The 114,731-nt window shown below is 62.7% G+C and carries 106 protein-coding genes and 1 pseudogene (1 of these 107 cut by a window edge); 64 read left to right on the top strand and 43 right to left on the bottom strand.

Annotation, left to right across the window (positions count from 1 at the left end; translation table 11 throughout):
- On the bottom strand, window positions 1–717 hold the 5' portion of the coding sequence (locus A6V37_RS27800) for a helix-turn-helix transcriptional regulator (protein WP_064271629.1). It extends 285 nt beyond the left edge of the window; the window shows 717 of its 1,002 coding nt (coding positions 1–717); the start codon lies at window positions 715–717; its stop codon lies off the left edge, out of view.
- A 184-nt stretch (window positions 718–901) separates the two neighbouring features.
- Between A6V37_RS27800 and A6V37_RS27795 the strand changes: the two genes are divergently transcribed.
- The 3 genes from A6V37_RS27795 (at window position 902) to A6V37_RS27785 (ending at window position 6,860) form a co-directional block, all read left to right on the top strand.
- Window positions 902–1,813, top strand: a complete 912-nt coding sequence (locus tag A6V37_RS27795) for a helix-turn-helix domain-containing protein (protein WP_064271756.1) — start codon at window positions 902–904, stop codon at window positions 1,811–1,813.
- A 322-nt stretch (window positions 1,814–2,135) separates the two neighbouring features.
- Complete coding sequence (locus tag A6V37_RS27790; RefSeq protein ID WP_064271628.1) at window positions 2,136–2,561, top strand: DUF3830 family protein; 426 nt, start codon at window positions 2,136–2,138, stop codon at window positions 2,559–2,561.
- 555 nt (window positions 2,562–3,116) lie between these two features.
- On the top strand, window positions 3,117–6,860 hold the full coding sequence (locus A6V37_RS27785; RefSeq protein ID WP_064286518.1) for a YadA-like family protein: 3,744 nt from the start codon (window positions 3,117–3,119) through the stop codon (window positions 6,858–6,860).
- A 104-nt stretch (window positions 6,861–6,964) separates the two neighbouring features.
- Here the strand turns inward: A6V37_RS27785 and A6V37_RS27780 are convergent, their stop codons facing one another.
- The 3 genes from A6V37_RS27780 to shiA all read right to left on the bottom strand — a co-directional run bounded on the left by A6V37_RS27780 (window position 6,965) and on the right by shiA (window position 10,181).
- Complete coding sequence (locus A6V37_RS27780; RefSeq protein ID WP_064271627.1) at window positions 6,965–7,090, bottom strand: MFS transporter small subunit; 126 nt, start codon at window positions 7,088–7,090, stop codon at window positions 6,965–6,967.
- A 10-nt stretch (window positions 7,091–7,100) separates the two neighbouring features.
- The gene (locus A6V37_RS27775; RefSeq protein ID WP_064271626.1) at window positions 7,101–8,504 is read right to left on the bottom strand and encodes an L-lactate MFS transporter; all 1,404 of its coding nucleotides are present in this window, start codon (window positions 8,502–8,504) and stop codon (window positions 7,101–7,103) included.
- A gap of 357 nt (window positions 8,505–8,861) precedes the next feature.
- Window positions 8,862–10,181, bottom strand: coding sequence for a shikimate transporter (gene shiA, locus A6V37_RS27770; protein WP_064271625.1), 1,320 nt, complete (start codon window positions 10,179–10,181; stop codon window positions 8,862–8,864).
- Between the two features lie 368 nt (window positions 10,182–10,549).
- On the opposite strand from shiA, the gene A6V37_RS42590 reads away from it, so the two are divergent.
- From A6V37_RS42590 to A6V37_RS27740, 6 genes are all read left to right on the top strand, one after another.
- A complete protein-coding gene (locus tag A6V37_RS42590; RefSeq protein ID WP_064271624.1) occupies window positions 10,550–10,765 on the top strand; it encodes a hypothetical protein in 216 nt (71 codons plus the stop codon).
- Window positions 10,743–11,462, top strand: a complete 720-nt coding sequence (locus A6V37_RS27760; protein WP_064271623.1) for a GntR family transcriptional regulator — start codon at window positions 10,743–10,745, stop codon at window positions 11,460–11,462. Before A6V37_RS42590 ends, A6V37_RS27760 begins: the two co-directional genes overlap by 23 nt.
- 248 nt (window positions 11,463–11,710) lie before the next feature.
- Complete coding sequence (locus A6V37_RS27755) at window positions 11,711–13,474, top strand: thiamine pyrophosphate-binding protein (protein WP_064286517.1); 1,764 nt, start codon at window positions 11,711–11,713, stop codon at window positions 13,472–13,474.
- Window positions 13,475–13,498: 24 nt separating this feature from the next.
- The gene (gene frc / locus A6V37_RS27750; protein WP_064286500.1) at window positions 13,499–14,746 is read left to right on the top strand and encodes a formyl-CoA transferase; all 1,248 of its coding nucleotides are present in this window, start codon (window positions 13,499–13,501) and stop codon (window positions 14,744–14,746) included.
- 94 nt (window positions 14,747–14,840) lie between these two features.
- Entirely contained in the window at window positions 14,841–15,659 is an 819-nt protein-coding gene (locus tag A6V37_RS27745; RefSeq protein ID WP_064286499.1) for a fumarylacetoacetate hydrolase family protein, read from the top strand.
- Between the two features lie 75 nt (window positions 15,660–15,734).
- Window positions 15,735–16,625, top strand: a complete 891-nt coding sequence (locus A6V37_RS27740; RefSeq protein ID WP_064271620.1) for an NAD(P)(+) transhydrogenase (Re/Si-specific) subunit beta — start codon at window positions 15,735–15,737, stop codon at window positions 16,623–16,625.
- Between the two features lie 5 nt (window positions 16,626–16,630).
- Here the strand turns inward: A6V37_RS27740 and A6V37_RS27735 are convergent, their stop codons facing one another.
- Window positions 16,631–17,578, bottom strand: coding sequence for a LysR family transcriptional regulator (locus tag A6V37_RS27735; protein WP_064271619.1), 948 nt, complete (start codon window positions 17,576–17,578; stop codon window positions 16,631–16,633).
- 418 nt (window positions 17,579–17,996) lie between these two features.
- Between A6V37_RS27735 and oxlT the strand changes: the two genes are divergently transcribed.
- The 3 genes from oxlT to A6V37_RS27720 are packed head-to-tail and all read left to right on the top strand — an operon-like array spanning window position 17,997 to window position 21,857.
- Window positions 17,997–19,340, top strand: a complete 1,344-nt coding sequence (oxlT, locus tag A6V37_RS27730) for an oxalate/formate MFS antiporter (protein WP_064271618.1) — start codon at window positions 17,997–17,999, stop codon at window positions 19,338–19,340.
- A 30-nt stretch (window positions 19,341–19,370) separates the two neighbouring features.
- Window positions 19,371–20,345, top strand: coding sequence for a LysR family transcriptional regulator (locus tag A6V37_RS27725; protein WP_064271617.1), 975 nt, complete (start codon window positions 19,371–19,373; stop codon window positions 20,343–20,345).
- Window positions 20,346–20,405: 60 nt separating this feature from the next.
- Window positions 20,406–21,857: an aldehyde dehydrogenase family protein gene (locus tag A6V37_RS27720; protein ID WP_064271616.1), complete on the top strand. Its 1,452-nt coding sequence runs from the start codon at window positions 20,406–20,408 to the stop codon at window positions 21,855–21,857.
- A 105-nt stretch (window positions 21,858–21,962) separates the two neighbouring features.
- On the opposite strand, the gene A6V37_RS27715 is transcribed toward A6V37_RS27720, so the two are convergent.
- Window positions 21,963–22,940: a 2-dehydropantoate 2-reductase gene (locus A6V37_RS27715; protein ID WP_064271615.1), complete on the bottom strand. Its 978-nt coding sequence runs from the start codon at window positions 22,938–22,940 to the stop codon at window positions 21,963–21,965.
- Window positions 22,941–23,400: 460 nt separating this feature from the next.
- Between A6V37_RS27715 and A6V37_RS27710 the strand changes: the two genes are divergently transcribed.
- The 13 genes from A6V37_RS27710 to A6V37_RS27650 all read left to right on the top strand — a co-directional run bounded on the left by A6V37_RS27710 (window position 23,401) and on the right by A6V37_RS27650 (window position 37,890).
- Window positions 23,401–24,816, top strand: a complete 1,416-nt coding sequence (locus A6V37_RS27710; RefSeq protein ID WP_064271614.1) for an undecaprenyl-phosphate glucose phosphotransferase — start codon at window positions 23,401–23,403, stop codon at window positions 24,814–24,816.
- 134 nt (window positions 24,817–24,950) lie between these two features.
- Window positions 24,951–26,057, top strand: a complete 1,107-nt coding sequence (locus tag A6V37_RS27705; RefSeq protein ID WP_479724543.1) for a polysaccharide biosynthesis/export family protein — start codon at window positions 24,951–24,953, stop codon at window positions 26,055–26,057.
- Window positions 26,054–26,491, top strand: coding sequence for a low molecular weight protein-tyrosine-phosphatase (locus tag A6V37_RS27700; protein ID WP_064271613.1), 438 nt, complete (start codon window positions 26,054–26,056; stop codon window positions 26,489–26,491). Before A6V37_RS27705 ends, A6V37_RS27700 begins: the two co-directional genes overlap by 4 nt.
- Window positions 26,492–26,494: 3 nt before the next feature.
- Window positions 26,495–28,705: a polysaccharide biosynthesis tyrosine autokinase gene (locus A6V37_RS27695; protein ID WP_064271612.1), complete on the top strand. Its 2,211-nt coding sequence runs from the start codon at window positions 26,495–26,497 to the stop codon at window positions 28,703–28,705.
- 94 nt (window positions 28,706–28,799) lie between these two features.
- Window positions 28,800–29,948: a non-hydrolyzing UDP-N-acetylglucosamine 2-epimerase gene (gene wecB, locus A6V37_RS27690; RefSeq protein WP_064271611.1), complete on the top strand. Its 1,149-nt coding sequence runs from the start codon at window positions 28,800–28,802 to the stop codon at window positions 29,946–29,948.
- A 31-nt stretch (window positions 29,949–29,979) separates the two neighbouring features.
- Window positions 29,980–31,224, top strand: coding sequence for a UDP-N-acetyl-D-mannosamine dehydrogenase (gene wecC / locus A6V37_RS27685; RefSeq protein WP_064271610.1), 1,245 nt, complete (start codon window positions 29,980–29,982; stop codon window positions 31,222–31,224).
- 39 nt (window positions 31,225–31,263) lie between these two features.
- Entirely contained in the window at window positions 31,264–32,538 is a 1,275-nt protein-coding gene (locus A6V37_RS27680) for a flippase (protein ID WP_244174056.1), read from the top strand.
- Window positions 32,538–33,362 (top strand): glycosyltransferase family 25 protein, encoded by an 825-nt coding sequence (locus A6V37_RS27675; RefSeq protein ID WP_242665949.1) that lies wholly within the window; start codon window positions 32,538–32,540, stop codon window positions 33,360–33,362. The genes A6V37_RS27680 and A6V37_RS27675 overlap by 1 nt, the downstream gene beginning before the upstream one ends.
- 247 nt (window positions 33,363–33,609) lie before the next feature.
- A complete protein-coding gene (locus A6V37_RS27670) occupies window positions 33,610–34,674 on the top strand; it encodes an O-antigen ligase family protein (RefSeq protein WP_242665948.1) in 1,065 nt (354 codons plus the stop codon).
- Between the two features lie 109 nt (window positions 34,675–34,783).
- A complete protein-coding gene (locus tag A6V37_RS27665; protein WP_341272036.1) occupies window positions 34,784–35,806 on the top strand; it encodes a glycosyltransferase family 4 protein in 1,023 nt (340 codons plus the stop codon).
- 20 nt (window positions 35,807–35,826) lie between these two features.
- The gene (locus A6V37_RS27660; protein ID WP_082902896.1) at window positions 35,827–36,633 is read left to right on the top strand and encodes a heparin lyase I family protein; all 807 of its coding nucleotides are present in this window, start codon (window positions 35,827–35,829) and stop codon (window positions 36,631–36,633) included.
- Between the two features lie 90 nt (window positions 36,634–36,723).
- The gene (locus A6V37_RS27655; RefSeq protein ID WP_341272035.1) at window positions 36,724–37,428 is read left to right on the top strand and encodes a WecB/TagA/CpsF family glycosyltransferase; all 705 of its coding nucleotides are present in this window, start codon (window positions 36,724–36,726) and stop codon (window positions 37,426–37,428) included.
- Window positions 37,429–37,479: 51 nt separating this feature from the next.
- On the top strand, window positions 37,480–37,890 hold the full coding sequence (locus A6V37_RS27650) for a serine O-acetyltransferase (protein WP_064271605.1): 411 nt from the start codon (window positions 37,480–37,482) through the stop codon (window positions 37,888–37,890).
- Here A6V37_RS27650 and A6V37_RS27645 read toward each other — a convergent pair.
- The 3 genes from A6V37_RS27645 to A6V37_RS27635 form a co-directional block, all read right to left on the bottom strand.
- Complete coding sequence (locus A6V37_RS27645; RefSeq protein ID WP_064271604.1) at window positions 37,877–38,497, bottom strand: LysE family translocator; 621 nt, start codon at window positions 38,495–38,497, stop codon at window positions 37,877–37,879. The genes A6V37_RS27650 and A6V37_RS27645 overlap by 14 nt on opposite strands.
- A gap of 124 nt (window positions 38,498–38,621) precedes the next feature.
- Window positions 38,622–39,164: a hypothetical protein gene (locus A6V37_RS27640; protein ID WP_064271603.1), complete on the bottom strand. Its 543-nt coding sequence runs from the start codon at window positions 39,162–39,164 to the stop codon at window positions 38,622–38,624.
- Between the two features lie 210 nt (window positions 39,165–39,374).
- Window positions 39,375–40,019, bottom strand: a complete 645-nt coding sequence (locus A6V37_RS27635) for an IMPACT family protein (protein WP_064271602.1) — start codon at window positions 40,017–40,019, stop codon at window positions 39,375–39,377.
- A gap of 182 nt (window positions 40,020–40,201) precedes the next feature.
- Between A6V37_RS27635 and A6V37_RS27630 the strand changes: the two genes are divergently transcribed.
- Together A6V37_RS27630 and A6V37_RS27625 are read left to right on the top strand one after the other, a co-directional pair.
- Window positions 40,202–40,834 (top strand): LysE family translocator, encoded by a 633-nt coding sequence (locus tag A6V37_RS27630; RefSeq protein ID WP_064271601.1) that lies wholly within the window; start codon window positions 40,202–40,204, stop codon window positions 40,832–40,834.
- Window positions 40,835–41,103: 269 nt separating this feature from the next.
- Window positions 41,104–41,742 carry a 2-hydroxychromene-2-carboxylate isomerase gene (locus A6V37_RS27625; RefSeq protein WP_064286498.1) on the top strand — a complete coding sequence of 213 codons (639 nt, stop codon included), beginning with the start codon at window positions 41,104–41,106 and terminating at the stop codon, window positions 41,740–41,742.
- 52 nt (window positions 41,743–41,794) lie between these two features.
- Here the strand turns inward: A6V37_RS27625 and A6V37_RS27620 are convergent, their stop codons facing one another.
- Entirely contained in the window at window positions 41,795–42,052 is a 258-nt protein-coding gene (locus tag A6V37_RS27620) for a DUF2866 domain-containing protein (RefSeq protein ID WP_064271599.1), read from the bottom strand.
- A gap of 259 nt (window positions 42,053–42,311) precedes the next feature.
- Between A6V37_RS27620 and A6V37_RS27615 the strand changes: the two genes are divergently transcribed.
- A complete protein-coding gene (locus A6V37_RS27615) occupies window positions 42,312–43,427 on the top strand; it encodes a GGDEF domain-containing protein (protein ID WP_064271598.1) in 1,116 nt (371 codons plus the stop codon).
- 140 nt (window positions 43,428–43,567) lie between these two features.
- Here the strand turns inward: A6V37_RS27615 and A6V37_RS27610 are convergent, their stop codons facing one another.
- The 7 genes from A6V37_RS27610 to A6V37_RS27585 all read right to left on the bottom strand — a co-directional run bounded on the left by A6V37_RS27610 (window position 43,568) and on the right by A6V37_RS27585 (window position 50,822).
- On the bottom strand, window positions 43,568–45,310 hold the full coding sequence (locus A6V37_RS27610) for a peptidoglycan D,D-transpeptidase FtsI family protein (RefSeq protein ID WP_064271597.1): 1,743 nt from the start codon (window positions 45,308–45,310) through the stop codon (window positions 43,568–43,570).
- 274 nt (window positions 45,311–45,584) lie between these two features.
- Window positions 45,585–47,126, bottom strand: a complete 1,542-nt coding sequence (locus A6V37_RS27605) for a methyl-accepting chemotaxis protein (protein ID WP_064286497.1) — start codon at window positions 47,124–47,126, stop codon at window positions 45,585–45,587.
- A 202-nt stretch (window positions 47,127–47,328) separates the two neighbouring features.
- Complete coding sequence (locus tag A6V37_RS41535; RefSeq protein WP_165614492.1) at window positions 47,329–47,532, bottom strand: hypothetical protein; 204 nt, start codon at window positions 47,530–47,532, stop codon at window positions 47,329–47,331.
- On the bottom strand, window positions 47,529–47,681 hold the full coding sequence (locus tag A6V37_RS41530) for a hypothetical protein (RefSeq protein WP_165614491.1): 153 nt from the start codon (window positions 47,679–47,681) through the stop codon (window positions 47,529–47,531). The genes A6V37_RS41535 and A6V37_RS41530 overlap by 4 nt, the downstream gene beginning before the upstream one ends.
- Window positions 47,682–47,749: 68 nt before the next feature.
- Entirely contained in the window at window positions 47,750–48,487 is a 738-nt protein-coding gene (locus tag A6V37_RS27595) for a PIG-L family deacetylase (protein WP_064271750.1), read from the bottom strand.
- An 87-nt stretch (window positions 48,488–48,574) separates the two neighbouring features.
- Window positions 48,575–50,077, bottom strand: a complete 1,503-nt coding sequence (locus tag A6V37_RS27590) for a UdgX family uracil-DNA binding protein (RefSeq protein ID WP_064271594.1) — start codon at window positions 50,075–50,077, stop codon at window positions 48,575–48,577.
- Between the two features lie 157 nt (window positions 50,078–50,234).
- Complete coding sequence (locus A6V37_RS27585; RefSeq protein ID WP_064271593.1) at window positions 50,235–50,822, bottom strand: nucleotidyltransferase family protein; 588 nt, start codon at window positions 50,820–50,822, stop codon at window positions 50,235–50,237.
- Window positions 50,823–51,188: 366 nt separating this feature from the next.
- Between A6V37_RS27585 and A6V37_RS27580 the strand changes: the two genes are divergently transcribed.
- Window positions 51,189–53,234 carry a D-(-)-3-hydroxybutyrate oligomer hydrolase gene (locus A6V37_RS27580; RefSeq protein WP_423213167.1) on the top strand — a complete coding sequence of 682 codons (2,046 nt, stop codon included), beginning with the start codon at window positions 51,189–51,191 and terminating at the stop codon, window positions 53,232–53,234.
- An 80-nt stretch (window positions 53,235–53,314) separates the two neighbouring features.
- Here A6V37_RS27580 and motB read toward each other — a convergent pair whose 3' ends face one another.
- From motB to A6V37_RS40995, 3 genes are all read right to left on the bottom strand, one after another.
- Window positions 53,315–54,289 (bottom strand): flagellar motor protein MotB, encoded by a 975-nt coding sequence (motB, locus tag A6V37_RS27575; RefSeq protein ID WP_064271592.1) that lies wholly within the window; start codon window positions 54,287–54,289, stop codon window positions 53,315–53,317.
- Between the two features lie 15 nt (window positions 54,290–54,304).
- Complete coding sequence (gene motA / locus A6V37_RS27570) at window positions 54,305–55,174, bottom strand: flagellar motor stator protein MotA (RefSeq protein WP_064271591.1); 870 nt, start codon at window positions 55,172–55,174, stop codon at window positions 54,305–54,307.
- Between the two features lie 166 nt (window positions 55,175–55,340).
- Entirely contained in the window at window positions 55,341–55,568 is a 228-nt protein-coding gene (locus tag A6V37_RS40995) for a hypothetical protein (RefSeq protein WP_157447907.1), read from the bottom strand.
- Between the two features lie 39 nt (window positions 55,569–55,607).
- Between A6V37_RS40995 and A6V37_RS27565 the strand changes: the two genes are divergently transcribed.
- Together A6V37_RS27565 and A6V37_RS27560 are read left to right on the top strand one after the other, a co-directional pair.
- Window positions 55,608–56,621, top strand: a complete 1,014-nt coding sequence (locus tag A6V37_RS27565; protein WP_064286496.1) for a hypothetical protein — start codon at window positions 55,608–55,610, stop codon at window positions 56,619–56,621.
- 53 nt (window positions 56,622–56,674) lie between these two features.
- Window positions 56,675–58,087, top strand: a complete 1,413-nt coding sequence (locus A6V37_RS27560; RefSeq protein WP_064286495.1) for a DUF2252 domain-containing protein — start codon at window positions 56,675–56,677, stop codon at window positions 58,085–58,087.
- Window positions 58,088–58,161: 74 nt separating this feature from the next.
- Here the strand turns inward: A6V37_RS27560 and A6V37_RS27555 are convergent, their stop codons facing one another.
- Entirely contained in the window at window positions 58,162–59,028 is an 867-nt protein-coding gene (locus A6V37_RS27555; protein ID WP_064271588.1) for a polysaccharide deacetylase family protein, read from the bottom strand.
- Between the two features lie 241 nt (window positions 59,029–59,269).
- On the opposite strand from A6V37_RS27555, the gene A6V37_RS27550 reads away from it, so the two are divergent.
- The 7 genes from A6V37_RS27550 to A6V37_RS27520 all read left to right on the top strand — a co-directional run bounded on the left by A6V37_RS27550 (window position 59,270) and on the right by A6V37_RS27520 (window position 64,707).
- Window positions 59,270–60,034: an SDR family oxidoreductase gene (locus A6V37_RS27550; RefSeq protein WP_064271587.1), complete on the top strand. Its 765-nt coding sequence runs from the start codon at window positions 59,270–59,272 to the stop codon at window positions 60,032–60,034.
- 77 nt (window positions 60,035–60,111) lie between these two features.
- Window positions 60,112–60,333: an oxidoreductase-like domain-containing protein gene (locus tag A6V37_RS27545; RefSeq protein ID WP_064271586.1), complete on the top strand. Its 222-nt coding sequence runs from the start codon at window positions 60,112–60,114 to the stop codon at window positions 60,331–60,333.
- Window positions 60,334–60,383: 50 nt separating this feature from the next.
- Window positions 60,384–61,253 carry an NAD-dependent protein deacetylase gene (locus A6V37_RS27540; RefSeq protein ID WP_064271585.1) on the top strand — a complete coding sequence of 290 codons (870 nt, stop codon included), beginning with the start codon at window positions 60,384–60,386 and terminating at the stop codon, window positions 61,251–61,253.
- A gap of 46 nt (window positions 61,254–61,299) precedes the next feature.
- Window positions 61,300–61,905: a pyridoxamine 5'-phosphate oxidase family protein gene (locus A6V37_RS27535; RefSeq protein ID WP_064271584.1), complete on the top strand. Its 606-nt coding sequence runs from the start codon at window positions 61,300–61,302 to the stop codon at window positions 61,903–61,905.
- A 14-nt stretch (window positions 61,906–61,919) separates the two neighbouring features.
- The gene (locus A6V37_RS27530; protein WP_064271583.1) at window positions 61,920–62,552 is read left to right on the top strand and encodes a DUF938 domain-containing protein; all 633 of its coding nucleotides are present in this window, start codon (window positions 61,920–61,922) and stop codon (window positions 62,550–62,552) included.
- A gap of 158 nt (window positions 62,553–62,710) precedes the next feature.
- Entirely contained in the window at window positions 62,711–64,120 is a 1,410-nt protein-coding gene (gndA, locus tag A6V37_RS27525) for an NADP-dependent phosphogluconate dehydrogenase (RefSeq protein WP_064271582.1), read from the top strand.
- A 269-nt stretch (window positions 64,121–64,389) separates the two neighbouring features.
- On the top strand, window positions 64,390–64,707 hold the full coding sequence (locus A6V37_RS27520; RefSeq protein WP_064271581.1) for a DUF4148 domain-containing protein: 318 nt from the start codon (window positions 64,390–64,392) through the stop codon (window positions 64,705–64,707).
- A gap of 181 nt (window positions 64,708–64,888) precedes the next feature.
- Here the strand turns inward: A6V37_RS27520 and A6V37_RS27515 are convergent, their stop codons facing one another.
- Complete coding sequence (locus A6V37_RS27515) at window positions 64,889–65,632, bottom strand: DUF2968 domain-containing protein (RefSeq protein ID WP_064271580.1); 744 nt, start codon at window positions 65,630–65,632, stop codon at window positions 64,889–64,891.
- A gap of 171 nt (window positions 65,633–65,803) precedes the next feature.
- A complete protein-coding gene (locus A6V37_RS27510) occupies window positions 65,804–66,124 on the bottom strand; it encodes a hypothetical protein (RefSeq protein ID WP_064271579.1) in 321 nt (106 codons plus the stop codon).
- Window positions 66,125–66,372: 248 nt separating this feature from the next.
- Here A6V37_RS27510 and A6V37_RS27505 point away from each other — a divergent pair, with 248 nt between their 5' ends.
- The 3 genes from A6V37_RS27505 (at window position 66,373) to ltaE (ending at window position 68,832) form a co-directional block, all read left to right on the top strand.
- On the top strand, window positions 66,373–66,684 hold the full coding sequence (locus tag A6V37_RS27505; protein WP_064271578.1) for a cupin domain-containing protein: 312 nt from the start codon (window positions 66,373–66,375) through the stop codon (window positions 66,682–66,684).
- A 169-nt stretch (window positions 66,685–66,853) separates the two neighbouring features.
- Complete coding sequence (locus tag A6V37_RS27500) at window positions 66,854–67,603, top strand: peptidoglycan DD-metalloendopeptidase family protein (RefSeq protein ID WP_064271577.1); 750 nt, start codon at window positions 66,854–66,856, stop codon at window positions 67,601–67,603.
- Between the two features lie 221 nt (window positions 67,604–67,824).
- Entirely contained in the window at window positions 67,825–68,832 is a 1,008-nt protein-coding gene (gene ltaE / locus A6V37_RS27495) for a low-specificity L-threonine aldolase (protein ID WP_064286494.1), read from the top strand.
- Between the two features lie 107 nt (window positions 68,833–68,939).
- On the opposite strand, the gene A6V37_RS27490 is transcribed toward ltaE, so the two are convergent.
- Complete coding sequence (locus tag A6V37_RS27490; protein WP_208607898.1) at window positions 68,940–70,307, bottom strand: MFS transporter; 1,368 nt, start codon at window positions 70,305–70,307, stop codon at window positions 68,940–68,942.
- 725 nt (window positions 70,308–71,032) lie between these two features.
- Here A6V37_RS27490 and A6V37_RS27485 point away from each other — a divergent pair.
- On the top strand, window positions 71,033–73,486 hold the full coding sequence (locus tag A6V37_RS27485; RefSeq protein ID WP_064271575.1) for a glycogen/starch/alpha-glucan phosphorylase: 2,454 nt from the start codon (window positions 71,033–71,035) through the stop codon (window positions 73,484–73,486).
- Between the two features lie 19 nt (window positions 73,487–73,505).
- On the opposite strand, the gene A6V37_RS27480 is transcribed toward A6V37_RS27485, so the two are convergent.
- The 4 genes from A6V37_RS27480 to A6V37_RS27465 form a co-directional block, all read right to left on the bottom strand.
- A complete protein-coding gene (locus A6V37_RS27480) occupies window positions 73,506–74,594 on the bottom strand; it encodes a hypothetical protein (protein ID WP_064286493.1) in 1,089 nt (362 codons plus the stop codon).
- A 247-nt stretch (window positions 74,595–74,841) separates the two neighbouring features.
- Window positions 74,842–75,183, bottom strand: a complete 342-nt coding sequence (locus A6V37_RS27475) for a hypothetical protein (protein ID WP_064271573.1) — start codon at window positions 75,181–75,183, stop codon at window positions 74,842–74,844.
- Window positions 75,184–75,365: 182 nt separating this feature from the next.
- Entirely contained in the window at window positions 75,366–75,755 is a 390-nt protein-coding gene (locus A6V37_RS27470) for a DUF6232 family protein (RefSeq protein WP_064271572.1), read from the bottom strand.
- 208 nt (window positions 75,756–75,963) lie between these two features.
- The gene (locus A6V37_RS27465) at window positions 75,964–76,968 is read right to left on the bottom strand and encodes a LysR family transcriptional regulator (RefSeq protein ID WP_082904876.1); all 1,005 of its coding nucleotides are present in this window, start codon (window positions 76,966–76,968) and stop codon (window positions 75,964–75,966) included.
- 117 nt (window positions 76,969–77,085) lie between these two features.
- Between A6V37_RS27465 and A6V37_RS27460 the strand changes: the two genes are divergently transcribed.
- The 15 genes and pseudogenes from A6V37_RS27460 to A6V37_RS42585 form a co-directional block, all read left to right on the top strand.
- On the top strand, window positions 77,086–78,837 hold the full coding sequence (locus A6V37_RS27460; RefSeq protein ID WP_064286492.1) for an IlvD/Edd family dehydratase: 1,752 nt from the start codon (window positions 77,086–77,088) through the stop codon (window positions 78,835–78,837).
- 21 nt (window positions 78,838–78,858) lie between these two features.
- Window positions 78,859–80,442, top strand: a complete 1,584-nt coding sequence (locus tag A6V37_RS27455; RefSeq protein WP_082904878.1) for an aldehyde dehydrogenase (NADP(+)) — start codon at window positions 78,859–78,861, stop codon at window positions 80,440–80,442.
- 99 nt (window positions 80,443–80,541) lie between these two features.
- Window positions 80,542–81,471, top strand: coding sequence for a dihydrodipicolinate synthase family protein (locus A6V37_RS27450; RefSeq protein WP_064271569.1), 930 nt, complete (start codon window positions 80,542–80,544; stop codon window positions 81,469–81,471).
- A gap of 58 nt (window positions 81,472–81,529) precedes the next feature.
- Entirely contained in the window at window positions 81,530–82,459 is a 930-nt protein-coding gene (locus A6V37_RS27445) for a Gfo/Idh/MocA family protein (RefSeq protein ID WP_064271568.1), read from the top strand.
- Between the two features lie 85 nt (window positions 82,460–82,544).
- Window positions 82,545–83,549 (top strand): arabinose ABC transporter substrate-binding protein, encoded by a 1,005-nt coding sequence (locus tag A6V37_RS27440; RefSeq protein WP_064286490.1) that lies wholly within the window; start codon window positions 82,545–82,547, stop codon window positions 83,547–83,549.
- 119 nt (window positions 83,550–83,668) lie between these two features.
- Window positions 83,669–85,210 (top strand): L-arabinose ABC transporter ATP-binding protein AraG, encoded by a 1,542-nt coding sequence (gene araG / locus A6V37_RS27435; protein WP_064271566.1) that lies wholly within the window; start codon window positions 83,669–83,671, stop codon window positions 85,208–85,210.
- Between the two features lie 72 nt (window positions 85,211–85,282).
- On the top strand, window positions 85,283–86,293 hold the full coding sequence (araH, locus tag A6V37_RS27430; protein WP_064271565.1) for an L-arabinose ABC transporter permease AraH: 1,011 nt from the start codon (window positions 85,283–85,285) through the stop codon (window positions 86,291–86,293).
- Window positions 86,294–86,371: 78 nt separating this feature from the next.
- A complete protein-coding gene (locus A6V37_RS27425; RefSeq protein ID WP_064271564.1) occupies window positions 86,372–87,340 on the top strand; it encodes an ABC transporter substrate-binding protein in 969 nt (322 codons plus the stop codon).
- A 110-nt stretch (window positions 87,341–87,450) separates the two neighbouring features.
- A complete protein-coding gene (locus tag A6V37_RS27420; RefSeq protein WP_064271563.1) occupies window positions 87,451–88,965 on the top strand; it encodes a sugar ABC transporter ATP-binding protein in 1,515 nt (504 codons plus the stop codon).
- Entirely contained in the window at window positions 88,962–90,002 is a 1,041-nt protein-coding gene (locus tag A6V37_RS27415) for an ABC transporter permease (protein ID WP_064286489.1), read from the top strand. The genes A6V37_RS27420 and A6V37_RS27415 overlap by 4 nt, the downstream gene beginning before the upstream one ends.
- Window positions 89,999–91,078 carry a galactofuranose ABC transporter, permease protein YjfF gene (gene yjfF / locus A6V37_RS27410; protein WP_064271561.1) on the top strand — a complete coding sequence of 360 codons (1,080 nt, stop codon included), beginning with the start codon at window positions 89,999–90,001 and terminating at the stop codon, window positions 91,076–91,078. Before A6V37_RS27415 ends, yjfF begins: the two co-directional genes overlap by 4 nt.
- A gap of 176 nt (window positions 91,079–91,254) precedes the next feature.
- Entirely contained in the window at window positions 91,255–92,253 is a 999-nt protein-coding gene (locus A6V37_RS27405; RefSeq protein ID WP_100249450.1) for an aldose epimerase family protein, read from the top strand.
- Window positions 92,254–92,424: 171 nt separating this feature from the next.
- The gene (locus A6V37_RS27400) at window positions 92,425–93,546 is read left to right on the top strand and encodes an aldose epimerase family protein (RefSeq protein WP_064271746.1); all 1,122 of its coding nucleotides are present in this window, start codon (window positions 92,425–92,427) and stop codon (window positions 93,544–93,546) included.
- Between the two features lie 169 nt (window positions 93,547–93,715).
- Window positions 93,716–95,278, top strand: a complete 1,563-nt coding sequence (locus A6V37_RS27395) for a methyl-accepting chemotaxis protein (protein ID WP_064271560.1) — start codon at window positions 93,716–93,718, stop codon at window positions 95,276–95,278.
- Window positions 95,279–95,697: 419 nt separating this feature from the next.
- Window positions 95,698–95,773, top strand: a pseudogene (locus tag A6V37_RS42585) (IS6 family transposase); the annotation flags it as partial.
- A 57-nt stretch (window positions 95,774–95,830) separates the two neighbouring features.
- On the opposite strand, the gene A6V37_RS27385 reads toward A6V37_RS42585, so the two are convergent.
- The 3 genes from A6V37_RS27385 to A6V37_RS27375 are packed head-to-tail and all read right to left on the bottom strand — an operon-like array spanning window position 95,831 to window position 101,667.
- Complete coding sequence (locus A6V37_RS27385) at window positions 95,831–97,303, bottom strand: efflux transporter outer membrane subunit (RefSeq protein ID WP_064271558.1); 1,473 nt, start codon at window positions 97,301–97,303, stop codon at window positions 95,831–95,833.
- A gap of 10 nt (window positions 97,304–97,313) precedes the next feature.
- Entirely contained in the window at window positions 97,314–100,523 is a 3,210-nt protein-coding gene (locus A6V37_RS27380; protein WP_064271557.1) for an efflux RND transporter permease subunit, read from the bottom strand.
- Window positions 100,524–100,533: 10 nt separating this feature from the next.
- On the bottom strand, window positions 100,534–101,667 hold the full coding sequence (locus A6V37_RS27375; RefSeq protein WP_082904875.1) for an efflux RND transporter periplasmic adaptor subunit: 1,134 nt from the start codon (window positions 101,665–101,667) through the stop codon (window positions 100,534–100,536).
- A gap of 493 nt (window positions 101,668–102,160) precedes the next feature.
- Here A6V37_RS27375 and A6V37_RS27370 point away from each other — a divergent pair, with 493 nt between their 5' ends.
- Window positions 102,161–103,114 carry an alpha/beta fold hydrolase gene (locus tag A6V37_RS27370; protein WP_064271556.1) on the top strand — a complete coding sequence of 318 codons (954 nt, stop codon included), beginning with the start codon at window positions 102,161–102,163 and terminating at the stop codon, window positions 103,112–103,114.
- Between the two features lie 73 nt (window positions 103,115–103,187).
- Window positions 103,188–103,649, top strand: a complete 462-nt coding sequence (locus tag A6V37_RS27365; protein WP_064271745.1) for a MarR family winged helix-turn-helix transcriptional regulator — start codon at window positions 103,188–103,190, stop codon at window positions 103,647–103,649.
- A 23-nt stretch (window positions 103,650–103,672) separates the two neighbouring features.
- On the opposite strand, the gene A6V37_RS27360 is transcribed toward A6V37_RS27365, so the two are convergent.
- The 5 genes from A6V37_RS27360 to A6V37_RS27345 form a co-directional block, all read right to left on the bottom strand.
- Window positions 103,673–104,305, bottom strand: a complete 633-nt coding sequence (locus tag A6V37_RS27360; RefSeq protein WP_064271555.1) for a LysE family translocator — start codon at window positions 104,303–104,305, stop codon at window positions 103,673–103,675.
- A gap of 193 nt (window positions 104,306–104,498) precedes the next feature.
- Complete coding sequence (locus A6V37_RS42580; protein ID WP_242665947.1) at window positions 104,499–105,020, bottom strand: hypothetical protein; 522 nt, start codon at window positions 105,018–105,020, stop codon at window positions 104,499–104,501.
- A gap of 144 nt (window positions 105,021–105,164) precedes the next feature.
- Entirely contained in the window at window positions 105,165–105,434 is a 270-nt protein-coding gene (grxC, locus tag A6V37_RS27350; RefSeq protein WP_064271553.1) for a glutaredoxin 3, read from the bottom strand.
- A 56-nt stretch (window positions 105,435–105,490) separates the two neighbouring features.
- On the bottom strand, window positions 105,491–105,736 hold the full coding sequence (locus A6V37_RS40990; RefSeq protein ID WP_131799945.1) for a hypothetical protein: 246 nt from the start codon (window positions 105,734–105,736) through the stop codon (window positions 105,491–105,493).
- Between the two features lie 54 nt (window positions 105,737–105,790).
- Window positions 105,791–106,822: a GlxA family transcriptional regulator gene (locus tag A6V37_RS27345; protein WP_064271552.1), complete on the bottom strand. Its 1,032-nt coding sequence runs from the start codon at window positions 106,820–106,822 to the stop codon at window positions 105,791–105,793.
- Between the two features lie 119 nt (window positions 106,823–106,941).
- Between A6V37_RS27345 and A6V37_RS27340 the strand changes: the two genes are divergently transcribed.
- Together A6V37_RS27340 and A6V37_RS27335 are read left to right on the top strand one after the other, a co-directional pair.
- The gene (locus A6V37_RS27340) at window positions 106,942–107,475 is read left to right on the top strand and encodes a tautomerase family protein (RefSeq protein ID WP_064271551.1); all 534 of its coding nucleotides are present in this window, start codon (window positions 106,942–106,944) and stop codon (window positions 107,473–107,475) included.
- 84 nt (window positions 107,476–107,559) lie between these two features.
- The gene (locus A6V37_RS27335) at window positions 107,560–108,000 is read left to right on the top strand and encodes a hypothetical protein (protein ID WP_064271550.1); all 441 of its coding nucleotides are present in this window, start codon (window positions 107,560–107,562) and stop codon (window positions 107,998–108,000) included.
- Between the two features lie 168 nt (window positions 108,001–108,168).
- Here the strand turns inward: A6V37_RS27335 and A6V37_RS27330 are convergent, their stop codons facing one another.
- The 4 genes from A6V37_RS27330 to A6V37_RS41905 form a co-directional block, all read right to left on the bottom strand.
- The gene (locus tag A6V37_RS27330; RefSeq protein ID WP_064286488.1) at window positions 108,169–109,422 is read right to left on the bottom strand and encodes a DUF3734 domain-containing protein; all 1,254 of its coding nucleotides are present in this window, start codon (window positions 109,420–109,422) and stop codon (window positions 108,169–108,171) included.
- A 9-nt stretch (window positions 109,423–109,431) separates the two neighbouring features.
- Entirely contained in the window at window positions 109,432–110,214 is a 783-nt protein-coding gene (locus A6V37_RS27325) for a 3-hydroxybutyrate dehydrogenase (RefSeq protein ID WP_064271548.1), read from the bottom strand.
- 32 nt (window positions 110,215–110,246) lie between these two features.
- On the bottom strand, window positions 110,247–111,026 hold the full coding sequence (locus A6V37_RS27320) for an acetoacetate decarboxylase (protein WP_064271547.1): 780 nt from the start codon (window positions 111,024–111,026) through the stop codon (window positions 110,247–110,249).
- Between the two features lie 207 nt (window positions 111,027–111,233).
- Window positions 111,234–111,569, bottom strand: a complete 336-nt coding sequence (locus tag A6V37_RS41905; protein ID WP_064271546.1) for a hypothetical protein — start codon at window positions 111,567–111,569, stop codon at window positions 111,234–111,236.
- Between the two features lie 55 nt (window positions 111,570–111,624).
- On the opposite strand from A6V37_RS41905, the gene A6V37_RS27310 reads away from it, so the two are divergent.
- Window positions 111,625–112,650, top strand: a complete 1,026-nt coding sequence (locus A6V37_RS27310; protein ID WP_064271545.1) for a hypothetical protein — start codon at window positions 111,625–111,627, stop codon at window positions 112,648–112,650.
- Between the two features lie 150 nt (window positions 112,651–112,800).
- Here the strand turns inward: A6V37_RS27310 and A6V37_RS27305 are convergent, their stop codons facing one another.
- Both A6V37_RS27305 and A6V37_RS38595 read right to left on the bottom strand, forming a co-directional pair.
- A complete protein-coding gene (locus A6V37_RS27305) occupies window positions 112,801–113,007 on the bottom strand; it encodes a hypothetical protein (protein ID WP_064271544.1) in 207 nt (68 codons plus the stop codon).
- A 42-nt stretch (window positions 113,008–113,049) separates the two neighbouring features.
- Window positions 113,050–113,205 carry a DUF3309 family protein gene (locus A6V37_RS38595; protein ID WP_064506454.1) on the bottom strand — a complete coding sequence of 52 codons (156 nt, stop codon included), beginning with the start codon at window positions 113,203–113,205 and terminating at the stop codon, window positions 113,050–113,052.
- 28 nt (window positions 113,206–113,233) lie between these two features.
- Between A6V37_RS38595 and A6V37_RS43230 the strand changes: the two genes are divergently transcribed.
- Window positions 113,234–113,494: a type 1 glutamine amidotransferase family protein gene (locus tag A6V37_RS43230; RefSeq protein WP_423213166.1), complete on the top strand. Its 261-nt coding sequence runs from the start codon at window positions 113,234–113,236 to the stop codon at window positions 113,492–113,494.
- A 137-nt stretch (window positions 113,495–113,631) separates the two neighbouring features.
- Window positions 113,632–114,024: a response regulator gene (locus A6V37_RS27295; protein WP_064271542.1), complete on the top strand. Its 393-nt coding sequence runs from the start codon at window positions 113,632–113,634 to the stop codon at window positions 114,022–114,024.
- A 285-nt stretch (window positions 114,025–114,309) separates the two neighbouring features.
- Here the strand turns inward: A6V37_RS27295 and A6V37_RS41525 are convergent, their stop codons facing one another.
- Window positions 114,310–114,480 (bottom strand): hypothetical protein, encoded by a 171-nt coding sequence (locus A6V37_RS41525; protein WP_165614490.1) that lies wholly within the window; start codon window positions 114,478–114,480, stop codon window positions 114,310–114,312.
- Window positions 114,481–114,731: the final 251 nt, after the last annotated feature.

Below are 114,731 nucleotides of genomic sequence, written 5' to 3'. Positions count from 1 at the left end.
GATCGATTCGGTCATCCAGCGCGGATTGCCGATCTCCGAGTTGAAGCACAGGCATGCGCTCAGCTCCGGCTCGGGCAGCGGCATCTGCGTGAGAATGCCGCTTTTGCGGCCGGTCGCCTCGAGCATGTCGATCAGGCCGCAGAGCCGCTCGCTACGCATTTGCGCGCGCGGCAGGTCGGCTCGCATGTCGGCCGTGTTCCAGAGGAACGGCAGGCCGGTCGGCGAGGCCAGCGCCACGCGCGGGTCGAGCTCGAAATAACGCTCGCGGAAATAGCGCGTGAGCCAGGACTGCGACTCGTAGCTGGTCAGCACGAACATCGTCTTGTGATGCGCCGACGTGCGCGTGGCGGTATAGCTGAACGAATCGAAACCCAGTTGCCTGATGCGCTGCCGCACGAACTCCATGCGGTCCTGCGCGCTGCCAAAACGCACCAGCGGACTGATAACCGGCGCGGCGCGCCGTGCGGCGGGCGAGGGCGTACCGATCTCCTCCTCGGTGAAAAGCGTGAGAAAGCCTGTGGGCGCCGCGTTTGTTGCGGTGCGGTTGGATGCCCTGGATGCTTCAGCCGCGTGGGCTGATTTCTCGAGTTGCCGCGTGCCGGCCGGGTAAGCCGGTGGTGCGGTAACCGCCGAGTTGTATGCTGCCGACGCGTGCCCGGCTTCACCTTGCGGCGAGCCGGTCAGCCAATGCGGCAGCGTATCGCATTCGTGTTCCATGAAACGGTAGCTCCGGCGTTCGAAACGCGTGAAAGACGACAACCTGAATGATCAGATATTTCCAAAAATTACGGTAGCCGGTTCCTTGCTATCATTTTCGAGTTCTTGCTCTGATTGCGGACCGGCAACGCGGGTATGGCAGGGTTCACTCTTTGCATATGGCACCTCCCTGGAAATGGACGTGATGGCACGAATTCCAAAGCTGACTACGACGCTCGCCTACGACCGTTACATGGCGGGCCAGAAACTGATTTCGAGCGTGGATCGCCCGTGGCGGCACCTGGTGCTGCGCTCGTATCTCGAACCCGACGAGCAGGAACTGCTGGAAGCACCCGGCTTGCGGGACCTCACGCTAATGACGCTCGCGAGCGGCGCCGAGCATCTCGAGCGCAACCTGGACGGCCGCTGGGAGAGCGCCGACCTGCGGATGGGCGACGTCTGGTTTGTGCCGCCCGTGCCGATCTCGTGGCGCTGGCGCTCGATCAGCGATGAGCCGCTGTCGACCGTCCATCTGCACATTGAGCGCAGCCTGATCGACAGCGTCGCCGATCAGATGGAGCTTGCCGGTTCCCGCGAGCTGTCGCTCGGCGATGCCATGCAGTTTCGCGATCCGCTGGTGGCCGAGATGCTTGCCGCATTGCATCGCGCCGCCGCTGATCCGGCCGACTCGCGCCTGTATGTCGACGCGCTGGTTCATGCGCTCGCCGCCCACCTGCTGCAGCATTATTCGCGCGGCGCCCGCGCGCGCACCGGCTTGCCCGCCCAGCCGGAACGCCTCGTGCCGCGGCGGATCCGGCGCGTAACCGATTACATTCGCGCTAATCTCGCCGCGGATCTGGCGATCAGCGAGCTGGCCGCACAGGCGGGGTTAAGCAGTTTTCATTTTGCGCGTGTGTTTCGCCGTGAGACCGGCGAGACGCCGCATCAGTTCGTATCGCGTATGCGGCTCGAGGAAGCGGCGCGGCTGTTGCGCGCGACCGATCGGACTGTGCTGCAGATTGCGATTGCGGTTGGTTTCGAGAACGCCAGTCATTTCTCCGTGCAGTTCAAGCAGGGCTACGGCATGACGCCGCTTGCTTACCGGCTGCGCGGCTGAACTACGGACTGCATGGCTGGACATGGCGGACAGCCGACCTACGGGAACCACCCACTTTGCGCAGTGTGCTGTGCATTGCGCGGCTTGCAAACTACGAACTTTCGTGGCGACGTTTGAGTAAGACCTGGCATGCGCGTGCCGCCATGGTTTGCGGGCCACTATCTGGGCATAAGGTGCAACTGGTCCAACTGGCCTGACCAGTGGCGCGGCAACTGTATCTGTCGAAGCCTTGCACGGGACGAGAGAATTGGGTGCCCGCGGCTTGCCTCAATCCGTGTTCGACCGACCATTTCATTCAACCCCTCACACTGGAAACCTGGCGATGACCCGACTCCGAATCACCTCCTGCGGCCATGTCTTTACCGCTGAAACCCATCCGGACGCGCCGCAAACCGTGGCCGCCTTCCTGAAGCTCCTGCCGTACCGCCAGAAGATCATCCACGTGCGCTGGAGCGGCGAGGGCTGCTGGGTGCCGCTGGGCGACTGGAAGCTCGAGAACGACGGCGTGGCGGTCGGCTTCGAGAATCACACGAGCCATCCTTCGGTGGGCGACATCCTGTTCTACCCGGGCGGCTACAGCGAGACCGAGATCATCCTCGCGTACGGTTCGTGCTGCTTTGCGAGCAAGCTGGGACAGCTTGCGGGCAACCATTTCCTGACCATCGTCGAAGGCAAGGAGAAGCTGCGCGAGCTCGGCACCAAGGTGCTGTGGGAAGGCGCGCAAGAAGTGCTGTTCGAGAAGATCTGAGGCGGCGCGGCCGCCCATACGCCGTCGCTCCGGTTGACTCCTGCTTCGTGCGGTGCGCACGCGGCAGGCGCCGGGGTGGCTGACGAAGCGCTCGCGGTCCCCCCGAGCGCGGGTGCGTCTTTCGCGACTCGCCCCACGATGCCGGCAACACCCTTCCGGCTCGACATGCCCCCACGTGCAAGCAGCATCCGGATCCGCAATGGCGCCGTCCATCAGCGACTTCGCTTCGCGATTCTCAATATCAATGCACGCTGATTAAGAAAAATCACACTCTCTTCCTAAATTTGCCTAAAGCTCTTTTGAGCAACTTAAGAGGTTTGGCATTTTTCGTCCTAAACGGAATATGCCGTTTGTGCGAATTCAAGCTAAAAATTAGCTTTTAAGACTTTGCCCAATTCCTTGAATTTGTGACGTAACGGCACACTGAGTGCTTCGCCGTTGCTGGTCGATTGAATGCACGAGGTTTTCTTAAGTTTCTATTGGTTTAATCCATATATTTAGGATGCCATAAGATAAATCTTGGCAAATGTTTTTTCTAAGAAGAGATTGGGAGGGATTTTGAACAGAACTTATAAGACGGTATGGAACAGAACGACATGCACTTACGTCGCGACGTCCGAGGTGGTGAAAAGCCGGGGTGCCAAAGTCGCCTCGGTTCGCGGCGCGCTGGTGTCCGCCAGCGCAGGGTTGCTGAGTGCATTGGCGCTCGCGCAACCGGCCTCGGCCGAAGAATGCACGTCGCCGGAGCAAGGCTGCCTTGCTGTTGCCGCTGCGGTTGCCGAGGCATCGGCGCCGCAAACTGCCGGCGCGAGCGCGCAGGTGGCAGGGGACGCGGCCACCCCCGTCGAACTGGCGGCGGCCATCAGTAATGCCAGCGTGTTCAACGGCAATTCGCCAGTGGCGCCAGCCACGCTGCCGACGCTGGCTGGTTTGAACCGGAGCAGCTTGCTGGGCGTGGCGGCCACGACGCCGGTGACCGACTATATCGCCGTCAGTTCGAACGTCGTGCAAGGAACCCGCACCAGCGCATCGAACGACATCAACGCGATGGCGATCGGCCCGACGGCCGCCGCCACCGGCTACGATGCGCTGGCCGTCGGCGGTGGCTCGATTGCCGGCTCCAACTGGTCAACGGCAGTCGGTTCGGCAGCGGCCGCGGCATCGCCGAATTCGACCGCCATCGGCACGATGTCGACAGTTGGCGCCTTGTCGAACGACGCGGTGGCGATCGGCTACAACTCCCGCTCGGCTGCCAACAATACGGTATCGATCGGCTCAGAAGCGAGCGCCTCGGCGGTGGGATCCGTGGCAATCGGCTACAACACCTACGTCAATGCGATGGCCACGAATTCGATGGCGATCGGCTCGAACTCATCGGCCAGCGCCACAGGCTCCGTGGCGTTGGGCACTGGCTCGATAGCCGATCGCGTCAACGTCGTGTCGGTCGGCACGCTCGCACAAGGCCGTCAGATCGCCAATGTCTCGGCCGGGACACGGCCCACCGACGCGGTCAACGTCGGCCAGCTTGCCGGCGTGGCCACGGCGCTCGGCGGCGGCGCGCTGATCAACTCGAACGGCGCGGTCGTCGCGCCGGCTTATACGGTCGGTGGCGCGACCTACAACGATGTCGGGTCGGCATTGGCTGCGGTGGTGTCGGGCAGCGCGGGCGTGGGCGCCGACTCGGTGCACTACGACACGCCGCAGCATGACGTGGTCACGCTCGGCAACGGCGCCCTCCCGGTCAAGGTCACCAATGTCGCGGAGGGCGCGCTGACTGTCGGCAGTTCGGACGCCGTGACCGGCGCGCAGCTCTACAGCACCAATCAGGCGGTCGCGCAGAATACCGGCGATATCACCACGATCACGAACAATGTCAACAACATCACTAACGGGAAAGCGGGGCTGCTTCAGCAAGACCCGAACTCGCGCGATCTGATGGTGGCGAGCGCCACGAATGGCAAGCATGTCGACTTCACCGGCACCTCGGGGGCGCGGGAGCTGCTTGGCGTCGCGGCGGGCACGACCAGGGGATCGGCGGTCAATCTGGGCCAGTTGAGCCCGGTGGTCGCGTCGCTCGGCGGCGGCGCGATGATCAATGCCCAAGGCACGGTCTCCGGTCCCACCTATCATGTGCAGTGGGGCACGCAAACCACGGTCGGCAGCGCGCTCAGTTCGCTCGACGCGGGTTTGACGACGTTGCAGTCGCAAATCACGCTCGGCACGGTCGGTCTTGTCACGCAAGATGTGGTCTCGCATGACATCCTTGTCGGCGCGACAACGAGCGGCGAGCGCATCAATATGGCGAGCCTCGGCGGCAACCGGGTGCTGGCCGGCGTGGCGCCTGGCGCGATCAAGGCCACGAGCGCCGAGGCGGTCAACGGCGCGCAACTCTATGCGAGTACCGCCAATACGGCGGCGGCGTTGGGCGGCGGTTCGACAGTCAACGCGGACGGCACGCTCAAACGGCCGGTCTACAGCGTCGGTGGCAGCACTTACAGCGATGTGGGTTCCGCGCTCGCGGCCGCCGTCACGACCAGTGTTCAGGCGGGGGCCGATGCGGTTCAGTACGACTCGACTTCACACGACTCGGTGACGCTGGGCAAAAGCGGCGCGCCGGTTCAACTGACCAACGTGCGCGCCGCGAACCTTGCCGCTGACAGTTCGGACGCCGTGAACGGCGCGCAATTGTTCGCCACCAATCAGGCGGTCGCGCAGAACACCGGCAGCATCGCGAACCTCGACCAGCGCGTCACGAACAACACCACGAACATCAGCAATCTCGACCAGCGTGTCACGGACAACACCACGACCATCAGCCATCTCGACCAGCGCACCACGACAATCGAAGGCGACGTGAGCAACATCACGAACCAGATCACGAACGGCGAGATCGGGCTCGTGCAGCAGGACGCCGTGTCGCGCAATCTCACGGTGGCGAAAGATACGGACGGCGCGCGTGTCGATTTCACCGGCACCGGCGGCGCACGTGAGCTGACCGGCATCGCGGCGGGCACGACAGATTCGTCGGCGGTCAACCTCGGCCAGCTCCGGCCGGTGGCTGTCGCCTTGGGCGGCGGCGCGCAGATCAATGCCGACGGTTCGTTGACGGGCCCCACCTACCACATGCAGGGCGGCACTCAAACCACGGTCGGAGACGCGCTCGGCTCGCTCGACAACGGCCTCAACACCTTGCAGCAGAACATGAACACCGGCGGCATCGGCATGGTCACGCAAGATCCGGTGTCGCGCGTCATCAACGTCGGCGCGACGACCGACGGCAAGCTGATCAATATGGCCGGCACGGCGGGCAACCGGGCGGTCACCGGCGTGGCGCAAGGCGCGGTCAGTGCCACCAGCAGCGACGCGGTCAACGGCGCGCAACTGCATGCCCAGGCGGCGAGCACGGCGGTGGCGCTCGGCGGCGGAGCGGCCGTCAATCCGGACGGGACGGTGACGGCGCCGTCGTACAACGTGGGCGGCACGGTGGTGAACAACGTCGGCAGCGCGATTACCAATCTGGACGGCCGCGTGATGCAGAACAGCAGCGATATTGCCGGTTTGCAGACCACTCTCGGCAACCTCAGTGGGTCGGTGGCGAACGCGGTCCAATACGACAGTTCGGCGCATAACCGGATTACACTGGGCGGCACGGCAGCCAATGCGCCGAAGGTGCAACTCACCAATCTCAAGGATGGCGAACTATCGGCCACCAGTACCGACGCCGTGACCGGGGCGCAACTCTGGAACACCAACCAGAGTGTGAGCAGTCTTAGCCAGATGATTCAGGTCGTGCAGAACAATCAGACCACCGGCACGCCCTTTGTCTCCGTCAACAGTTCCGGCAATGCGGCGCAGGCGATCGGCAACAGCTCCGTGGCGATTGGTGGTGGCGCGAAGGCGTCCGCGCCAAACTCGGTGGCAATCGGCGAGGGTTCGGTGGCCGATCAGACGAACACGGTCTCCGTGGGTGCGTCCGGAAGCGAGCGGCGTATCACCAACGTCGCGGCCGGGCAGGCGCCGACCGATGCCGTGAACATGCGGCAGTTCCAGGGCGGCATGAGCGACCTGGCGCGCAATGCGTACTCTGGAACGGCATCTGCGCTGGCGCTGTCCGCGATCCCCGAAGTCGATGCGAACAAGAACCTCGCGATCGGCGTCGGCACGGCCGGCTACAAGGGCTATCAGGCAGTCGCGGTGGGGTTGTCGGCGCGCGTCACGCAGAGTTTGAAAGTGAAACTCGGCGCGGGCATCAGTTCCGCCGCGACCGCGGTCACGGCCGGTGCGGCGTATCAGTGGTAGCAGGAAGCGGTGAGCGCGAGGCGCCTCGCTGGCGAAGCCAAGGGGCAGCGCGACAGGTCGCTGCCGGCACCCCGCTGTGTGAACTGCGGGGTGCCGGGCGATACTTATCTGAAGAGCTTCATCGCCTGGGAGAGCGTATTGAACACGCCCCATGCCAGCGGCAGCATCACATATAGCCAGAAGACGGTGAGTTTGACCTTGTTGGTCGGGTGTGCCTGAGTGGTCGACATGTAGGGCTCCTTAGGCGCCTTCGGCGATTTGTGCGTCGGTCATGTGGTGCTTGTCATCCACACGCTTGATCAGCAGGTTGCAAACGAAGCCGATCACCAGCAATACGGCCATGATGTGAACCGTCATCGTGTAGGCGTCCGCCTTGGCGACGCCGTGCGCGACTTCATAGGCGCGGATGTAATTCACCAGCACCGGACCGGCAACGCCGGCCGCGGCCCACGCGGTCAGCAGACGGCCGTGGATGCCGCCGACAAACGTCGTGCCGAACATGTCCGCGAGATACGCCGGTACGGTGGCAAAGCCGCCGCCGTACATGGTCAGGATCACGCAGTAAGCGAGCACGAAGAGCGCGATCTGGCCGGATGCCGCGAAATCCGGCACCAGGTAGTACAGCACCGCGCCGAGCGCGAAAAAGATGAAGTAGGTGTTTTTGCGGCCAATCCAGTCCGAAGCCGAGGCCCACACAAAACGGCCCCCCATATTGAAGAGCGAAAGAAGGCCCACGAAGCCGGCCGCTGCCGCTGCCGTCACTGTGTTCTTGAAGCTCTCCTGAATCATCACCGAGGCCTGGCCGAGAATGCCGATGCCGGCGGTCACGTTCAGGAACAGCACCAGCCAGATCAGATAGAACTGCGGCGTCTTCAAGGCTTGGTCGATGTGCACGTGGTTGCGCGAGATCATCTTGTTTTGCGTGGTCTCGCCCGCCGTCCAGCCGGCCGGCTTCCAGTCAGGCGGCGGCACGCGGATCGCGAGGGCGCCGATCGTCATCGAGATGAAGTACGCAATGCCGAGCACGACAAAGGTCTCGGCCACGCCGATGCTGGTGGCGCTGCGAAAGTGGTTCATCAACGCGACCGACAGCGGCGCGGCGATCATCGCGCCACCGCCGAAGCCCATGATCGCCATGCCGGTCGCCATGCCGCGGCGGTCCGGGAACCAGCGGATCAAGGTGGACACCGGCGACACATAACCAAGGCCGAGTCCGATTCCGCCGATCACGCCGCAGCCGAGATAGAGCAGCACGATCTGATGCAGATAGACACCGAGCGCGGAGATCATGAAGCCGCCGCCGAAACAGCCTGCGGCGGTCAACATCGTGCGGCGCGGGCCGACATGTTCAAGCCATTTGCCGGCGAAGGCGGCCGACAAACCGAGGAACACAATCGCCAGCGAAAAGATCCAGCCGAGCGAGGTCAGCGACCAGTCGTCGGCGGTGGATTGCGTAATGCCGATCACCTTGGTCAGCGGGCCGTTGAACACTGAGAACGCGTACGCCTGGCCAATACAGAGGTGGACCGCGAGTGCGGCCGGTGGAACCATCCAGCGCGAAAACCCCGGCTTCGCAACGGTGGCTTTTTTGGAAAAGAATGGGGCGGAACCTGCACTTCCGCTCGGGTCGGTGATGCTGCTCATGGTCGGTCTCCGTGACGAATTCGTTGTTATCGGCGCGTCCTGCGGAATGCTCGAGATCTCCCAATGTCAACGCGACAAACTGGGCTGTGGTCAATATATGTATTTGTATTTCATATGCAGCGTTTGACCCAGCGACGCAATCCGCATCGAATAACCATAGAACTGGAGCCTGGCCTTGGCAATATGAGATCAAAATGCATAAGGGGTTCGCCTGGTGAACTCTTGTCACAATTTGAGCGCTCTCGCGTACGCGGCATGGCGAGCCGGAACAACTTGCCGGGCGCTCAAAAGAAAGCGGGCCGGCAGTGGCAAATATCGCCACGCCGGCCCGCTTGGGCGACCATGAATCGGTAAGACTCAGTCGACTGTGCGCCCAGTCTTCATCTTCGCCGCCACCAGCACCGAAATCAGGCAGCCGATCGCCAGATAAGCGGCCACCGGATGCCATGAGCCGCCGGCAAAGCTGACCAGCGCAACCGCGATAAACGGCGTGAAGCCGCCGCCCACCACGCTCGCCACCTGATAACCCACGCCCGCGCCGCTATAGCGGTACTCGGTGCCGAACAGTTCGGTGAACATCGGCTGCTGCACGCTCACCACCATGTCGTGCGCGACGTTGGCGAGCATGACGGCGAAGATCACGATCCATACCGTCGAGCGCGCTTCGAGTGCAATGAAGAAGGGCACCGCGCTCAGCATGCCGATCAGCGCGCCGATGATGTACACGCGGCGGCGGCCGAAGCGGTCCGCCATCAACGCGAACAACGGAATCGTCACGCAGCTCAGTGCGCCCACCAGCAGTCCGATGGTGAGGAAGAACTCGCGCGGCATGTGCAGATTGGCCGTCGAGTAATTCAGCGCGAAGGCCGTGACGATATACATCGTGAACAGTTCGGCAAGGCGCAGCGCGATGATCAGCAGGAACGCCTTCGGATGCTTCAGCAAGGCCTCGACGATCGGCAGGCGCACGCTGCGCTCGCCGTGCGCGCCGACTTTCTCGACGAACTCCTTCGACTCTTCCATGCTCGAGCGGATCCACAACGCGATCAGCACCAGCACCACGCTGAACAGGAAGGGCAGGCGCCAGCCCCAGCTCAGGAACGACGCGTTGCTCATCGAGCGGCTGATGATCGCGATCAGTCCGGTCGAGAGCACCAGACCCACGCCATAGCCGACCTGCACGCCGCTGCTATAGAACGCCTTCTTTTTCTCCGGCGCGCTTTCGACCGCCATCAGCGCCGCGCCGCCCCATTCGCCGCCGACGGCGAAGCCCTGGATCGCGCGCAGCGTCACGAGCAGCACCGGCGCCCACCAGCCGATGCTGGCGAACGACGGCAGCAGGCCGATCGCGGCGGTCGATAGACCCATCATCATCACGGTCAGCACCAGCATGCGTTTGCGTCCGAGCCTGTCGCCATAGTGGCCGAACACGAAACCGCCGAGCGGACGGAACAGAAAGCCGACGCCGAAGGTGGCGAACGCCGCGAGCGTGCCCATGGCCGGGCTGACTTTCGGGAAAAACTCGGCGTTGAACACGAGGGCGGCGACGATGCCATACAACAGGAAGTCGTACCAGTCGACTACGGCGCCGACGAAACTGCCGAGCGCCGCCTTGCGGGCCTGGCTGCGCGCCATGCGGTTGTCGGCCGGGGCGGCCGTCGGGATGGTGGTGCTCATCGCAGTGTCTCCTTGAAACGCTCGGGCTGCTGTTTGTGTCGCGCGGCAGAAGTGGTGAAGGCGGCTGCCGGCGTTCAATTGCAGGATGTCCGAAGGTTAATCACGCGAGCCCGGTATCACAATCCGTATTGGACTCTTTTTGCGCGATCATCGAACGCGACTGCGCGAGTAGCGCGCGTTTTGCGTGTTAACACCGAGCGTTGCGTGTTCCCGCAAGGCAGTGAAGCGGAGGCGGTCAGCCCGTGCTACTGTGAAGATGCAATCGTAAAAACAACGATTACTGATATACTACATACAGAATATTGATTTTTGCGGCGTCGCAGCATATGATTGGGTTATTCCTTCACTCAATCATTCCGGAGTTACACATGCAGTATGTTCCTCTCGCGCTGCTTGCCACCGCCGCTGTGGGTTTGGGCTCTACCGCCACGGTTCTCCTGACCCGTCTGATTCCGCGCCCGGTTGCGCAGCTTGCAGCGCAGCATGGCCGGTTCGTCGGTCTGGGCGAGCAACGTGCGGCGGCAGCACCGTATCGTGCACATGTTCAATCAGAGGCGATGAATGTCGTCAGAACTTCAAACTGAAGCAGTGGCCACACCGCTGACGTTGTCACTGCAGCCCATCGGCGCAAGCGTGAGCTTGCGCGATCAGGCGTATGCCATGCTCCGCCAGGCCATTGCCGACGCGGACATCTATCAGAACCGCGAAGAAATCCGCCTCGACGAGCGCGTGCTGAGCGAGTCGCTCGGCGTCAGCCGCACGCCGGTGCGCGAGGCCATGACGCTGCTCGAACAGGAAGGTTTTCTGCGCATGGTGCCGCGGCGCGGCATCTATATCGTGCGCAAGAGCAAGCGCGAAATCGTCGAGATGATCCAGATGTGGGCCGCGCTCGAAAGCATGGCGGCACGTCTTGCCACGCTGCATGCCACGGACGAGGAAATCGCCCGTCTGCGCCATATGTTCGACAATTTCCGCGACGCCACGCCGGCTGAGCATATTGCCGAATATTCGGACGCCAACATCGCGTTTCACCAGGCAATCGTCGAACTGTCCAAGTCGCAGATCATTCTGGACACCATCAAGAACATCTTCATCCACGTGCGTGCGATTCGCCGCATGACCATTTCGCAGAGCGACCGCGCGTCGCGCTCGATCGTCGACCATCTGCGGATTATCGAGGCGCTCGAGAAGCGCGATACCGAACTGGCTGAGCGCCTGACGCGCCAGCATTCGCTGGATCTCGCCACCTTTGTCGAAGTGAATTGCGATTTTCTGGATTGACGACCGGCCGGCCGGATCTGGTCTGACGTAATCAAGCAAGAGGGCCCGCGGTGGAGACACCGCGGGCTTTCTTGTTTGCTGCGAGCGAAGCGAAGCGAAACGGTGCGGTGCGGGATAAACCGCGCTTGACGATATCGAAAATATGGTATGTGATATATCAACTCTGCGAAATCGAGCGCATGACCCGGTGTGTTGAAACGGGCGCGTCCTTCGCAACCGCTGAGCAAACGATTGATCAGGAGACGATCATGGCTGCAGTGGCTTCATCCCTGAATCCGGCGCCGGGCAGCACGACGGCCGAGGACACGCTCAAGCAGAAGGCGCGCAATGCGGGCGTCGTCTCGGGCGGCCACCTGGTGGCCAAGGCACTGAAGAACGAAGGCGTCGATACGATCTTCACGCTATGCGGCGGGCACATCATCGACATTTACGACGGCTGCGTCGACGAAGGAATTCGCATCATCGACGTGCGCCACGAGCAGGTCGCGGCGCATGCAGCAGACGGTTACGCGCGCCAGACCGGCAAGCTCGGCTGCGTGGTCACGACCGCGGGGCCGGGTTGCACGAACGCAATCACGGGCATCGCCACGGCGTTCCGTTCCGAAAGCCCGATCCTGCATATCGGCGGGCAGGGCGCGCTTACGCAACACAAGATGGGCTCGCTGCAGGACCTGCCGCACGTCGACATCATGGCGCCGATCACCAAATTCGCCGCCAGTGTCCCCAGCACCGAACGGGTTGCGGACATGATCTCGATGGCGGCGCGCGAGTGCTTCAACGGCGCGCCCGGTCCGGCCTACCTGGAAATTCCGCGCGACGTGCTGGACCGTGAAATCGACCTCGCTCGCGCCGTCGTGCCGCAGCCGGGGCACTATCGGGCTTCGACGAAATCGGTCGGCGATCCACGCGACATCGAGAAGCTCGCGGACCTGCTGGTGGACTCGCAGCGTCCGGCCATTCTGTACGGCCAGCAGGTGTGGACCGCGCGCGGCCATGAAGAAGCCGTGGCGCTGCTGCGCGGTATCGACGTGCCCGGCTATTTCAACGGCGCGAGCCGCGGGTTGCTGCCGCCGGGCGATCCGCATCACTTCGACCGTACCCGCTCGCAGGCGTTTGCCAATGCGGATCTGCTGATCGTCGTGGGCACGCCGTTCGATTTCCGCATGGGCTACGGCCGGCGCATCAGCAAGGAATTGACGCTGGTGCAGATCGATATGGACTACCGCACGGTCGGCAAGAATCGCGATATCGACCTCGGACTGGTGGGCGATCCGGGGGCGATTCTCGCCGCCGTGCTGCAGGCCGCCGGCGGTCGCCTGAAGGCCGACCGCCGGCAGGCGCGCCGCGCGTGGATGAAGCAGTTGCAGGACGCGGAAGCTGCCGCAACCGACAAGCTGATGCCGCTCTTCAAATCGGATAGCACACCGATCCATCCTTATCGCGTCGCCTACGAACTCAACGAATTCCTCGCCGACGACACGATTTACATCGGCGATGGCGGCGACGTCGTGACGATCTCCGCGCAGGCGGTTCGCCCGCGCCGTCCGGGGCAATGGATGGACCCGGGCGCGCTGGGCTCGCTTGGCGTGGGAACCGGCTTCGCGCTCGCGGCAAAGCTCGCTCATCCGCACAAGGAAGTGCTGTGCTACTACGGCGACGGCTCGTTCGGCATGACCGCGTTCGACATGGAAACCGCCAATCGCTTCGGCGCGCCCTATCTGGCGGTGATCGGCAATAACTCCGCGATGAATCAGATCCGCTACGGCCAGCTCGCCAAATACGGCGACGAGCGCGGCAACGTCGGCAATCTGCTGAGCGATGTGCCGTTCAGCAAGTTCGCCGAGATGCTGGGCGGTTATGGCGAAGAAGTGCGGGACCCGGCGCAGATCGCGGCGGCCTTGCAACGCGCCCGTGAGGCAATTCATCGGACCGGCCGCTCGGCGGTCGTCAACATCTGGGTCGACCCACGCGAGTACGCACCGGGGACGAAGAACCAGACCATGTACAAATAACACGGCTACTTCAGGAGATACGACATGGGCAAAGCACTCGACGGCGTGCGCATTCTCGACTTCACGCATGTGCAATCGGGGCCGACCTGCACCCAATTGCTCGCGTGGTTCGGCGCCGACGTGATCAAGGTGGAGCGGGCCGGTGCGGGCGACATCACGCGCGAGCAGTTGCGCGATATTCCCGACGTGGACAGCCTGTACTTCACGATGCTCAATCACAACAAGCGCTCTGTCACGATCGATACGAAGAACCCCGAAGGCAAACAGGTTCTCGAAGCATTGATCCAGACATGCGACGTGCTGGTCGAGAACTTCGCACCGGGTGCGCTGGACCGCATGGGCTTCACGTGGGAGCGGATTCAGGAGCTGAACCCGCGCATGATTGTCGCCTCGGTGAAGGGTTTTGGCCCCGGGCCTTATGAAGACTGCAAGGTCTACGAAAATGTCGCGCAATGCGCGGGCGGCGCGGCGTCGACCACCGGTTTCGACGACGGCCCGCCGGTTGTGACGGGCGCGCAGATCGGCGATAGCGGCACCGGTTTGCACCTGGCGCTGGGCATTGTCACGGCGCTTTTTCAGCGTACCCAAACCGGACGCGGCCAGCGCGTGCTCGCCGCGATGCAGGACGGCGTGCTCAACCTGTGCCGCGTCAAGCTGCGCGATCAGCAGCGGCTCGAACGCACCGGCATGATGAAGGAATACCCTCAATATCCGAACGGAGAGTTCGGCGAGGCGGTGCCGCGAGCGGGCAATGCGTCGGGTGGCGGCCAGCCGGGCTGGATTCTGAAGTGCAAGGGCTGGGAGACGGACCCCAACGCGTATATCTACTTCATCACGCAGGCGCCCGTATGGGCCAAAATCTGCAACGTGATCGGCAAGGAAGAGTGGGCCACGGATCCCGATTACGCGACGCCCGCCGCGCGTCTGCCGCGGTTGAAGGATATTTTCGCCGAGATCGAACGCTGGACTATGACGAAGACCAAGTTCGAAGCCATGCAGATTCTCAACAAGTACGACATTCCTTGCGGGCCGATTCTCTCGATGAAGGAAATCGCCGAGGAGCCTTCGCTGCGCAAAACCGGCACGATTGTCGAAGTGGACCATCCGACCCGCGGCAAGTATTTGACCGTTGGCAATCCTATCAAATTGTCCGACAGCCCGACAGAGGTCAGACGTTCACCGCTGCTTGGCGAACACACCGACGAAGTCATGGCGGAACTCGGCTACTCGCCCGAGCAGATCAGCGCGTTGCGCACCGCCGGCGCGATCTAGCCACATGGAAAACGGTCCTGCGCGCCGTTTGCCGCGCATGCAGTGCCTGGCGTGACCCTTCGGTGGGTGCGTCAGGCCGCTCAAGGAAGGATGTATGGATACGTGGATGCGTTTCATGTCGAACGACGGTGGTGTTGTATTTGGCCGCGTGGAAGGTGGTTATCTGCACGAGTACGAAAGCCTTGAACAGCCAGTGCCGACCGGCGCGGTGCTGTCGACGCGCGCCCTCACGCCGCTCGCGCCGTGTGCGCCCGGCAAGGTCGTTGCGCTATGGAACAACTTTCATGCGCTGGCGGCAAAGCTGGACAAACCCGTGCCGTCCCATCCGCTGTTTCTGCTCAAGCCTGCGAGTTCGGTGATCGGCGCGGGCGAGCCGATACGGCGGCCGGCCGGTTACGCGGGCAAGATCGTTTATGAGGGTGAACTAGGTATCGTGATCGGGCGGCGTTGCCGCAATGCGAGTATCGAAGAGGCCGCGCAGGCGATCTTTGGCTACACGCTCGTCAACGATGTCACCGCCGCCGATCTGCTGAACGAAAATCCGCACTTCCCGCAGTGGTGCCGCGCAAAGGGCTTCGATACGTTCTGCTGTATCGGACCGGCGATCGTCTCCGGGTTCGCGTGGCAGAAAGCGCATCTCACGACGACGCTCGACGGCGTGGAGCGGCAGAACTATCCGCTCGCCGATATGGTGTTTTCTCCCGCCGAGCAGGTGAGTCTCATCTCTCAGGATCTCACGCTCGAACCGGGCGACGTGATCGCATGCGGCACGTCGGTCGGCGTGGGCTCGATCAAGGATGGCGCGACCGTGACGGTCGCGATAGAAGGGATCGGTAGGCTCAGCAATACCTTGAGCGCTGCGGGTGCAGTCACGGCAGGGGCGGCCGCGGCCGCCGAGGCCAGCGCTGTGTGAAGGGGCGATGAGGGCTAGACCGCTCGCGCGATGCATCAGCCTGGCGGCCATGCGCCGCCATTCGGAGGAGCAAGCATGCCGCATGCGTATGACAGTCCCGCGTGGTTTGCGCTGACCGCTGTGCTCGCTGCCGTGTCGGCCGTTGCACTCGCCGCGCTGGAGCAACTGCTGCCCGAACGGCGCCCGGTGCGCCGGCCCTTCTGGCACACGGGCATACCGGTGGCCGCTCTTGCGGGACTGTTCGCCGCCGGCGTCGGCGCGAGCGTCGGTCTGGCCGGTACTGCGGTGGCAAGTGCGCTGTTCGGGGTCTGGCTTGCACATGGGCGAAATCTGACCCGGTGGTCGAAGCTCGTCTCCTTGTCGGGCAGCGTCCTGGGACTCGCAGTCGTGCTGGGCGGCTTCGCGCGTTATCTGTCTTCGGCGCAGGCGGATGTCGAACGTCTTGAACTCTGTGCCGCGATGTTCATTGGCGCGCTGATTTTCGCCACCTCGGCGATCGTCTTCTGCAAACTGCTCGGCGCGTTACAGCGCGACGCGATGACGCGTCCGGGTCACGACATCGCCAATCTGTTCGCACTGCTGCTGTGTGGATGGCTCGGCTATGGCTTCGTGACAGAACAGGCGCGGCCATTCGGATTCGCGGCGCTGCTGGCGATGTGCGCGCTGGCTTGCGCGATGGGCGTGCATCTGATGATCAGCCGCGAGTACACCCAGGGACAGGATCACGACTCGCCCGCGCTGGCTTTCGCCGCGCGTTGCCACAGTTTGACCCTGGGGCGGCGTGGGCTGCTGGCGCGTATCGAATGGCACGGCGGGGAACAACAAGAATGGGCGCTGCGTGAACCCGGGCAGGGGAGCATGCGCAACACGGCTTACGCGCACCGCCGAGGCCGGCATGACAGCCGGCGCGTGGATGAACCGAAGCGGGTGCGCGCCCGCTACCGGGCGGCGCGGGTGCGGATATGAGGCGACTACTGCTTATAAACGCTCAATTCCCTGACGCGCGTGATGCTCTCGATCAGCGTCGCGCCTTCTTCCATCAGGAAGCGCTTGAAAGCGACCGCCACCGGCGGCAGGCGCTTGTTCTTGCGGTGCACGACGTACCAGTTGAGCATGACCGGAAAGGTTTCGACATCGAGCACGACCAGGTGGCCGAGCTGCAACTCGAGGCTGATGGTATGCGCGGACAGGAAGGCGATGCCCATGCCCGCGATCACGGCCTGCTTGATGGTCTCGGTGCTCTTGATCTCCATGGCGATCTTGAGATTGCTGAGGCGCCCGGCGAAACCTTCTTCCATCGAATTCCACGTGTCCGAGCCACGCTCGCGCACGATAAAGGCCTCGTTCGCAAGCTGGCTCATCTTGATGTTGCGCTTGTGCGCGAGCGGATGCGTAGGCGCCGCCACGATCACATACGGGTGAGGCGCGAACGCTTCGTTGGTCGCGTCGGTTTCGTGCGGCGGGCGCACCATCACGGCGAGATCGGTCTGGTTGGTGGCGAGTTGATGCAACAGCTCCTCGCGGTTGTGCACCGAGAGATTGAGCACGACACCCGAGTAACGACGCGTGAATTCGGCCAGCAGGCGCGGAAAGAAGTAGTCGCCGGCACTGATCACCGCGACATTCAGCTTGCCGCCGGAGACGCCCTTGAGCTGGCTCATCGCCTCGTCGACTTCGTGGAACTGCTGGATGATCGCGCGGCTGTAGTGAAGCATCTCGTTGCCGGCCGGCGTCAGATAGATTTTTTTGCCGAGCTGTTCGAACAGCGGCAGCCCCGCGTGTTCTTCGAGTTGCCGGACCTGGGTGGAGACGGCCGGCTGCGTGAGATGCAATTCCTCAGCGGCGCGCGAGAAGCTCAGGTGGCGCGCCACCGTTTCGAACACCTTGAGTTGTCGCAGTGTGGCATTGCGCATCGTCATGGCCGATGTATAAGCAAACGTGAATCAACATAATAACAAACTTTAATTATTAGTAATTCAGCAATGACCCTAGCATGGGTCTCTAAAAGAAAGCCGCGCAAGCGAAATGGCCGCAGAGCCACTGGGCGCGGGACTCGGGTTAACGCGTGGCTTGCGGGCGTGCCGGCTGAAACGGCCGGTGTTTCGTCGCACTGCAAGGCATTAATTGATCGGAATAAAGGAAATTAAAAATCGGTAATTCAAGCTGGCCGGTTTTTAAAAGGAATCGATTGAAGGCGCGATATTGCCGATAGGCGGCGAGCGAGGCGATCCGAGGCATCACCACGAGTTGGGACGCACGCAGCGCGGCTTGTTCCCCAAGGGATCGTCCCTCGGGGCGCCGGCCGGCCGCACGACATAAATAGCGGAGACAAGGCGCATGGACGATATCAATCGGCAGGGCACGGCCCGCGTGTTTTGGGCGAATCGCTGGTGGCAGCTCGTCATCGGCATGGTGTGCATGGCGTTCGTGGCCAACCTGCAATACGCGTGGACGTTGTTCGTCACGCCGATGAACACAAAGCATCACTGGGGCGAGGCCTCCATTCAACTTGCCTTTGCGATTTTCATTCTGACTGAAACGTGGCTCGTACCGCTGGAGGGCTGGCTCGTCGACAAGTTCGGTCCGCGCCCGGTGGTGGCGGGCGGCGCGGTTTGCGCGGGCCTTGCGTGGGTGATGAATTCCTACGCATCGACGCTGCCGATGCTGTACGCGTCCGCGGTGATCGCCGGGATCGGAGCAGGCGGCGTGTATGGCACCTGTGTCGGCAACGCGCTGAAATGGTTTCCCGACCGGCGCGGTCTCGCCGCAGGTCTCACGGCAGCGGGTTTTGGCGCCGGCGCGGCGGTGACGGTCATTCCGATTGCGAGCATGATTAACCGCTCGGGTTATGAGCACACTTTCTTCTTTTTCGGCATTCTGCAAGGCGGATGCATTCTGGCACTCGCGCTGCTGTTGAAGAAACCGGTGTTGCGCCAGCACGCCGCACCGAAGAAGAAGTTCGCGGTGACGAAAGTCGACTTCACACCTGGTCAGATGATCAGGACTCCGGTGTTCTGGTTGATCTACGTGTCATTTGTTGCGGTGGCGGCAGGCGGCCTGATGGCGACCGCGCAGATTGGCCCGATCGCGAAGGACTGGGGTCTCGCCCGCATTCCCATGACGTTCTTCGGTATGACCTTGCCGCTGCTGACGGCGACACTTTCCATCGACAACATCTGCAACGGTTTTACACGTCCGTTTTGCGGCTTCATGTCCGACAAGCTCGGGCGTGAAAACACCATGTTCGTGATCTTTATCGGCGAAGGCCTGGCGTTGCTCGGCCTGATGCAGTACGGCAGCAATCCGTATGCGTTCATGACGTTCGCAGCTTTGATCTTCCTGTTCTGGGGCGAGATCTTTTCGATCTTTCCCGCAATCTGCGCGGACACGTTCGGCAGCAAATACGCGGCCGCCAACGCGGGCACTTTGTACACCGCAAAAGGCACGGCTTCGCTGCTGGTGCCGCTTGCCTCGGTATTGTCCTCGGCGGGAGGCTGGAGTCTCGTCTTCATTGTCTCCGCCATCGTGACGATCGCCGCGGGTGTCTCGGCCAAATTCGTACTCGCACCGATGCGCGCGCGCTGGATCGAATCGCACAACGAGCCACAGGGTGTGCTGGCGGTGGCGGGCGCCGGCAATGCCTCGCAGCTCGGTCATTGGTCCGAGCAAACTCGGGAATAGGGTGGCCGGACTGCGTTCGACCATGACGTCATGAACGTTTCGCTGCAGCAGCTCAAGGTGTTTGTCGCCGTCGCGCGTGAGCGGAGCTTCACGCGCGCGGCGCGCGAGTTCGACCTCACGCAGTCGGCCGTGAGCCGTTGCGTGCGCGAGCTCGAAGAAGCGGTCGAGCTGAAACTGTTCGACCGCACCACGCGCCAGGTCGAGCTGACGCATGCCGGCGCGAGCCTCGTGCGAAGGATCGGGCGTCTCCTTGACGACATCGAACTGACGCTGCGGGAGGAACGGGCCGCTCACGACGGCCATACCGGCGTGGTGGTGCTGGCGAGCAATCCGGTGTTGTCGTCGAGCTGGGTGGCGCAGGGGCTTGCACGATGCGCGGCGGTTTTTCCCGGGCTGATCGTGTCCGTCAAGGATCTGCCGCAAAGCGGTGTACTCGCGAGTGTCGAGCAAGGCGAGGCGGATTTCGGCGTGGTCTCGCTGGCCGAGCCGCTCGCCGGCGACGTGTTGCATGCGCAAACCATCTTCACGACTCCGTTTCATGCGGTGATGCCCCCCACGCATCCGCTGGCGGGGGAGGCGAGCGTTGAATGGAGCGCGTTGCGCGAGTGTGCGCTCGTCACGTTGAATGCCGACGCGGGAGTACGCACGGCGCTTGAACCGGCGTTCAGCGCGAATGGCTTGAAACGGCGGCAGGTGCAGGAGCTCGGACATGTCGCGGCGGTGCTGCGCATGGTCGAATTGGGCCTCGGCGTCGGCGTTTTACCCGTCGATGCCCATTGGCCCACGGTGGGCGCTTCATTGGTCAGCCGACCTTTGACGCCCGAGATGAATCTGGCGACGCTGCTCGTGCAGCGCCGCAACCGTTCGCTTCGACCCAACGCCGCGGCTGCCTGGGCGCAGTTCGCCGCACCGGCGAGCGCGGCGCCCTCCGCCACGAACACCGCTACGACCACCCCGGCATCGCCCGTTGCCGCGCGCGACGGCGCCGTCCTCCACGAACTCTGACTTCAGCTTTGGCCCCGTACCACCCAGCCTACGCCAATCACCCCTGCAAGGAGCCCCATGATGGATACTGAAACCGACCTCAGGCGCCATGATCTGCTGATCGACGGCAAGCGTTTGCCGCCCGGCACCGGCGAATATTCCGTCGACATCAACCCGGCTACCGAGGAGCCGATTGCGCTGGTGGCCCAAGGCAGCGCCGCCGATGTCGATGCCGCGGTGCATGCGGCGCGCGCGGCGTTGAAGGGTTGGAACGCCATACGGGCGGCCGAGCGGGGCCGCATTCTGATGCGCTTTGCCGGCCTGATACGCGCCAATCTCGAGGAGCTTGCCGCGCTCGAAAGCCTGGACGCCGGCAAGCCGATCGCCGCGGTGCTGCGTCAGGACATTCCCGCCGTGATCGACACGCTCGAATATTACGCAGGCTGGTGCGACAAGATCACCGGCCAGATCGTGCCCGTGCGTCCCGATGCGTTGACCTACACGTTGCGCGAACCTGTCGGCGTGGTCGCGGCGATCGTGCCGTGGAATTTCCCGCTGATGATCGGTATGTGGAAGATCGCGCCGGCGCTGGCGTGCGGTTGCACGCTGATCGTCAAACCTGCGGAGATCACTCCGCTTACCGCGCTGCGCGTTGGGGAACTCGCGCTCGAAGCGGGTGTTCCGCCGGGAGTGCTGAATATCGTCACCGGCAAGGGTCGCGTGGTCGGCGATGCACTGGTGGCGCATCCCGGCGTCGACAAGGTAACGTTCACGGGCTCGCCCTCCGTGGGGCGCGGCATTCTGCAGGGCGCCGCCGGCAATTTCAAGCGCGTCACGCTGGAACTCGGCGGCAAGTCGGCCAACGTGATCTTCGCGGATGCGAATCTCGACAACGCGGTGCGGGCCGCGGCGGCCGGCGTGTTTTTCAACACCGGTCAGGTCTGTTCGGCGGGCTCGCGCATTCTCGCGCATCGCGACGTCTACGACGAAGTTGTCGAGCGGCTCGCCGCGCGCGCGAAGTCGATCAAGGTTGGCGATCCGTCGGCGCGCGAGACAGCGATGGGGCCGCTCATCTCCGCGGCGCAGATGAAGACGGTGCTGGGCTATGTCGAGACAGGGCGCGCCGAAGGGGCGTCGCTCGTTACCGGCGGCGCGCGCGTGGGCCAGCGCGGCTTCTTCGTGGAGCCGACCGTGTTCGCCGGCGTCGAGCACGAAATGCGCATTTCGCAGGAGGAGATTTTCGGGCCGGTGGCCAGCGTGATCCGTTTCAACGACGAAGCCGACGCGATACGGATCGCCAACGGTACGCTGTATAGCCTCGCAGCGGGTGTGTGGAGCGCGGACATCGGCCGGGTACACCGGGTTGCACGGGATCTGAAAGCGGGCACCGTATGGATCAACACCTATGGCTATACCGATGTGCGTTTGCCGTGGGGCGGGTCCGGTGATTCAGGATTCGGTCGCGAGCACGGCGATGTCGCGATCGAGAACTTTACGGAGCCCAAAGCAGTGTGGCTCGCGATCGACCAGTAGCGTCACAGAAGAAAAGGATCGGACACGCATGGTGTTCGATCCTTTGTGCCTGCTTGCGGACAATCGAGCTGCGAGCGAAAACCTTCTGACGGAGCTGCCAGAGCTTCAATCCCCCTGCAATGCCATCCGCTCACGCAATTTGATGAGCGCCAGCACCACGTCGATAGTCGGCGTGGGCTCCGCGACGAGGCGGCCCATCTCCTGCACCACCGTCAATAGCGGATCGATTTCCATCGGGCGACGGTTTTCCAGATCGACCAGGGTCGAGGTCTTATGCGCCCCGACCGCGCCGGCACCGTCGATCCGTTTTTCCACGTCGACGCGAAAATGCACGCCGAACTGATCGGCAATGCGTTTGGCCTCGAGCATCATGGTGCGTGATACTGCACGCGTGCCGGGGTCGCTGGTGAGCACGTCGAGCGTGGCATGCGTCAAAGCGCTGATCGGATTGAAGCACAGGTTGCCCCACAGTTTGAGCCAGATCTCGTCGCGGATATTGTCGCGGATCGGCGCCTCGAAACCGGCCGCCTGCATGATCTCGTGCAATTGCTGAATGCGCGGCGTGCGCTCGCCGCTCGGCTCGCCGATCGGGAATTTCTTGCCGTACACATGCTTGATGACACCCGGCTCGACGAGTTCCGCCGCGGGATACAGCACGCAGCCGATCGCGCGTTCGGGGCCGAGCTTCGTCCATTGACCGCCGTCCGGATCGACGCTGGTGAGGCGCGTGCCCGCGAATTTGCCGCCGTGCTGATAGAAATACCAGTACGGAATGCCGTTCACGCCCGTGACGATCGCTGTGTGCTTGCCGAGCAGCGGTTGCATGGCGTCGACCACGCCAGGCAGAGAGTGCGCCTTGAGCGTGATGATCACGAAGTCCTGCACGCCGAGTTCGTGAGGGTCGGACGTGCAACGGACCGGCGCGCTGAACGTTTCGCCGTCCATGATGAGACGCGCGCCGTGTTCCCGCATCGCCGCGAGATGGGGGCCGCGCGCGACGAAACTCACATCCGCGCCGGCGCGCGCGAGCTGCACACCCATCAAGCCGCCGATCGCACCCGCCCCGAAGACACAGATCTTCATGATGCCCCTCCTGTAACGATAAGAAATCGCTATCCCGATACCGTCTCGCGCTGCGCGCGGCGGCGGGTCATTGCTTGAGCATACGGGGGCACGTCAATCACAGATAGTTAAAGTTTCTCAGTTGATGCATTACGTATTGGTTATAGATGTCGGGCCGCCTGAAGACAGCGAAGGGAGTGTGGTACTCGCCAGGACGGCGTATTTGCCCACCTACAAAAACCACAGTGCGTTGGGAAATTTCTCAATTCTGAGAAGTGGTCTTGGGCTCAGAATTCGCCTTCCTTAAGAAGTGAGGCGTTCGCTCTGCGTTGCATAAGGCTGTTTGAGAGCAATGCTAAGAAACTGTGGATTGATTTGAACTATCTCGTTGTGTCTACGTATGTGGCGCTGGCGCATGAATCGTATGTCGTCGAGGCGACAAGGCGCCTTCGCGGCGTGTTCGGGTTTTAGGTCGAGCGGCATGCACACTGTGATTCGTCAACCCGCGGGCCGTCACGCCGCGGACATGGAGAGCGTCCTCGCACGCATGCTCGATGTGATGCTGATTGCTCTGGGCGCGGTTCTGGCGTCGCTGAGGTTCGCACCTGACACCGGCCATTCGATTCTCGAAGTCGCCTTCGTGGCGTTCGATATGGTGTTTGCCGTTCTGCTGCTGCCGTGGTTCGGCGTGTACGACTCGTGGCGCGGTCGCTCGAAACTGCGTCTGGGCGTCAACCTCGTGCTCGGCTGGGTCGTCGTGCAGGTCTGCGGACTGGCCATGATGTACCTGGTGCACGACGCGGCATCCGTATCGCGACTCTGGTTTGCGAGTTGGACGGCGATTACGGCGGCGGGGCTCGTCGCATCCAGGCTGATGGTGCATGCCGCGCTCCAAAGAATGAGACGCGCGGGGAGAAATTTGCGCACGGTCGCCGTAGTGGGCGCGGGAGCGCATCGCGACAGTGTGATCGCCAACATCGTGGCCTCGCCGGGCGCGGGCTTTCGGGCGGTGGCCGCGTTCAATACGCGACCGGAACGTGAACCTGATGCCCCCGGATTGCCGGGTTTCCGGCGTCTGCGTGAATTTGCCGGTTGGGTGCGCCGCGAAGAGATCGACGAGGTGTGGCTCGCGCTGCCGATGTCGGAAGAAGACACGGTGCTGACGATCATGGACGAATTCAGTGGTGATCTCGTCAACTTGCGGTTTATTCCCGACGTGCGCAGCCTGGTGATGTTCGACCGGAACGTGATCGACCTGATCGGCGCGCCGGCCATCAATCTGATGGCTTCGCCCATGACACCGTACGCCTTGATGCAGAAAGCGGCGTTCGACCGGGTCTTTGCCGCTGTGGCGCTGCTGGCTTTGTCACCGGTGATGCTCGCGATCGCGCTCACCGTGAAGGCGACCTCGAAGGGACCTGTGCTGTTCACGCAACGGCGCAAGGGGGTGGATGGCCGCGTCTTCAGCATCTACAAGTTTCGCTCCATGCGCGCGCATGCGGAACTGCCCGGCGTAGTTCGTCAGGCCACGCGCGGAGACCCGCGGATCACGCGCGTCGGCGCGTTCTTGCGGCGCACGAGCCTCGACGAGTTGCCGCAGTTCATGAACGTGCTGCGCGGTGAGATGTCGGTGGTCGGTCCGCGGCCGCATGCGATAGAGCATGACGACCAGTACCGCAGCATTGTCGACGGTTATATCCATCGCTACCGGATCAAACCCGGCATCACCGGGTGGGCGCAAGTGAATGGCTTTCGCGGGGAGACCGACAAGGTTGAAAAAATGCAGGCGCGCGTGGAGCACGATCTTTACTACTTGCGCAACTGGTCTTTTGGATTGGACATGCGCATCGTCCTGGCGACGGTGATGAAAGGATTGCGGCATCGCAATGCTTATTGAGCCTACGGCACGCCCTTTTGAAGAATAGGTTGAACACGATGTTAGCGGTAACTCCGGCCAGACCGTCCTATCGGCTTGGTGTTGTGATGGCAGCGATAGCGCTGCTAACCAGTGCATGTGCAGTGGCGCCCGGTATGCGGATGGACACGTCGCGCGTGCAGGCAGCGCCCGGCCTTGTCGATACCTTGAGCCATGCCGGTGAAACCACCGAAGGCGCAGCGAGTGAGCAGGTCAATGCAACACCCGGTACGCCGGACATTGCGATCACCGAGGTCGACGCCGCGCTGATTTCGCGCATGGCGCAAAACCGTCAACAGCAACAGCGCGAGCTGTCGCAGTTGCTGTCCGGAGTGCCGCAGGCCTACACGGTTGGAGCCGGTGACGTGCTGCAAATCGTCGTCTGGGATCACCCGGAGTTGGCGGCCGCGCTTGGTTCGTCGCAGACGCAGTCGTCGCCGCGGCCCGGCGATCCGCTGGCCGGTTTCATTGTCGATCAGAGCGGCAACCTGAGCTTTCCGTACGCGGGCACGTTGCCCGTGGCCGGTCTGCGTACCGAGGAGATACAGCAACGGCTGAGCAATGCGCTCGCCAGATACTTCGTCAAGCCTCAGGTGACGGTGCGGATGGCGTCTTACCGTGCGCATCAGGTTTATGTCGATGGCGAGGTCCGCAGCCCCGGCGCGCAGGCGCTCAATGACGTGCCCATGACGCTGTATGAAGCCGTTAGCCGCGCTGGCGGCTTCAATGAAAGCGCGGATCAGAGCGATCTCGTGCTGGTGCGCAACGGCCAGTCGCATCCCCTGAATCTGACGCAGATGCTGGCGCAGGGATCGAGTCCGTCGGGTCTCTATCTGAAATCCGGCGATTTGCTGCGCGTCATGTCGCGCGACGACAACGACGTGTACGTGATGGGCGAAGTGAACAAGCCGGTCTCGGCGATTCCGCGCAGAACCGGGCGGATCACGCTCGCGGACGCGCTCCTGCAGGCGGGCAGCGTGAACTCCGCGACTGCCGACGCGGCGCAGATGTTCATCATCCGCCGGTCGCCGAGCGGGACGCCACAGGTGTTTCATCTCAACGGCCAGTCGCCCGTCGCGATGCTGCTCGCGAGAGATTTCGAACTGCAGTCGAGAGACGTCGTGTACGTCGACGGCAGTGGGCTCGTTCGCTTCAACCGTGTGCTGACCCTGTTGATGCCGTTGATCAACACGGGGCTCACCGCAGGGGTGATCGCGAAATGACCGGGATTCTGATGGTGTGCGAGGGCAATATTTGCCGGAGCCCGGTCGCGCGTGCATTTCTCGAGCATGCACTGCCGTCTGTACTGGTGAGCTCGGCGGGTACGCGGGCGCTTGTTGGCAGGCACGCGGACCCGCTCGCGATTCAGCTTGCGCAAGAACGCGGGATGAATATCAGCCAGCACATCGCTCGGGCGCTGAGCGAAGAACACGTGCGCGCAGCGGACGTGGTGCTGACCATGACGGCTAGCCAGCGTGATCAGATTCTCAGTCGCTTTCCATCAGCACGAGGCAAGGTGTTCCGCCTCGGCGAGCACGAGCAGCTTGACATTGTGGATCCCTATCGACGGCATCGTGTCGTGTTTGAGCTCGCCTTCGCACAAATCGAACATTGCATTGCGCAATGGCGTGACGACATCGCACGGCTGGCTCATTGAATCATGAAATTGCTCCATCAAGAACTTTCCGGACAAGCGCCGGGCGATAAAGACATTGCGCTGTCCGACCTGGTCGCGCTCTTTGTCGACAGCCGGCGGTTGATTGCGCTGGTCGTGACGATAGCGCTGATGTCAGGTATGGCCTATGCATTCTTAAGCACGCCGATGTATCGCGCGGATGCGATGATCCAGGTCGATAGCGACGCCGGCAGCAGCACGCTCAATGACAAGCTGGGCGACCTCGCTTCACTGTTTCAGGACAAGGCATCGACCGACGCCGAAATCGAACTGATCCGTTCGCGCAAAGTGGTCGAGGAGGCCGTCCGGAGCTTGCGTCTCGACGTCAAGGCGACGCCACAGCGTTTCCCGTTGATCGGGGCGCTGATCGCCAGACACGCGCCACCGGGCGTCCTCGCAGATCCCGTTCTGGGGATGAGCCGTTTCGCGTGGGGTGGCGAGCGTCTGGGTGTCACACAATTCGACATCCCGTCACGGCTCTACGACAAGCCTTTCAAATTAATGGTTGGGGCAGAAAACACCTTTGATCTTCGCGATCCGGACGGTCGGATGGTGTTGCACGGCCGCGTCGGCGCGATGGTGCAGGGCACGACACCGTATGGGCCGGTGCAGTTGCGTATTGAGCAGATGACTGCTCGTGCGGGCACGTCGTTCCACCTGACCCGGGCATCGACGCAGCTGACGACTGCGGACTTGCAGCTCGCCCTGGATATCGGCGAGAAGGCGAAGCAGTCAGGCATTGTTTCCGTGAAGCTGGACGGCGCCGATGCCGCTCTGACCGCGGCTATCGTGAATAGTGTCGCAAGCATCTACGTCCAACGGAATGTGGACAGCAAGTCCGCTCAGGCGCAACAGATGCTGCAATTCCTGAGCGAACAGCTCCCTCAGTTGCGGGCCGACCTTGATCAGGCCGAGGCGAAATACAACGCGTTTCGCGCGGAGAACGGCACAGTCGATCTGGAGACCGAAGGGAAGTTGCTTTTGCAGTCGATCGTCGACGGTAAAACCAGGGTGATCGAATTGCAGCAGCAACGCGCGGCGCTCGCGCAGCGGTACACGGCGGAGCATCCCTCGGTGCAGGCAATCGACCGGCAAATCGGTGAACTGGAGCAACAGCAGAACGGCTTCAATCAGAAGGTCGCGTCACTGCCGAGCGTACAGCAGCAGGCGCTTCGGCTCATGCGCGACGTGCGGGTCGACACCGATCTGTACACCAAGCTGCTGGATAGCACGCAGCAGCTGCGTGTTCTGAAGGCGGGTCAACTGGGCAACGTGCACACCGTCGATTACGCGGAAGTGGCTGAAAAGCCCGTCCGGCCGAAGAAAGCGCTGGTGATCGTGCTATCTGGCGTGATTGGCTTGATGCTCGGATGTTTGATCGCGTTTGTACGCAGTGCGCTCAATCGCGGTCTGGAAACGCCTTCTGAAATCGAAAGCGCGGTGGGCGTGCCGGTGTACGCGATCGTTTCGCGAAGCGCGCGCCAGCAGACATTGCAGCGATCCGGCCGTAGCGGTGCCGCAGGGTTGAACGTGCTCGCTGTGGCGCGGCCCGATGACGTAGCTGTGGAAGGAATCCGCAGCTTGAGAACCGCGTTGCAGTTCGGCCTGCTCAAATCGCACAACAACATCGTGATGCTGACCGGACCGCGGCCGGATGTCGGCAAGTCGTTCATGTCGGTGAACTTGTCCGCGGTGCTTTCCGCGGGTGGCAAACGCGTGCTGCTGATCGACTCGGATATGCGCCGGGGCGACGTGCATGAGTATTTTGCGTTACCGAGAAAGCCGGGGCTCTCCGATGTGATTGGCGGCGCAGATCCCAATAGCGCGGTTCATCGTCAGGTGCTGCCGAATCTCGACGTGCTGATGAGCGGCAGCATCGCCTCGAGTCCCGCGGAAATGCTGATGAGCGACGTGTTCGGGGCATTACTCGCGCAGTTCAGCCGGCAGTACGACGTGGTGATTGTCGATTCGCCGCCGGTGCTGGCCGTGACGGATCCGGTGCTGATTGGCAAGCACGCGGGACTGACCTTGCTCGTTGTCCGGCACGGGCGTCATTCGGCTGCCGAGCTTCAGGAGAGCATGCGACAGCTCAGCAGCGCGGGCCGCGCGGTCGACGGTGTGCTGCTGAACGATGTGCCGCAACGTGCCAGTACTTACGGTGCGTTCTCCGAGTACGGCCCGCAGAAGAGTTCGTAATCGCCTTGGACAAACCACTATCGCACCACCTGGTGCCGACCGTGAACACCGTATCGCCGTGCGTTCCGGTGCGCGATCGAAAAACAGCCTGTTTATGAACAAGAGAATTCTGCTTACCTTCGGCACCCGTCCGGAGGCCATCAAGATGGCGCCTCTCGTGAGGCAGCTCAAGAGCACGCCGGGAATCGACTGCTTTGTCTGTGTGACAGGACAACACCGGGAGATGCTCGATCAGGTTCTGACGTTGTTTCAGATCCGTCCGCATTTCGACTTGAACGTCATGAAGCGGAATCAGGATCTCTATGACATTACCGGATCGATCTTGCTCGGCATGCGGGATGTACTGAAGGATTGCCGGCCGGACATGATGCTCGTGCATGGCGACACGTCCACTACGTTCGCCGCGAGTCTTGCCGCTTTCTATCAGCAGGTGCCGGTTGGTCATGTGGAAGCAGGGCTGCGAACGGGCGATCTGTTGTCGCCTTGGCCCGAGGAAGCGAACCGCAGACTGACTGGCGTACTCGCGGACATGCATTTTGCACCGACCGAGCGCTCCAGACGAAACCTGCTCGCGGAAAACGTGCCCGACGATCGCATCCTGGTGACGGGCAACACGGTGATCGATGCGCTTCTGCATGTGCGCGAACGGCTCACGAAAGACGCCGGCTTGCGCGAGGAAGCGCAGCGTCACCTTCCGGTACTGCCGCCGGATCGGCGTCTGATTCTGGTGACGGGACACCGGCGCGAGAGTTTCGGCGGCGGGTTTGAGCGCATCTGTACCGCGCTGGCACGAATCGCCAGGTCGCATCCCGACGTGGACATCGTGTACCCGGTCCATCTCAATCCGGGCGTACGCGAACCGGTTAACCGCATTCTCAAAGGCATCGACAACGTACACCTGATCGAGCCGCTCGATTATCTGCCCTTCGTTTGCCTGATGGACCGGGCCTATCTGATCGTGACCGATTCCGGCGGCGTTCAGGAAGAGGCGCCGTCGCTCGGCAAGCCGGTGCTGGTAATGCGCGACACGACCGAGCGCCAGGAGGCCGTGGACGCGGGCGTTGTCAAGCTCGTCGGAACAGACGAACAGAAGATCGTCGATGGCGTATCGGAGTTGCTGAGCAACGAAAACAGCTACCGGTCGATGAGCGTGCGTGCCAATCCGTACGGCGACGGACATGCCTGCGCTCGCATTGCGCAAGCGCTACTTGAACCACGTTTCGCTCCGGCGCTCGCGGCCTGACCGGACACAATCTGATTACTCAATAAATACCATGAATTTTGAAACTGTCTCGGTGGTTGGCCTCGGTTACATTGGACTCCCCACGGCTGCCGTATTCGCGGCGCGACGCAAACGCGTGATTGGCGTCGACGTCAGCCAGCACGCGGTCGACACAATCAATCGCGGCGCCATTCACATTGTCGAGCCGGAGCTCGATATGCTGGTGCACGCCGCGGTGACTCAAGGGTATTTGCGCGCCACCGTCACGCCGGAACCAGCCGATGCGTTTCTGATCGCCGTGCCGACGCCGTTCTCGGACGGCCACAAGCCGGACCTGCGTTTCATCGAGTCGGCGAGCCAGGCGATCGCACCCGTACTCAAGAAGGGCGACCTCGTGGTCCTCGAATCGACTTCGCCGGTCGGGGCGACCGAGCAGATGGCCGCCTGGATGGCGCAGCTTCGTCCAGATCTGACCTTTCCGCAACAGGCCGGCGAGCAATCCGATATTCGCGTGGCCCACTGCCCGGAGCGGGTGCTGCCCGGTCATGTGATTCGAGAACTGGTCGAGAACGATCGCGTGATCGGTGGCATGACGCCACGCTGTGGCGAACTTGCGCGCACGCTCTATCAGAATTTCGTGCAAGGCGACTGCATTCTGACCGACGCCCGGACGGCCGAAATGTGCAAGCTCACGGAAAACTCGTTTCGAGACGTCAACATCGCCTTCGCCAACGAACTCTCGGTGATCTGCGACAAGCTGGACATCAACGTGTGGGAACTGATCCGGCTCGCGAACCGGCATCCGCGTGTGAGCATCCTGCAGCCCGGACCGGGTGTGGGTGGTCACTGCATCGCGGTCGACCCGTGGTTCATCGTGGACTCCGCGCCGGAACAGGCGCGCCTGATTCGTACGGCGCGAACCGTCAATGACGACAAGCCTCGCTATGTGATCGACCGCGTCGAGCGCGCGGCGCGGCGCTTCAAGGATCCGGTGATTGCCTGTCTGGGACTGGCGTTCAAGGCGAATATCGATGACTTGCGCGAAAGCCCCGCGCTCGAGATTGCCGAGGAACTCTCGGAGCGGTTCGCCGGGCAGGTCGTTGCGGTTGAACCGAACGTGCGAGTGCTGCCGCCGTCGCTCGACGGCAAGGTTCGTCTCTGCGAATTGAGCGAGGCGCTGCTGGAGGCGGACATCATCGTCATTCTGGTCGATCACGCTCAGTTTCGCCGTGTGGATCCGGTTCGCTTCCAGGCGAAAGTGGTGATCGATACGCGTGGCGTGTTGGCTCATGCGTAATTGGGCGCGGCGCTGCTTGCGTCAATACCGGGGCATCGCGTGAACGCACCGGAAACGGCACGCGCCATGACGGTGCCGAAGGTTTCGCGCCTCCGCTCGAACTTCCTCGCCATGATGGTGTGGCAGGTCGGCAACTACCTCGTGCCGTTGGCGACCTTTCCGTATCTGACACGCGTGCTCGGTGCTGCGCAATTCGGCGTGCTGGGCTATGCGACGGCGGTTGCGACCTACGGGCTGATCGTGACCGAATGGGGATTCTTTCTCAGCGGCCCCAAGGCAGTCGTCGAGCGCAGGGGGCAACCTGAGGCGCTTAACGAACTCGTCTGGTCGACGATGGCCGCCAAAGCTTGTTTGTGCAACACACAAATCGATAGGAAGCTCGCTGCCGTCTATCCGGTGCTCCTTGCGGCATGGCTCACGGTCTTCGGCAGCGTATTTACGTTGAACTGGCTGTTGCAAGGGCTGGAGAGGTTCTCGGTCTTCGCAACGGTAGCGCTGGCGGGAAGATTCTCGGCATTGCCGCTGACGTTCGTCTTTGTGCGTCACAGTGGCGACGTCGTTTTCGCTGCAGGAATTCAGGGATCGGCGGCGGTTCTGACAGGATTGTTTTCGCTGATCGCCGCCTGGCGTCTTGGTGTTTTGCACCGTCCATGCGTGTCGGCGCGCTCGGTCCGGCAGCGTATTCGGGAAAGCGCCGACATGTTCGTGTCGTCGGCCTCGGTGAGTCTCTTCGGCGTAACGAACGCGGTCATTCTTGCCGCCATGACCACGCCGTATCAGGTGGGCGTCTATACGGCGGCCGACAAGCTAAAGACCGTCGCGAACATGGTGCCGGCGCAGATCAATACGGTGTGCTATCCGCGTATTGCGTCGTTATTCACGGCGCAGCCTCGCTCGGCTGCGCGTCTCACTGTGTTGGGCGCGGTTGCCACCGTGGTGACGACAATTGCCGGGGCGACTGTCATTGGCTATATCGCGGCGCCACTCACCACGCTGATCCTGGGCGCTGGCTATGCGGGCTCGGCATCGTTGCTCAGGCTGCTTTGCCTCGTGACCGTCTTCGGCAACCTGGCTTATTTCCTTGGACTCCAGGTGCTGGTGCCGTTCGGGCGCGCGCGTTCCCGCTCCTGGTCGATGTTGGCCGTCGGTGTGCTGAACGTCGGGCTGGCGATCGTTCTGACGCCACGGTTCGGCGCTGAAGGCGCGGCGTGGTCTCTTCTCGTGGCGGAGGCGGTGTTGCTCGCTATTTATGTGTCGATGATTCTGAGCAGGTCGTCATTGCGCAACCACTTTACCCAATTGTTGAGCCGATGATGGAAAGCCGTGCACCCGTTCACGTCATATCGCTGTTGCGTTCAGGTCGTCGCGATGCGATTGCCAGGTTGTTGGCCGACCGTGGTGCGGTATTTCACATCGAGGACGCAGTCGACGGGAAAACCCTCGCGCCAGGCGAACTGAATGCGGCGTATGACGCTGAGGCAGCGCGCCGCCGCTATGGACGCTCGTTGACCTGCGCCGAAGTGGCGTGTTTCATGAGCCACCGTTCGGTGTGGCGCAAGATCGCGGATACGGGGCGTGCCGCCGTGGTTCTTGAAGATGACGCGATGCTCGAACCGGCATTCTTCACGAACGTGTTGCGGGCGAACGAGTCCGAACTGGCGGCCCAGGCGGACATCGTGCTGCTGGGACGATCCAAGTTGCGGCGCGCCGCATCGTCGTGGACTTACTTCAACGAGCCGCTCAGGCGGGCCGCGGTCGTGGCCGGACTTCGGGTCGGCGTGCCGTTCAAGCAGTGGACCTCGGGGTCGGTGGGCTACTGGATCTCCGCGCAAGCGGCTCGCCATGCACTCGCCTATACGGACGGGCGGATCGGCGCATTGCTCGACGATTGGCCCTGGCACCGGGATCACGGCGGAGCGCGCGTGGTCGAACTGCGCCCCTACGCGGTATGGGAAGACTTCGAACGGTTGCCTAGCAGCATAGAGCGCGAGCGTAAAGCAAGTACGGCCCCCAGGCCGGTGTGGCGTGGTGCTGTGCTTGGGCCGCTGCGCCTCGTGCGCACCGCGGCTCGCTGGAGCGTGGTTGGCTTTCGGTGGGCACTGTTGTTCAACGGCGCATCGGGTGCGCGTCATGAGTAACGCGGTTTGGCCGCAGCGGCGGAGCGTTCAAAGCAGTGTTGCGGTGCGCAAGGTAGCGCGACGGGCGCCCACTTCGCTGAGATGGACAGTGTTCGCCTATGGTCTCGCGTTGTCACCGTTTGCCGACTTTCTGTCAATCAGAGCCGCACATGGATCTGGCACGGAAGGGGGCGATGCGCGCTACTCGCTTCTTGTGCGTGGAAGTATGATCGCCGGCCTGCTTCTTGTTCTGTTGACGAGTGGCAGGGTGAAACTGTCGAGCTGGCGCACGGCGCTATTGGCGGCGGCAGCCATCGTGGCCGCCGCGGTGACGTATGCCCTCGGCGATATGCCGACTGCGGAGTTCACGCAGCAGGCCGTGTTCATTCTCAAGGTGTTCTCTTTCTTCGTGTGTTTCGCGGCGCTAAGCGGGATGCGCGGGCAGCAGCTCGAAGAACTTGAACCGTTCCTGTGCCTCACCTTGCTGGCCTATGCGTGGGCGATCGTCGCGGGCGCGGCGTTCTCAATCGATATGTTTCGTAGCTACTGGGCCGATACGCAGATCCGGTCGGGCTACAAAGGGATTGTGTACGCGCAGAACGAGGCGTCCGCACTCATGATCGTGGGGCTTGGCTATGGTCTGCTTGGCGTACTGAGGTCGGGCTGGTCGGCTTTGCGAGCCGTGCTGGTCGGCAGCATTCTGCTGGCCTCGTGTCTGGTCGGCACCAAGGCTGCGATGGCGGGGGCCGTCGCCATGACATGTTCTTACTTCTATTGCAGGCACAAGCTGCCTGGGGCGACTGTCCGCGCGTTGGCGCTTGTCGGCGCCCTGGCGGGCGCTGCTGCGATTGCCTATCTGTCGTTGCCCAGCGTGACAGGCGCCGTCGATCTCAGCTTGCAGTATTTCCAGTATCAGCATGACCGTGCGGGCGGCGGCGGATTGCTCTCCATGATCCTGTCGGGACGGGACGTCAAATTCTGGAACGTGTGGAACGACGTGGCACAGCATGGCTATGCGCCGCTGCTGACCGGTGGCTACCCGGTAGTGCGCTACCTGATCGAAATCGACTTGCCGGATCTGGTTCTGGCGGTGGGATTACCGGTCTGTTTCCTCTATGTGTGGAGCTTGAGCAAGGCTTTTCTTTACCGTGGACGCGGACGGGTACCGCGATTTGGCAAATGGTTTTATATCGTTTTGATGGCGACGGCCTGCACGGCGGGGCACGTGCTGGTGTCGGCGGTCGTCAGTCCGTATCTGGCGATGATCGCCGTACTCATCGGGCGCGCCGCGGCGCAGCGCGGGGCTGCCGAGCAAAGGCCGGGCGATGAATAAGCGTCATGGCGACAGCGCGGCAATACAGCCTGAGGCGTCTCCGCTTCGTGTGCTGCATGTCGGACCGGGGCGAGGGCAGAGAGGCGGTATTGCGTCCGTGCTCGCTGAATTGGGCGCGCAGCGCGACCGCTTTCAACGCGAGGCGGTGACGCTGAGCATCTTCGAGACGCATGGTTTCCAGAGCGTGAAATCGCTGCTGTGCTTTCTTCTGCTGGACGTTCCCGGCTTTCTGGTTGCACTCGTCAAGGGCGTCGATCTGGTTCATTTCCATGTGTCGATTCGCGGGTCGTTTTATAGAAAGTTTGGGTTGTATCTGCTGGCCAGGCTTTTAGGCAAGAGAACGATTTTTCATTTGCATGCTGGTAATTTTCAGCATTTCTGGCGCAACGGCGGCTGGCTCACGCGTCATGCCGTGTCGCGATTCATTCGCGGCGCGGATGCGGCGGTGGCGGTGTCATCGGCCATCGCGGCGGAACTCGAGGTGTATCGAGGCAATGCTCACGGCCTCTATGTAATCGGCAATACAGCGTGTCACGCCGAGGCGATGGCCGGTATGGCGTTACATGAGTCCCCATGTGCGACGGGCAGGGATAGCTCTCCGTATGTTGCCTTTGTCGGCAGATTCACGGAAGGCAAGGGAATCGGCGAGTTGCTGGGAGCGACGGCACTCCTGAACAGCCAGGGGCTGAAGATCCAGCTGCGATTGGCCGGCGCCGGCGATATGGAGCGGTGGTCACGCGCGGCGCACAGCTATGGCGTGAGCGATCAGGTTCGCTTCGTCGGCTGGCTGCAGGGCGATGAAAAACTCAGGTTCTATCGCGACGCGGCCCTGTTTTGCATGCCGAGTCATTTCGAAGCGTTCGGCATCTCGACGCTGGAGGCGATGCTGATGGGCAGGCCTGTGATTGGCACGCAGGTTGGCGGGTTCCTGGATCTGGTCGAGGAAGGGGTGACTGGCTACCTGGTCCGTTGTGGTGACATAGAGGCACTGGCGGAAAGAATCCGGCATCTGGTGCAAAGGCCCGATATCGCGCATGCAATGGGGCAGGCAGCGGTGTCGCGCGCGATGAGCCGCTATTCGGTCGGCGCGGTGGTCGATCAATACGTGCTCTGCTATCGCAGAGTGAGCTAAACCGGCAAAGAGGATCGTCGATGAAAGTCGTGGCATTCAGCGGTGGGATTTCAGGTTGTCTTTTAGCATTGCTATGCAGTTGCGCCAACGCACAGGATCTCGGCGGTACGTGGAGCGATCCGCAAATGACCGCAGTGGCGAGCACCTATGACTCGCTGTTTGCCACCACCTGGAGCGGTGGCATTGACGCGGGTATCGGCGTTCAGGCCAATCCCGGCGATATCGCCGTGGTCGACGATCCAGTCATAGCGGGAAGAAAGGCAGTTCGCGTTCAGATGTCCAGAACCGAGGACTTCTCGAAGATTGCGAACGGTGTACCTCGGGCCGAGTTGATCTTCCCGAAAGCGGTGAGTTTTTCGCAAGGCGCGGATTATCTGCTCAGATGGAGCACTTTCATTCCCGCCGGGTTCACCTTCGACAGCAAGCAGGCCGTCATCATCACCCAGGTGCATCAGGGTGAATGGACGGGTGGGCCGACCATCGCACTGAGCCTGCTGGGCAACCAGTACGCGATTTCCGAGCGCGGCGGGGCAAATACGGCGACCGTTTCCGCAGGCAAATGGCTGTGTTGCGCCGATGCCGATAAGGGCAAGTGGGTCAACTGGGCGCTGCGCTACGTTGCCGACGATTCCGGTCAGCATGCGTCGACGCAATTGTGGAAGGACGGGCGCTCGGTGTTCGCGTCGCAGGGTGTGCCGAACGCTTATCCGGGCGTGCAGGACGCGTACCTGAAGATGGGGCTCTACAAGGCCGGTTGGAACAGTTCGCCGTCCGACGTCAGCGAAATGACGTTGTTCTTCGGACCGGTTTCGGTGTCGAAGAAATGAACGCCGCATCCGCGACGCACGCTCGATGTGCGGATGCCACAGAACAGACAGAGTGATTTTATGAAGCGCATTCAAGTATTGGGATGTCCGATGGACGCCGCGACCATGGACGAGACGGTCGCCGTCATCTCCTCGCGAATCATGGCCAGACAGTTCACGCAGCACGTCGCGGTCAATGTCGCCAAGCTCGTTCACATGCAGACCGACGCCGAACTGGCCAGGTCCGTCCGCGTCTGCGACATGATCAGCATTGATGGCATGGGCGTGGTCTGGGCCGGCAGGCTGCTTGGCCATGCCGTGCCGGAGCGCGTGGCGGGCGTTGATCTGTTCGAGAGGTTGCTGGCGGAGGCGGCGAGACTCGCGCTTCCGGTGTACCTGCTTGGCGCGACCGACGAGGTGGTCGCGCGCGTAGCCGCGATCTGCGCAAGCCGCTATCCGGGGCTGAGGATTGCGGGATATCACCACGGGTACTTCGGCATCGATCACGAACCTGTTGTCGAGCTTATCCGCGAGTCGGGCGCGCGGCTGTTGTTCGTCGCGATCACGTCGCCCACCAAGGAGAATTTTATCAATCGCTGGAAGGCGTCGCTGGGGGTCGACTTCGTGATGGGAGTAGGTGGCACGTTCGATGTCGTGGCCGGCAAAGTCGCCCGCGCGCCTCGCTGGATGCAGGCTGCGGGTCTGGAGTGGTTGTTCCGAGTTCTGCAGGAGCCACGCCGGATGTGGCGGCGCTATCTGGTCACGAACAGCAAATTCGCATGGATGCTGGGCAAGGCGCTGATTCTCCAGCGCTAGGCGGAAAGGCCACTGACCGGCTGTGCCGGTTACTTGAACAGGAAATGCTTCATGTTGTACATATTTCGCATCGCACACCTGCTGTATCGTTTGCGCGTGCCTTTGTTGCCGTGGGTTCTGAAGGTCTTCAACCGGGTGGTCGTTTCGGTGTCCTTGCCACCCTCGGTGAAGGTAGGGCGCAACGTGGTGTTCGGCTATCAGGGGCTCGGTATCGTCGTGCACCGGCAGGCAGTACTCGGCAACGATATCGTCATCGCGCCCAACGTCGTGATTGGCGGCCGCGGTCAGCCGGGCGCGCCGGTGATCGGCGACAACGTGCTGATCGGGGCGGGCGCGTGCATCCTGGGGCCGGTGACGATCGGGCGCAACGCGAAGATCGGCGCCAACGCCGTCGTGATGTCCGACGTGCCGCCGGGCGTCACGGTAGTGGGCGTTCCGGCGCGAATCGTCAGCCGCGCCTGACCATCAGGAACCCCACGCCGATCGCCGCCAGAAATCCACCGCAGCAACGATTGAACCACCGCCGAACCTTCGCGCGGACCAGCCATTTCCCGAGGTACATCCCCGCGTACGAGTAAAGCGCAATGGCGACCCACTCGAGCACCAGGAAGCTCGCGCCCAGCACCGTGAACTGCGGCAGCATCGGCTTGGCGATATCGACGAACTGGGGCAAGAACGCGGTGAATACCAGAATCGCTTTCGGATTGCCGGCGGCCACGAAGAATTCCCGTTGCGCAATGCGTGCGAGCGATGCGTCGTCCTGCTGCGTCGTGTCGATGGTGGGCGCGTCGCTGCGCCATAGCTGGATGGCGAGCCAGATCAGATAGCCTGCGCCCGCCAGTTTGATGGCGAGAAAGAACCACTCCGATGCGTGCAATACCACGGCGAGACCCGTCGCGGCCAGCACCAGCATCATCGCGAAGGCGACGAGGCGCCCCGTGCCGCCGACAAACGCGGTCATGAAGCCATGACGCGCCGCCACATTGATCGACAGCAGATTATTGGGTCCGGGTGCGAGATTGATCGCGAAGCAGGCGGGCAGAAAGAATAGCCAGGCTGTGAGAGACATAACGGCTCGCAGGCAGAGGGAGGTGAGTGGCGAATCGCGCACCAGGACGGCGCGTACAACGGCCGACACAGCAGCGCCCCCTGCAATTGTAGCGAAGCGGCCCGAAGCGATGTTGACGGCGCGCTTAATTCACCGCTTTGACAAACCCGGTATCGCTGATCAACGCGTCGACGCTCAGCTTGACCGTGTCTTCAATGGCGATCGTGTTACTCGTGAATTTCGGCGATTTTCGCGTCACCGTCTTGGTGGTTGTGTACACAACTGTCTGGGTCGCGGCATCGGTCACCACATAACGCATTTTCAGCGTCCAGTAGGTCGTCGCGCGTGTGTCGTCTACCGTGAATTTCTCGATGCTGCCGCTCAGAATCCGCTTGCCCTCGTTGAGATGAAAGCCGGCGATCTGCAGGCTGCTCACAATGCCGTTGTGCACGATTTCGTTGATGTCGTCTTTGAGCACAATGCCGGTCATGGCCGTGTTTTCGATTCGATTCGGTGAAACTTGCCCATTGCGGGCCGGCATGTAGGCGAAATCGCTTGCAGGTGCGACGCTGAGCCAGCCGGTGGGATGCACGGCTGCCCGATGCGCGCTGGGATTGAGACCAAACCACGACCACGAGCATGCGGATAGCATCAACGGCAGCGCGATCACGCCGCAGCCCTTGAGCACGGTGGACCTCAAGGGCGAGTGCGTGGGGCTGAGCGGCGGCAGAGACGGGTTCCGTTGCGAGGACTCAGGCGCTGTACTGGAAAATGCGGCGGTCGAAGTCAGAGGCGTGACCCTTTTTAAGGAAGTTATCCCGGTGGTTAAGCAGCATGGTAACAGCGCCCCGGATGAGCGCATCTCATATTCGTATGTCGAACGACTTAACCCGGAGTGTCAGAAAAACCCGGCTTTCCCTTGAGTCATATCCACCAGCGCTCGCTGCGCGTCGTCCACCGCGTTGATGGGCAAACGGATCGTCATTTTCACCAGCATCGCGTAGGCGCTGTCCGCGAGCGCATAGCCTTGCGCTTCGATCCAGCGGCGCACTTTCGCTTCGTCGGCGTAACTGACCTCGACGGTTAGCGTGACCTGAGCAATCCTCTCGACGCGCGGCGCATCCAGCAAAACCGAGGCAATCGCGTCGGTATAGGCTCGCACGAGGCCGCCGGCGCCGAGTTTCACCCCGCCGTAATAGCGCACGACCGCGGCCAGCACGCCATCCAGATCGTGATGCCGCAATACTTCGAGAATCGGCCGGCCGGCGGTGCCGGACGGCTCGCCGTCGTCGGACATGCCGGACTGGCCTCCGGCCAGCAGCGCCCAGCAGACATGCGTCGCGGCAGGATGCTCGTCGCGCAGGCGCCGTAACTCGGCCATCGCGGCGTCGCGGTCGGCGACCGGTATGGCATACGCAATAAACCGGCTCTTGCGAATTTCGAGTTCCGCGCTCAACGGTGCGGGCAAGGTGTAAGTGGGCAAGGCAAAAACTTCGACGGATGAAGGAAGGGCACCGTGCGCGGCGCGCGCTGTGCCCGCCATGGTAACGGATCGCCGGAGTGCGGGTGGACAGACGGCGCGTCGCGCGCTTTTTCGACCGTGTCAGCATGGACCGCGATATGGCGCGCTCGCCACGCGCGAGTCCGCTGCCGCGAGTTCATCTACAATCGTCTGCTGAACGCGCGCATCCGGCAGGTAGTCCAGCGCGTGACAAAGGAGACGACATGCTTGATCTATCGACGTTAGGGACTTTCGTTGCCGTGGTACTCGGGCTCTTTTTGATTCCGGGGCCGGCCGTGCTGCTGGTGTTGACGCGCACGGTGCACGGCGGCCGCAAGGCCGGCATTCTTACCGGGCTCGGTATCGCGGTGGGCGACTTCATTCATACGCTGGGTGCGTCGGTCGGTCTCTCTGCGCTGCTGATGACCTCCGCGCTGGCCTTTAACGCGGTGAAGTTCGTCGGCGCGGGCTACCTGATCTATCTGGGCGTACGCGCGTTGCGCGAAAAGCAGGCCAGCGCAACCGGCCCGGCGCCGGCGCTGCCGCCGGTATCGGCCTCGAAAGCCTTCTTTCAGGCGATTCCCGCCGAAGTGCTGAATCCCAAGACGGCACTATTTTTTCTGGCATTCCTGCCGCAGTTCGTTCATCCCGAACACGGCTCCACGTTTCTGCAGTTCGCCACGCTCGGGCTTATTTTCGTTGCCATGAGCGCGCTTTATACGACGCTGATCGTGCTGACAATTCGTCCGCTGGGCAAATTCGTCAAGCGTCTGACGTGGCTGACCCGCTGGCAGAACAAGCTGATTGGTGTGCTGTTCATCTCGCTCGGCCTGCGTGTGGCCACGCAAACGCGCTAATAAACGCGCCAAATGCGCTAAATGCGCCGCGTGGCCGGTTCGCTCAGGAGAGCGCCAGCAGGATGGTCGTGGAAACCACAATGATGAAGAGACACGCGGCGCTTAGAATGTCATAGGGGTAGTGCATGGCGTGACCGGCAAGGTTGGCGGGTTGAGAAATCCATCATAGACAGGAGTGCCCCATTTAACTGTCAAGCATTGCAAGGCATGGGGCGTCGGCAGCCGCGCATCGGTGCGTGTCGCGGTTGCGTACGAACAGGGAGGCGAACATGAGCGGCACGGCGGCTTTCGCTGACTCGCGGGCGCCGGACATCGAGTTCTGGTTCGACTTCGGCAGCAACTACAGCTATCTCAGCGTCATGCGCATCGAAGCGCTGGCGGCGGCACGGGGCGTGCGCGTCCGCTGGCGTCCATTTTTGCTGGGGCCGATTTTTCGCGATCTTGGTTTTGACAATTCGCCGTTCGTGCTGCAGAAAGAAAAGGGCGCGTATGTGTGGAAGGACATGGAGCGGCAATGCCGCAAATATGGCATTGCCCTGACGCGCCCAAGCATTTTTCCGCGTGCCGCGCTATTGGCCACGCGCGTGGCGCTGCTCTGTGCGGATCGCGAATGGATCGCCGCTTACTGCCGCGAGATCATGCAACTGAATTTCGTGCATGACCGCGATATCGGCTCGATGGACGTGGTGAGCGAGGCGCTCGGCAAACTGGATTTGTCCGCGCGCGAGATTATCGCCGAAGCGCAAAGCGACGCGAACAAGCAGCGTTTGCGTGAGCAAACCGAAATGGCCGCGGCGCGCGGCATTTTCGGTGCGCCGACGTTTTTTGTGGGCAGTGAAATGTTTTGGGGCAACGACCGGCTGGACGACGCGTTGGACTTCTGCGCTTCGATCGCCGCGCGCGAGTAGTGTGATGCCGCGATTGGCGAGCCGTGCGGAATCGGCGCCGCGCGTTATGCCGCTATTCGTCGCCGTGCTGGCAGAAGCGGCGGCCCGGCACGTGCGAGACCACAGCCTGGGCGATTTCGAGCGGCGTGCTCTCGGCGGGCACCACCCGGCGGCTCGATTCGGGGGTGTGCTTCATGGTCCATTCGACCAGTCGATATGAGCGTCCCCATGGGGGTTGCAGCGGGTCCGAGACCTTGCATGAATGGATCTGGCGAACCCATTCGTTGCCGGGCATGGCGCGCAAATGCTCGAATACCGTGTCTTCAAACATGGTTTGACTCCTTCTTCGCGGGCATGCAGCCCATCTTCTGGCGCGTCGTCAACACCCCGGAAAAAAAGCGCCGCCGATGTTCTGGCGGCTCAACAGGGGATGTTGGACCTCATAGTTACAGCAAAGAATTAAGCCAGACTTAAGATCGCTTAAAAGCGTAGGCGGCGCGATCGCACCCTCAAGACCTTCGGGAAATAGCCGTTATTAGAGCGGATTGGTGCTGCCAACCCCGCTTGCCTTCGGACCCGCCCCTGATAACGTGACGAATCTCGCCCAAACGCCGCTTGCCGAGCGCCTTCGGTCGCTCGTCGACACCGTGCAGCACAACGAGCGCACGCTGCGCCGCTTCCAGAACGTCGAACTGCGCCTGATCGGCGCGCAGGACTTCATGTCGTTCCTCGACACGCTGTTCAGCCGTCTGCCGCAGGAATTCTCGCTATCGGGCGTGACGCTATGGCTTGACGACCGGGCGCCGATCCTGCTCGAGCTGCTCGAGCCGGCGGCGTTGCACGCGCTTGGCGAGCCGCGGCTGCGAACATCGCGCGAGGGCGGCCTTGCCGCGCAAGGTCTGTGCGAGGACGGCGAGCCATGGCTCGGCGAACCGCGCGAGCTGGACGACACCGCGCGCCGCGCCTTCTTCGGCGACGCCGGCACGCCGGCGAGCGCGATCCTGCTGCCGCTTGCGGCCGGCAACACCGTCAGCGGCTATCTCTGTCTCGGCAGCGACGATCCGGCGCGTTTCGCACCCGGCATGGCCACTGACATTCTGGAGCGCTTCGCGAGCATCGTGACGGCGAGCCTCGACAATGTCGCGCATCGCGAGCGCCTCAAGCAGCTGGGTATGACCGACTCCCTGACGGGCCTTGCCAATCGCCGCTATTTCGATGAGCGGCTGCGCGAAGAGATCATGCGTGCTGTGCGCTATGGCGTGCCGGTGGCCTGTCTTTTCATCGATATCGACAGTTTCAAGCGGATCAACGACACCTACGGCCATCAAACCGGCGACCGCGCCTTGGCGGCGGTGGCCGCCTGTGTGCGGCAACAGGTTCGCCTGGGCGATACCGTCGCGCGCTATGGCGGCGAGGAATTCGCCGCGCTTCTGCAAGGCGACCGGACCGATGCTCTGACCGTGGCCGAGCGTGTGCGGCAGGCGGTCGAACGGCTGGATCTACAGGACGATCATGGCAAGCGGATTGCGTTGACGGTGTCGATCGGCGTGGCGGCGCGCACTGTCAGCGGGCCGCCGGCCGAGGCCGCCAAACTGGGTATGGTGATGATGGAAGAAGCCGATCGCGCGATGTATCAGGCTAAACACAACGGCCGCAATCGCATCGAAGCGCTGGCGAAAGCGGAAGGCAATCACGCCGTGCTTTGAGCGCTGCGATTCAGGTGTAGCGTGGACGCTCGCGCTGGCGGACGCATCAGTGCTTGAAGCTGCGTCGCGTCAAACACCGCGACGGCTGCCAGATCGTGCGACGCGACGCTCCTCCGGCAACGCTTGCAGCGCGGCGCTAGTCAAATAGCGGGCGCATCCGGCGGCACGCCCAGCAACTGCAACGCGCCACCCGTCACGCCACTGAACACCGGTCCGGCCACCGTGCCGCCATAGAACGCTTTGCCCGCCGGGTCGTCGATCATCACGGCGACGATCAACCGGGGATCGCTCATCGGCGCCATGCCGACGAAGAGGGCGCGGTAGCGGTTTTTCGCGTAGGTCGCACCGACCTGCTTGCGCGCCGTGCCGGTCTTGCCGCCGACCCGGTAGCCTTCCACCGTGGCCGCGCGGCCGGTGCCGCCCGTGCCGGTTGCCATCTCGAGCATCGAGCGGATCGCGCGCGCGGTGGCCGGCGTCGTGACCGCATGGCCTTGATCCGCGGGGCGTGCTGATTGCCCGGCGGCATCCGGCCCATCCCGCAACAGGCTCACCGGATGCATCGTGCCGTCGCCGGCATAAGCGGTGTAGACCTGCGCGATCTGCAACAGCGAGGTGGACAGTCCATAACCGTACGCCATGGTCGCCTGCTCGATCGGGCGCCAGCGTTTATACGGCCGCACTTTGCCGGACGCCACACCGGGAAAAGTCAGTTCGGGCCGCAATCCGAGCCCGTATTGCTGGTACTTGCTCCAGATTTTCTCCGCCGGCAGATTCAGCGCGAGCTTGGCGAGCGCGATATTGCTCGACTTCTGCACCGCTTCGGCGACCGTCATCGCGCCGTGATTCGAGGTGTCGTGGATCACGGCCGGTCCGATCTTGTACCAGCCCGGCGCCGTGTCGATGATGCTCTGCGGCCGCACCTTGCCCTCGTCGATCGAGAGCGCGACGACCACCGGCTTGATCGTCGAGCCCGGCTCGAAGGTGTCGACCACGGCGCGATTGCGCAGTTGCCGGCCGGTCAGGCGAGCGCGGTCGTTCGGATCGAAGCTTGGGTAGTTGGCGAGCGCCAGAATCTCACCGTTGCGCGCGTCGAGCACCACCACGCTGCCGGCTTCGGCGTGGTGTTTGGCAATGGCGTCCTTCAGCTGCGTATAGGCGAGCTGCTGAATGCGCCGGTCGATAGTCAGATGAATGGTTTCACCGTTCTGCGCAGGCACCAGTGGCCTGGTCTCGGACACCACGCGGCCGAGGCGGTCGCGGATCACTTCGCGCTGGCCGGGCATGCCGAGCAGCTGCTCGTTGGCGGCGAGCTCGACGCCTTCCTGGCCGTTGTCCTCGATATCCGTGAAGCCGACCACGTGCGCGGCCGATTCGCCTTCCGGATAAAAGCGCTTCGAATCCGCTATCTGCGTGATACCGGCCAGCCCCAGCTTGGACACGTGCCCGGCGGTTTCGGCGTCCACCTGGCGCTTGAGCAGAACAAAGGTCTTGTCGCCGTTCAGCCGCCGGCGCAATTCGGCCAGCGGCAAGTCGAGCAGCTTGGCGAGCGGCGCGACGGCGGCTTCGTCGATCAGCTTGGGCGAGGCCCAGATTTCGTAGGTGGCGAGGCTGACGGCGAGCATCGAGCCGTTGCGGTCGACGATCCGTCCGCGCGTGGCGTCGAGTTCCAGGGTGCGCTGATAGCGCTTTTGCCCCTGGTCGACGTAGAAGTTCTGGTTGACCACCTGGACCCAGAACGCGCGCGCCGCCAGCGAGGCGAACGCGCCGAACACCAGCAGGACGATGAATTTCGAACGCCACATCGGCAGGCGCGCGGCCAGTAGCTGGTTCTTCGCGACGGGCGCGTAGGGATCGTGCGGCTGCGATTTCTTCTTCTGGATCATTGGGTGCGGATGGCGAACGGCTCGATTAACTGGTGTCACTCATGATTGTAATAAGAACGTAATCTGTATGCGAGGTTCGTGCAAGGGGACCATGGCGGTCACCGGCATAAAAAAACCGCGCGGATTTCAAAAATCCGCGCGGCTGGTTCGTTCGATTGATGCGTCGACTCCGACGCGGCGTGTTAAAGAGGCGCTCCCTGCCTGTTGAGCGCCTTCTTTTTTTGTGCAGCTTCCGTGCGCGGCTCCTGGCTCGTACCGGTCTTCAGCCGCGGGCTCAGGCCGGCAGCGCGAAGCTCGAGATCGCTTCGCGCAGCACGCCCACCTGATCCTTCAGCGAATGCGCCGCCGCCGCGGTCTGTTCGACCAGCGCCGCATTCTGCTGCGTGACCTGATCCATTTCGCCGACGGCACGATTGACCTGCTCGATGCCCGCGCTCTGTTCGCGCGACGCGTTGCTGATTTCCTCGAGAATCTCGTTCACGCGCCGCACCGACTGCACGATCTCGCCCATCGTCGAACCGGCGTTGGCGACCAGCGACGCGCCGGCTTCGACCGTATGCGTCGACGTCTCGATCAATGCCTTGATTTCCTTGGCGGCCGTGGCCGAGCGCTGGGCGAGGCTGCGCACTTCGGCGGCGACCACCGCGAAGCCGCGCCCCTGTTCGCCCGCGCGGGCCGCTTCGACGGCCGCGTTGAGCGCGAGGATGTTGGTCTGGAACGCAATGCCGTCGATCACACCGATGATGTCGCCGATCTGCCGCGAGCTGGAGGTGATCTCGCCCATCGTGCGGACCACGTCCTCCACCACGAGACTGCCGCGCTTCGCGACGTCAGCGGCTTCGCCGGCGAGATGCGCGGCCTGCTGCGCGCTGTCCGCGTTCTGCTTTACGTTCACGGTCATCTGGTCCATGCTCGACGCCGTTTCGACGAGCGCGGCAGCCTGCTGCTCGGTGCGCTGCGAGAGATCGGTATTGCCGGCGGCGATTTCGGTCGCGCCGATGTTGATGTTGTCGGTCCCCTGACGCACGCGCGAAACCGTATCGACCAGGCCGGCCTGCATGGTCTGGAGCGCGTGCAGCAGGCTGCCCGCATGATCCGCTTGCACCGGCACGCGCGTGGCGAGATTGCCGCGCGCCATCAGCTGCGCGTGTTCGAGCGCCACTTCGAGGTCGCCGCCGAGCGAGCGGCGGATGCTGCGCAACACCAGCAGCATGACCACCGTGGCGATCGCGCCGAGCGTGACGGTAATCACGAGCCAGCGCAGCAGGCTCGCGTAGAACGCGCTTTGCACGTCGTCCATGTACATGCCGGTGACGAGATACCAGTCCCACGGCTCGAAGTGGGCGGCGTAGCTGGTCTTGGCCACGGGTTTGTCGCTGCCCGGCTTGGCCCACAGGTAGTCGACGAAGCCGCCGCCCTCCAGACTGCCTGCCTTGACGATGTCGACGAACAGATGGTTGCCCGCCGGATCGGTGAACTGCGCAAAGTTCTTGCCGACCATTTCCGGCTTGAACGGGTGCATCAGCATGACAGGCTGCGAATCGTTGACGGACAGGTAGCCGTCCTTGCCGTAACGCATGGCTTTCAGGGTATCGAGTGCTTGCTTTTTGGCTTCGTCCTCGGTGAGCGTGTGTTGTTGAGCCAGCGTGTAGTAGCGGCCGACGATGTGGTTGGCCTGGTCGATCAGCGATTTCAGCTGATCGCGGCGGTCCGAGATCATCGAGGCGCGGTTTTGCCATGCGCCAAAGCCGCCGATCAGGATCAGGCCGATCCACAAGACGGCGACCATGGAGGCCAGTTTTTTGTTCAGAGTCATAGCGATGGGGCTTGCTTTCGCAAAGTGGTCGGTCAGAGGGCGCTTGTAGCGATGGGCTTATCGCTGACTGTGTTTACGGCGCGGCGGCACGCGCTCCGCAGGGCAGGGGAAACCCGTTGTCGGGTATTTATTTGTCTGATTAAAAAGGATTTTTATTTTATTAAATGCGATTGTGATGTTTTTTGTGCGAGATTATTTGCGTTTATTGTGATGCTGGATTATCAACGGCCAGGCCCAACCGCTTGCCGATATGGACGAGTTCTGCGGCAAGATCAAGGCAGGCAAAGACTCGCCGTCCGATGAACATTTCTCGATCGTCGCGCGAGTCGAAGCGCTGATTGCGGGCTGGTGCATGGACGATGCGCTGCGCGGCGCGCGGCATACCCAAGTCGCGCGCCGCGCTCATACCGGGTCTTTGTCCGGTGGCCCGTCGGGCCGCTGCGGTTCCTCGGTATGGTGACCTGGCGACGGCGGCACCAGCGGATCGGCCTCCGGATCGCGGTTCGGATCGGCGTTAGGATCGGGAATCGGGCTGGTATGCATGTCGTAGCTCATGGCATCACCTTTGGATGGGGCGGAAGGCCGGGCAGCTGCTCATGTGACAGCCGCGCCGGCCGTGTTCTTCAAGCGTAGGCGTTTCCGGCGCGTCGCGCCCCTGACTTTTTCGCGCCGCGGCTCACGCTGAGTTGCCAGTAGCGCTCGGCGGCGAAAACGTCGTCGTAATGGCCTGCGCCGAACGCGCGCAACTGGCTCTCATAAGCATTCACCGCCTCGCGTTTGAGTTGCTCGCGGCGTTGCGCATCGATCGTATGGCCGGCGCTGGGATAGGCCGGCGTTGCGACGATGCCGCGCTGCGCGAGATCGGCGAGCCGCGCCTGCACCACGCCGGGCGTGCAGCGGTGAATCGCTTCCTCGTAGCCGAACCAGGTCAGATGCGACAGGCGCGGCAGAATTTCACAGCAGGCTTCGAACACGCGCACGTAGTCGTCGTGCAGCAGACCGAGCGGCATCAGCAGAGTGTTCGCGGTCGTGCGATAGATGATTTCCTCGAGCGCCGCCGCCAGCTGGCTGATCGAGGGCGAGTCCGCATACTGACAGTCGCGAAATGGCGTGCGCAGCGGAATCGCGTCGAGCAGTTCCAGGGCGCGGTTGTCTTCGAGCGTGCGTTCGTGAATCGCCTCATGGGCGTTCGCAAACCCGGATTTTTTATCCCATTCGGTCTGCATCGGTTGTTCGGGCGGCGCGGCAAATACCGTGCAGATCGCGGCGTCGGGATGCGCGGCGAGCAATGCGCCGCAACTGAAGACGGCGTCGCCGAAATGGGGTGAAACGACGAAAAGGCGTGGGCTGGTTTCGCTCATGGGGCGTGGGGTGATGTCGGCATGCGCCGGCCGCAGGCACGGCGCGAACGGCGCGCCGGTGCGTGAAAAGCGCGGCGTCACATCAGCTTAGGCGGAATCGGTGTGGCTTGCGAGGTGGTTTGGTCTCGCAACCAACCCCGCCGCGCGCCCGAACGCCGCAACCATGCCCGCCACGATGTCCTCGCGCAAACGGCTGTCGGCCGTTCTCAGCGCATACGACGGATGCCACGTCGGCACGATCAGACGCCCGTCGTGAGCGATGGTCTGCCCCAGATACTCGGACAGATTGACGTGCGGGCCGGTCAGCGCTTTCAGCGCGGTCGCGCCGAGCGTGACGACCACGCGCGGCGCGACCTGCGCCAATTCCTTCTCCAGCCAGTATTGGCAAGCCTCGACCTCGCGCCACGCGGGCGTACGGTGCACACGCTGTTGTTCCAGGCGCTGCTGCTCCAGAATTTCCCACTTGTAATGCTTGACGGCATAAGTCAAATACAGCGCCGCGCGTTCGAGGCCGGCGCGTGCGAGCACCGTGTCCAGCAGCTGACCCGCGGGGCCGGTGAAGGGTTCGCCGTGCTGGTTCTCGTGCTCGCCAGGCTGTTCACCGACCACCATGAGCGACGCCTCGGCCGGCCCGGCGCCCGTGACGGCCTGCCGCGCGTTGCGCCACAACGCGCAGCGCCGGCAGGTGGCTGGCGGGCCGGCCGGGTCGCGCAGCGGCGGCGTGGTCGCTGAATATTCGATGGGCGGCATCTTCGGCACGGTGACGGTGCCGCTCTGCGCGCCGAGCCGGCTGCGCTCGCGCGTGAGCCGCGCGGGCAGGGGCGGGCCCACGGGCGGCGTACGCCAGTACCGCAGCGGCACGGGGGCCGGCAGCGCATTGAAGACGCTGGCGTAATACGCGAGCCAGAGCGCCTCGGTGGGTTCGCTGGTGACGGCCTCGCCGTCCATGACGGACGGCTGCAATGCTTGCGTGGCCTGCTGACCCTGCGAGCCTGCCTGTAACGCGAGGGGGGGCGCTCCAGTTTCCGGCGCGGCCGGCCGCCCGATACGCAGCAGCATCCCGTTCCAGAACGCCGCGCCCGACGGCGTGGCCAGCATCCACGTGGAGTCGCCCATGCGCGCGGCGAAGCGTGCGGCGGCGCGTTCCAGCAGGTCATTCCGGGGTTCGTACCAGCCGACGAATTCCGGCAGTCCCATGGACGGATCGCGCCGCCTGAACAGCGTGAGCAGCACCAGATTCTCGGTTTCCTGTTCGACCGACTGGATGCGCTGATCGAGCAGCGCGCCGTCGCGGTCGTCTGGGGCGAGAGCGTCGCGCTCCCCGTGCGTCCAGCGCCACACGACGCGATAGAGCAGCGACCAGCGGTCCGGCGCGCGGAAGCAGGCGGCGGTTTTCAGCCGGGCCAGCAACTCGCGCGGGATGGCGGGGGCAGGGTTCAGGCCGGGATTCTCCGGAGTGCCGCCGGTTGCTTCCGCCCCCCCGTCAGCCTCCACCCATTCGATCCGCTCCGGCTCGATACCTTGCCGCAGCAGTTCGCGCGCCGCGCGCCGCCAGGCGGCGAAAGACGGTTCGATTGAAATACGTTTCATGCGGACGCGCCGGAACTGCGCGCAACGGAACGCGCCAGCCATGCGGACAAAATACTGTATGGGTATACAGTATGCACCCAGACGCCCGCCTGGATCAAGCGATCAGGCGGGCCGCCTCACAATCGTCTCGCAGCCGCCGCGCCGGCGGCGTGGGCTGTTAAAGCTTGCGGAGATCCTCGGGCGTATCGACGTCGCGCAGAATGCCCGGATCGTCGACTTCCAGCCGTGTCACCAACTGCGACATGAGCAGCGACTTCGCGCCGGTATCGCCGTCGAGCGCCAGCAGCGCATCGCGGTGCTCGGCGCCGAAGCCGACCGGATGTCCACGCTGCCCCTGATAAAACGGTGCGACGAGCGAGGCGCCTGCGTCGAGCGTACGTGCCACGTTTTCGATCGTCGTGGCGGCGATGCGCGGCATGTCGGCGAGCGCGACGATCCAGCCCTCGGCGTCCGCGCTGGCTTCGACGCCCGCGGCGAGGCTCGCGCCCATGCCGCGTTCGGCGCGCGGCGCGAACACCACTTCGCAACCGGCGTCGTTCAGGAGGCGCGCCAGCGCCTCTGAACCGGGTCGCACCACGGCCACTACCCGCGGCACGACCCACAGCAGCCGATGCGCGGATTCATGAGCAACCGGTGTGCCGTCGGGCATGCGCGCAAGCAGTTTGTCGTGCAGGCCGTCGGGGTCGAAACGCGACCCGAAGCCGGCGGCGAGCAGCACGCCGGTGGCGAGCGAAGCATAGGCCATGGGCGGGAACCGGAAGAGGGAATGAGACCGATTGTGCGATGCAAAACAGTCACAGGCAAGCGCGAATGTATCTGCATGCCGTTTTCTGTCTGATCGTTTCGCTGCGGACATCGCCCGAATCCGAACATTCGTAACGGATGGCCATGATGTGCTGTTGACTCCATTGAAAGGTCAATGCAGGCTAGCGATGCGCCGGTATCCGAAGTGTCGTGCCCGATTGGACATGACGCGGCAAGTTCGGTGTCGCTGCATTCCTATCGGTATTCGCAAATATCGGAGACAAACAACATGGCATTAGCGTTCGAAGTGAAGCCTGCGCCACCCTCTGTCTCACCGGTTCGAGCCCTCCTGGCGGCCTGCCTGTCCATGGCCGTCATGCTGACTGGCTGCCACAGCGGCGGCAGCGAAAGCAACCCGCCGCCGCAAGCCAACGTGCTGCCGGCTTTCATCACCAGCGCGGTGAACACCCAGTCCTACGACGGCAATTCCGACGACCTGCTCACGGCAGGCCTCGGCAAGACCGGCCTTGCGTCGGCCACGGCGCCGGCCATTGCGAATCCGGCCCAACCCACCGCCGCGGAACTGCGGCGCCTCGCGATCTGGTCGAACTACCGCGCGCTCGTCGACATGACCGCGAATGGCGGCTATGGACGCTTCTGGGGGCCGAATATCGATGTGAACGGTAACGATACGCTGGGCGAAGGCAAGATCACCGGCAAGGAATACCTTGCTTTTGCCGACGACGGCAGCGGTACGCAGAACGTCAGCATGCTGGTGCAGATTCCAGCCAGCTTCAATCCGAATCAGCCGTGCATCGTGACCGCGACGTCATCGGGTTCGCGCGGCGTGTACGGCGCGATTTCTGCGGCCGGCGAGTGGGGCCTCAAGCGCGGTTGCGCGGTGGCCTACACCGACAAGGGCAGCGGCAACGGCGCGCACGAACTGTCGACCAATCGCATTACGCTAATCGACGGCACCTTGCAGGACGCCACCGCGGCGGGCAAGGCCAGCCTCTTCACGGCGAACCTCGGCAACAGTAATCTCACGACCTTCAATAGCCAGTTCCCGAACCGCTACGCGTTCAAGCACGCGCATTCGCAGCAGAATCCGGAGAAGGACTGGGGCACGGATACCCTGGAGGCGATCCAGTTCGCTTACTGGGCGCTCAATGATTCGTATGGCGCGCTCAACGGTTCGACCCGTACGGTGCGTTATGCGAGCGGCAGCATCACGACCATCGCGGCTTCGGTGAGCAACGGCGGCGGCGCGTCGCTCGCGGCGGCGGAACAGGACACCTCGGGTTTGATCACGGCGGTCGTGGTGGGCGAGCCGCAAATCAACCTGCGCTTGTCCCCACTGGTCGCGGTGGCGCAGGGCGGTGTGCCGGTCGCTGCCTTCGGCAAGCCGCTCGCCGACTACACGACACTTGCCAATATGCTGCAGCCGTGCGCCGCACTCGCGCCCGCCGCAGCCGGCGCGCCGTATCTGTCGGCGCTGCCGCTCGCCACGACCAACTCGATCCGCACGGCGCGCTGCGCGACGATGGCCGCCGCGGGTGTGATCACGGGCGGGGACGTGACGACGCAGGCGGTCAACGCGCTGGCACTGCTGCATCAGTATGGCTACCAGACCGATTCCGATCTGCTGCAAGCGCCGATGTGGGACTCGCAGGCCGTGCCGGCCGTCGCCGTGACCTATGCGAATGCGTATATCAAAGCGAGCGTCGCCGATAACCTCTGCAACTTCAGCTTCGGCACCACGAATGCCGCCGGCACGGCCGGCGTCACGCCGGCGGTCTCGCCGATGCTCACGGTGTTCGGCACCGGCAACGGCGTGCCGCCGACCAACGGCGTCAACCTTGTCTACAACGTGGGGGCGGGCGCGGATCACCGGCTGGCGACCGCGGACGGCAGCTATGCGGGCGCCTTCTGCCTGCGCGCGCTATGGACGAACAATTCGCTGAGCCCCGGCGTCGAGGCGATTCGCGTGAATGCCAATCTGCACGGCAAGCCCGCCATCATCGTGCAGGGCCGCGCCGATGCGCTCGTGCCGATCAACCACGCGTCGCGGCCGTACCTCGGGTTGAATCAACTGAACGAAGGCGGCGCCAGCAAGCTATCGCTTTACGAGGTGACCAACGGCCAGCATTTCGATGCGTTCCTCGGCGTGGCGGGTTTCGATACGCGCTTCGTGCCGGTGCACTACTACAACCTGCAGGCGCTCAATCTGATGTGGAGTCATCTGATGAACGGCACACCGTTACCGCCATCGCAAGTGATTCACACAGTTCCGCGCGGCGGCACGCCGGGTGCCGCGCCGCCGCTGACCACGGCCAATCTGCCGGCGATTGCGGCGAGTCCCGGTGCCAATGCCATTACGGTGGTCAACGGCGCGGTGAACGTGCCGAACTGACACGCGCCGCTCGGCCTCGCATGGGCTATACCGGCTCGCGGCGGCGCTCATGCCCGCGAGCCGGAATCGCTCACCCGATACTACGGTGTGCTATGCGAACCCGTTACCGGCTGCATGCGCGCCACGACTGCGGGAAGCGCTGAACTCGCGGGCGAGGCTTCGTCGATCGTGGTCCTGCCGCCGTCACGGAAAAATGCCAGTTCGGCGGCCTTGTTCAATACCAGTATGCTGATGCGCCGGTTGGTCGGCTCGTCGGCGACATGGCTGTCGAGCGGCAATACGTCCGCCAGTCCACGCACCTGCAACAGCTTTTCTCCATGCATGCCACCTGCTACCAGCGCACGGCGCGCGGCGTTGGCGCGTTCGGATGACAGCTCCCAGTTCGAATAGCCTTCCGGTCCCGCGGTGTAGGGCACCGCATCCGTATGGCCGGCGATCGAAATCCGGTTGTCGACGTCGTTGAGCTCAGCGCCGATCTGCGTGAGGATCGTCACCGCATACGCTTGCAGCTTCGAACTGCCGGAAGAGAACATAGGCCGGTTCTGCGAATCGACGATTTCGATACGCAGTCCTTCATTGGTGATCGAGATGCGGATCTGATCCTTGAATGCCTTGAGTGCCGGGTTTTGTTCGATCAGTGCGGTGAGCCTCGCCTTCAGCTGCTCGAGGCGCGTTGCGTCGGAGGGCGCCGCGGTGATGGGCGCAGACGGCTGTGTCTGGCTCTTTCTGCCGTCGCCGGGCCGCGTATCGGAGATGTCGCGTCCACCGCCTTGCACCACGCTCGGACGTGCCGCAGCCGTGTCGTTGCCGCCGAAAAGGCTCGACAAGGGCGTGTTGAAATAATCCTCGATGCCCTGCTTGTCGTACTTCGACGTGGAGCCGAGCAGCCACATCAACAGGAAGAAGGCCATCATCGCGGTGACGAAATCGGCGTACGCGATTTTCCATGCGCCGCCATGATGTCCGCCGTGGTCTTCGGCCTTTTTCGCGCGGCGCACGATGACCGGGGCGGGTGCGTCGTCCGCTTGCGACGCCCGCATTCTTGTATCGCTCATCTTGCACGCTCCGCGTCAGGCCGACTTCGGCATCCTGGTGGCGCGCACGGCGTCGTCGAGCTCCTGGAAGCTCGGGCGGTCCGCGGTGAACAGCACCTTGCGGCCGAACTCCACAGCAACGGGCGGCGGGTAGCCGGACAGCGAGGCAAGCAGCACGGCCTTCACGCATTGGTAGGGTTTGGCTTCCGCGCGGCCCTTGGCATTGAGCAGATCGGCGACGGGGCCGATAAAGCCATACGCGAGCAGAATGCCGAGGAACGTGCCGACCAGCGCGCCGGCGATCATTTCGCCTAGCACGGCGGGCGGCGCGCCAACCGAGCCCATAGTGTGAACGACGCCCATGACCGCTGCGACGATGCCGAAGGCGGGCAGGCCGTCGGCCATTTTCTGGATCGCGTTGGCCGCTACCGATGCTTCCGCATGATGCGTGGCCAGCTCTTCATCCATCAGGTCCTGCACTTCGTGCACGTTCACGTTGCCGCTGGACATCATGCGCAGGTAGTCGACAATGAAGTCGAGCAGATGATGGTCTTCCAGCATGTGCGAATACTTCTGGAAAATGACGCTGTCCTGTGGGGCGCCGACATCGGTTTCGAGCGCCATCATGCCTTCCTTGCGGGCCTTCTGGAGCAACTCGTAAAGCAGTGCGATCAGTTCGAGATATTTTGCCTTGGTGTAACCGCCGCCTTTGAAACACGAGGGGATCGCCTTGAGGGTTTTCTTCAGCGTGGAAGTTGGATTGCTCACGACAAACGCGCCCATTGCCGCACCGAAAATACAGAGTAGTTCGAACGGCTGAACGAGAGCCGCCAGGTGACCGCCCACGCCGACAAAACTCCCTATCACGGAGCCAATGACTAAAACCCAGCCGATTGCAACAAACATCTTTCTCTCTCCGATTATCTTGCGCAGCGCACGTTTGATCAGAACAGGCCCTATTTCAAGGGCTTTTCTTGTGCGCCGCGATATTTTCACATGCTTGGGTAAACGGCTGAATTCGCGCGCGCTGAAGTGCCCGCAAGGGTGAAATGCGAAAGAATTCACCAATCGGTTAGTTTTTCGCATTGGCTCCGGTAACTTTGTCCGAATGATGCAATCGTTGCGGACGCAACTTGTCTCCGCCACGCAGATAAAAACCCCAACTTGATGGCACGCCCATGCAAAACGGATAGCTCACCTTTTTACCGATTCGTCTGCTAGCATGACGAACAGCTTGCAGTGGCGGCCGTCCCCAGTCGCCCTCGGACGCACGTTGCCAGGTACGTTCGATGCGCACCATCACCGGCAGTGCTCGCGACACAACAAGAGAGAACTCAGCATGCGGACTCTGAAATCTGCTGTTTATCGTCGGCTGATTTTCAAGCTCGCGCCCTGCATGGCGGGTCTTGGCCTGCTCTCCATCCCCATGTCCGGTCACGCTCAGGAGCTTTCGCTGTTCGGCGGCGGCTCGCGTGCGGGCAACACGAACACCTATACCTGGGCCATCAATTATCAGGAGGGCCTCGGGCAATATTTCGCCGCCAGCTTCACGTGGCTCAATGAAGGGCATATTCCCGACCATCATCGCGACGGCCAGATGATCCAGTTCTGGGGGCGCATTCCCGTGGGCAACCCGCAGTTCGTCCTGCAAGCGGGCGTCGGTCCCTACCGTTACTTCGATACGACCACCGCCGTGCAGGGCGGCAGTTATTCCGACACGCACGGCTGGGGCGTGGTGTACAGCGTGCGCGCCGCGTACTACTCGTCGAGCCGCTGGATCTCGCAGCTGCAGTTGAATCGCGTGCATGTGCAGCGTGGGCCCGATGCGACCAGCGTGATGTTCGGCATCGGCTATCAGCTCGACGCTCCGGGCTCGCCTGGTCCGCGTGCCTGGGCGAGCGCCAGCACGCACAACGTCACCAACAACGAAGTGGCGGTGTACCTCGGCGAAACCATCATCAATTCGACCAGCTCGCCGACGGCGCTTGGCGGCGCGATCGAGTACCGGCGCGGCCTCGCGAAATATCTCGACGTGACGGTCGGCTATCTTCACGAAGGCAGCAGCAAGGTGTCGCGCCGCGACGGTCTGACGAGCCAGTTGTGGGCCACGCGCGCATTCGTCAACGACAAGATCACGTTGGGCCTCGGCGTCGGTGCTTACTACGCGATCAACGAAAACGAGAACAGCCCGACGCCGGGGCCCGGCGCCGGCAAGTTCTCCGGCCTCGTCACGATTGCGGGCTCGTACCGTTTCACCGATCACTGGAACGCGCGGATCGAATGGAATCGTGTCGTGACCCGTTACGATCGCGATTCGGATGTGATTTTCGGCGGGTTGGGCTACCGCTGGTAACGAGCAGTCTCTCGAACTGCTAGTGAAGGATCATAGAAAAAACGGAGAAGCGCATGAAAGCCAGCACCATCGCCGAACGGGAGGCCCGTGGCCGTGCCGCCCGCGAACATTCGAAACGTTCAAGCCATCAGGCTGTAGGCGAGCTGCACCGCAACCCGATCGATCTGCTCAGGCAAAGCAGCGAGGGCCGGGTTCACAAGCTCGTGCCGCTGCGCTACGGGCGCATGGCCGTGTCGCCTTTCACGTTTTTTCGCGGCACCGCGATCCTGCAGGCGCACGATCTCAGCCGGGTGCACGACACCGGCCTCGTCATGCCGATTTGCGGCGACGGCCACCTGATGAACTTTGGCGGTTTCGCCACGCCCGAGCGGCAGCTCGTATTCGATCTGAACGACTTCGACGAAGTCTCGGTGGGCCCGTTCGAGTGGGACCTGAAACGTCTGACCGCGAGTCTCGTGATTGCCGCGCGGCACATGCGCCTGAGCCGCGGCACGGCCGAAAGCCTGGTGATGACCGCGGTCAACGAATATCGCGACCGCATGGCCCAGTACGCGCAATGCGGAGCGCTCGAACTCTGGTACGACCGCATCACGTTCGACCGCATGGCGGACACCGCGTTTCCGCCCGAACGCCGCCGCGCTGTGCGGCGCGGCATGGAAAAGGCCGCTAACCGGACGCACGAGGGCCTGCTCGAGAAAATGGCCGAATTCGACGGCGGGCAGTGGAAGATTCGCGACGCGCCACCGGCCCTGTTTCATGTGCTGGGCGCCAACACGCTGTTCACCGAGGATGAGGCCGAAACGTTCAAGCACGCCAACTGGCGCAAGATGGTCGAGCGCATGTGGGGCGAGTATCTGAAGACCATGTCGCATGACCGGCGCGAGCTGCTGAGTCATTTCACCGTGCAGGATATGGTTTTCAAAGTGGTGGGGGTAGGCAGCGTTGGTACCCGCTGCATGGTGATGCTGATGGTCGATCACATGGGCAAGCCGCTATTCGTGCAGATCAAGGAGGCGCGGCCCTCGGTGATCGCGCAGTTCCACAAGTCGCCGGCCGTCAAGCACGAGGGTGAACGCGTGGTGCAGGGACAGCGCATGCTGCAGGCGGCGAGCGACATTTTTCTTGGCTGGGCAACCGGGCCCGCCGGGCGGCATTTCTACTTTCGCCAGCTGCGCGACATGAAGTTGTCGGCGAATATCGAGCTGTTCGACAACGACTTGCTCGACGGCTACGCGCGGCTATGCGGCTGGATCATGGCGCGCGCGCATGCCAAGGCGAGCGGGCAGGCCATCGAAGTCAGCGCGTATATCGGCCGCGGCGACCAGTTCGCGGAAGCGCTGAACGGGTATGCCACGTCCTACGCGGACCAGGTGGAACGCGATTACGACGTGTTCCTCAAAGCCTGCCGCAGCGGCGAACTCGAAGCGCGCACCGACGAAGACATGGCCGCGGATTTCCGCGTGTAGCGGCGTATCGGCGCCGCCGCTCGCGCTACGCCGCGTTTCGCGGCTGCGCTTGCTCGTGCCGGTCTGCGCGCCGCTCAGCCGTCAACGCGCGCTTCGCGCAGGGTAACGAAGCGCAGGTGCCGCTGCCGGGCCGCGTCGATGATACGCGGCAAAACGGCGAGGATCAGCGGCTTGCCCTCGACCGTCAGCGCGGCGTTGCCGTCGTGCAGCAGCAGAATGTCGCGCGGCGCGAGGCCGTCGAGCAGCCGCCGCGCCACTACGCGAGGATCGCGCTCACGCGTGTCGTAGCCGCGCCGCGTCCATGCGGCGAGCCTCAGATCCAGCTTGCTCAGCACCGGTTCGAGGAAGATGTTGCGCAAGCCCGCGGGCGCGCGGAAGAACATCGGCCGTTCGCCGCTCAGGGATTCGAGCGTGCGTTGCGCGGCGTCGATCTCGCGGGTGAGCGCAGCGGGAAACGTCACGGAAAACGTGTGCACGTGGACCTGCGAATGGTTTTCGAGCGCGTGGCCGCGCGCGACGATTTCGCGCGCTAGTTCCGGATGGCGCTGCGCCTTCGCGCCGATGCAGAAGAACGTGGCGCGCACGCCAAATGCATCGAGCAGGTCGAGCACCTGGGGTGTGACGACCGGGTCGGGACCGTCATCGATGGTCAGCGCGATCGCGTCGGCGTTGCGCGTGCCGGCTGGCAGGCGCGTCCAGTTCGGGCCCAGCAGCGTGGTGCGCGGCAACAGGCCGGCCACCGTGAAGATGGCGTGATTCGCAAAGATGGCGGCCAGCCACCACGGCCATGCCGCGGGCACCAGCAGCCAGCCGGCCAGCACGAATATGTGCCATGCGGCGGTGGCGACGAGCATCGCCGGATAACCGGTGAACGGCCAGCGGCGCGTCGGCGCGGCCTGCGCGCCTTGAGCCTCGTGCCGCGGCGTGGAGTGTTGTTTCATCAAACGTGCTTCCTGTCTTCCTTCCGCCCGGCATGCCGATGCGGGAAGGTTTCGAATCGCGCGCGTGGCGCGCAACTACAAACGATACCATTGATGCGAGCTTCGACGCGCGCGCCGGATCGCGCGCTTACTGAGTGCTTGCGAGGCGGCCCGGATGCTGACGGGTCTGGCAGGTTTGCGTGCAGCGAGCCTCCGGAAACCGCACAATCTGCCCATTTTGCACAACGCGAGGAGATGTGCCGTGACGGAAACGGGAATCGGGAAGGTCGCGCTGGTAACGGGCGCGGGCAGTGGCATTGGCCGGGCGTGCGCGCTCAGGCTGGCGGGACACGGCTATAGCGTCGTGCTGGCGGGCCGCCGTCAGGCGGCGCTCGACACGGTGGCCGAGGAGGCGCGGCAAGCCGGCGGCAACGCGCTCGCCGTGGCGTGCGACGTGACCGACGCCGCGAGCGTCGCCGCGCTGTTCGACACGATCCGCGCGCGGTACGGCCGGCTCGACGTGCTGTTCAACAACGCGGGCCGCAATGGAACGCCCGTGGATATCGATGAACTCGATATCGACGAATGGCGCTCGGTGGTCGACACCAATCTCACAGGCGTGTTTCTCTGTACGCGCGCCGCCTTCGGTCTGATGAAAGCGCAGAACCCGCGCGGCGGGCGCATCATCAACAACGGCTCGATCTCGGCACACGCGCCGCGGCCCAACAGCATTGCCTACACGGCGACCAAGCATGCGATCACCGGCCTCACCAAAGCCGTGTCGCTCGACGGGCGCAAATACGACATCGTGTGCGGCCAGATCGACATCGGTAACGCCGCCACGGAGATGGCCGGGCGTATGGCGCGCGGTGTGCCGCAGGCGAACGGCGAGATCGCGGTCGAACCGCTGATGGACGTTCAGCATGTGGCCGACGCGGTGCTGCACATGGCGCAGTTGCCGCTCGCGGCGAACGTGCAGTTCATGACCATCATGGCGAGCAAGATGCCGTTTGTCGGACGGGGCTGACGAGCGAATCCAGACTGCGCGGCGGGCGGGATCAACTTATACTGGGCGCTTCCCGCCTTGACGGATAGCGATTCGCCGTGCCCCGAGCCACACCCCAGGACGACCCGCAGCCGGTGCCGCCCGTGCAACCCGATCTCGACGATTGTTGTCATAGCGGCTGCAATCCGTGTGTATTCGATCTCTACGACGAAGCGCTCGAGCGCTATCAAACCGCGCTCGCCCAATGGCAAGCGCGGCAGAAGTCACCCCCGACACAGGCGGCGCAGACGCGGCGAGGCAAGCCGCGCGCGCGTCGTTGAGCGATGTTCGAGACCGGCTGCGCGGCCGCGGCCCTTCACTACGTCCTGCCATGACAGACCTTCCGTCCGCTCCGCCCGAACCTCCCACCGTCTCGTCCACGCTGGACGACCTGCATGAATTCGTGCAGCGATATCCGCGCCTGTTCGTGCTGACCGGCGCGGGCATCAGCACCGACTCGGGCATTCCCGGTTATCGCGACGAGAACGGCGAGTGGCAACGCTCGCAGCCCATCACGGTGCAGGAATTTCTCGGCTCGCTCGCCATGCGTCAACGCTACTGGGCGCGCAGCATGGTGGGCTGGCCGGTAGTGGCGCGCGCGCTGCCGAACGCCGCGCATGCCGCGCTGGCCCGGCTCGAAGCGGCCGGCCATGTGCAGGCACTGGTGACGCAGAATGTCGACGGCTTGCATCAGCGGGCGGGCAGCCGCGAGGTGATCGAACTGCATGGCGGCATTAACGCGGTGACGTGCCTCGACTGCGGCACGCAGCACTCGCGCGCGTCGATCCAGCAGACCCTCGAGGCGGACAACCCGGCGCTTCTGGACGCGACCGCCGAAACCGCCGCCGATGGCGACGCGCATCTCGAGTGGCACGATCTCGGCGGATTCCGTATTCCCGCGTGCCCGACCTGCGGCGGCCTGCTGAAGCCCGCGGTGGTGTTCTTCGGCGAAAACGTGCCGAAGGAGCGGGTGGAAGCGGCCGAGCATGCGCTCGAAGCGTCGGACGCGGTGCTGGTGGTCGGCTCTTCGCTGATGGTCTATTCCGGCTATCGTTTTTGCGTCTGGGCGCAACGGCTCGGCAAGCCGGTCGCGGCGATCAATCTGGGGCGCACGCGCGCCGACGCGCTGCTGGCGTTGAAAGTCGCGGCCCCGTGTGCGGAAACGCTGAGCGCGCTGGCCGCGCGGCTGGCGGCCGATTGACCGGGCGGTGCCGAGAGGAATGCACGAAACTAACCAAGGAATGCCGATGTTGACGACAGTCGAACAGCTCGAAGCGATCTACGGTCAGCCGCATGAGCGCGCCGTGCGCAAGGAGATCCCGTATATCAACGAAGACTATCGGGCGTTCATCGAAGTTGCGCCGTTCGTGGTGCTCGCCACTGCCGGCCCGGAAGGTCTTGACTGTTCGCCGCGCGGCGACGCGCCGGGTTTCGTGCGAGTAGTCGATGAACGCACGCTCGCGCTGCCGGACCGCATCGGCAACAATCGCATCGACAGTTTGCGCAATATCATCGCTGAGCCAAATCTGGCGTTGCTCTTCATCATTCCGGGTGTGGGCGAGAGTTTGCGTGTGAACGGCCGCGGCCGCATTTCCAACGACCCGCAATGGCTGGACAGTTTCGCCGTCGAAGGTAAACTGCCGCGCACCGTGCTGCTGATCGACGTGGACGCCGTCTACTTTCACTGCTCGAAAGCGCTGGTGCGCTCGAAACTGTGGGACCCGGCGCATTACGTCGAACGTTCGCGGCTGCCGAGCGCGGGTGAGATTCACCGGCGGATCAACGGCGCCCATTTCGACGCCGCGGCCTACGACCGTGAGCTCGCCGAACGCGTACGCACGGCCCTGTACTGAACCCGAAGCTGAACATGACTGATTTCCCTCTGGCGTTGCGGCAGCATTCGCCTTCTGCCGAGCGCAACCGCGAACCGATCCTCGCCGTGCTGCGCCAGGTGCTGCCGGCCACCGGCCGCGTGCTCGAAATCGCGAGCGGCACCGGCCAGCACGCCATCCATTTCGCCCGAGCGATGCCCGGCCTCGACTGGCAGCCGAGCGACGCCGACGAGGAGGCGCGCGCCTCGATTGCCGCGTGGACCGCGCACGAAGGGCTGCCGAATATACGCGCGCCGCTTGTTCTGGACGTGCATCAGGCGGAATGGGGCATCGACGCGCTCGACGCGGTGGTGTGCATCAACATGATTCATATCTCGCCGTGGAGTGCGGCGCAGGCGCTGTTCGCGGGCGCCGGCCACCGGCTCGCCGACGGCGGTGTACTGTATCTCTACGGTCCATACAAACGTGGCGGCGCGCATACCTCGCCGAGCAACGAAGCGTTCGATCAGCAGTTGCGCCGCCGCGATCCCGAGTGGGGCGTGCGCGACATGGAAGCTGTGACGGCGTTGGGCGCCGCGGCGGGATTCGTCCGCGACGAGCCGGTTGCGATGCCGGCCAACAATTTCAGTCTGGTGTTCAGGAAACGCGCGGGCGCGGCGCGGGTCTGACAGGCGTTCGGCCGCTTGCTGCCTGGTTGTTGTCCGGTTGCACTGCTGCCCGCTAGCGAGCGGCAAGCCGGCATTTCTTTTATTCTTTCACCCTCGACGTCCCGCCGACGTACCTTCCGGCGCGGCGTCACGACATTTTTGGACTCTGGAGAATTCACATGGGCAAACAGGCAATCGGCGTGGTGGGGCTGGCGGTCATGGGCCGCAATCTGGCGCTCAACATCGAAAGCCGCGGCCACGCGGTGTCGGTGTACAACCGCAGCCGCGAGAAAACCGACGAACTCATCGCTGAATGTCCGGACAAGAAGCTGGTGCCGGCTTTCACGCTGGAAGAGTTCGTCGAGTCGCTGGAAAAGCCGCGCCGCATTCTGCTGATGGTCAAGGCAGGTGAGCCGACCGACGCCACCATCGCTTCGCTCAAGCCGCTGCTGGACAAGGGCGACATTCTGATCGACGGCGGCAATACGCATTTCACGGACACCATTCGCCGCAATCAGGAGCTGGCGAAAGCTGGCCTGCACTTCATCGGCACGGGCGTGTCAGGCGGCGAGGAGGGCGCGCTGAAGGGCCCGTCCATCATGCCGGGCGGCCAGCGCGACGCGTACGACCTGGTGGCGCCGATTCTCACCGAAATCGCTGCGAAGGCGCCGGACGGCGAACCGTGTGTCGCCTACATGGGACCGGACGGCGCGGGCCACTTCGTGAAGATGGTGCATAACGGCATCGAATACGGCGATATGCAGTTGATCGCGGAAAGCTACGCGGTGCTCAAGCAGGTCGTCGGCTTGTCGAACGAAGAGCTGGGCAAGGTCTATACCGAGTGGAACCAGGGCGAGCTCGACAGCTATCTGATCGAGATCACCTCGAAGATCTTCAGCAAGAAAGACGACGAGACCGGCAAGGATCTGGTCGACGTGATTCTCGATCGCGCCGCGCAAAAGGGCACCGGCAAGTGGACCAGCCAGAACGCGCTCGACCTCGGCGCGCCGCTGCCGCTGATCACCGAAGCGGTGTTCGCACGCGTGCTGTCGTCGCTGAAGGATCAGCGCGTGGCCGCGAGCAAGGTGCTGGAAGGACCGCAGGCCAAGCCGCTCGGCGTCGAGCGTGCTGCGTTCGTGGAGTCGGTGCGCCGCGCGCTGTACTTCAGCAAGGTGATTTCGTACGCGCAGGGCTTCGCGCAACTGCGCGCCGCTTCCGAAGAGTACAAGTGGGATCTGGACTTCGGCACGATCGCGAAGATTTTCCGGGCCGGCTGCATCATCCGCGCCCGCTTCCTGCAAAAGATCACGGACGCGTACACGAAGGATAAAACCATCGCGAACCTGCTGCTCGACCCGTACTTCCGCGACATCGCGAAGAACTATCAGGCGGCGTTGCGCGAGGTCGTGGTGGCCGCGGTCAATGCGGGCGTGCCGGTGCCGGCTTTTGCGTCGGCGGTGGCGTATTTCGACGCGTATCGCTCGGAACGCCTCCCGGCGAATCTGGTTCAGGCGCAGCGCGATTTCTTCGGCGCACATACGTTCGAACGTGTCGACAAGCCGGGTAGCTTCCACGCGAACTGGAGCTGAACCGGCGTTTGAATCAAGTCCTGGCGCGTCCTTCCAGCAAGGCGTGCCGGGCTTTATTAGCGCTTGAAATTCTAGATTGGCGATTGTTGCTGAGAACAGTGCGACAAGTGGCCCCGCGGCGAATCGTTATTAAACTGTTGCAGAATTCGGAATAGAGTTTCATGGTTTTAGGGGTTTCCCCTGGATGTCGACGCTCCTAGACTTCTACTTAAGCGCTACGGGACAACGAGCCCAAAGCGATTCAAATACAAGTTCTGGAGGTTTACATCATGAAGACTCTTATCTCTGCTGTTGTCGTCGCCGCCGCTCTGGTCGCTCCTGTCGCATCGTTCGCCCAATCGAACCAGCCGGTCACGCGCGCTCAAGTTCGCGCCGAACTGGTGCAGCTCGAAAAGGCTGGCTACAACCCGGCTGGCGATAACATCACCTACCCGGCGCAACTGCAGGCCGCACAAGCCCGCGTCGATGCTCAGGAAGGCACCGCCCAAGCTGCCAACAGCGGCTATGGCGCACCGACGGCCGGCACCTCGGAAGCCGGTCGTCCGGTGGTCGGCAAGGATCGCAACTCGATCTACTTCGGCAACTAATTCGCGCTGAAGCTGCTGCAAACGCCGCCTGACTAACCGGCCGCGTGCTGCAAATGAAAAACGCCGTCCGGCTTGCCGGGCGGCGTTTTTTGTTGTGCGGCGCAGTGGCCTGGAAGTGCGCGCAAGTCATGCGCAGGGAACAGCGCGCCGTTGTCAACGCGCGATTCCCGACGCCCGATGGTCAGCGACCCGGCAAATGCGGAATCGCTTCATTGCTCGCCAGATTGAGCTGATGAATCTGCCGATGCGCCTTGTTCAGATGGGCCTGCGCGGCGACGCGTTGCGCTTCCAGTTGCGCGACTTCCTTGCGCACCTGGTGCTGCCGGCTCGACACTGTTTGCTCCTGCGCGCCACGCCGCTGCAGATCGTTGCGCAGCCGTTCGGCCTGCGCCTCGGAACTCGCGATCATACGCGCCAGCTGCTCGTTCTGCGCCTCCAGCTGCGCGCGGCGGGTTTCGCCGTCCGAGAGCCGGGTGGCCTGTTCCTCGAAATGATGAAAGGCGCCTTCGGCGGCTTCGAGGTCGGGGGCTTTCAGCGCGCGCCACAGCGAGCCGTCCTGATATAGCGCGATGTAGTAGGCCAGTTCCTTCGCGTGAAAGAGCAGGCTGACCGAGTAGTCGAAGCTGCGGAACACGCGAAACGGTGTCAGCGCTTCTTCTTTGCAGAGCCATTCGACTTCCGCCGTGTCGGCAATCTGCACGCCGCGCGTATAGACTGGCGACGGCACCACCGGCACCGGCCGCAATGTCGTCACCGGCCGTACCGGCTCAGCCGGCGAGGTCGGCACAGCCGACGAATCGGTGGCTGCGAATGCTGTTTCGTCCTTGTCGTCGGGCAAAACGGGATTGGCGGCGTGTTCCCGCGCGATCTGCACGAGATGCGACGGGCCTGCCAGCACGCTGCGGCGGTTCAGGAGACTTTTCACGGCTGTTCCCTCCGGTTGACTTCGGCCGAGGCCTGCAAAGGGCGCCGGCGGTGAAGCATGCCGGTTGGCCGCGCAAGCCGGGCGGTGAGCGAAACGTGGCGGACAGGCGGCGCCGGTGAGCAAACGCCAGGGCGTGCCGCTATGCGCGAGCATTCCCCTGGCGTGGCGTTGCTAATGCAAAGTGCGCTGCCGGCGGCCGATGTCGTCGAAGAGCGCGCGGCTCGGTTCAAGGGCGAGCAGCCAGGATTCGTCGTAGCCGCTCAGATTGTCGAGCGCCTCGCGCAGCCTTTCGATTGCCACAGCGGGAATGCTGACGCTGGCTTCCACGCCGCTCGACAGGCCCGCGATGCTGGCCAGTTGCACCAGGGCGTCGGCGGCTTCGGCCACGTCGGCGGCAAAAATGAGGTGGGTGTTCAGCAATTCGACCAGACCGGGTGACGCCGCAACATCGTCGACGTTCAGTTGCACGGCCAGAAAGGTGGCATTGTTCATCCCCGACTCCTCTCAGTATCCAGTCGTTTTGCTTACGGTGCAGCGCACATTAAGTCTGAGTATAGGCGAGCACTAAAATGATTCAATACTCACACCAATCCGGCGGCTCGGCCTTGCTGCGGCGGGCGGGCCGGTCATCAGAACTATAATGGGGCCAGCCGGAATGCCGGCGCGCGCCGGGTCCGGCGGCCTGTCATGTGCATGAATAACGGCTGGCCGGCGCCGCCTTTCTCAACAGTCTGGTGACCATGAAGATCATTCGCAGCAGGAGCTTTACCGCGGAGCGTGCCTGGGGCGCGCTCGATATCGCCAACATGGGTGGCATCACGACGCGCCTGCATTGGACAGACCAGCCGTACAAATGGCACGTCAACGACGGCGAGGAAGTGTTCGCGGTACTCGATGGCCGCGTCGAGATGCGCTATCGGCAAGACGGCGTCGAGCAGTCGGCCGTTCTGGAAACGGGCGACGTGTTCTACGCCTCGGCGGGCACCGAACACGTGGCTCATCCGATCGGCGCGGCGCGCATACTGGTGGTCGAGGCGGCGGGCAGCGTGTGAACGCCGGCATTGGCGCGTCCTGATGCCATACCGGCGTCGGCGCGGCCGCGTATCGGCGGGATAATGGATAGTGGATTGACCACTGCGGTGTGCTCGGCGTGAGCGGCACGGCAAATGCTTGGGCAGCGATTGAATCCGATTGATTGAATAAAGCATCGAGGAAAATCACATGACAAGACAAGGGCAATGGATGGCGAGCCGGTTCCTGATGGCGGTCGCGCTTGGCGTGATCATGAGCGGCTGTACGACCATGCCGTGGGAAAGCACGCCGTTCTACAGCAGTACACCGTCCCGCCCGACCACACTCGGCACGGTTCCGGTTCCCGCCGGGTTCTATCGCGTCAATCCGGGCGATACGCTCGGCGGCATTGCGTCGGCATATGGCCGCAAAATCCAGGAAGTCGCGGGGTGGAACGGTCTGCCGGCCAACGCAACCGTCAGTCCGGGGCAAGTGCTGCGCGTGTCCCCACCGATGGCCTCTGGCAGCGTGGTGACGCCGCCGGTCAGCGTCACGCCGTCCCCGCCCACCGCCTCCGCAGGTCCGCAGCAGGGCGTGCTGCAATGGCCGCTGCGCGGGCCGGTACTGAGGACGTTCGCACCGGGCAGGTCGAACGGCATCGTGATCGGCGGGCGACCCGGCGACCCGGTCAAGGCCGCCGCCACGGGACGCGTGGTCTACGCCGGCACCGGGATCGAGTCGTATGGGCCGCTCATCATCATCAAACACGACGACTCGCTGATCACCGCCTATGGGCAGAACAGCACGCTGCTCGTCAAGGAGGGCGACGCGGTCGCGCAAGGGCAGACGATCGGCGAAGTCGGGGCGGATAGCCACGGCGTCGCGTCGATCCAGTTCGAGGTCCGCCAGAACGGCCAGCCGGTCGATCCGCTCGCGTGGTTGCCGAGGTCGGGCGGCTGAGGCGTCCCTGAAGCGTCCCTGAAGCGTCCCTCAAGCGCCGTGTGAGCGCCAATGCAGCGCGGCGTCAATTGTGAATATACTGTGTGGCTCAACCCGCCGGCGCTTCGGCCGCCCATTGCTTCAAGCGATGCGGTGCGCCGGGCGGCCGTAGCCGGCTAATCGCCAGGCTACCTGCCAAACTGTCAGCCCGGCTATCAACCCTCGACGCACAGAGACACACAATGATCGATTTGCGCAGCGATACCGTCACCCGTCCGACCGCGGCCATGCTCGCGGCCATGTCTGCCGCCGAAGTCGGCGACGATGTCTGGGGCGACGACCCCACCGTGATCCGCTTGCAGGCCACGGTCGCGCAACGCACCGGCAAGGAAGCGGGGCTGTTTTTCCCGAGCGGCACGCAAAGCAACCTTGCTGCCTTGATGGCGCACTGCGCGCGCGGCGACGAATATATCGTCGGTCAACTGGCGCACACCTATAAGTACGAAGGCGGCGGCGCGGCGCTGCTCGGCAGCATCCAGCCACAGCCGCTCGAAAACGCCGCGGACGGTTCGATCCCGCTGGAAAAGGTCGCCGCGGCGATCAAGCCGATCGACAATCACTTCGCGCGCACGCGGTTGCTGGCGCTGGAAAACACCATCGGCGGCAAGGTGCTGCCGGCCGCTTATGTCGCCGAGGCCACGCAGCTTGCGCGGCAGCGCGGTTTGTCCCTGCACCTCGACGGCGCGCGCGTCTACAACGCGGCGGTCGCGTCGGGCAAACCGGTCGCGGCGCTGTGCGAGCCGTTCGATTCCGTGTCGATCTGTTTTTCGAAGGGCCTCGGCGCGCCGGTGGGCTCGGTGCTGGTCGGCAGCCAGGCGCTGATCGACGTGGCGCATCGCTGGCGCAAGGTGCTGGGCGGCGGCATGCGCCAGGCCGGCGTGCTGGCGGCGGCGTGTCTGTACGCGCTGGACCACAACGTCGAGCGTCTCGCCGACGATCACGACAACGCCGAGCATCTGGCAGCGGGGCTGGGCGCGATCGAGCAGGTCAAGGTGCAGTCGGTGGCGACCAATATGGTGTTCGCGCAGTTTCCGCAGCAGCATTGCGCGCCGCTCGAAGCGTGGCTCAAGGAACGCGGCATTCTCACGCAGATGCTGTATGCGTCGCGCTTTGTGACGCATAAGGATGTGTCGCGCGAGGATATCGATACATTCGTCGCCGCGGTGAAGGGGTATTTCGCGGCGCAGTAAGTAGTTGGTGCGAGTTGGCGTGGGTTGGGCCCACGCGTCGCACGCAATCAATCAGGGCGCGTCAACAGGCAAAGCGGCCGTACCGTCACTCCGGTACGGCCGCTTTTCTATTTCATCGACGCTTTCACTGGCTGCCCCGACCGGTGCGACGGCGCCAGCAACCGCAGTCCGCTTGCCAGGCTCGCTGCACCCGCGAAGAAGGCGCCGGCGCCCAGCGCGAGCGTCGGCCCGTGCCGGCCGGCAATGCTGAAGCTCAAGGCGACCAGCGCCGCGCCCGTGGCCTGGCCGATCAGCCGTGCGGTCGCGACGATGCCGCTCGCACCGCCGCTGCGTTCGGGCGGCGCGCTCGCCATCAACGCCTTCAGATTGGGCGACTGGAAGAAGCCGAAGCCCGCGCCGCATATCGCCATGCGAATGCCGATGTCGAGCACGTGAGGGTGCACTGGCAGGAGCGCCAGCGACGCCATCCCCGCCGACAGCACTGCCAGTCCGATCGCGCCCAGCAAGCCAGGCGGGTAACGGTCGGACAGACTGCCGGCCAGCGGTGCAGCGAGCGCGACCACGACTGGCCAGGGTGTCATCAGAAAGCCGGTCTCGACCTGGCTGCGCTGGAGCACGTCTTCGAAGTAGAAGGGCAGCGAGACGAACGCCAGCCCCTGCGCGGCGAACGAGCACACGGCAGTGACCGCCGACAAGGCGAACACCGGCCGCCTGAACAGATCGACCGGCAGCATCGGCGCCGGGTGGCCCGCTTCGCGGCGTATCAGCAACAGGCCAAAGACCAGCGCAAGCGCCGCCGCGCTCAGCACCAGTTGCGTCGGCGCGCGCTGGGCCGCTTCGCCCAGCGTGAAGATCAGGGCGGCGAAGGTGATGACGTTGAGCAGCGCCGCGACTCGATCGAAGTTGTGCCTGCCGCGCTCCGTGTGCGGCAACGCCGGCCATGCAAAGCTCAACGCCAGCAGGCCGAGCGGCACGTTGACCGCGAACAGCCACGGCCACGAGGCCACGGACAGAATCAGCGACGCCACCGTCGGCCCGACCGCGAACGATACGCCGACGATCAGCGCATTGGTGCCGAGGCCGCGGCCGAGCCGGTGCGGCGGATACAGATAGCGGATCAGCGCGGTATTGACACTCATGATCGCGCTCGCGCCGAGGCCCTGGACGACGCGCGCGGCGGCCAGCAGCGGCAGGGTCGGCGCCATTGAGCACGCCAGCGACGCCAGCGTGAACAGCGCGATGCCGCTGATATAGATGCGCCGGTGCCCGACGATATCGCCGAGCGCGGCGAGCGGCAGCAGGGTCGCGACCATCGCGAGCTGATAGGCGTTGATAATCCACACCGACGCCGCGGGCGCCGCATGCAAGTCGGCGGCAATGGCGGGCAGGGCGGTGTTGGCGATGGCGGTGTCGAGCGTGGCGAGCGCGACGGCGAGCATGATCGCCGCCATCGCGCGGCGGTTGGCTGCGGACATCGGGCCGTCCGCGGGGAACGGCGGGGCGGCGCTGGATTGGTCGGACAAGGCGTGGCTCGTCGAGGTGGGCACGCCGATGCGCCGGACCGGTCGAGGAGCACGGCGCGCGGACGGCAGGGTTGCAAGGAACGCGACGCGCATGACCTGAACCTGCTGGTCGGGATTGATGCGCGGCGAGTTAAGCGATTGTTGCAGAGACGTGGAAATCGTGCTGGGAAACGGGCAGAAGGGATGCGCCTTGGCCGTCTATAATGCAACTAACGGTCAGGCCCGCACGGCCACTTTGAATTCGCGCGCGCGCTCGCCGGCGCGTGCACTTCCGGTACACCCGCCTGGCAGACGAGGCGCGCCGATTTGACCACGCGCTGAAGCGGTCGACGCGGTCATCCGCGCGTCATGCGGCAAAAAAATAATGGCAGGGCATTCCCGTTGCTGCGTTCCCGGCCGTTCGCCACTCGTTACCTGTTTTGCGACGGCCGATGCACATGAGCTGTGCCGCTCACACACGACCTGCACCTCGCCCGTGCAAAACAGACGGTGCGGCGCGGTTTGGCGCCGGGCATGGCATGTGCGTGAGCTTACCGCTCGTGCTTGCCGATGTCCGCCGACGCCGGGTAGTCTTAAAATGTCCTACTCTGTTTGTTCACTCACCTGACCGGGACGTGCCTCCCGCCCGTCACCTGTGCGGTTCGCGCAGCCCGCGTCGCTTTTCCCCGGAGGCTTCGATGACAACCGTCGATCTGGAATTCGACCAGCTCAACAGTACCGTCGACGCGCTACGGCGCTCTATTTCCAATCGCATGATGTACGGCGTCGGCAAGGACGCCGTCACCGCGCATCCGCATGACTGGCTGCATGCCGCCGCGCTGGCCGTGCGCGACCGGCTGGTCGCGCGCTGGATGAAGACCACGCGCCTGCAATACGAACAGGACGTGAAGCGCGTCTACTACCTGTCCATGGAATTCCTGATCGGCCGGACTTTCACGAACGCGTTGCTCGCGCTCGGCATTCACGACCAGATGAAGGAGGCGCTCGCGAGCCTGGGCGTCGACATGGACATGCTGGCCGAAATCGAACCGGACGCCGCGCTCGGCAACGGCGGCCTGGGCCGGCTGGCGGCGTGCTTTCTCGACTCGATGGCGACGCTTGGCATTCCGGGGTTCGGCTACGGGATCCGTTACGAGTACGGCATGTTCCGCCAGCAGATCGTCAACGGCGAACAGGTCGAAGCGCCGGACTACTGGCTGCGCGCGGGCAATCCATGGGAATTTCCACGGCCCGAGATCAAGTACATGGTGCACTTTGGCGGGCGCACGGTACAGCGAGGCGAGCATGTCGAATGGATCGACACGGAGCATGTGAACGCCACCGCCTACGACACTGTCATTCCGGGCTACGCGACGGACGCCACCAACACGCTGCGCCTGTGGTCGGCACGCGCGACCGACGAGCTCGATCTCGGCGCGTTCAATCGCGGCGACTATCGCAACGCGGTCGACACGAAGAACATGTCGGAGAATGTGTCGCGCCTGCTGTATCCGGACGACTCGACGCCGGCCGGCCGCGAACTGCGCTTGCGGCAGGAATACTTTTTCGTCTCGGCGACCATGCAGGATCTGATTCGCCGCTATCAGCGCACGCACAGCACGTTCGGGCGCTTCTCCGAAAAAGTGGCGGTGCATCTGAACGATACGCACCCGGTGCTGGCGATTCCCGAGCTGATGCGCTTGCTGGTGGACGTCCATCATCTACAGTGGGACAAGGCGTGGAGCCATGTCACGCAGATCTTTTCGTACACGAACCACACGTTGATGCCCGAAGCGCTCGAAACCTGGGACGTCGAAATGTTGGCGCGCCTGCTGCCGCGGCATCTCGAGATCATCTTCGAGATCAATGCGGAGTTTCTCAAGCACGTCAGCGCGCAATCGAACCACGACGGCGAGATGATCCGCCGCATCTCGCTCGTCGACGAATACGGCCAGCGGCGCGTGCGCATGGCGTATCTGGCAATCGTGGCGAGCCACAAGGTGAACGGCGTGTCGAAGCTGCATTCGCAACTGATGACACGCAATATCTTCGCCGACTTCGCGCGCCTCTATCCGGACCGCTTCACCAATGTGACCAACGGCATCACGCCGCGCCGCTGGCTCGCGCAGGCGAGCCCGTCGCTGTCGTCGCTGATCGATCAGCAGATTGGCAGGCATTGGCGCAGCAACCTGTTCGAGCTGGAGCAACTGCGCAATCTGCGCAACGACAGCGGGTTTATCGAGGCCTTCCGTGAAGCGAAGCGGCAGAACAAATTGCGGCTCGTGGAGCGGCTCGCGCATCACACGAAACAGCAGTTCGATCCGGACGCGCTTTTCGATTTGCAGGTCAAACGGATTCACGAATACAAGCGGCAACTGCTCAACGTGCTGCACGTGATCGTGCGCTACAACCAGATTCGCGCGAACCCCGAGCGCGACTGGGTGCCGCGCGTGGTGATGTTCGCCGGCAAGGCCGCGTCCGCGTACCGGATGGCGAAGACGATCATCAAGCTGATCGGCGACGTCGGTCATAAGGTCAATCACGATCCGCTGATCGGCGACCGGCTGAAGGTGGTGTTCGTGCCTAACTACGGCGTGAGCGTGGCCGAGCTGATCATCCCGGCGGCCGATCTGTCGGAGCAGATTTCGACGGCCGGCACGGAAGCATCGGGCACCGGCAACATGAAGCTCGCCCTCAACGGCGCGTTGACGATCGGCACGATGGACGGCGCCAACATCGAGATCTGCGACGCGGTGGGCCGCGAGAACATCTTCATCTTCGGCCACACCGCCGACGAAGTGGACAGCCTGCGCGCCGCCGGCTACCGGCCGCGGCAGATTTACGAAGAGAACCCGGAACTGCGCATGGCGCTCGACCAGATCCGCTCAGGCTACTTTTCACCGCACGATCAGCGGCGCTTTGCGGATATTTTCCACACGCTGGTCGATTGGGGCGATCACTACATGGTGCTGGCCGATTTCGCCGCGTTTGCGAAGGCACAGAACGACGTGGATGCCCGCTATGTCGACAAGCGCGCGTGGGCTGAAAGTGCGATCGAGAATGTGGCCGGCATGGGGCAGTTTTCGTCGGACCGCACGATTGGCGAGTATGCGCGCAATATCTGGCATGTGAATCCGCTCAATCTCGGCTAGCGGGCGGTTTGGCGGGCGATTACTGCGCGAGCTGCTCGACCTCGGTGGCGGCGCGCAGGCCCAGCTGGCCACGCGGAAAATCGAACAGCACGTCGATGTTCTGCATGCCCATCAGACCGATCACGATACGGTCCGCGCCCGGTTTGGCCTTGACGATCGTGACCTGGGCGCCTTCGTAGCGATGCACCCATTTGCCCGAGCCGAGCGCCGCGTTGTAGTTGCCCTGATTGAGCACCTTGCCGACCTCGTCGTCGCCGGTCCAGTTCGGCGCCTTGTCCATTTCGACGCGGATCATGTCCGTGCTCGCCGTGGCGAACATCAGCGGCGCGCAAAAGGTCATCTTGTCGCCTACGTTGACGCAGCCTCTCGGCCATTGCACCGTGCCGTCCTGCAGGACAGTCATCGGCACCATCGTGTAGTCCTTCGTGAGCGTGCCCGAAGGGCTCAGCACCAGGTAAGGCTTCGCGAAATTCGAGTGCACCAGATAGCGCTGGCCGATGTTGCCGGGCAGGGCGCGCAGCGGTTGCGTGCAACAACTGTCGTCCGGTTGCGCCGCGCCGATGCCGAACAGGCCCGAGAACGCCCAGCCGAATTCGGCGGTGTAGCCGTCCATGCCCACACAGCGCCGGAAGTTGACCTGGCAGCTCACTGAATCGACCGCTTGCGCGTCGATCTGCGCCGGCTTCGTGCCGGCGATGCTCATGGGCAATTTAACGGCCGCGCCGGAGACTTGTGCGCCGTTCGCGAGCGGCAGCGACGTCGCAGGACCGGCGCTTGGATAGCTGCCTGGCAGAACCGACTTCAGTACGCGCACGCCTTGCGTGCCCGTGTCCAGCCCGAGATACACCGGTTTGCCGTCCAGTTGAACGGGCAGGCCGAGGCGGGCGTGGTCGCCGTCGGCGCGTTCCACGTGCAGCGGAATCAACAGGCCGTCGTTGCCGCCGTTAATCAGCGAGGCGGTGGGCGCCGGCGGGGTGGGCGTGGGGAAGGAGACGGCGCAACCGCTCAGCGCGAAGAGCGCGCCGGCGGCGACGAACGCGACAGCCCCGAAGCGCCGGCCATGGAAACGCAACTGCCGGCGCGCGGCATCGAGAGACGACAGGAACATAGATCACGCTTTGCAAAAGAGCGAGTCCCTGACGAAGGCGGTGCGATGTGAGTGGCGAGGCGGACCGCGCGGGCGGCAATCTCACTGGACTGCCGCTGCATGAGCGGTGAAACCGGGGCACCTGGGGGCCTGCGCGAGGGAAAACGCGGTAACGGAGCGGCGACTCTACATGGCCGCTCGCGTGCGTCTGCAAAGATGTGTCAAGGTCCCGGTGCGCTGGGCAAACCCGTGCCGTCGACGCTCCGCGTCAATAGTCGCGCGCACGCCGGATCACGGTTTCCTGCGCGCGGCCGAGCGTGGCGTGATCGAGGGAGGCGATCAGCAGGCCGATGACATTGTCGAGCGTGCGCGAAGTGACTTCGACGCGAAAGGTCACGCGTTCGTGCTGTTGGTCGACGGTGACTACATAGAGCCGCAGATCGTTGCCGAACGCGGCGTGCAACGCGCGCCGTCCGTTTGCCGACGAGGTGCCGGGCACGGTGACGTCGATCATGACAAGAGGAACGACGATATGCGTGCGGCGGGCAGGACGTGGCGCGCGCGAGGAGCGCGGGGCGGCGAGTTCGGACGTTGCGACAGGGGTAAGCATAGCGTTGCGCCGATGCGGCGAGGCGGCGCGCGTTGTTGATACCCGTCCACTCTAACGACGCCCGCCTTAAGGATGCGCTAAAGCTGCTGCGCGGCGAATCAAAATTGTGTTAACACGCGTGGGCGTTCCGAGATGCCATGGGCGGCGCGCGGCGTGGTGCCAGGCCGGCACCGGCGGTGGTCTCAGTCTTTCGCCGTCACCACTGCTGCCTTTGCCTCATTCACGGCCGCGCCGACACGCTCGACGAAATCGCGGTCGGTGCTCATGAGCGCTTCGCGTTCACCGTTGGCCGTCTGCACCATCAGACGATGGGTGACGTCCTGGGTCGCCCACGTGATCCAGCCGACCACGACCAGCATCGTGCCGCACACCATGCCCGCCGGCGAGTGCAATACGGCGCCGACAATTGCGCCGATAACACCGAGCACCGAAATCGTGACTGGCAAGACTTTGTTCTTCTGCACGGTGACGACCTGCACGCCCGCGATATCGCGCAGCGGGAACACCTGGCCAGCTGACGAGAGTGCGTTGCGCGTGACGGACACGCCGCGATCATTGAAAGGAGTTTCCATCGAATCGGATGCTAGCGGTGGCAAAGAGCGCAGCGTACTTCAATTTCCTAACGTTATGGAATTTTTGATGCGCTGTGAGGCTTGCTACACAAGGAGTGCGGTCTGTCTGACTAAAAACAGGAGTTAAGGATCTTTTGGACTTGGATTTGGCGTCGGTATCGAGCGCTCACTGACAACGGCTTTCATAGCATGCCAGCGGCTCACAATTTTAGCTTCCGAATGGAAGCTGGCTTGCAAGCGTATCGACGGCGTCTGCGCCAACGCGATAGGGCAGGTCGTACGTCTCGCGGCTCGCTTCGCGCAGCGCGTCGATCATCAGAGCCGCGGCGGGGGAGAGAAGTTTCTCCGCCGGGGTGATGATCCCAAAGTCGTCCATTTGACAGTCCATCGGCAGAGGCAGGATCTCCACCATGCCGTGTGCCGCGTAATAACGCGCAACATCTTCGGCGAGCACGGCGATCATGTCGCTCTTCTCGAGCGCCCGCGTAATGAAGAGCAGCGCCGCCGCGTCCACGACGTTCGAGGGCGGAGCAAGGCTTGCGCGCTGGAACATGAGCTCGAAGCGATGCCGCAGCACGCTGCCGGCCGGCGGCACGACCCACGCGCCGCGTTGGACATCGGACAGCGCAACTGGCTCCCCCGTCAGCAGCGGGTGGCCTCGCCGAACCACTGCGCAGACGGGCTCGCCGGCCAACGGTTCGTAGGACAACTGGCGCTTGTCGTGCTCCGCCGACAGGCGCCCGATCACGACGTCGAGCTTGTCTTGCGCCAGTCGCTCCAGCAGCAGGTTACTGGTGTCGATTTCGACCGAGACACGCATGTTCGCATGTATGCGCTTGACTGCCGCGACAGCCGCCGGCAGCACTCGCACGCCCGGCGAGGTGATAGCACCCACCGCAACGTGCCCCAGGCGCCCGGCCTTCAACGCGGCCAGTTCTTCCTGTGCCTGGTCGAGACTATCGAGCACGACGCGTGCATGGCGGATCAACGCATCGCCATAGAGAGTTGGCCGCACGCCGCGCGGCATGCGCTCAAATAGGACCGCGCCGAGCATCTCCTCCAACTCGCGCAACAGTTTCGAGGCGGCAGGCTGGGTCATGTTCAAGGCCGTTGCCGCCCGGTGGATGTTGCCTTCTTCGGCCAGCGCAGCCACAAGGAGCAATTGGCGAGTTTTCAGGCGGGTACGGACGTACCAGGGGTTCGAATCCAGCATGATTTACGTGTTTACACTGATATCTAAACTGATATGGCAAGCAGCCAACATTTCATTAGTAGGTTATCAGTTTGGTCCTTAAACTGCACGCAAATCTAGCCCTCCCAAAGACGGACAATGTCGGCAACCAAACCCAAACTGCGCTCCCACCAATGGTTCGGCACCATGGACAAGAACGGCTTCATGTACCGAAGCTGGATGAAGAATCAGGGCATTCCGGATCACGAATTCGACGGCCGGCCGATCATCGGCATCTGCAACACCTGGTCGGAACTCACGCCCTGCAATGCGCATTTCCGCAAGCTCGCGGAGCACGTGAAGCGTGGCATTTACGAGGCGGGCGGCTTCCCGGTGGAGTTTCCGGTGTTCTCGAGCGGCGAATCGAACCTGCGTCCTTCGGCGATGCTCACACGCAATCTCGCCTCGATGGATGTGGAAGAGGCAATTCGCGGCAATCCCATTGACGCCGTCGTGCTGCTGTGCGGCTGCGACAAGACCACGCCCGCGCTGCTGATGGGCGCGGCGAGCTGCGACGTGCCCGCCATCGTGCTGAGCGGTGGCCCGATGCTCAACGGCAAGCTCGAAGGGAAGGACATCGGCTCGGGCACTGCGGTGTGGAAGCTTCACGAGTCGCTCAAGGCGGGCGAGATCGACCTGCATCATTTCCTCTCAGCCGAAGCGGGCATGTCGCGCTCGGCGGGCACCTGCAATACCATGGGCACGGCCTCGACGATGGCGGGCATGGCCGAAGCGCTCGGCGTCTCGCTGCCGCACAACGCTGCGATTCCCGCCGTCGATGCGCGCCGCTACGTGCTCGCGCATTTGTCCGGCATGCGCATCGTGCAGATGGCGCTTGAGGACCTCACGCTCTCCAAGGTGCTGACGCGCGAAGCGTTCGAGAACGCGATTCGCACCAATGCCGCGATCGGCGGCTCGACCAATGCCGTGATCCACCTGAAGGCGATTGCGGGGCGCATGGGCGTGCCGCTCGAGCTCGAGGATTGGATGCGTATCGGCCGTAATACGCCGACCATCGTCGACCTGCAGCCCTCGGGCCGCTTCCTGATGGAAGAGTTCTATTACGCGGGCGGTCTGCCGGCGGTGCTGCGGCGTCTGGGCGAAGCGAACCTGCTGCCGCATCCCAATGCGCTCACGGTCAACGGCAAGTCGATCTGGGACAACGTGTGCGAAGCGCCGAACCACAACGACGAGGTGATCAGACCGCTGGGCAAGCCGTTGATCGAAGACGGCGGCATCTGTATCCTGCGCGGCAATCTTGCGCCGCGCGGCGCGGTGCTGAAACCGTCGGCGGCGACACCCGAACTGCTCAAACATCGTGGCCGCGCCGTGGTGTTCGAGAACTTCGATCACTACAAGGCGACCATCGGCGACGAATCGCTCGATGTCGACAAGGACTCGATCCTCGTGATGAAGAATTGCGGCCCACGCGGCTATCCGGGCATGGCCGAAGTCGGCAACATGGGCCTGCCGCCCAAGCTGCTGCGTCAGGGCGTGAAGGACATGGTGCGCATCTCGGACGCGCGCATGAGCGGCACGGCCTACGGCACGGTGGTGCTGCACGTCGCGCCGGAAGCGGCGGCGGGCGGCCCGCTTGCGGCGGTGCGCAACGGCGACTGGATCGAGCTCGATTGCGAGGCGGGCCGGTTGCATCTTGACATCAGCGACGAAGAACTGCTGCGGCGCCTCTCCGACGTCGATCCGATGGCCGCGCCGGGCGTGGCGGAGCAGCAGGGCAAGGGCGGCTATGCGCGTCTTTATGTCGATCACGTGCTGCAGGCCGACGAAGGTTGCGACCTCGATTTCCTCGTAGGCAAGCGCGGCGCCGCCGTGCCGCGCCACTCGCACTGATTGGGAGCTCGAAGCATGACGATTCAGCTGACGGGCGAACTGCTGATAGCGGGCGAGGCGAGGCGCGGCGCGGGCGCACCGTTCCAGGCGCTCGACGCCGCGACGAGCGAGCCCATCGCACAGCCGGTTTTCCATAGCGCCTTGAGTGCCGATGTCGATGCGGCGTGTGAACTCGCGGATGAAGCGTTCGACCTCTATCGCGCGCTGCCCACCGAAAAGCGCGCGCAATTCCTCGACGATTGCGCGGCGCGCATCGAAGCGTTGGGCGATTCACTGATCGACCGCGCGATGGCCGAAAGCGGGCTGCCGCGTGCGCGCCTCGAAGGCGAGCGCGCACGCACTGCGAATCAGCTGCGCATGTTCGCGGCGCTCGTGCGCAGCGGCGACGCGCTCGACGCGCGCATTGAGCCCGCGCTGCCCGAACGCCAGCCGCCGCGTACCGATTTGCGCTTCTGGCGCATCGGTGTCGGCCCCGTCGCGGTGTTCGGCGCGAGCAATTTTCCGCTGGCGTTTTCGGTGGCGGGCGGCGATACGGCCTCGGCGCTGGCGGCGGGCTGTCCCGTCGTCGTGAAGGCGCATCCGGCGCATCCGGGCACATCTGAACTCGTTGGACGCGCAATCCAGGAGGCCGTTGCGGCGGCAGGGTTGCCCGCGGGCGTCTTTGCACTTCTGTTCGACGCGGGCCACGAAGTCGGCGGCGCGCTGGTGCAGCATCCGGCGATCCGCGCGGTGGGCTTCACCGGTTCGCGTGCGGGCGGCCTCGCGCTGGTGAAGCTCGCGGCGGCGCGTGCCGAACCGATTCCGGTCTACGCCGAAATGAGCAGCGTGAATCCGAACCTGCTGTTGCCGGGCGCGCTCGCCGCGCGCGGCGAAACGTTGGCGCGCGAGTTCGTCGCGTCCGCGACGCTCGGCTGCGGGCAGTTCTGCACTAATCCGGGCTTGATGCTTGGCCTCGCGGGTGACGGGTTCGACGCCTTCGCCGCCAACGCCGCGCGCGAATTCAGCGCCGCGCCCGCTGGCGTAATGCTCTCGGCAGGCATCCTGCGCGCATACGAGCACGGCATCGAGCGTCTCATACAGCATCCGAAAGTAATGACGCTTGCGCGCGGCGCGCCAGCGCCGGGACGCGCCCAAGCGGCGTTCCTGCGCGTGAGCGCAAGCGATCTGCTCGCCGATCCTACACTCGGCGAAGAAGTGTTCGGTCCGAGCAGCATGCTCGTGGAATGCGCGGACGCGGTCGAGTTGCGCGCCGTACTGCGCAAAATCGAAGGCCAACTGACGATCACGCTGCACATGGAGGCCGTCGACGCCGAACTCGCGCACACGCTCCTGCCGCTCATCGAGCGCAAGGCGGGCCGCGTGCTTGCGAACGGCTTTCCGACCGGTGTCGAAGTGTGCGACGCAATGGTCCACGGCGGCCCATTTCCAGCGACCTCGGATAGCCGCAGCACATCGGTTGGCACGGCCGCGATCGAGCGCTTCCTGCGCCCCGTGTGCTACCAGAATCTCGCCGATGGCCTGTTGCCCGACGCGCTGCGCGACGCCAATCCGCTGAACATGCGGCGCCGCTTTGCAGGCAAGCCGGAAACGCCGCGCGCGCCGTAACGCGGGGCTAGGCCCGGCGCCGCGCGCCGAAGGCGGATCCACACGCGAATCGTGAAGGCGCGACTTTCGACGAACGCTATTTTTTGCAGGATTGGAGTGATGACAACGAGTCTTACGCCCCGTTATCAGGGCATCTTCCCCGTAGTGCCGACCACCTTCGCCGAGACCGGCGAACTGGACCTTGAAAGCCAGAAGCGCGCCGTCGATTTTATGATTGACGCGGGCTCGGACGGCCTGTGCATTCTCGCTAACTTCTCCGAGCAGTTCTCGCTCTCCGACGAAGAGCGCGAAATCATCACGCGCACGGTGCTCGAACACGTGGCGGGCCGCGTGCCAGTGATCGTCACGACCACGCATTACGGCACCAACGTATGCGCGGCGCGCAGCAAACGTGCGCAGGAGCAAGGCGCGTCAATGGTCATGATCATGCCGCCGTATCACGGCGCGACTTTCCGGGTGCCCGAGTCGCAGATTTATGAGTTCTACGCGCGTGTGTCCGACGCGCTCGACATTCCGATCATGATTCAGGACGCACCCGCGAGCGGCACGGTGTTGTCGGCCGCGTTCCTCGCGCGCATGGCCTGCGAAATAGAGCAGGTTTCGTACTTCAAGATCGAAACACCGGGCGCGGCGAACAAGCTGCGCGAGCTGATCCGCCAGGGCGGCGACGCTGTGGAAGGCCCGTGGGACGGCGAAGAAGGCATCACGCTATTGGCCGATCTGAATGCTGGCGCCACCGGCTCCATGACGGGAGGCGGATTTCCGGACGGCATTCGCCCGATCATCGAAGCGCATCGCGAAGGTCGTATCGACGACGCGTTCGCGCTCTATCAGAAGTGGCTGCCGCTCATCAATCACGAGAACCGCCAGGCTGGCCTGCTCGCCTGCAAGTCGTTGATGAAGGAAGGTGGCGTGATCGCCTGCGACCTGCCGCGTCACCCGCTGCCGCCAATGCATCCGGCGACGCGCGCCGAACTGATCGCGATCGCGAGGCGTCTCGATGCGCTCGTGCTGAGGTGGGCGCAATGAGCCGCAGCTGCCTTTCGCGAATCGCTCTAGTTCAGCGAATATTGGGTGGAGAAACAGCATGAGTTCGACTTTTACACTGGCCGTGGCCGGCATCGGCAAGATCGCCCGCGACCAGCATCTGCCTGCTATCGCGGCAAACCCGGGCTTCGCGCTGGTCGCGTGCGCGAGCCGCAGTGCGCAGGTCGAGCAGGTGCGCAACTATGCTGACATCGATGCGCTGCTCGCCGCCGAGCCTGACGTGGACGCCGTCTCGCTGTGCACCCCACCGCAGGTGCGCTACGCGCAGGCCCGCGCGGCGCTCGAGGCGGGCAAGCATGTGATGCTCGAAAAACCCCCCGGGGCGAGCGTGAGCGAGGTCGAGGCCCTGCGCGCGCTGGCGCGCGCCAAGGGACGCACGCTCTTTGCCACCTGGCACTCGCGCTATGCAAGTGCCGTGGAGCCGGCGCGCGCCTGGCTTCAGGGACGCACAATCCACTCCGTGCACGTGCGCTGGAAAGAGGACGTGCGCCGCTGGCATCCGGGCCAGCAATGGATCTGGGAGCCGGGCGGCCTTGGCGTGTTCGATCCGGGCATCAACGCGCTGTCCATCGTTACGCACATCCTGCCGCGTGAAATCGTGTTGTGCGGCGCGCAACTGCTCGTGCCGCGCGATGCGTCGACGCCGATCGCGGCCGAACTCGACTGCATCGACACAGACGGTGTACCCTTGCGCGCCGAGTTCGACTGGCGCCACGGTCCTGTCGAACAATGGGAGATCGACGTCGAAACCGCCGACGGGTTGCTCTCGATCTCGGAAGGCGGAAAACGTCTTTCGATTGCGGGCGAACCGGTTGCGCTCGGCGGCGAGCGCGAATATGGGGCGCTCTACGAACACTTTCACGGACTGATAGCGCACGGCGCTCACGATGTAGACGTGCGCCCGCTGCGGCTCGTCGCCGATGCGTTCCTGCTCGGACGGCATGTCGAAGTCGAAGCCTTCGGCCGCTAAACCTTATCGTCTGCAATTCATTCGCCAGAAATCACCGCAATACCCACGCACGGTTGACCACAACCACACATCTCGGAGACAGAGTATGACCAGCAAGATCCGCCGGCTGACCCTTCGCGCCACCCTCGCAGCGATGTGCATCGCACCGCTCGGCATGAACCTCGCGGCGCGCGCCGATGCGCCGCTCAAGATCGGGTTTCTCGTGAAGATGCCGGAACAGGCATGGTTCATCAACGAACAGAAAGCCGCGACCGCACTGGGCCAGAAGGACGGCTTCTCGGTGGTGAACATCGGCACGCCGGACGGTGAAAAGGTGCTGGCCGCGATCGACAACCTCGGCGCGCAAGGTGCGCAGGGCTTCGTGATCTGCGCACCCGACGTGCGTCTCGGACCCGCGATTCAGGCGCGCGCGAAGCGCTACAACATGAAGTTCGTCACCGTCGACGATCAACTGGTCGACTCCACCGGCAAGCCGCTCGCGAACGTGCCGCATCTGGGCATGTCCGCGCTCAAGATCGGCAATCAGGTCGGCACCGCGATCTCCGAAGAGATGAAGCGTCGCGGCTGGAAGCCGGAAGAAGTCGGCGCGCTGCGTATCACGAACTATGAACTGCCGACCGCGAAACTGCGCACCGTTGGCGCGACGCAATCGCTGCTGGCCGGCGGCTTCAAGAAGGACAACATTTTCGACGCGCCGCAGAAAACGACCGACGACGAAGGCGGCTTCAACGCGTCGTCGCCCGTGCTCGCGCAGCATCCGAACATCAAGAAGTGGGTGATCTTCGCGCTCAACGAGGAAAGCGTGCTGGGCGGCGTGCGCGCCACCGAACAGCTGCATATTCCGGCGGCGGACGTGATCGGCGTCGGCATCAACGGCGCGGGCGAAGCGTTTGCCGAATTCCAGAAGAAGGAGCCGACCGGCTTCTACGGCACGATCGCGGTGAGCTCGACGATGCACGGCAAGGAGAGCACGGAGAACCTCGTCGAATGGATCAAGGGCGGCAAGCAGCCGCCCGCCGACACGCAGACCACAGGCAAGCTGATGGTGCGCAGCAACTGGCAGGACGTGCGCAAGGAACTTGGTATCTAAGCACGTCTGTATGAGCTGACAACGTTTGGCGCGGACCATGACCGTTACCCGCTACCGGTTTCTCAGGCGAGGTATTCGCGGCATGGACCGCGCGCGCGTCCATCTGTAAAAGGCATTTGATGACGGTTTCAGAATACAACCAGGCCCATACACCCTTCGCGCCGGCGTCCGCCGATACCCGGGAGTGTCTGCAGCTCGACGGCATTACCGTACGCTTTCCGGGCGTGTTGGCGCTCGATCAGGTGTCACTCAATGTGCGGCGCGGCGAAGTACACGGGTTGATGGGCGAGAACGGCGCCGGCAAATCGACATTGCTCAAAGTGCTTTCCGGAGTGAACCAGCCGGTGGCGGGCACATTGTCGCTCGATGGCGTCGAGCAGCAGTTCATCACCACCAAGGCGGCCATCGCGGCTGGCGTCGCGATCATCTATCAGGAACTGCATCTGGTGCCGGAACTGACGGTCGCGGAAAACCTGATGCTCGGCGCACTGCCGAATCGTTTCGGCGTGTTGGACGAAAAAACGCTGGTTGCGCGCGCCATTCGCGAACTCGAACGACTCGGCGAGAAGATCGATCCGTCGCAACAGGTCAAGCAACTGTCCATTGGTCAGCGGCAGATGATCGAAATCGGCAAGGCCTTGATGCGCGATGCGCGTGTGATTGCGTTCGACGAGCCGACCAGTTCGCTGTCGGCGCGCGAGACTACGCAACTGTTTCGCATCATTCGCGCATTGAAGGCAGAGGGTCGCGCGATCATTTACGTCACGCATCGGATGGACGAAGTCTACGAACTGTGCGATCGCGTGACGGTGTTTCGCGATGGCCGCCACATCGATACGTTCGAAGCGGGCGAAGGACTCGATCGCGACCGCCTGATCAGTAGCATGGTGGGCCGTTCGATTGCGGACGTGTACGGCTATCGTCCACGTGCAACTGGCGACGTGCAGCTCGAGGTAAGGGAATTGATGGGACCGGGTCTGAGAGAACCCGCGTCGTTCTCCGCACGCGCCGGCGAGATTGTCGGCTTCTTCGGACTCGTGGGCGCGGGCCGCTCCGAGTTGATGAAGCTGATCTACGGCGCGGTGAGGCCCACTGGCGGCGAGATCGCGCTCAAAGGCAAGCGGGTGCAATTTGCCACGCCGCGCGATGCGGTGCGCGCGGGCGTCGCCTTATGTCCTGAGGACCGCAAGCAGGAAGGCATCGTGTCGATCGCCTCCGTGTCCGACAACCTGAATATCAGCTGCCGACGCCACTTCAGCCGCTTCAGCGTGCTCAACAGCCGTAAGGAGGCGCAGATCGCGAAGGACTTCATCGCGAAGCTCGCCATCAAGACGCGCAACGGCGAGACCCCTATCGGCACGCTTTCCGGTGGTAATCAGCAGAAGGTGATTCTGTCACGCTGGCTCGCGGAAGAGATCGACGTATTCCTGATGGACGAGCCCACGCGCGGTATCGACGTCGGCGCGCGCAGCGAGATTTACGGCCTGCTGTATGGACTCGCTGAAGCGGGCCGAACGGTGATCGTCGTGTCGAGCGATCTGGCTGAAGTGATCGGCGTGGCGGATCGCGTGATGGTGATGAAAGAAGGCCGCATTGTCGGCGATCTGCCGAAGTCGCAGGCCGCGCCCGACACATTGATCAAGCTCGCCCTGCCACGCTAATAAGCTCGCATTTCGCACCGCGCAACTGAGTGGGAAGTTGGTTTTGTAAAAGGCTTCAAGGAAATAGACAACATGCAAACGCAATCAAGCTCCTCCGATCCGGGCAGCTCGCCGGCCGTCTCCAACGGTATCAGCGCACGCGCCGCGCGCACCTGGGACCTGATCAACAAGTCCGGGATCGTGATGGTCTTCATCATCCTGTTCGCCGTTCTGTCGTTCACGGTGCCGGACTTCATCAGCTCGCGCAATATCCAGGGGCTGCTGCTGTCGGTCACGCTGATCGGCTCCATCTCCGTCACGATGATGTTCGTGCTGGCGCTCGGCGAAGTGGATCTGTCGGTCGCGTCGATCGTCGCTTTTGCGGGCGTAGTCGCCTCCACACTGATCACCGCGACGCATAGCGTCCTGCTCGGCGTTGCCGCCGGCGTGCTGGCGGGCGGTGCGGTCGGGCTCGTGAACGGCGTGCTGGTCGCGCGCTACAAGATCAATTCGCTGATCGTCACGCTGGCAATGATGGAAGTCGTGCGCGGTCTCGCCTTCATCACGTCGAACGGCGACGCGGTGATGATCTCGGAAGAGCGTTTCTTCGACCTCGGCGGCGGCTCGTTCCTCGGTATCTCGTATCCGATCTGGAGCAACATCGTCGGCTTCGTGCTGTTCGGTTTTCTGCTGAAAAAGACCGTGTTCGGCAAGAACGTGCTGGCCGTCGGCGGCAACAGCGAAGCGGCTCTGCTCGCGGGCCTGCCGGTCACGCGGATCAAGATCACCGTGTTCGTGCTGCAGGGGCTCGTCACCGGTTTTGCCGGCGTCATGCTCGCCTCGCGCATGAGCCTCGGCGATCCGAAAACCTCGGTCGGCCTTGAACTCGGTGTGATTTCCGCGTGCGTGCTCGGCGGCGTCTCGCTGACGGGTGGCGTTGCAACGATTTCCGGCGTGCTGGTCGGCGTGCTGATCATGGGCTCCGTGCAAGACGCAATGAGCCTGCTGAATGTGCCGACGTTCTACCAGTATCTGATTCGCGGCGGCATCCTGCTGCTGGCGGTCCTGTTCGATCAGTTCCGTCGGAGCAAGCGAGCAGTCTGAATAGTTTCACGCTTACGCGTGAGCGTTATCACGCGTGATACGGCGCTACAAATAAACCAACCAGATCGGAGAGACAACATGAGACTTATCGGGAAGCTCGCAATCGGCACGCTGATCGGCACGACGCTAACGCTGGCAGCAGGTGTCGACGCATCAGCGCAGGAAAAACAGATCACGCTCGGTTTTTCGCAAGTCGGTGCAGAGAGCGCATGGCGCACGGCCGATACCGTGTCGGTGAAGACCGCCGCGAAAGATGCGGGCATCAACCTTAAGTTCTCAGATGCACAGCAGAAGCAGGAAAACCAGATCAAGGCGATCCGCTCGTTCATCGCGCAGAAGGTCAACGTGATCGCGTTTTCGCCGGTCGTCGAGTCTGGCTGGGAGCCGGTGCTGGCCGAGGCGAAGGCTGCGCACATTCCCGTCATTCTGACCGACCGCGCGGTCGACGTGAAGGACACTTCGCTCTACGTAACGGTGATCGGATCCGACTTCGTCGAGGAAGGACGGCGCGCTGGCCGCTGGCTCGAAGAACGCTACAAGAACGATGCGGGACCCGTCAATATCGTGGAGCTGCAGGGCACCGTCGGCTCTGCGCCGGCCAACGACCGTCACGCGGGCCTGATCGAGGTGATCAAGAGCGATCCGAAGTTCAAGATCATCGCGTCGCAAAGCGGCGATTTCACGCTTGCAGGCGGCAAGCAGGTGATGGAAGCGTTCGCAAAGACTTACGGCAAGCAGATCAATGTCGTCTACTCGCACAACGACGACATGACGCTCGGCGCGATCCAGGCAATGGAGGAAGCGGGCATCAAGCCCGGCAAGGACGTGAGCGTCGTCTCCTTTGATGCGACGAAGGGTGGTTTTCAGGCAATGGTCGCGGGCAAGATCAATGTCGACGTCGAATGCAGCCCGCTGCTCGGGCCGCAATTGATGGCTGCGGTGAAGGACGTCGTCGCGGGCAAGCAGGTGCCGAAGCGCATCGTGACAAACGAGACCGTCTTTCCGATGAACGTTGCCGCGCAGATCCTGCCGACCCGCAAGTATTGACACAGGTCGTAAGCGGTACTACGTGCTCCACGGCCCGGCGTGCATCGCCCGGGTCGTGTGGCTGTGTCTTCGACCACTTTGGCGGGGCGGATTTGACGTTCCATTGACCTATGATCCACGCACCCATTCTTGAGATTGTCGGCATCGACAAGACGTTTCCGGGCGTCAAGGCACTGCAGCAGGTGAATTTTCGCCTCTTTCCGGGAGAGATTCATACCCTGATGGGCCAGAACGGCGCCGGGAAGTCAACGCTGATCAACGTGCTGACCGGCGTGTTCGGGCACGATTCCGGCGAGATCCGGCTCGGTGGTGAGACCGTGCGCTTCGCCGCCCCGCTCGAGGCCGAAGCCGCGGGCATCCAGACGCTCTACCAGGAAGTGAACCTGTGTCCAAACCTGTCCGTCGCGGAGAATATTTTCGCCGGCCGGCAGCCGAAGAAGCGCGGAGCGATCGACTGGAAGGCAATCAACGCGCGCGCCCGTGAAGCACTCGCGGACCTGGACCTTTTCCTCGATGTCACGCTCTCGCTCGACGCCTATCCGATTGCGGTGCAGCAGATGGTCGCGATCGCGCGGGCGGTGTCGGTCGATGCACGCGTGCTGATTCTCGACGAACCGACCTCGAGCCTCGACGACGGCGAGGTTGCGCGCCTCTTTGCCGTGTTGCGGCAACTGAAGGCGTCGGGCATGGCGATCCTGTTCGTGACTCACTTTCTTGAGCAAACCTATGCGGTGTCCGATCGCATCACGGTGATGCGCAACGGCGAGCGCGAAGGTGAATATCTCGCGAAGGACCTGCCCGTCGAGTTGCTCGTAGCAAAGATGACGGGCCATGAGCGTATGAGAGAGAGGCCCAAGAATGACGCTTCGGACGTCGCACGCGAAGACAATCGCGCAGCACCATTCCTGTCAATGCAGGGCGTGGGTCGGCGCGGTCTGATGAACCCGGTCGACCTCGATGTGCATCCGGGGCAGATTCTCGGGCTCGCGGGGCTGCTCGGTTCGGGCCGCACCGAGACGGCGCGGCTCGTATTCGGTGAACAGCGCCTGGACGCCGGCACGATGCTGGTCGACGGACGGCGCGTGAAGCTCGCTTCGCCGCGCGATGCCGTGCGGCACGGCATTGCGTATTGTCCCGAAGATCGCAAGAAGGAGGGCATCGTTGCCGAGCTGTCGATACGCGAGAACATCATTCTCGCGCTGCAGGCGCGGCGCGGCTGGTGGCGCATGCTAAGCCGGGCGCGGCAACGCGAGATCGCCGAGGACTACATCGGGCGCCTCGGCATCAAGGCGCGCGACGCCGAGCAGCCGATCGGCCTGCTTTCAGGCGGCAATCAGCAGAAGGTGCTGCTGGCGCGTTGGCTGGCGACCGAGCCGAAGCTGTTGATTCTCGATGAGCCGACACGAGGCATCGACGTAGCCGCGAAGTTCGACATCATGGATCGCGTGCTTTCGCTGTGCGCGAAGGGGCTTGCCATCCTGTTCATCTCTTCGGAGATAAGCGAGGTGGTGCGCGTGAGCCACCGGGTCGCCGTGCTGCGCGATCGGCGCAAGGTTGCGGAGGTCTCTGGAGAGAAACTGTCGGAAGATCAGGTGTATCGACTCATCGCCGGAGGCCAGTCATGAAACGGATTCAGGCATTGCTTCGTCATCAGTTGATCTGGCCGGCGCTCACGCTCGTGCTGCTGTTCGCGCTCGACCTCGCGCATCGGGCCAGCTTCCTGTCGATCACGGTTCTCGACGGCCACCTGTTCGGCGCACCGATCGACATCCTGAATCGGGCGGCGCCGCTCGTGATCGTATCGCTCGGCATGACACTTGTGATCGCGACGCGCGGCATCGACATCTCGGTCGGTGCGACCGGCGCGATTGCCGGCGCGGCGGCTTCCATCGTCCTCGAAGCGGACCCGTCCCACGTTGGCGAGGCGCTGCTCGCAGCCGTCGGAGTTGGGCTGCTGGCGGGCATGTGGAATGGCTTGCTGGTTGCGTTCGTCGGCATGCAGCCGATCATCGCGACGCTGATCCTGATGGTCGCCGGGCGCGGCATCGCGCAGTTGCTGACGGGCGGCCAGATTATCCCGATCGACGCGCCGGGTTACCTCAAGCTCGGCGACGGCTATCTTGCGACGCTGCCGTGCTCGGTGTGGATTGCGATCGCCGTGACGGCGGCGACCGCGCTGCTCGTGAACCGTACCGCGCTCGGACTCTTCATCCGCTCCATTGGCGTGAATCCAGTCGCGACCCGTTTGGTCGGCTTGCGCTCCGGCACGATCGTGTTCAGCGTCTACGTGTTCGCCGGGCTGATGGCGGCGATTGCCGGGATCATCGCGAGCTCCAACGTGCGCAGCGCCGATGGCAACAATGCGGGACTGCTGCTCGAACTCGACGCGATTCTCGCGGTGACGCTCGGTGGCACCTCATTGCTAGGCGGCCGCTTCAGCCTGGCGGGCACGGTGCTCGGCGCGCTGATCATCCAGACGCTGACCTATACGACGTACTCGATCGGCGTGCCGCCGGAGGCGACGCTTGTTGTGAAGGCCATCGTCGTCGTGGTGGTCAGCGTGATCCAGTCGGAGGCAGCTCGCGCGTTGCTCGTCAAGCAGCTAGTGCGATTTTTCTCTTCTGCGCGGTCCCGCGCATCCACCGGAATGACAAACTCATGAGCAAGTTGATCGGTCGACTGGCCGACCCTCGTACTTTGCCGATTGTTGTGACAATCGTGTTGTTTGCCGCGCTCTTCGGCTTCGGCTCGGTGATGTACACGGGATTTTTCTCGATGCAGGTGTTGACCGGTCTGTTCGTCGACAACGCGTTCCTGCTGATCGTTGCCATCGGCATGACGTTCGTGATCGTGTCTGGCGGTATCGACCTGTCGGTTGGAGCGGTGGTCGCACTGACGACTATTCTCTGTGCTGTCGGTGCTGAATGGCTGCATTGGCCGATTTGGGTGATCGTGCCGCTCGTACTGATGTTCGGTGCGCTCTATGGCGCGGCGATGGGCGCGCTGATTCACTTCTTCCGTCTGCAGCCGTTCATTGTGACGCTTGCCGGCATGTTCCTTGCGCGCGGCGCATGTTTCCTGATCACGACGCAATCGATCACGATTAACGAGCCGACGTTCCATGCGATTGCGGGCCTGAGCATGCCAGTCGGCGGCGGCTCGCTCAACGCGGGCGCGTTGATTGCGCTCGCGACGCTCGCCGCCGCAATCTATGTTGCACACTTCACGCGCTTCGGGCGCAACGTATATGCGGTCGGAGGCAGTGAGCGCTCGGCGCTGCTGATGGGGCTGCCGGTCGCGCGTACGAAGGTCGCCGTGTACGCGCTGAGTGGCCTGTGCTCGGCGCTCGCCGGTGTCGTGTTCACGTTGTACGTGCTGTCCGGCTATGGGCTGCAGGCGCAGGGGATGGAGCTGGACGCGATCGCCGCGACCGTGATTGGCGGCACGTTGTTGACCGGCGGCGTCGGCTATGTGATCGGCTCGTTGTTCGGTGTCGGCATACTCGGCACGATCCAGACATTGATCACGTTCGATGGCACGCTGAGTTCGTGGTGGACACGCATCGTAATCGGCGCGCTCCTGTGTGTGTTCTGCCTGCTGCAGCGGATTATCGAGCGGCACGCGGTGCGACGGCGCTCAGGTGGTACAGGGCTCGACGCGAAGCCGCGAGTGCCTCCTGGCAAACGGCCACCGTCAGCGGGCGCTAATGATGAGGCCGATCTGGTGACGATGACGTAAGCGGCTTGACCCCGCAGCGGGTGAACCGGTGGCGTGAGACAACCACCGGGTACTCGTTGGATTGCGGTCTCGATGGAAATAGCACGATCACAAATGCATAGCCAGCGAACTGAAAGTCGTCCAGATGCAGGATGAAAAGGATAACTGACAAGCGTTTTGTCTGGAAGGAGTGGGGTATGTACATGGTAGATCCCCGCGAGGTCGATTCGGCTGCCTCAGCCGTTATGGACATCGCACGGCGGGGCGCCGGCAGGTCAAACGGGGCTGTGAATGTCGGCGACTGCGTGACATTGGCCAACGCCTATCTGAAGCTTGACGTTGTATCAGGCGTGGTTGGCGGCGTTACCCGGTTTGACTGGAATGATCGTGGTATGTGGGTGCCTGTGTTTCTCGCGCCGTCGGCGGTTACGTCGGATGTGGAAACCCGGCAACTCGCATGTCATCCCGTGTTTTCAACTCCTTTTTGTCTGGATGGGCGGCAGTCGTGCCTTGCGGGATGTCGGTTAGGAACACTTTGCGATTGTGCCGAAGTTCGGGGCCCGGTCGGTGAAGGTCGTGTTCCGGAAGATTGGGAAATTGAATCGGTGGACGCAAGGTGCGTGCGGTTGAGAAGCGCAGGCACTTTGCGCAAGCCGTATCACGCCATTCAGACGTATCAGATTGACGGACCGACGCTGACGGTGACGATCGAGATCGAAAACAGGGGGCGTAGAACATTACCGTTCGGGATTGGCATTCGTCCATTTCTGGTGCGAGATGCGGATACCGGACTGTGTGCGCCGGCCAGTGGCCTGTGGCTCACCAGAGATGGTTGGGAGGCGCGGCGGCACGTTCCGACTCCACCCGCGTGGCAGTTCGGTGTGACCTATCCGTTGCCAAGGACGCTGGTCGATCACGTGTTTACCGGTTGGGGCGGCCGTGCGCTCGTGGAGTGGCCCACGCGTCAGTTCTCGCTGACGATTACCGCGGACACGGCCAACTACGCACTTCATACACCACGTCAGGGGAGCTTCTTCTGCTTCGAACCGGGCGATGGCCGGTCTGGTGCGGCGGCTCTTCCAGGGAGGGGCGAGGCAAATGGCCTGACGATGCTCGCGGCCGGTGAAAGCCTGTCTCGCCGCTTCAGTTTCACGGCCGAACGTCTGGGATCGCTGACAAGAACTGTACGACAGTGATTGGACGCCTGCTTGGCCGATCTTGCGCGGCCAAGGTTCGCGCGATGCGCACGGCGTGCCACGTGGCACGCCACGAAGTTGTGCTGGACGGACACGGCTCGTGAAGGCAGTGGGGCGGTGATCGAGACGCTTGTATTGTCGAATATGTTTTTGCGGAGGTGAGGGTCTGTGCTGTCGAACAAGGCGAATGGGTCTGAAAGGGTGAGGGTCACCTCCTGGGGCACGCTGCCCGACGGGAGGAACGTACGGACGTTTACGCTCACGAATACGAGCGGTGTGAGTGTCCGGATTAGCGATCTGGGTGCGGCGCTTGTCTCGTGGATAGCGCCGGACGGGGACGGCCTTCCAGGCGAGATCCTGCTAGGTCATGACACACCTCGAGAGTATCTGACGTCCGGCGCGTATATGGGAGCGCTTGTCGGTCGATGGGCCAACAGGATTGAAGCGGCAAGGTTCAATCTGGACGGAGTCGAATATCCGCTGATTCCGAACGAGGGGCAGAATCTACTGCATGGCGGAGTGAACGGATTTCACCAGAGACTGTGGGAATCCGAACAGGACGGTGACTCGGTCATCATGCGGCTCGATTCCCCAGATGGCGACGGCGGGTTTCCAGGTAATCTGCAGGTGCAGGTCCGCTATACATTGAGTGAAGATAATGCACTGGCGATTGAATACCTGGCACTCACGGATCGTGCAACACCGGTTAACCTTACGAGTCATCCGTACTTCAACCTCGCGGCCCGGCCGGATTGCGACATCCGCGCACACCGGATGAAGATACAGTCGGACGCCTATTTTGAGGTCGACGCAGCGCTAATCCCTCGCCACTGCGCACCCGTAGGCGGCGGGCCGTTCGATTTCCGGCACGAAGCTTCGATTGGCTCGAGGCTCGATGTTCGCCATCCCCAGCTAGAGCTCGCTCAGGGTTTCGACCACTGTTACGTGCTGCGTGACGGAGCAGACATACCGGCGAATACGTCGAGCCCCGGACTCGTGGAATCGCGGGTGCGTCCGGTAGCAACAGTGGTCGACCCGGAAAGCGGACGCATGCTGACCGTATCGACCGACCAGGCCGGGTTGCAGTTTTACAGCGGAAACAGGGTCGGAGGAACACTGGGACGTGGTGGTGTGCCCTATCGAAACCACGCCGGCTTCTGCCTGGAGGCAGGCGGGTTTCCGAACCAGATCAACATGCCAGACAGTCGTGCGGTCATAACGACGAGCGAGATTCCGTATCGTCAGGTGACGGTTTACCAAACTGGAGTACTGACAAGGCAGACAGCGCAGTAAAGGATCGGGCACAGCGCTCTGGTCGTGGTCCTGACTTCGGCCGGATATCACGGACTCCTGTTTATTCACAACAAGAACTCAATGCATCATTACAGGTGCGGAAAACGATCCTGGCCGAGTTACACACTTTGTCGCAGGATTCGCCAGATCGCTACATAACGGGGCGAGCATGTTCAAAGGTTTGACCATTCGTGCGGGTTTGACGTTCGTGATCGCAGTATTCGTCACGATTCTCGTCGTCGAGAGCATTGTGGGTATCGGGGCGCTGAAGCTAGGCAATGACGCGTTACGTGAAATGTACGAAACGGATACGAGTGCTTTGGTCGCGCTCAAGACCAGCGATACACTGCTTCAACGCGCTCGCGTTTCGCTCGACAGCTACCATGCGCTATACGGATTAGGGGATCCCGAACCCGCACTGCTCGATGCAGCACGCCTGGATATTGGCGAATCTGATCGTCAGTTCTCCAGTTTCCTTTCGTTGCAGTCCCAATATGCGGAATCGCGGGCCGCAACGCAGTTGAAGACACAACGTCGCGCGGTTCTCGACAAGGCGGTGCTGCCGGAATTGGAAGCGCTCGAGCACATGAATTTCGGTCACTTCAAGGAACTGCAAGGCAAGGAAACCCAAGCGTCCGTCGATGCCTACCAGCGTACGATGAAGGAGAGTGAGAATTCCGTCATTGACGGCCAGCGCACGCGCTATGCACAAGCTCAGACACGCTTCCGGATGATGGTTGCGATGCTTGCGGGAACGGCGCTCGCGGCGCTCGTAATCGGCATACTTGCGCGGGCAATGCTGGTCGGAATTGTGGTCCGTCCGGTTGCGCAGATAATGGATCACCTGCGACGCATCGCATCCGGCAATTTGAGCGCAGAGGTGCTGGTTCAGCACCACAACGAAATGGGGGCGCTGCTCGCGGACGTTAAGACGATGCAGGAGGCGCTGGTCCAGACCGTGCGAAGTGTACGAACGAGCACCGAGTCAATCAACTGCGGCGCTCAGGAAATAGCGTCCGGTAGTGCGGATCTGTCGCGCCGCACCGAGCACCAGGCGGCCTCGCTTGAGGTTACGGCGGCACGCATGAAGCAATTGACCTCCACGGTGAAACAGAACGCGGAGAATGCCGACAAGGCGAGTAGACAGGCGTCGAAAGCATCGGAGACGGCGTCCGCCGGCGGACAGGTCGTCGACGACGTTGTCAGAACCATGCAGGGCATTTCGGTTCATTCCAGCAAGATTGCTGAGATCGTGGGCTTGATTGACAGCATCGCCTTCCAGACGAACATTCTTGCCTTGAACGCCGCTGTGGAGGCCGCGCGGGCAGGCGAGCTGGGGCGAGGGTTCGCCGTGGTCGCGAGCGAAGTCAGAAGCCTCGCCCAGCGCAGTGCCCAGGCAGCGAAGGAAATCAAACAGTTAATCGATGGCACGGTTGGAAAGATCGCCGAAGGCTCGGCGCTCGCCGAGCGTGCGGGCCGTACCATGACCGACGTCTTGTCGTCGGTGACGTCAGTGAGCGAACTGATGATCGAGATCTACGATGCCGCTCAGGAGCAAAGTCGAGGCATTGAAGAAGTCAGCAAGGTAGTCGTAGAGATGGATGCCACGACGCAACAAAACGCCGCACTCGTCGAAGAGGCCAGCGCTGCCGCACAGTCGCTCGAACAACAGGCCGTGCTGCTGAGCAGTGCCGTAGCAACGTTCAAACTGGATTCCGATGGACATCGTTGAGAGCGCGTCTTTGATGGGGCTAATGGGGCCTTTTATGGTAATGCTTCTCCAGTTCAGCTCAGGCTTGAGTGCGATGCCCTGGGCGGAGTCGCGCAGGGTGACGAACATCTCGTCGTTTTCGTCATCGCATCATGTGACGCGAACACGCCACCCAACGTGACAGCGCTCGTCCAGACGCTTCGCTACCGGACGAGTGCGAGAGCGTGCGTTTGAACGGGCGGTCCTCTACATCCTCGCTATCAAGGACAAGCCGCGCATTCCGTGTAGTACCGATTCGGCGCCGGAAAGACCCCGGTCGACAATTCGATCAGGAATGGTCCATTCGATTGGGATGCCTCGCTCACTGCATCCGCGAGGTCGTCGAGGCGTTCGACCCTGCGCGCTGCGACACCGAGCGACGTGGCAAAAGCCGACCAATCGTGACGCTGCGCGCAGAGCCGTATCTGTTGTGGCGGGCGGTGGACGGGCACGGCGCCGAACTCGATGTGCTGGTGCGAAGACGTCACGACAACACCACAACACGGTTCGCATTCGCTGGCTCGGCCAGCCTCCTTAGCCGACGCCCGGAGCGTCGGCAGCTCGCGGCTCGTCGCCTGACCGCTCGATCCACCCACCCCCAAGCGCACGATACAGATCGACGAGACTCGTTAGACGCTGCATCCTCGCGGTGATCAATGACTGCCGCGAAGCGTAGAGGTCATTCTGAGCGGTCAGCACCGACAGATAGCTGTCGACGCCATGCCGGTACCGCAGCTCCGACAACTCGAGCCGGCGCTGTTCAGCTAACGTGTCGTGCTGGCGAGCTTCGATCTCCTGATCGTACGTGCCGCGCGCTGCAAGACCGTCAGCCACTTCGCGGAACGCAGTCTGGATCGCCTTTTCGTATTGCGCGACCTGGATGTTTTTCTGCACATTGGCCAAGTCGAGATTAGCCCGGTTCTCGCCACCTGCGAAAATCGGCACGGATATCTGTGGTCCAAAGCCCCACGCCGCGGAACCCGGCTTGAACAGTCCGCCCAGCGACGGACTGAGCGTGCCGAAATTGCCGGTCAGCGAAACTTTCGGAAAGAACGCGGCGCGCGCCGCGCCAATATTCGCATTCGCCGCCAGGAGGTTCTCTTCAGCTTCGATGATGTCCGGCCGGCGGCTCAACAAATCGGAAGGCAGACCCGCCGGAATGTCCTCCAGCAAATCCTGCCCGTCGAGCGTTGCGCCCGGCGGGAGATCCGCGGGCAATGGTTCGCCGATCAGGAACACGAGCGAATTCTCGGCCTGAGCGCGCGCACGTTCCTGTGCCTGCAGGTTCGCCTGCGCCTCGTCGACTACGGTCTGCGCCTGGCGCAGATCGAGTTCAGAGCCGGTGCCATTGTCGAACTGCAGCTTCGTGAGCCCGTAGGAACCCTGCGCGGTCTTGAGCGTGTCGCGCGTGACCTCGAGTAGCTCATCGTAGGCGATCATCGTCAGGTACTGGTCCGCCACCTCCGAAACCAGCGAGAGTTCGGCCGCCTTGCGAGCTTGCGATGTGGCCAGATACTGCGCGAGCGCCTGGTCCTTGAGGCTTCGGATTCGCCCAAAGAAGTCGATTTCCCATGACGCGTTCAGGCCGACCGAATACACGTCCGAGACGGTCCGTGGCGTAGACGACAGATCTCGCGGGGTGCGCAGCTTGCTCTGCGAAGCCGCCGCGTCGATTGCTGGAAACAACCCCGCGCGCGTTATCTGATATTGCGCACGTGCAGCCTCGATGTTGAGCGCCGACACGCGCAGATCGCGGTTATTCTTCAGCGCGATCGCGATGAGTTCCTGCAGACGCGCATCGACGAAGAAGTTGCGCCAGCCGATGTCGGGAGCCGGCTGGCCGTTCGCCGAGCGCTCGCTGCTCTTTGAAGGTGCCCCCGTCTGATAGACGCCGCCGCTCGGGAACGACGCCGCCACCGGCGCATCCGGGCGATGGTAGTGCGGCTCCATCGTACAGCCGGTGATCAGCATCGCAAGCGCGATTGGCATCAACGAAAGTTTTCGCATTTCGCTCTCCTCAACCGGCCGTTTCATCGTTGACACCTATCGCGACGCGCTCGCCGGAATCGTCGGGTTGGTGCGGCTCGTCGTGCGGGAACGCGTGAACGGAGTCATCCTTCTCACCGGAGAACGTCGAACGGATGACGACGAAGAACATGGGGATCATGAAGATGGCAAAGAACGTCGCCGTCAGCATCCCGCCGATCACGCCCGTTCCGATCGAGTGCTGGCTCGCCGATCCCGCGCCGTTGCTGATGGCAAGCGGAAGCACGCCGAGGATGAAGGCCATCGACGTCATCAGGATCGGCCGCAGCCGCAAGCGTGACGCCTCGAGCGCCGCTGCCACGAGTCCCATGCCGCGTGTCTGCTGCAATTCCCGTGCGAATTCCACGATCAGGATCGCGTTCTTCGCGGACAGGCCGACTGTGGTCAACAGACCCACCTGGAAGAACACGTCGTTTTCGAGCCCGCGCAGCATGACGGCGAGGAGGGCGCCGATCACGCCGAGCGGCACGACCATGATCACCGAGAACGGAATTGACCAGCTCTCGTAGAGGGCCGCGAGACACAGAAACACGACGAGGATCGAGACGCCGTACAAAATGGGCGCCTGCGAGCCGGACTGGATTTCCTGGAGCGACAACCCGGTCCATTCGAAGCCGATGCCCGCCGGAAGTTGAGCCGCGATCTTTTCCATCGCGCCTAGCGCCTGCCCGGTGCTCTTGCCCGGCGCGGCCGCACCCTGGATTTCGACCGCCGATACACCGTTGTAGCGTTCGAGCTTGGGCGACCCGTAGGTCCACTGGCCGGTCGCGAACGCGCTGAACGGCACCATCCCACCCGACGCGTTACGCACGTACCAGACGTTCAGGTCATCCGGCGACATGCGGAACGGCGCGTCGCCCTGCACATACACCTTCTTGATCCGGTTGTCGGTATCGAGAAAGTTGTTCACGTACTGCGACGCCCACGCAATCGAGAACGTCTGGTCGATCGCGGCCGGCGTGACGCCGAGCGACAGGGCTTTCTCGCGATCGATATCCACCTTGAACTGCGGCGTGTCGTTCAGACCGTTCGGACGTACGCGCGCGAGCGCGGGATCCTTCGCAGCTATCTCCAGCAACTGGTTGCGCGCCGCCATGAGCACATCGTGCCCCACACCGGCCCGGTCTTCGAGTTCGAAATCGAAGCCGGACGCCGTCCCCAGTTCGGGTATCGATGGCGGGTTGACCGGGATGACCAGTGCGGTCTTGTACGGGGCGAATCGCGCGGCGAGCCGGGCGACCAACGCTTGCGCCTTCTGATCAGAGCGTTGCCGCGCCGCGTAGTCCTTCAGACGGATGAAGACGATACCGGAGTTCTGGCCACGCCCCGCGAAACTGAAGCCGTCAACCGTGAACGTGGACTCGACGATGCTTTTCTCGTCGTTGAGCAGGTAGTCGGAAATATCTTTTAGCGTATGTGCGGTCGTTTCCTGGGTCGAACCCGCTGGTGTGCGGACCAGCACGAACATGGTTCCCTGGTCCTCGTCCGGCAGGAACGACTTCGGCAGCTTCACAAACAACAGGCCCACTGCGGCGATCACCGCGATATAGATCACGAGCCAGCGGCCCGAACGCCTGATCACATGGTGTACACCAGCGTGGTATCTGTCGCGGCTCTTGTCGAAGGTGCGGTTGAACCAGCCGAAGAAGCCCTTTTTCTCTTCGTGGTGACCCTGTTGGATGGGCTTCAGGATCGTCGCGCACAGCGCCGGTGTGAGAATCAGAGCGACCAGCACGGACAGCACCATCGCGGCCACGATGGTCAGCGAGAACTGCCGGTAGATCGCGCCGACCGAGCCGCCCGAGAATGCCACGGGCACGAACACGGCACCCAGCACCAGCGCCACACCGACCAGCGCGCCCGTGATCTGGCCCATCGCCTTGCGGGTTGCATCGCGTGGTGACAGGCCTTCTTCCGACATCACCCGCTCGACGTTTTCGACCACCACGATCGCATCGTCCACCAGCAGGCCAATCGCGAGCACGAGACCGAACATCGACAGCACATTGATGGTGAAACCCACCGCGGCCATCACGGCGAACGTCCCGAGCAGAACGACAGGCACTGCGATCGTGGGGATCAACGTGGCACGCAGGTTCTGCAGGAACAGGTACATCACGAGGAACACGAGCACGATGCCTTCGAGCAGCGTCTTGATCACATCCTCGATGGACAGCTTGACGAACGGCGTCGTGTCATACGGATACTTCACGACGAGGCCATGCGGAAAGTACTTCGACAGCTCGTCGACTTTCATTCGCACCGCCTTTGCGGTGGCCAGAGCGTTCGCGCCGGTCGCAAGGTAGATGCCGACGCCCGCAGCCGGCTGGCCGTTGTACTTCGTGTCGATGTTGAAGTTCTCGCCGCCAAGCTCGACGCGTCCCACATCCTTGATGCGAACCTGGGAGCCGTCCTGATTGACCTTCAGGAGTATGTTGCCGAACTGCTCGGGCGTACGCAGCAGGGTCGCCTCCGTGATGGTCGCCTGCAGCGCCTGACCCGGCACCGCAGGCGTGCCGCCGACCTGGCCGGACGCGACTTGCACGTTCTGCGTCTGCAGTGCCTGTTCGACGTCGACCGGCGACAACCCGAAGTCGTCAAGTTTGTGCGGGTCCAGCCACACGCGCATGGCGAACTGCGTACCGCCCAGCAGCGCCACCGTGCCGACGCCGTCGATGCGGCTAACGGGATCCTGCACCTTCGAGGCCACGTAATTGGCAAGGTCGTACTTGTTCATGCTCCCGTCTTCGGACACGAAAGCGAGGACCAGCAAAAAGCTGCTGCTCGACTTGGTGACCTTTGTTCCGAGTTGCTGAACTGCCTGCGGCAAAAGCGGTGTCGCCAGAGATAGCTTGTTTTGCGCCTGTACCTGCGCGGTATCGGGGTTCGTGCCGGCCGCGAAGGTCAGCGTGATCGTCGCCGTGCCGAAGTCGTCCGACTGCGACGAAATGTAAAGCAGATGATCGAGACCGTTCATCTGCTGCTCGATCACCTGGGTGACGGTGTCTTCCACGGTTTTCGCGGACGCGCCCGGATAAGTCGCTGTGATCTGGATCGACGGCGGTGCGATGGTCGGATACTGCGCGACGGGCAGGGTGGAGATCGATGCCGCGCCTGCCAGCATCAGGATGATGGCGATGACCCAGGCAAAAATGGGGCGATCAATGAAGAAATTAGCCATGTCGCCCCCGTTACCGCGCAGCAGTGGCTTTCACGATCGCGCCCGGGCGAACCTTCTCGGTGCCCTCCACGATCACGCGGTCGCCTGGATTCAAGCCGCCTTCCACGATCCAGTTGGTGCCGGAAGTCGACGATGTGACGACCTGACGCAACACCACCTTGTTGTCCTGTCCGACGACCAGCGCCGTTGCGCGGCCCTTCTGATCATGTGTAATGCCGATTTGCGGCACCACGTATGCGCCTTGTCTGATTCCCTCCTGAATGTGCGCGCGCACAAACATACCCGGCAGCAGAACATGGTTCGGGTTCGGGAAAAGCGCGCGGATCGTCACCGACCCGGTGGTCTGATCGACGGTCACGTCCGAGAATTGCAGCTTGCCTTGCAGCGGATAAACGCGTCCATCTTCGAGGGTCAGTGAAACCGCAGCCGCGTTCGGTCCAGCCGCGTCGAGCTTTCCTTCCTCGAATTCGCGGCGCAGTCGCAAGCCTTCGAGACTCGATTGCGTCACGTCCACATACATCGGGTCCAACTGCTGGATCGTGGCCATCAGCGTCGCCTGGCTCGTCTGCACATACGCGCCCGGCGTGACTTGCGATATGCCAACCCGGCCCGAGATCGGCGATATCACGTCCGTGTAGTTGAGATTGATCTGCGCTGTATCGACCGCTGCCTTCGCTGCGGCAATGTCGGCTTCCGCTTGTCCAGCCGCGGCGACAGCATTGTCGTATTCCTGCTTGCTGATCGCGTTTGCGGCCACCAGCGGCTTATCACGCTGAGCAAGGGAATCGGCGGCAATCGCGTTGGCTCTCGCCTTCGCGAGCGTTGCCCTGGCGCTATTCAACGCGGCGACATAGGGCGCCGGGTCGATCTTGTAGAGACGTTGTCCTTCCTTTACGTCGTCGCCTTCTGTAAATCCGCGGTGCAGCACGATACCGTCGACGCGTGCCCGAACCTGGGCGACAAGAAAGGCATTGGTGCGGCCCGGTAGTTCGGTTGTCGTCGTGACCGCCTGTGGTGCGACTGTTATCACGCCGACCTCAGGCAGCCCGGGTGAACGTACGGGCGGCTTTTGCCCACATGCGGCCAGGGCTAGCGTTCCCGCTACGGCGCCGACCATTCCCAATTTAATCCGTGTGACATCCATAACCAATCCGTGCAAGTATCAAAAATTCACGCGCCGGCAGGCATCAAACGAGGCATTGCGGCGACGGAGGCTAGCTGTGCATATGCATACTTAAATGCATAGTTAGTAAAACGACAACTGTCCTAGGCAGCAGAGGCGAATCGGAAGTGCGTGCGATGCGGTGATGGCGGTACGCCATCAAGTGTGCTGGTCACTGCAAAATCCCCGCTCGTGAACGGCTTGATACGCCGCATACGATGGACGAACTTGGTGCAGATACACCATCGTCGCAAAATATAGTGCGTATGCACTATATGGTCAACGAAAATTGCGTTCTAGAAATTGCACTTCATTGTTTCAGTCTGATCATGAAACAGTGAAGTGCGATTTCCTGCACACGTTCTCGCTTGATCGTGTGGTGTATATACACTATAGTCCGCTGCATGGTGTATATGCACCATATCTAACCATATGGTGCGGCATACGACGCGAGCACTCGACGAGGATCACGATTATGTTCAGACATTTAACGAAGGCGACAGTCTTCTCCGCAAGCACCAATCTGCCGACGTCATCCTCGTCGGCACCGAAGGTCGAAGTCGGCGAGGTGCAGGTCAATCCTGACATCAAGCTGCGTCGCATGGTCTATCGGCCTGCGCATCCCAAGGGCACGGTACTGTTCCTGCACGGCTTCCCGGAGACGATGTATGCGTGGAAGCCGATTGCCGAATCCTTGTCCAGCGACTACGAGGTGCATGCGTTTGACTGGCCGGGTTACGGACAGTCCTCGCGTCCAGGCGCCGATCGCTTCTCCTATGCGCCAAAGGATTATGCCCACGTGCTGGAAGACTATATCCGCACGTCTGGGATCGACAGTTCGGAGCTGTTGATTTATGCGACCGATATCGGGGCCTTGCCCGCGCTGCTGGCAGCATTGGAGCAACCGGATATCGCCAGGGAGATCATCGTTGGCGACTTTGCCCCGTTCAATCGTCCGCAGTATATGTATTCAACTTTGCAGGGTCTGAAGTCCAAGCCTTCGTCGGACGCCGTGCATGCCGCGATGAACACGAACCGTGACGAAATTCTGGCAAACACCTTCTTCCGCGGCATGCCTCCGGAGGAGCGCTACGCGTTGTCGCAGGAGTTCAGGGACGATATGGCGAAAGGGTGGGGCGGTGAGGTCACATCGGCAGACGCCTTCTATCACTACTACTCCTGCTTCACCCGCGACCAGGACTACTTCGAAGCCAATATGGCAAAGCTGAAGGTCCCTGTGAAGGTGGTGTGGGGCGAGCAGGACATCTACATCATGAAGGAAATGGGCGTCGAGTACGCAAACCGTAACGGAGTGAAGCTTACGATTCTCCCCGGGCTCGGCCATTATCCGCATTTGCAAGCGCCTGAGCAGACGGTGAACGAAGTCAGGGCCGCGTTTAGCGCGGGCAGCAATCCCGCGAAAGACTAGAGCGAGTGCGTCGTCGGTGCAGCCGACGGCATACATTGAAGTATTCACATGCATCTACACTTTAATGCAGCATATGACTACCAAATCACCGAACAAGCCGGCGTTGCAGCCTGACCTGATCGACGAGGTAACTCAGCACTGTTTGCTCACGCGAACGCGATCCATTTCGCGTGTCGTTACCAGCATATATGATCAGGCGCTTCGCTCATATGACGTCAATTCGTCGCAATTCTCCATGCTCGTCCTGATTGCCAAAATGAACGGTGGCAGCCGCGCTGAAATAGGCCGCGCCAATCATCTTGAGCGATCGACTTCAACGCGCAATCTTCAATTGCTGCTGGACCAGGGATGGATTGAAGAGTTGGAGTCCACGTACGGGCGCAGTCGTCCCATCGTGCTGTCCGATGCGGGGCGTAGATTGCTGGTGACCGCCATGCCGGCCTGGCGCGCGGCTCAGCAGACGGCGAAAAGGTTGTTGGGCAAAGAAGGTGCCGCTGCCTTGTTGTCGATCGCGAACAGGTTGCTGGCGGATTAGCGTGCTGCCACGGCAGTGTGCAGCTAGACACGCGACGCAAGAAGCCTGATTCCGGCAATCCCAAATACGACGGCCAAGCATCCTTCCAGTGCGCGGCGGGTCCGCACGTATATCCTGCGAGCCGAGTCCGTCGAAAACAGTACCGCATAACCTCCGAACACCAGACATCCAATCGCCGCACAGCCGCCAACCAGAGCACCATGCGCAGATCCCGTGTTGTTCGACGATAGGGCAACAATTGAAACCCAAACGAGGATGGCTTTCGGATTGGTGAGATGGAGGATCGCTCCGCGGGCGTAGACACCTGTCAATGTCTGTGTTCGTTCCAGCTTCATCGCGGATGCATCTGCTGTCGCAAGGGCATTGCGCCCGGATTTGAAGGCTAACCACAAGAGATATAGGCCACCAAAAATTTTGAAGGCAATGATGACTTGAGAGTAGGCGATCAGGGCAGCCGACACGCCTAGCGTTGCCACCGTCGCCCAGAACATCGACCCCGAGATGACACCGAGTGCGAACATCATTGCGGCTTTCCGTCCGTGACTGGCCGCTAAGGAGATGATTGCAAGGTTGCTCGGTCCAGGACTCGCGGTGCCAACGAAGTACGCTGCATAGGCGAGCAGCAGGTTTGTCGAGAAGTAGGCGTTTCCAGTCATGTTCAGAATCCACGAAATTGCTGGTGTCAAGATACCATCGCTTTTCACGAGCGACTATTCATCACAACGTTGATAAGCCATGAAGCAGAATTTCACAGTCAGGCAGGGCGCACTCGATGGCGTGAACTGGTCCAGCGCTTGAACAGTGGCAGTCCACTCCGGTGTAATCCGGTATCTTCCCGAGTACTCGACACTACCGGGAGGGCGAATTCAAAAGCTTGCTCAACGGCTTCAGCGGGCCTATTGGGAGCAGTGAGAATGTCATCAAGTGGGCTTTCCCCAAGGGAAGTGCCTCTAGCATTTCATGCGCTTGACTTACGTCCGTGACGTTCAGGATGAACACCACTCCAGGTTGGTCCTGCAATGAATACCATTGGTCAATCTTGCCCTCGAGGTAGAGCTGCGCGGTCTCGCGAACTTCAGTCGGAAGAGTGTGTTGGACCAGTTGCATATCCGTGCCCGGTGGAAATGTGCCGATCGCCAATATCTTCGTGATTGGCGTGGTTGGCATTGGCGTGGGTTGTGCCATGGAGACTCCAGCAGAAGTGATCAGCACAGAGGCTGTTGTCAAATTAAGAAGAAGACGTTTCATCCGGCGCCCAGCGCCGACATGTCGGCGGAGGCCCCGGTTCAGGGCTGGGAGTGCGACTTTCAGTCGTTCAACCAGACCGGTCGCGCGATACTGTTTGCGCACGCCGTCAAGACCATCAGTCATTGCATAATCCCCGCTCCTGAATTGCTGGTGCCAAGATACCATCGCTGTTCACGAGCGACTATTCATCGCAATGTTGATAAGCCGTGAAGCAGAATTTCACAGTCAGACGGGGCCCACTCTATGGCGTGGAAGCGTTCCTTCTAATCAGCCGTTATGCACCAGCCGCTGAAGTAGTGCGTCCAGGTGCCCGGCCACATCAAGTGCTTTCAGATCGTCAAATCCCCCGACATGCGTCGCGCCGATGAAAATCTGCGGTACCGTGCGACGGCCGGTTCTTTCGACCAGAGCGGATGCGGCAACTCGATCGCCATCGAGGGCAATTTCGTCGAACGACACACCTTTGGCTTTCAGAAGAGATTTGGCGGCCATGCAATATGTGCAATTGGATGTGGTATAGATCGTGACAGTTTTCATGAAAAATTCCCTTCCAGACTATGGTTTAATCCGCTTGGCGGGTCGGATTGCGGCTATCACGCCTGGCTATCCGAAGGCGGAAACGACAACGCAGCGGTCCACGAAAGGTGCTTTTGCCGGCGCACGTCGGCGTCAATCACGGATTGATCGTCACCCGTTGTACTGGCAAAGCACTTAGCATTGAAGTTTAAAGATGCAACAGCGAACCAGCCAGGCTCCTGCGGCTCAAAGACATGCTCGATCGTCTCAACATGCTTGGAGTGGCGGGCGGCTGTAACCGGTATGGATTCCTGATTAAGCACGCGAGACGCTGCTGGGCTTCAGCCTACTCGCAACGGCGACGGGGGACGTCGACTCTACTCGGGGAACTCGCGCCGGGTATTGTCCGCCGAGGAGCTGCGAGCAAATCGCATTTGATATTCGCTCGGCGAGAGACCTGTTTTGCGTTTGAACAGCTGCCGAAATGTGCTGACGTCTCCGTAACCCACTTGCTGGCTGACCATGTCGACGCCAATGGGCCTGGATTCCAGCAAGCGTTTGGCGACTTCGATGCGCAGGTTCTGAAGATACGCTAATGGTGCGAGGCCCACTGCCAGCTTGAAGTGCCGATTAAGAGTCCGTTCGCTGACAGCAAGCCAGTCCGCGAGTTCGCTTAGCCGAAACCGTTGCTGAAGCGTCGCCTCCATTCGCTCCTGAGCTCGCGCGACGAGCGGATCGACGTGACCGTGTTCGTCGAGAAGCGTCGCGTAGGAAGCCTGAGAAGTCCGGTTTATATCGATCAGAAGCGACCTGGCTGTCGTCGCGGCGAGCTTCTCGCCGGCGAACATTTCCACCAGCCGCACGGCGAGGTTGAGGTACGACGTCACCGAACCACCCGAAAGAATGCCATCTTGCCCGGTCAGAACTTCGCTGGCCCGAAGTTCGACATGAGGATAACGTCGGGCGAAGTCAGCCGCCTTCGCCCAGTGTGTCGTGGCGATCCGGCCATCGAGCAAGCCCGCCTCCGCAAGCAGGTAGTTGCCGGTGCAGTAAGCAGCCAGCAAGGCGCCGGCTTTACGCTGGGACCGTAGGGCGGAAGACAGCGCGTTCAACTGCTCCCGGCGGCCGACGAATTCGTCCATGTTGGAGAAAAAAGGGGCCGTTAGCAGGATGACATCCGCACGTTTGCGTGGATCGATTTTGCCGTCCACGGAAATGCTCTGGCCCGAAGCAGCCTTGACGGATTGTCCGTCAAGCGATTCCACGCGCCACACAAAACCGGGCAAAACTGCGCTGCCGCGCGCGGACTCGCGGGCGCCCAGATGATTCGCGGCGTTGAAGATGTCGATGGGGCCCGCGACGCCGGATGCCATGATTCCGTCGTAGACCCAGATCCGAATAGTGATCATTTGGCGGCCGCCTTTCGTGTGTCTGATATTCCTCTAACAATGGCAATACTGCCACTTCCACCCGTCCTCGTAAAGGCGGATCATCCGTTGACCAAACTACCTCACGAAGGAATTACACCATGCCGATGATCGACGCATTGTGGCCGGAAGATGCCCTGACTCCTGAAGCCGAAGCACATCTGGTTCGCGAATTGACTGACATTTTGATCGCTGCGGAAGGCTACGACCCGAGCAGTCCGATCGCGCGGAGCGTCACCGTTCTCAATCTCCATCGACCCGCCGCCGTTTTCGTCGGCGGAGAACGCTCGATGGCGGCGCGCTACCGCGTTATTCCGTCGGTGCCGGAGGGGCAATATACGGATGAAGTCCGCAGCAAGCTGTTAAAAGACGTGACGGAAGCGGTGGCGCGCGCGGAGAACCGGCCGTTTGACGAGGTCGCGCCGCGCGTCTGGGTGTTCCCAACTGAAATCCCCGACGGCCAGTGGGGCAGTCGTGGCGGCATCTGGACGCTGCCCGCGATTCACGCGATTTTGGCTGGTGAGGCCGAACGGCATGTCGGCGAGGAGCGACTCGCGCGCAGACGCCGCGAAAAAGCACGCATCACGTTGGCCGCGGCTCTGGATGCCGCTAGTTCCCACGTTGCCGAGTCGTAAGCGGCATCCTTCGTACGATATTCAGCGGAGGGGGAGTGTCCCCGCTCGCGCTGACAATGTTCATACATTTGACGGAGAATCAACATGAAGTTCAACGATACGGCGCCTGTCATGGCTCCTGCTGGCGGTCCGCCGCTCTGGCTGACCAAACTGGCCGAAAATGCAACGCTCGAGGCGACTGTCCTGAAGCGTCCGGTTGAAGGACGGGCCGACATCCTTTCCGTGATCAAGCACGCAGTCTCGCTCTACGAATTCCAGCATCATAGTTACAAAGGCGTGGTAGGCAACGGGCTTTATATGGAGTCCTACCGCTCGCGGATTCAGGGCCTACCGATCGAGACCGTGCTAGTGGCTCATCTGAATGAGCAGGGCGAAGCCGACTCTGTGGTAATCAACCATCGTCCGCTGAAAGCCGCGGTGCTATTTTCGAACCTGATGTGGGAGCGCGTTGACGAGCGGTTCCGCGACCTCTATTTGACGGGACCGGAAGCCGCGGCTTTGAATGCAGCGTCCGCTGCGACTTGACCGGTTGATGCAGTAACCAGAGCCACATTGTTCTGGTAGTTAGAGGACGTTCCCTTCTCCCGGTGAGTCATCCTGTTTAACGTTCTGGTCGGCATGGTGCACTGCCGCTCGACTCCGCACACCTCGGCATTCTGTGCGCGAAGAGCGAAATCGGCGGCCGTTCCCGCCTCAAGCCGCAACCTTCCGTTCCGCTCCAAGCGGCAATTCAGGCATTTCACGATCGGACTGCGGCACCGAGCCCGGCTGGCGATGCACGTCGTGCGTCACGAAACCCTGTTCGCGGCTCGGCACATCGAACCACTCCCGGTGAGCAAACGAATCGCGAATGTCTTCGAGCCCGCTTTCCCAATGCTCGTGCATCGTATCGACGCTGAACTCGTAGTCCTTGTAGTGCCCCTCATAAGGCTTGTTCTTGTAGATGAGATGCACCACATTGATCGCGCTGCCATCGGCCGCTTCTTCGGCGAGACGGAATAGCGGATCGGCCTTGCGCAGATCGTGCGGAACGTGGGTCAGCAGTTCCTTGATAAAACGCGCATGCTTCTGACGGTCCGCGAGCATGTTGGTAATCGCCCGCGTACGGCTCGAGTACTGAATATCCTTGGCACGCTCGGACACGTCGAGGAAGTCGCCCGGCACATTGCCTCGCGCGCTCCACAGATCGACCTGAAAAACCAGCGCATCCTTGTGGTCGGAATCACGCAGCACTTCGGTCAGCGGCGTGTTGGAAACGAGGCCGCCGTCCCAGTAGTATTCGCCGTCGATCTCAACCGCCGGAAAGCCCGGCGGCAACGCACCCGACGCCATGAAATGCTCCGGTTCCAGACGCATCTTCGTGTTGTCGAAGTACACCAGATTGCCGGTCCGTACGTTCACCGCGCCTACCGAAACGCGGATGTCGCCGTCATTGATGCGGTCGAAATCGGCGAACTTCAACAACGTTGCCTTCAGCGCGGCCGTATCGTAGTAGCTGACCACATCGGGGCGCTGCTTGCCGAAACCTGCCGCCGGCAACGGCACGCGCGGCGAGAAGAAGCCCGGTTGGCCCTCGGTCAACGCGCGCCCGGCTGCCCACATGCTGGCCCATTTGCGCGACTGGTCCTGCAGGCCAAGCCCGGGCAGCGCCCAGGCGCCCAGTCCGCTGATCCAGTCGAGCGGATGGCAGATCGAATCCCAGAATCCGCGCAATGCTTCCACGCGTTTCTCCGGCGCATTGCCGGCAATGATCGCCGTGTTCAGCGCGCCGATCGAGACGCCGGCGATCCAGTTCGGTTGCACACCGGCCTCGGCGAGGCCTTCGTAGACGCCCGCCTGATAGGAGCCGAGCGCGCCGCCGCCCTGCAGCACCAAGGCAATTTCGTCGTAGCGCGGCAGCACGAAAGCATCCGGCTGCCGCTTGATTTTCTTCGGGCTACCGAGCATACATACCCCTTATTGCATTGCCCAGCCATGGCTGACAATGATCGACTGACCGGTGAGTGCATTCGATTCGAAGCCCGCAAGGAATGCAACCGTATTGGCGACGTCTTCGACCGTGGTGAATTCACCGTCCACGGTTTCCCTGAGCATCACGTTCTTAACCACCTCGGCTTCGGAGATGCCGAGCGCCTTGGCCTGCTCGGGAATCTGCTTGTCGACGAGCGGTGTACGCACAAAACCCGGACACACCACGTTCGCCCGCACGCCGCGTGATCCGCCTTCCTTCGCGACCACACGGGCGAGTCCGAGCAAGCCATGCTTGGCCGTCACATAGGCGGATTTCAGCTTCGACGCCTCGTGCGAATGCACCGAACCCATGTAGACGATCGAGCCGCCTTTGCCACCCGCGTACATGTGCTTGATCGCCGCCTTCGTCGTGAGGAAGGCGCCGTCCAGATGGATCGCCAGCATCTTCTTCCAGTCCGAGAACGCATAGTCTTCAATGGGAGCGACGATCTGGATGCCCGCGTTCGAGACGAGCACATCGAGGCTGCCGAGTTCCTGCACCGCGCGTTCGATGCCGCTGTTGACCGCTTCTTCGCTGGTGACGTCCATCGCAACCGCGAGCGCCTTGCCGCCCGCCGCAACGATGCTGCTCGCCACCTTCTGCGCGCTTTCGAGATTCAGGTCGGCAATCACCACCGCGGCACCGAGGCTCGCGAGTTTGCGCGCGCACTGTTCACCGATACCGCTTGCTGCACCCGTCACGAGCGCGACTCTATTGTTCAACGACATGCTGTTTTCCCTCTCTATCCGTTCTCGAAGCGTTATTGATTGACGGCGAGCTTCACGCTCTCGGTCGAAGCCAGATAATCGAGCGCAACTTCCCCGATATCGAGCGTGAGGTTGGCGATCACGTGCCGCGCGCCGACCACGCGCTTCACCGGCAGATCGGCGACGGGCGCCAGCGCGTGCGGATGCAGTTCGAGCGCGGCCGGACCCGACCACGCGCCGAGCACGCTCACGTCGCGCAGATAGAAGCGCACGAGTTCACACACGCGCGGCGAACCGTCGACGTGCGGAATCACTTTCAACAGGTAATTCGGTGTGTCAGCAAGCTTCTTGCGTTCGGCCTCGATGTCGAGCGCCACGTGCTTGAAGCCCATCGTGCCGGTTGCGATACGCTGCGTGCCGTAGTCGAGCGTGCCGAGCAGCGTGTCGTTGCCGTCGACGCTCAAAGTCGGCCTGGCCAGCTTCTTCGGAAAACCCCAGATCTCCCGGCCGCCCGCGATCGGCCCTTCGTCGTCGAGGTACATCGAATGTGTGTAGTTGCCGAGGCGCCCTTGCTGGTCGCGCACTGAGATGACCTGACCGCTTTCGGTGTAGTCACCGAAGCCCGACGAATCCGGCATGCGAATGAATTCGTAATGTACGAGGTCGTTTTCCGGGTGCAGCGGCTCCGGCACTATGGCGCGCAACGCGTCGAAATCGGTCTCGTACGAAATGATGAAGTACTCCCGATTGATGAAGCGGTACGGCGGCCGGGGGTACGCAGGATTGTGAACAGGCATCGCAAAAGCGTCTTTGCGGATTGAAGCGATATTCATGAGACTCCCTTATGACTGGCAGCGTATGCGGCACCGGTGCAATGGTAGAGGCAATGCTTACGCAATAGGAGCCACCATTTGTCAACAGATTGTTACCTAATCCGCAACGCTGCGACTGGAACTTTGGTCACACAGCAGACGCAAGGCGGGCATGCCCATTGCGCCTGACTGTCAAGCAGGCAATTGGGGGAAGACGATGAGGCCTCGTCACGCACTCGTATGCACCAGCACGGTTTTCGTGTTCGCCATCTCAACCGTCTCCGCGGTTATGGCACAGGCGCAGGCCAGCGCGCCGCAACCGGAAACGCCGATGATCAAGCCGCCGCCCGCAGCGGCTTCAGGCGCGGCGAGCGCGACCAATCCTGACAACATGCCCGTGAAGAAGCCGGACAAGCCCACCAACGACAGGATGATTCGCACCCCGCCCGCCGACGGAGCGAAACCGCAGTAAGGCCCCCAGGGATCAGTTTCGAAAGTCCGCGGGTACAGGCCTTGCGGCGCGATGGTGGTGCTGGTTGACCAGCGATAGACATCGCGGCTCACATAAAAACAATCGCGAGACCCGGCATCCGGATTGGCTAATACAGCGGAGGGAAACATGACGCAGACAGTAATAGGTGTTTTTGACAGTTACGTCGACGCATCGAGCGCGCAGCGAGCGCTGGTCGATGCCAACTTTGTGCCGGACGACATATCGGTTTATTCGACGGCAACCGTGCGCCCCGTGAAGCATGGCCCCCGTGCGTACGCGCACGGCTCGAGCAGCATGCACGATGGTTCGGTGGCCAGTCCGCTCGAGCAGCGTGAGCAGCGTGAGCAGCTCGAACAGCTTGAGCGGCTCTTTGCGCGGACGTTCCGTCAGGGGGAATATCCGCTGGAGACCGAGTTCTACCGAGAGGTGATTCGGCGCGGGGGTGCAATCGTCAGTGTCGATACCTCGGACGCGAAAGTCGACGTTGCGCAGGAGGCGATGACCCGCAGGGGAGCGGTCGATATCGATGATCTGGCGGCAGGGTGGCGCCGCGACGACTCGCTGTCTCGCATCATGGAGAGCGAAGTGCGCTCGCAACCCTCAGCGGGCATGGCTGCAGCGAGCGGTCAGTCTTTGCGTTCGCAAGCCGGCACGAATCGCACGGAAGATCCCGCAGCGGACGGCATGAGCAGAAACATGAACGCGGGTCCGGTGGCCGGGCCGGAGGCGCGCGAACGCGCCAATCCACATCCCGCAGGCGGCGCCGGCGTTGCGGCTGTACCGGAGGAGGGGGCCGGCCGCGCGTATACGCTCGGCAACGGCGCTCAGCAAAACCGGGAGGCGGTACCAGATCCGCGCGGCGCTGCGTTGACAGGCACAACGTCTGAAGACGAGTACAGCTCGTACGAGGACGAATTTCGCCATGACTACGACAACCAGTACGCGAACACCGGCTCGCCGTACAAGGACTATCAGCAGGCATACCGGCATGGTGCGGCAGTTGGGCGGGATGCTCGCTATCGCGACTACGACTGGCCCGACGTCGAGGCGGACGTCCGGCGGAACTGGGAAACCACCTATCCCGATAGCGGCTGGGACCGTTTCAAGGTGGCTGTGCGACATGGCTGGGCGCGTGTGACCGGCCGGGAATGACGCTGGATGGTCACTCGGCCGCCGGCGTTCTGAACTGACTTGCAGAGCGCCGGCGTACGCGTGCGCGGCAGGATGTCCAGCAGCGCGTCGAGTGCGACTGTGTCGTAGTACTCGAAAAGCGAGCGCTTCGCCGGCAGTCAACACCAGTCTTCAGGATGACTTTCCACCCCCATCCATCCCCGCACCCTTGCGCCAGACATCCTTGCCTTTTTCAGAAAGCTCGCCGGAACTGTGGGTGGCGTCAGGTTCGGTGCCCTCTACTGCCATCGCACCTCCCGGTTGTTCCTGGGCCGGGGTCTTTTTGCGTTGGCGAGCGGCAACGCGTTCGTCGTGCGAGCGTCCGGCATGGTCATTCATGATGCTCTCCTTGATATGTGGTCTGGTTTGTTCTTGCACGCGCTATATCTGACCCAGAACCACCAGAACTACGACGATCACAACGATCAGGCCGAGCGTGCCCGTTGGGGCATATCCCCAGCTCCGGCTGTGCGGCCACGCAGGAAAGGCGCCGATCAAAAGCAGGATCAGTACGATAAGAAGAATGGTCCCAAGCATAAGGCCTCCAATTGGCAAGCATCATTAAATGACAACCGTCGATACGGGTGTCCATGGTGGCGCAATGGTCGTGCCTGATAGAACCGGGAACGCGGCATGCGCCAGTTCTGGAACCTGTTGGATCAGCGACCGGATTTTTTTTACCAGTTGGCCCAGCCTGCAGGACGATATTCGCAGCGCGGGTGGACACTGGGTCGAAGCGCGGGTTGTCGAAGTCGGCAAATTCATCTCGTGTGGCAAGCCCGAACTTCTCTCCGAACTCGGCAGCAAGCTGATCGCGCGACGGTAGATGTGCGGCGAGCCGAGGTGACACGGGACACGGCCGATTGTGTATCGCGCGCCTCTGCTTCCAGAATCTATCCGCTGTTGCGCGTTTTATCGTGGGACCGCTCGTTGCTCAGATTCAAGAAACTACGGAGGGGGGTCATGTCGACGGTGCTGCTGGTGGAAGACAACGCGAATGCACTGCAGGCGATGGAAGCTCTGGTGGCATCACAGGGCTATCTTGTCAGGACGGCAGCCGACGGCGCACAGGCAATGCGCATTGCGAAGGAGCAACGGCCTGACATCGTGATATCGGACTGGATGATGCCGGTCATGGACGGACCGGCGCTTCTCCGTGCGATGCGAGCCAACGCCCGCCTCGCCGACGTCCCGGTAGTCCTGACCTCGGCAACAGCGGCTCCGCCTTCGGGATTGTCTGCTGTGGCGTTTCTCCGCAAGCCTGTTGCCGCGTCGCAATTGCTGGAGTTGATCGGTCGGCTGATAGGGCCGACCAGCGCCGCGAGACGTCCGGGCGCTTCCCCTCCCTCGAAATAGGTTGCCCTTGATCCGCGGCCTTGTTGGCGATGCGGATGCCGGCAGCAACGTTTGCAAAGGGCGTAAAGTTTGCAAACAACCGTGCTGAGTGAGCGTGTGCGTGCCGCACCTATTCAGTCATGCTTGAAATCTGCTCGATGGGCAGTGTTCCAGACCGATTGGTATATAAGCCACCCTGATTCCCGGGACGAGAGCGAAAGAGGAGATGCGCGATTCAGCCGAAATGATCAGCACTACGATTTGACGGAAGGCGTCAATGTGGCTGAAACATATGATAGCCGGCGCTCAGCCAACAGATGGCTCACCTTCACCCGGTTTCTTGCCCGGCTTGTCTGCCGGCGACTGTTTGCGTGCTTCATCGTGGCGCTCCGGCATGCGGCTGCGCTGATCGTCGCTGTGCTCCACTGGTTTGGGTTGGCCGCGATCGGGCTGTTGCGTGGAGGTCTTCTGGTTCATGGCCTGGCTCCTTCGAATCGTGTTGCCAGGAAGCCAGCAAGTGCCGTACCGCAAGCGGCCCGAGCCGGCAACGTGCCGCTTTTTTTACGTGGCTCGAAGACGCGGCGGGGCGGTGCGCCGTGGTGCGCGGCATGTCCTCGCGGGGTGCATGTGCGGGGCCTTCATGAGAACGGGTACAGAACTGAGCCTGGCAGGTACCTCTTTTGCTGACCGATTAATGATCGATTCTGGTTCGTTGGGACATGAATCCG

The organism is Paraburkholderia ginsengiterrae (assembly GCF_001645125.1).
Classification (GTDB): domain Bacteria; phylum Pseudomonadota; class Gammaproteobacteria; order Burkholderiales; family Burkholderiaceae; genus Paraburkholderia; species Paraburkholderia ginsengiterrae.
Note: the sequence above shows the minus strand (reverse complement) of the source record. Positions and strands in the feature narration are given on the sequence as shown.

Bases quoted from the DNA above. Each gene is read 5' to 3' on its own strand.
- A6V37_RS27795 (WP_064271756.1), top strand. From the start codon at position 902: ATGGCACGAATTCCAAAGCTGACTACGACGCTCGCCTACGACCGTTAC.
- A6V37_RS27790 (WP_064271628.1), top strand. From the start codon at position 2,136: ATGACCCGACTCCGAATCACCTCCTGCGGCCATGTCTTTACCGCTGAA.
- A6V37_RS27780 (WP_064271627.1), bottom strand. From the start codon at position 7,090: ATGTCGACCACTCAGGCACACCCGACCAACAAGGTCAAACTCACCGTC.
- A6V37_RS27775 (WP_064271626.1), bottom strand. From the start codon at position 8,504: ATGAGCAGCATCACCGACCCGAGCGGAAGTGCAGGTTCCGCCCCATTC.
- shiA (WP_064271625.1), bottom strand. From the start codon at position 10,181: ATGAGCACCACCATCCCGACGGCCGCCCCGGCCGACAACCGCATGGCG.
- A6V37_RS42590 (WP_064271624.1), top strand. From the start codon at position 10,550: ATGCAGTATGTTCCTCTCGCGCTGCTTGCCACCGCCGCTGTGGGTTTG.
- A6V37_RS27760 (WP_064271623.1), top strand. From the start codon at position 10,743: ATGTCGTCAGAACTTCAAACTGAAGCAGTGGCCACACCGCTGACGTTG.
- A6V37_RS27755 (WP_064286517.1), top strand. From the start codon at position 11,711: ATGGCTGCAGTGGCTTCATCCCTGAATCCGGCGCCGGGCAGCACGACG.
- frc (WP_064286500.1), top strand. From the start codon at position 13,499: ATGGGCAAAGCACTCGACGGCGTGCGCATTCTCGACTTCACGCATGTG.
- A6V37_RS27745 (WP_064286499.1), top strand. From the start codon at position 14,841: ATGGATACGTGGATGCGTTTCATGTCGAACGACGGTGGTGTTGTATTT.
- A6V37_RS27740 (WP_064271620.1), top strand. From the start codon at position 15,735: ATGCCGCATGCGTATGACAGTCCCGCGTGGTTTGCGCTGACCGCTGTG.
- A6V37_RS27735 (WP_064271619.1), bottom strand. From the start codon at position 17,578: ATGACGATGCGCAATGCCACACTGCGACAACTCAAGGTGTTCGAAACG.
- oxlT (WP_064271618.1), top strand. From the start codon at position 17,997: ATGGACGATATCAATCGGCAGGGCACGGCCCGCGTGTTTTGGGCGAAT.
- A6V37_RS27725 (WP_064271617.1), top strand. From the start codon at position 19,371: ATGAACGTTTCGCTGCAGCAGCTCAAGGTGTTTGTCGCCGTCGCGCGT.
- A6V37_RS27720 (WP_064271616.1), top strand. From the start codon at position 20,406: ATGGATACTGAAACCGACCTCAGGCGCCATGATCTGCTGATCGACGGC.
- A6V37_RS27715 (WP_064271615.1), bottom strand. From the start codon at position 22,940: ATGAAGATCTGTGTCTTCGGGGCGGGTGCGATCGGCGGCTTGATGGGT.
- A6V37_RS27710 (WP_064271614.1), top strand. From the start codon at position 23,401: ATGCACACTGTGATTCGTCAACCCGCGGGCCGTCACGCCGCGGACATG.
- A6V37_RS27705 (WP_479724543.1), top strand. From the start codon at position 24,951: ATGCGGATGGACACGTCGCGCGTGCAGGCAGCGCCCGGCCTTGTCGAT.
- A6V37_RS27700 (WP_064271613.1), top strand. From the start codon at position 26,054: ATGACCGGGATTCTGATGGTGTGCGAGGGCAATATTTGCCGGAGCCCG.
- A6V37_RS27695 (WP_064271612.1), top strand. From the start codon at position 26,495: ATGAAATTGCTCCATCAAGAACTTTCCGGACAAGCGCCGGGCGATAAA.
- wecB (WP_064271611.1), top strand. From the start codon at position 28,800: ATGAACAAGAGAATTCTGCTTACCTTCGGCACCCGTCCGGAGGCCATC.
- wecC (WP_064271610.1), top strand. From the start codon at position 29,980: ATGAATTTTGAAACTGTCTCGGTGGTTGGCCTCGGTTACATTGGACTC.
- A6V37_RS27675 (WP_242665949.1), top strand. From the start codon at position 32,538: ATGGAAAGCCGTGCACCCGTTCACGTCATATCGCTGTTGCGTTCAGGT.
- A6V37_RS27660 (WP_082902896.1), top strand. From the start codon at position 35,827: ATGAAAGTCGTGGCATTCAGCGGTGGGATTTCAGGTTGTCTTTTAGCA.
- A6V37_RS27655 (WP_341272035.1), top strand. From the start codon at position 36,724: ATGGACGCCGCGACCATGGACGAGACGGTCGCCGTCATCTCCTCGCGA.
- A6V37_RS27650 (WP_064271605.1), top strand. From the start codon at position 37,480: ATGTTGTACATATTTCGCATCGCACACCTGCTGTATCGTTTGCGCGTG.
- A6V37_RS27645 (WP_064271604.1), bottom strand. From the start codon at position 38,497: ATGTCTCTCACAGCCTGGCTATTCTTTCTGCCCGCCTGCTTCGCGATC.
- A6V37_RS27635 (WP_064271602.1), bottom strand. From the start codon at position 40,019: ATGGCGGGCACAGCGCGCGCCGCGCACGGTGCCCTTCCTTCATCCGTC.
- A6V37_RS27630 (WP_064271601.1), top strand. From the start codon at position 40,202: ATGCTTGATCTATCGACGTTAGGGACTTTCGTTGCCGTGGTACTCGGG.
- A6V37_RS27625 (WP_064286498.1), top strand. From the start codon at position 41,104: ATGAGCGGCACGGCGGCTTTCGCTGACTCGCGGGCGCCGGACATCGAG.
- A6V37_RS27620 (WP_064271599.1), bottom strand. From the start codon at position 42,052: ATGTTTGAAGACACGGTATTCGAGCATTTGCGCGCCATGCCCGGCAAC.
- A6V37_RS27610 (WP_064271597.1), bottom strand. From the start codon at position 45,310: ATGATCCAGAAGAAGAAATCGCAGCCGCACGATCCCTACGCGCCCGTC.
- A6V37_RS27605 (WP_064286497.1), bottom strand. From the start codon at position 47,126: ATGACTCTGAACAAAAAACTGGCCTCCATGGTCGCCGTCTTGTGGATC.
- A6V37_RS41535 (WP_165614492.1), bottom strand. From the start codon at position 47,532: ATGAGCGCGGCGCGCGACTTGGGTATGCCGCGCGCCGCGCAGCGCATC.
- A6V37_RS41530 (WP_165614491.1), bottom strand. From the start codon at position 47,681: ATGAGCTACGACATGCATACCAGCCCGATTCCCGATCCTAACGCCGAT.
- A6V37_RS27595 (WP_064271750.1), bottom strand. From the start codon at position 48,487: ATGAGCGAAACCAGCCCACGCCTTTTCGTCGTTTCACCCCATTTCGGC.
- A6V37_RS27590 (WP_064271594.1), bottom strand. From the start codon at position 50,077: ATGAAACGTATTTCAATCGAACCGTCTTTCGCCGCCTGGCGGCGCGCG.
- A6V37_RS27585 (WP_064271593.1), bottom strand. From the start codon at position 50,822: ATGGCCTATGCTTCGCTCGCCACCGGCGTGCTGCTCGCCGCCGGCTTC.
- A6V37_RS27580 (WP_423213167.1), top strand. From the start codon at position 51,189: ATGGCCGTCATGCTGACTGGCTGCCACAGCGGCGGCAGCGAAAGCAAC.
- motB (WP_064271592.1), bottom strand. From the start codon at position 54,289: ATGAGCGATACAAGAATGCGGGCGTCGCAAGCGGACGACGCACCCGCC.
- motA (WP_064271591.1), bottom strand. From the start codon at position 55,174: ATGTTTGTTGCAATCGGCTGGGTTTTAGTCATTGGCTCCGTGATAGGG.
- A6V37_RS40995 (WP_157447907.1), bottom strand. From the start codon at position 55,568: ATGGTGCGCATCGAACGTACCTGGCAACGTGCGTCCGAGGGCGACTGG.
- A6V37_RS27565 (WP_064286496.1), top strand. From the start codon at position 55,608: ATGCGGACTCTGAAATCTGCTGTTTATCGTCGGCTGATTTTCAAGCTC.
- A6V37_RS27560 (WP_064286495.1), top strand. From the start codon at position 56,675: ATGAAAGCCAGCACCATCGCCGAACGGGAGGCCCGTGGCCGTGCCGCC.
- A6V37_RS27555 (WP_064271588.1), bottom strand. From the start codon at position 59,028: ATGAAACAACACTCCACGCCGCGGCACGAGGCTCAAGGCGCGCAGGCC.
- A6V37_RS27540 (WP_064271585.1), top strand. From the start codon at position 60,384: ATGACAGACCTTCCGTCCGCTCCGCCCGAACCTCCCACCGTCTCGTCC.
- A6V37_RS27535 (WP_064271584.1), top strand. From the start codon at position 61,300: ATGTTGACGACAGTCGAACAGCTCGAAGCGATCTACGGTCAGCCGCAT.
- A6V37_RS27530 (WP_064271583.1), top strand. From the start codon at position 61,920: ATGACTGATTTCCCTCTGGCGTTGCGGCAGCATTCGCCTTCTGCCGAG.
- gndA (WP_064271582.1), top strand. From the start codon at position 62,711: ATGGGCAAACAGGCAATCGGCGTGGTGGGGCTGGCGGTCATGGGCCGC.
- A6V37_RS27520 (WP_064271581.1), top strand. From the start codon at position 64,390: ATGAAGACTCTTATCTCTGCTGTTGTCGTCGCCGCCGCTCTGGTCGCT.
- A6V37_RS27510 (WP_064271579.1), bottom strand. From the start codon at position 66,124: ATGAACAATGCCACCTTTCTGGCCGTGCAACTGAACGTCGACGATGTT.
- A6V37_RS27505 (WP_064271578.1), top strand. From the start codon at position 66,373: ATGAAGATCATTCGCAGCAGGAGCTTTACCGCGGAGCGTGCCTGGGGC.
- A6V37_RS27500 (WP_064271577.1), top strand. From the start codon at position 66,854: ATGACAAGACAAGGGCAATGGATGGCGAGCCGGTTCCTGATGGCGGTC.
- ltaE (WP_064286494.1), top strand. From the start codon at position 67,825: ATGATCGATTTGCGCAGCGATACCGTCACCCGTCCGACCGCGGCCATG.
- A6V37_RS27490 (WP_208607898.1), bottom strand. From the start codon at position 70,307: ATGTCCGCAGCCAACCGCCGCGCGATGGCGGCGATCATGCTCGCCGTC.
- A6V37_RS27485 (WP_064271575.1), top strand. From the start codon at position 71,033: ATGACAACCGTCGATCTGGAATTCGACCAGCTCAACAGTACCGTCGAC.
- A6V37_RS27480 (WP_064286493.1), bottom strand. From the start codon at position 74,594: ATGTTCCTGTCGTCTCTCGATGCCGCGCGCCGGCAGTTGCGTTTCCAT.
- A6V37_RS27475 (WP_064271573.1), bottom strand. From the start codon at position 75,183: ATGCTTACCCCTGTCGCAACGTCCGAACTCGCCGCCCCGCGCTCCTCG.
- A6V37_RS27470 (WP_064271572.1), bottom strand. From the start codon at position 75,755: ATGGAAACTCCTTTCAATGATCGCGGCGTGTCCGTCACGCGCAACGCA.
- A6V37_RS27465 (WP_082904876.1), bottom strand. From the start codon at position 76,968: ATGCTGGATTCGAACCCCTGGTACGTCCGTACCCGCCTGAAAACTCGC.
- A6V37_RS27460 (WP_064286492.1), top strand. From the start codon at position 77,086: ATGTCGGCAACCAAACCCAAACTGCGCTCCCACCAATGGTTCGGCACC.
- A6V37_RS27450 (WP_064271569.1), top strand. From the start codon at position 80,542: ATGACAACGAGTCTTACGCCCCGTTATCAGGGCATCTTCCCCGTAGTG.
- A6V37_RS27445 (WP_064271568.1), top strand. From the start codon at position 81,530: ATGAGTTCGACTTTTACACTGGCCGTGGCCGGCATCGGCAAGATCGCC.
- A6V37_RS27440 (WP_064286490.1), top strand. From the start codon at position 82,545: ATGACCAGCAAGATCCGCCGGCTGACCCTTCGCGCCACCCTCGCAGCG.
- araG (WP_064271566.1), top strand. From the start codon at position 83,669: ATGACGGTTTCAGAATACAACCAGGCCCATACACCCTTCGCGCCGGCG.
- araH (WP_064271565.1), top strand. From the start codon at position 85,283: ATGCAAACGCAATCAAGCTCCTCCGATCCGGGCAGCTCGCCGGCCGTC.
- A6V37_RS27425 (WP_064271564.1), top strand. From the start codon at position 86,372: ATGAGACTTATCGGGAAGCTCGCAATCGGCACGCTGATCGGCACGACG.
- A6V37_RS27420 (WP_064271563.1), top strand. From the start codon at position 87,451: ATGATCCACGCACCCATTCTTGAGATTGTCGGCATCGACAAGACGTTT.
- A6V37_RS27415 (WP_064286489.1), top strand. From the start codon at position 88,962: ATGAAACGGATTCAGGCATTGCTTCGTCATCAGTTGATCTGGCCGGCG.
- yjfF (WP_064271561.1), top strand. From the start codon at position 89,999: ATGAGCAAGTTGATCGGTCGACTGGCCGACCCTCGTACTTTGCCGATT.
- A6V37_RS27405 (WP_100249450.1), top strand. From the start codon at position 91,255: ATGTACATGGTAGATCCCCGCGAGGTCGATTCGGCTGCCTCAGCCGTT.
- A6V37_RS27395 (WP_064271560.1), top strand. From the start codon at position 93,716: ATGTTCAAAGGTTTGACCATTCGTGCGGGTTTGACGTTCGTGATCGCA.
- A6V37_RS27385 (WP_064271558.1), bottom strand. From the start codon at position 97,303: ATGCGAAAACTTTCGTTGATGCCAATCGCGCTTGCGATGCTGATCACC.
- A6V37_RS27380 (WP_064271557.1), bottom strand. From the start codon at position 100,523: ATGGCTAATTTCTTCATTGATCGCCCCATTTTTGCCTGGGTCATCGCC.
- A6V37_RS27375 (WP_082904875.1), bottom strand. From the start codon at position 101,667: ATGGATGTCACACGGATTAAATTGGGAATGGTCGGCGCCGTAGCGGGA.
- A6V37_RS27370 (WP_064271556.1), top strand. From the start codon at position 102,161: ATGTTCAGACATTTAACGAAGGCGACAGTCTTCTCCGCAAGCACCAAT.
- A6V37_RS27365 (WP_064271745.1), top strand. From the start codon at position 103,188: ATGACTACCAAATCACCGAACAAGCCGGCGTTGCAGCCTGACCTGATC.
- A6V37_RS27360 (WP_064271555.1), bottom strand. From the start codon at position 104,305: ATGACTGGAAACGCCTACTTCTCGACAAACCTGCTGCTCGCCTATGCA.
- A6V37_RS42580 (WP_242665947.1), bottom strand. From the start codon at position 105,020: ATGACTGATGGTCTTGACGGCGTGCGCAAACAGTATCGCGCGACCGGT.
- grxC (WP_064271553.1), bottom strand. From the start codon at position 105,434: ATGAAAACTGTCACGATCTATACCACATCCAATTGCACATATTGCATG.
- A6V37_RS27345 (WP_064271552.1), bottom strand. From the start codon at position 106,822: ATGATCACTATTCGGATCTGGGTCTACGACGGAATCATGGCATCCGGC.
- A6V37_RS27340 (WP_064271551.1), top strand. From the start codon at position 106,942: ATGCCGATGATCGACGCATTGTGGCCGGAAGATGCCCTGACTCCTGAA.
- A6V37_RS27335 (WP_064271550.1), top strand. From the start codon at position 107,560: ATGAAGTTCAACGATACGGCGCCTGTCATGGCTCCTGCTGGCGGTCCG.
- A6V37_RS27330 (WP_064286488.1), bottom strand. From the start codon at position 109,422: ATGCTCGGTAGCCCGAAGAAAATCAAGCGGCAGCCGGATGCTTTCGTG.
- A6V37_RS27325 (WP_064271548.1), bottom strand. From the start codon at position 110,214: ATGTCGTTGAACAATAGAGTCGCGCTCGTGACGGGTGCAGCAAGCGGT.
- A6V37_RS27320 (WP_064271547.1), bottom strand. From the start codon at position 111,026: ATGAATATCGCTTCAATCCGCAAAGACGCTTTTGCGATGCCTGTTCAC.
- A6V37_RS27310 (WP_064271545.1), top strand. From the start codon at position 111,625: ATGACGCAGACAGTAATAGGTGTTTTTGACAGTTACGTCGACGCATCG.
- A6V37_RS27305 (WP_064271544.1), bottom strand. From the start codon at position 113,007: ATGAATGACCATGCCGGACGCTCGCACGACGAACGCGTTGCCGCTCGC.
- A6V37_RS38595 (WP_064506454.1), bottom strand. From the start codon at position 113,205: ATGCTTGGGACCATTCTTCTTATCGTACTGATCCTGCTTTTGATCGGC.
- A6V37_RS43230 (WP_423213166.1), top strand. From the start codon at position 113,234: ATGACAACCGTCGATACGGGTGTCCATGGTGGCGCAATGGTCGTGCCT.
- A6V37_RS27295 (WP_064271542.1), top strand. From the start codon at position 113,632: ATGTCGACGGTGCTGCTGGTGGAAGACAACGCGAATGCACTGCAGGCG.
- A6V37_RS41525 (WP_165614490.1), bottom strand. From the start codon at position 114,480: ATGAACCAGAAGACCTCCACGCAACAGCCCGATCGCGGCCAACCCAAA.